The 99,922-nt window shown below is 62.1% G+C and carries 90 protein-coding genes, 1 tRNA gene and 1 pseudogene; 67 read left to right on the top strand and 25 right to left on the bottom strand.

What is annotated here, in order from left to right; translation table 11 throughout:
- Positions 1–581: 581 nt before the first annotated feature.
- From D618_RS0106940 to D618_RS0106865, 18 genes are all read left to right on the top strand, one after another.
- Entirely contained in the window at positions 582–1,778 is a 1,197-nt protein-coding gene (locus D618_RS0106940; RefSeq protein WP_017670779.1) for a hypothetical protein, read from the top strand.
- A gap of 135 nt (positions 1,779–1,913) precedes the next feature.
- Positions 1,914–3,953, top strand: a complete 2,040-nt coding sequence (locus tag D618_RS0106935) for a ParB/RepB/Spo0J family partition protein (RefSeq protein ID WP_017670778.1) — start codon at positions 1,914–1,916, stop codon at positions 3,951–3,953.
- 69 nt (positions 3,954–4,022) lie between these two features.
- The gene (locus D618_RS0106930) at positions 4,023–4,238 is read left to right on the top strand and encodes a DUF6117 family protein (RefSeq protein ID WP_017670777.1); all 216 of its coding nucleotides are present in this window, start codon (positions 4,023–4,025) and stop codon (positions 4,236–4,238) included.
- A 427-nt stretch (positions 4,239–4,665) separates the two neighbouring features.
- Positions 4,666–5,715, top strand: a complete 1,050-nt coding sequence (locus tag D618_RS0106925; protein ID WP_040370353.1) for a toprim domain-containing protein — start codon at positions 4,666–4,668, stop codon at positions 5,713–5,715.
- Positions 5,716–6,075: 360 nt separating this feature from the next.
- A complete protein-coding gene (locus tag D618_RS0106920) occupies positions 6,076–6,993 on the top strand; it encodes an SLOG family protein (protein WP_026091387.1) in 918 nt (305 codons plus the stop codon).
- A gap of 228 nt (positions 6,994–7,221) precedes the next feature.
- The gene (locus tag D618_RS0106915; protein ID WP_017670774.1) at positions 7,222–8,664 is read left to right on the top strand and encodes a UbiA family prenyltransferase; all 1,443 of its coding nucleotides are present in this window, start codon (positions 7,222–7,224) and stop codon (positions 8,662–8,664) included.
- Positions 8,661–9,068: a GtrA family protein gene (locus D618_RS0106910; protein WP_026091386.1), complete on the top strand. Its 408-nt coding sequence runs from the start codon at positions 8,661–8,663 to the stop codon at positions 9,066–9,068. Before D618_RS0106915 ends, D618_RS0106910 begins: the two co-directional genes overlap by 4 nt.
- A 49-nt stretch (positions 9,069–9,117) precedes the next feature.
- Entirely contained in the window at positions 9,118–10,452 is a 1,335-nt protein-coding gene (locus tag D618_RS0106905; RefSeq protein WP_017670772.1) for an FAD-binding oxidoreductase, read from the top strand.
- A 2-nt stretch (positions 10,453–10,454) separates the two neighbouring features.
- Positions 10,455–11,183 (top strand): SDR family oxidoreductase, encoded by a 729-nt coding sequence (locus D618_RS0106900; protein ID WP_017670771.1) that lies wholly within the window; start codon positions 10,455–10,457, stop codon positions 11,181–11,183.
- A 295-nt stretch (positions 11,184–11,478) separates the two neighbouring features.
- The gene (locus D618_RS17965) at positions 11,479–12,210 is read left to right on the top strand and encodes a TetR/AcrR family transcriptional regulator (RefSeq protein WP_193746691.1); all 732 of its coding nucleotides are present in this window, start codon (positions 11,479–11,481) and stop codon (positions 12,208–12,210) included.
- Positions 12,211–12,857: 647 nt separating this feature from the next.
- A complete protein-coding gene (locus D618_RS0106890; protein ID WP_017670769.1) occupies positions 12,858–13,178 on the top strand; it encodes a DUF736 domain-containing protein in 321 nt (106 codons plus the stop codon).
- Between the two features lie 164 nt (positions 13,179–13,342).
- Positions 13,343–13,672, top strand: coding sequence for a DUF6499 domain-containing protein (locus D618_RS20020; protein WP_238550607.1), 330 nt, complete (start codon positions 13,343–13,345; stop codon positions 13,670–13,672).
- Entirely contained in the window at positions 13,662–14,105 is a 444-nt protein-coding gene (locus tag D618_RS19850) for a DUF2285 domain-containing protein (protein WP_193746690.1), read from the top strand. Before D618_RS20020 ends, D618_RS19850 begins: the two co-directional genes overlap by 11 nt.
- 132 nt (positions 14,106–14,237) lie before the next feature.
- Positions 14,238–14,510 carry a helix-turn-helix domain-containing protein gene (locus D618_RS19325; protein WP_081590452.1) on the top strand — a complete coding sequence of 91 codons (273 nt, stop codon included), beginning with the start codon at positions 14,238–14,240 and terminating at the stop codon, positions 14,508–14,510.
- Between the two features lie 168 nt (positions 14,511–14,678).
- On the top strand, positions 14,679–15,197 hold the full coding sequence (locus tag D618_RS0106875) for a DUF2840 domain-containing protein (protein ID WP_017670766.1): 519 nt from the start codon (positions 14,679–14,681) through the stop codon (positions 15,195–15,197).
- Entirely contained in the window at positions 15,194–15,766 is a 573-nt protein-coding gene (locus D618_RS19320; RefSeq protein ID WP_081590451.1) for a S26 family signal peptidase, read from the top strand. Before D618_RS0106875 ends, D618_RS19320 begins: the two co-directional genes overlap by 4 nt.
- A gap of 3 nt (positions 15,767–15,769) precedes the next feature.
- Positions 15,770–16,462, top strand: a complete 693-nt coding sequence (locus D618_RS19315) for a lytic transglycosylase domain-containing protein (protein ID WP_081590450.1) — start codon at positions 15,770–15,772, stop codon at positions 16,460–16,462.
- Between the two features lie 235 nt (positions 16,463–16,697).
- Positions 16,698–18,437 carry a DUF3363 domain-containing protein gene (locus D618_RS0106865; RefSeq protein ID WP_026091384.1) on the top strand — a complete coding sequence of 580 codons (1,740 nt, stop codon included), beginning with the start codon at positions 16,698–16,700 and terminating at the stop codon, positions 18,435–18,437.
- A gap of 431 nt (positions 18,438–18,868) precedes the next feature.
- Here D618_RS0106865 and D618_RS0106860 read toward each other — a convergent pair whose 3' ends face one another.
- Positions 18,869–19,213, bottom strand: a complete 345-nt coding sequence (locus D618_RS0106860; RefSeq protein ID WP_152414580.1) for a hypothetical protein — start codon at positions 19,211–19,213, stop codon at positions 18,869–18,871.
- Positions 19,214–19,542: 329 nt separating this feature from the next.
- Positions 19,543–19,947 carry a hypothetical protein gene (locus tag D618_RS19845; protein WP_193746692.1) on the bottom strand — a complete coding sequence of 135 codons (405 nt, stop codon included), beginning with the start codon at positions 19,945–19,947 and terminating at the stop codon, positions 19,543–19,545.
- On the opposite strand from D618_RS19845, the gene D618_RS19310 reads away from it, so the two are divergent.
- The 12 genes from D618_RS19310 to D618_RS0106800 all read left to right on the top strand — a co-directional run bounded on the left by D618_RS19310 (position 19,898) and on the right by D618_RS0106800 (position 31,828).
- A complete protein-coding gene (locus D618_RS19310) occupies positions 19,898–21,919 on the top strand; it encodes a conjugal transfer protein TraG (RefSeq protein WP_026091383.1) in 2,022 nt (673 codons plus the stop codon). The two genes, D618_RS19845 and D618_RS19310, sit on opposite strands and share 50 nt — an antisense overlap.
- Positions 21,916–22,299: a hypothetical protein gene (locus tag D618_RS0106850; RefSeq protein ID WP_017670758.1), complete on the top strand. Its 384-nt coding sequence runs from the start codon at positions 21,916–21,918 to the stop codon at positions 22,297–22,299. The genes D618_RS19310 and D618_RS0106850 overlap by 4 nt, the downstream gene beginning before the upstream one ends.
- A gap of 286 nt (positions 22,300–22,585) precedes the next feature.
- Positions 22,586–23,563, top strand: a complete 978-nt coding sequence (gene trbB, locus D618_RS0106845) for a P-type conjugative transfer ATPase TrbB (protein WP_026091382.1) — start codon at positions 22,586–22,588, stop codon at positions 23,561–23,563.
- A 2-nt stretch (positions 23,564–23,565) separates the two neighbouring features.
- A complete protein-coding gene (locus tag D618_RS0106840) occupies positions 23,566–23,898 on the top strand; it encodes a TrbC/VirB2 family protein (RefSeq protein WP_040370351.1) in 333 nt (110 codons plus the stop codon).
- Positions 23,898–24,173 (top strand): VirB3 family type IV secretion system protein, encoded by a 276-nt coding sequence (locus D618_RS0106835; protein ID WP_017670755.1) that lies wholly within the window; start codon positions 23,898–23,900, stop codon positions 24,171–24,173. Before D618_RS0106840 ends, D618_RS0106835 begins: the two co-directional genes overlap by 1 nt.
- A 5-nt stretch (positions 24,174–24,178) precedes the next feature.
- Positions 24,179–26,602: a conjugal transfer protein TrbE gene (trbE, locus tag D618_RS0106830; protein ID WP_017670754.1), complete on the top strand. Its 2,424-nt coding sequence runs from the start codon at positions 24,179–24,181 to the stop codon at positions 26,600–26,602.
- 44 nt (positions 26,603–26,646) lie between these two features.
- Positions 26,647–27,423 (top strand): P-type conjugative transfer protein TrbJ, encoded by a 777-nt coding sequence (gene trbJ, locus D618_RS0106825; protein ID WP_051041281.1) that lies wholly within the window; start codon positions 26,647–26,649, stop codon positions 27,421–27,423.
- 5 nt (positions 27,424–27,428) lie between these two features.
- Positions 27,429–28,745 (top strand): P-type conjugative transfer protein TrbL, encoded by a 1,317-nt coding sequence (trbL, locus tag D618_RS0106820; protein ID WP_017670752.1) that lies wholly within the window; start codon positions 27,429–27,431, stop codon positions 28,743–28,745.
- 2 nt (positions 28,746–28,747) lie between these two features.
- Positions 28,748–29,431, top strand: coding sequence for a conjugal transfer protein TrbF (gene trbF / locus D618_RS0106815; RefSeq protein WP_017670751.1), 684 nt, complete (start codon positions 28,748–28,750; stop codon positions 29,429–29,431).
- On the top strand, positions 29,428–30,402 hold the full coding sequence (gene trbG / locus D618_RS19305) for a P-type conjugative transfer protein TrbG (protein WP_081590449.1): 975 nt from the start codon (positions 29,428–29,430) through the stop codon (positions 30,400–30,402). The genes trbF and trbG overlap by 4 nt, the downstream gene beginning before the upstream one ends.
- Entirely contained in the window at positions 30,399–31,586 is a 1,188-nt protein-coding gene (locus D618_RS0106805) for a TrbI/VirB10 family protein (protein ID WP_017670749.1), read from the top strand. The genes trbG and D618_RS0106805 overlap by 4 nt, the downstream gene beginning before the upstream one ends.
- Positions 31,583–31,828, top strand: a complete 246-nt coding sequence (locus D618_RS0106800) for a DUF2274 domain-containing protein (RefSeq protein WP_017670748.1) — start codon at positions 31,583–31,585, stop codon at positions 31,826–31,828. Before D618_RS0106805 ends, D618_RS0106800 begins: the two co-directional genes overlap by 4 nt.
- 314 nt (positions 31,829–32,142) lie before the next feature.
- Here D618_RS0106800 and D618_RS0106795 read toward each other — a convergent pair whose 3' ends face one another.
- Complete coding sequence (locus D618_RS0106795) at positions 32,143–33,045, bottom strand: LysR family transcriptional regulator (protein WP_017670747.1); 903 nt, start codon at positions 33,043–33,045, stop codon at positions 32,143–32,145.
- 861 nt (positions 33,046–33,906) lie between these two features.
- Here D618_RS0106795 and D618_RS0106785 point away from each other — a divergent pair.
- The 6 genes from D618_RS0106785 to D618_RS0106760 all read left to right on the top strand — a co-directional run bounded on the left by D618_RS0106785 (position 33,907) and on the right by D618_RS0106760 (position 42,707).
- Positions 33,907–34,530: an RNA polymerase sigma factor gene (locus tag D618_RS0106785; protein WP_193746689.1), complete on the top strand. Its 624-nt coding sequence runs from the start codon at positions 33,907–33,909 to the stop codon at positions 34,528–34,530.
- Positions 34,527–35,510, top strand: coding sequence for a FecR domain-containing protein (locus D618_RS0106780; RefSeq protein ID WP_017670744.1), 984 nt, complete (start codon positions 34,527–34,529; stop codon positions 35,508–35,510). The genes D618_RS0106785 and D618_RS0106780 overlap by 4 nt, the downstream gene beginning before the upstream one ends.
- A 134-nt stretch (positions 35,511–35,644) precedes the next feature.
- Entirely contained in the window at positions 35,645–38,722 is a 3,078-nt protein-coding gene (locus tag D618_RS17940) for a TonB-dependent receptor (RefSeq protein WP_017670743.1), read from the top strand.
- A gap of 50 nt (positions 38,723–38,772) precedes the next feature.
- Positions 38,773–41,190, top strand: a complete 2,418-nt coding sequence (locus tag D618_RS0106770) for an alpha/beta fold hydrolase (RefSeq protein WP_017670742.1) — start codon at positions 38,773–38,775, stop codon at positions 41,188–41,190.
- A gap of 378 nt (positions 41,191–41,568) precedes the next feature.
- On the top strand, positions 41,569–41,982 hold the full coding sequence (locus D618_RS0106765; RefSeq protein ID WP_017670741.1) for an MbcA/ParS/Xre antitoxin family protein: 414 nt from the start codon (positions 41,569–41,571) through the stop codon (positions 41,980–41,982).
- Positions 41,979–42,707 (top strand): RES family NAD+ phosphorylase, encoded by a 729-nt coding sequence (locus D618_RS0106760; RefSeq protein WP_026091379.1) that lies wholly within the window; start codon positions 41,979–41,981, stop codon positions 42,705–42,707. The genes D618_RS0106765 and D618_RS0106760 overlap by 4 nt, the downstream gene beginning before the upstream one ends.
- 256 nt (positions 42,708–42,963) lie before the next feature.
- Here D618_RS0106760 and D618_RS17935 read toward each other — a convergent pair whose 3' ends face one another.
- Positions 42,964–43,530: a helix-turn-helix domain-containing protein gene (locus D618_RS17935; RefSeq protein WP_202949938.1), complete on the bottom strand. Its 567-nt coding sequence runs from the start codon at positions 43,528–43,530 to the stop codon at positions 42,964–42,966.
- A 246-nt stretch (positions 43,531–43,776) separates the two neighbouring features.
- On the opposite strand from D618_RS17935, the gene D618_RS18990 reads away from it, so the two are divergent.
- From D618_RS18990 to D618_RS0106730, 3 genes are all read left to right on the top strand, one after another.
- Positions 43,777–44,406, top strand: coding sequence for a GntR family transcriptional regulator (locus tag D618_RS18990; protein ID WP_017670737.1), 630 nt, complete (start codon positions 43,777–43,779; stop codon positions 44,404–44,406).
- Positions 44,407–44,708: 302 nt separating this feature from the next.
- Positions 44,709–45,287: a lasso peptide biosynthesis B2 protein gene (locus D618_RS18985; RefSeq protein ID WP_193746688.1), complete on the top strand. Its 579-nt coding sequence runs from the start codon at positions 44,709–44,711 to the stop codon at positions 45,285–45,287.
- 58 nt (positions 45,288–45,345) lie between these two features.
- Entirely contained in the window at positions 45,346–47,040 is a 1,695-nt protein-coding gene (locus tag D618_RS0106730; protein WP_017670734.1) for an asparagine synthase C-terminal domain-containing protein, read from the top strand.
- A gap of 290 nt (positions 47,041–47,330) precedes the next feature.
- Here D618_RS0106730 and D618_RS0106725 read toward each other — a convergent pair whose 3' ends face one another.
- Both D618_RS0106725 and D618_RS0106720 read right to left on the bottom strand, forming a co-directional pair.
- Positions 47,331–48,530 (bottom strand): site-specific integrase, encoded by a 1,200-nt coding sequence (locus D618_RS0106725; protein WP_017670733.1) that lies wholly within the window; start codon positions 48,528–48,530, stop codon positions 47,331–47,333.
- 140 nt (positions 48,531–48,670) lie between these two features.
- Positions 48,671–49,366, bottom strand: a complete 696-nt coding sequence (locus tag D618_RS0106720; protein ID WP_017670732.1) for a tRNA (guanine(46)-N(7))-methyltransferase TrmB — start codon at positions 49,364–49,366, stop codon at positions 48,671–48,673.
- Between the two features lie 289 nt (positions 49,367–49,655).
- On the opposite strand from D618_RS0106720, the gene D618_RS0106710 reads away from it, so the two are divergent.
- The 5 genes from D618_RS0106710 (at position 49,656) to D618_RS17920 (ending at position 56,854) form a co-directional block, all read left to right on the top strand.
- Complete coding sequence (locus D618_RS0106710) at positions 49,656–51,245, top strand: long-chain fatty acid--CoA ligase (RefSeq protein ID WP_238550609.1); 1,590 nt, start codon at positions 49,656–49,658, stop codon at positions 51,243–51,245.
- 107 nt (positions 51,246–51,352) lie between these two features.
- Positions 51,353–51,751: a hypothetical protein gene (locus D618_RS0106705; protein ID WP_017670729.1), complete on the top strand. Its 399-nt coding sequence runs from the start codon at positions 51,353–51,355 to the stop codon at positions 51,749–51,751.
- 50 nt (positions 51,752–51,801) lie between these two features.
- The gene (locus D618_RS0106700) at positions 51,802–53,148 is read left to right on the top strand and encodes a metallopeptidase TldD-related protein (protein WP_017670728.1); all 1,347 of its coding nucleotides are present in this window, start codon (positions 51,802–51,804) and stop codon (positions 53,146–53,148) included.
- Positions 53,149–53,177: 29 nt separating this feature from the next.
- Positions 53,178–54,626 carry a DUF4403 family protein gene (locus tag D618_RS0106695; protein ID WP_152414578.1) on the top strand — a complete coding sequence of 483 codons (1,449 nt, stop codon included), beginning with the start codon at positions 53,178–53,180 and terminating at the stop codon, positions 54,624–54,626.
- 203 nt (positions 54,627–54,829) lie between these two features.
- Complete coding sequence (locus D618_RS17920) at positions 54,830–56,854, top strand: ATP-binding protein (protein WP_017670725.1); 2,025 nt, start codon at positions 54,830–54,832, stop codon at positions 56,852–56,854.
- 13 nt (positions 56,855–56,867) lie between these two features.
- Here the strand turns inward: D618_RS17920 and D618_RS0106680 are convergent, their stop codons facing one another.
- Complete coding sequence (locus D618_RS0106680) at positions 56,868–59,132, bottom strand: NADP-dependent malic enzyme (protein ID WP_017670724.1); 2,265 nt, start codon at positions 59,130–59,132, stop codon at positions 56,868–56,870.
- Positions 59,133–59,443: 311 nt separating this feature from the next.
- On the opposite strand from D618_RS0106680, the gene D618_RS0106675 reads away from it, so the two are divergent.
- Positions 59,444–60,223: an enoyl-CoA hydratase gene (locus tag D618_RS0106675; RefSeq protein WP_017670723.1), complete on the top strand. Its 780-nt coding sequence runs from the start codon at positions 59,444–59,446 to the stop codon at positions 60,221–60,223.
- A gap of 123 nt (positions 60,224–60,346) precedes the next feature.
- On the opposite strand, the gene D618_RS0106670 is transcribed toward D618_RS0106675, so the two are convergent.
- Complete coding sequence (locus tag D618_RS0106670) at positions 60,347–61,531, bottom strand: hypothetical protein (RefSeq protein WP_017670722.1); 1,185 nt, start codon at positions 61,529–61,531, stop codon at positions 60,347–60,349.
- Positions 61,532–61,804: 273 nt separating this feature from the next.
- Between D618_RS0106670 and D618_RS0106665 the strand changes: the two genes are divergently transcribed.
- Complete coding sequence (locus D618_RS0106665; RefSeq protein WP_017670721.1) at positions 61,805–62,959, top strand: acyl-CoA dehydrogenase family protein; 1,155 nt, start codon at positions 61,805–61,807, stop codon at positions 62,957–62,959.
- 19 nt (positions 62,960–62,978) lie between these two features.
- On the top strand, positions 62,979–63,419 hold the full coding sequence (locus D618_RS0106660) for an acyl-CoA thioesterase (protein ID WP_017670720.1): 441 nt from the start codon (positions 62,979–62,981) through the stop codon (positions 63,417–63,419).
- 5 nt (positions 63,420–63,424) lie between these two features.
- Here D618_RS0106660 and D618_RS0106655 read toward each other — a convergent pair whose 3' ends face one another.
- Both D618_RS0106655 and D618_RS17915 read right to left on the bottom strand, forming a co-directional pair.
- Positions 63,425–64,006, bottom strand: coding sequence for a YqaA family protein (locus D618_RS0106655; protein ID WP_017670719.1), 582 nt, complete (start codon positions 64,004–64,006; stop codon positions 63,425–63,427).
- A 182-nt stretch (positions 64,007–64,188) separates the two neighbouring features.
- Entirely contained in the window at positions 64,189–64,557 is a 369-nt protein-coding gene (locus D618_RS17915) for a PRC-barrel domain-containing protein (RefSeq protein WP_040370367.1), read from the bottom strand.
- 257 nt (positions 64,558–64,814) lie between these two features.
- On the opposite strand from D618_RS17915, the gene D618_RS0106645 reads away from it, so the two are divergent.
- Positions 64,815–66,641, top strand: coding sequence for a cyclic nucleotide-binding and patatin-like phospholipase domain-containing protein (locus D618_RS0106645; RefSeq protein WP_017670717.1), 1,827 nt, complete (start codon positions 64,815–64,817; stop codon positions 66,639–66,641).
- Here the strand turns inward: D618_RS0106645 and D618_RS0106640 are convergent.
- From D618_RS0106640 to D618_RS0106610, 7 genes are all read right to left on the bottom strand, one after another.
- Positions 66,629–67,015 carry a DUF202 domain-containing protein gene (locus D618_RS0106640; protein ID WP_017670716.1) on the bottom strand — a complete coding sequence of 129 codons (387 nt, stop codon included), beginning with the start codon at positions 67,013–67,015 and terminating at the stop codon, positions 66,629–66,631. The two genes, D618_RS0106645 and D618_RS0106640, sit on opposite strands and share 13 nt — an antisense overlap.
- An 86-nt stretch (positions 67,016–67,101) precedes the next feature.
- A complete protein-coding gene (locus tag D618_RS0106635) occupies positions 67,102–67,404 on the bottom strand; it encodes a PQ-loop repeat-containing protein (RefSeq protein ID WP_017670715.1) in 303 nt (100 codons plus the stop codon).
- Positions 67,401–68,456: a mechanosensitive ion channel domain-containing protein gene (locus D618_RS0106630; RefSeq protein ID WP_017670714.1), complete on the bottom strand. Its 1,056-nt coding sequence runs from the start codon at positions 68,454–68,456 to the stop codon at positions 67,401–67,403. Before D618_RS0106630 ends, D618_RS0106635 begins: the two co-directional genes overlap by 4 nt.
- 30 nt (positions 68,457–68,486) lie before the next feature.
- On the bottom strand, positions 68,487–69,119 hold the full coding sequence (locus tag D618_RS17910; RefSeq protein ID WP_017670713.1) for a Crp/Fnr family transcriptional regulator: 633 nt from the start codon (positions 69,117–69,119) through the stop codon (positions 68,487–68,489).
- A gap of 170 nt (positions 69,120–69,289) precedes the next feature.
- On the bottom strand, positions 69,290–70,087 hold the full coding sequence (locus D618_RS18980; protein WP_017670712.1) for a hypothetical protein: 798 nt from the start codon (positions 70,085–70,087) through the stop codon (positions 69,290–69,292).
- A gap of 161 nt (positions 70,088–70,248) precedes the next feature.
- Positions 70,249–71,100, bottom strand: coding sequence for a glucose 1-dehydrogenase (locus D618_RS0106615; protein WP_017670711.1), 852 nt, complete (start codon positions 71,098–71,100; stop codon positions 70,249–70,251).
- 148 nt (positions 71,101–71,248) lie between these two features.
- Positions 71,249–71,464, bottom strand: a complete 216-nt coding sequence (locus tag D618_RS0106610) for a hypothetical protein (RefSeq protein WP_152414577.1) — start codon at positions 71,462–71,464, stop codon at positions 71,249–71,251.
- A gap of 233 nt (positions 71,465–71,697) precedes the next feature.
- On the opposite strand from D618_RS0106610, the gene glf reads away from it, so the two are divergent.
- Positions 71,698–74,037 (top strand): UDP-galactopyranose mutase, encoded by a 2,340-nt coding sequence (gene glf, locus D618_RS0106605; protein ID WP_238550606.1) that lies wholly within the window; start codon positions 71,698–71,700, stop codon positions 74,035–74,037.
- Positions 74,034–75,470 carry a hypothetical protein gene (locus D618_RS17900; RefSeq protein WP_152414576.1) on the top strand — a complete coding sequence of 479 codons (1,437 nt, stop codon included), beginning with the start codon at positions 74,034–74,036 and terminating at the stop codon, positions 75,468–75,470. Before glf ends, D618_RS17900 begins: the two co-directional genes overlap by 4 nt.
- Before the next feature lie 31 nt (positions 75,471–75,501).
- Here D618_RS17900 and D618_RS0106595 read toward each other — a convergent pair whose 3' ends face one another.
- Positions 75,502–76,089: a hemerythrin domain-containing protein gene (locus tag D618_RS0106595; RefSeq protein ID WP_017670707.1), complete on the bottom strand. Its 588-nt coding sequence runs from the start codon at positions 76,087–76,089 to the stop codon at positions 75,502–75,504.
- 150 nt (positions 76,090–76,239) lie between these two features.
- Between D618_RS0106595 and D618_RS0106590 the strand changes: the two genes are divergently transcribed.
- The 5 genes from D618_RS0106590 (at position 76,240) to D618_RS0106570 (ending at position 81,589) form a co-directional block, all read left to right on the top strand.
- Entirely contained in the window at positions 76,240–76,506 is a 267-nt protein-coding gene (locus D618_RS0106590; protein WP_152414575.1) for a hypothetical protein, read from the top strand.
- Positions 76,507–76,533: 27 nt separating this feature from the next.
- Positions 76,534–77,538 (top strand): DNA topoisomerase IB, encoded by a 1,005-nt coding sequence (locus D618_RS0106585; protein WP_017670705.1) that lies wholly within the window; start codon positions 76,534–76,536, stop codon positions 77,536–77,538.
- A 78-nt stretch (positions 77,539–77,616) separates the two neighbouring features.
- The gene (otsB, locus tag D618_RS17895; protein ID WP_017670704.1) at positions 77,617–78,396 is read left to right on the top strand and encodes a trehalose-phosphatase; all 780 of its coding nucleotides are present in this window, start codon (positions 77,617–77,619) and stop codon (positions 78,394–78,396) included.
- Positions 78,393–80,174, top strand: coding sequence for a glycoside hydrolase family 15 protein (locus D618_RS0106575; RefSeq protein ID WP_017670703.1), 1,782 nt, complete (start codon positions 78,393–78,395; stop codon positions 80,172–80,174). Before otsB ends, D618_RS0106575 begins: the two co-directional genes overlap by 4 nt.
- Positions 80,171–81,589: a trehalose-6-phosphate synthase gene (locus tag D618_RS0106570; protein WP_017670702.1), complete on the top strand. Its 1,419-nt coding sequence runs from the start codon at positions 80,171–80,173 to the stop codon at positions 81,587–81,589. The genes D618_RS0106575 and D618_RS0106570 overlap by 4 nt, the downstream gene beginning before the upstream one ends.
- Positions 81,590–81,675: 86 nt before the next feature.
- Here D618_RS0106570 and D618_RS18975 read toward each other — a convergent pair whose 3' ends face one another.
- Positions 81,676–82,389: a DUF4142 domain-containing protein gene (locus tag D618_RS18975; RefSeq protein WP_081590441.1), complete on the bottom strand. Its 714-nt coding sequence runs from the start codon at positions 82,387–82,389 to the stop codon at positions 81,676–81,678.
- A gap of 87 nt (positions 82,390–82,476) precedes the next feature.
- Positions 82,477–82,833 carry a response regulator gene (locus D618_RS17885; RefSeq protein WP_202949937.1) on the bottom strand — a complete coding sequence of 119 codons (357 nt, stop codon included), beginning with the start codon at positions 82,831–82,833 and terminating at the stop codon, positions 82,477–82,479.
- A 261-nt stretch (positions 82,834–83,094) separates the two neighbouring features.
- Here D618_RS17885 and D618_RS17880 point away from each other — a divergent pair, with 261 nt between their 5' ends.
- From D618_RS17880 to D618_RS19300, 5 genes are all read left to right on the top strand, one after another.
- Complete coding sequence (locus D618_RS17880; protein ID WP_152414574.1) at positions 83,095–83,760, top strand: Crp/Fnr family transcriptional regulator; 666 nt, start codon at positions 83,095–83,097, stop codon at positions 83,758–83,760.
- Positions 83,750–84,763, top strand: a complete 1,014-nt coding sequence (locus D618_RS17875; protein ID WP_193746687.1) for an HWE histidine kinase domain-containing protein — start codon at positions 83,750–83,752, stop codon at positions 84,761–84,763. The genes D618_RS17880 and D618_RS17875 overlap by 11 nt, the downstream gene beginning before the upstream one ends.
- A gap of 174 nt (positions 84,764–84,937) precedes the next feature.
- Positions 84,938–85,552: a hypothetical protein gene (locus D618_RS0106545; RefSeq protein ID WP_152414573.1), complete on the top strand. Its 615-nt coding sequence runs from the start codon at positions 84,938–84,940 to the stop codon at positions 85,550–85,552.
- Positions 85,553–85,596: 44 nt separating this feature from the next.
- Positions 85,597–86,766, top strand: coding sequence for a zinc-dependent alcohol dehydrogenase (locus tag D618_RS0106540; protein WP_017670696.1), 1,170 nt, complete (start codon positions 85,597–85,599; stop codon positions 86,764–86,766).
- Positions 86,767–86,793: 27 nt separating this feature from the next.
- A complete protein-coding gene (locus D618_RS19300) occupies positions 86,794–86,970 on the top strand; it encodes a PLD nuclease N-terminal domain-containing protein (protein ID WP_017670695.1) in 177 nt (58 codons plus the stop codon).
- 16 nt (positions 86,971–86,986) lie between these two features.
- On the opposite strand, the gene D618_RS0106530 is transcribed toward D618_RS19300, so the two are convergent.
- The gene (locus tag D618_RS0106530) at positions 86,987–87,523 is read right to left on the bottom strand and encodes a DNA-deoxyinosine glycosylase (RefSeq protein ID WP_017670694.1); all 537 of its coding nucleotides are present in this window, start codon (positions 87,521–87,523) and stop codon (positions 86,987–86,989) included.
- Between the two features lie 107 nt (positions 87,524–87,630).
- Positions 87,631–87,704 (bottom strand) — tRNA-Gln (locus D618_RS0106525).
- Between the two features lie 373 nt (positions 87,705–88,077).
- Between D618_RS0106525 and D618_RS17870 the strand changes: the two genes are divergently transcribed.
- A complete protein-coding gene (locus D618_RS17870; protein ID WP_017670693.1) occupies positions 88,078–89,142 on the top strand; it encodes a Ppx/GppA phosphatase family protein in 1,065 nt (354 codons plus the stop codon).
- Positions 89,139–89,918, top strand: a complete 780-nt coding sequence (locus D618_RS17865; protein ID WP_017670692.1) for an RlmE family RNA methyltransferase — start codon at positions 89,139–89,141, stop codon at positions 89,916–89,918. Before D618_RS17870 ends, D618_RS17865 begins: the two co-directional genes overlap by 4 nt.
- 79 nt (positions 89,919–89,997) lie before the next feature.
- Here D618_RS17865 and D618_RS0106510 read toward each other — a convergent pair whose 3' ends face one another.
- A complete protein-coding gene (locus D618_RS0106510) occupies positions 89,998–92,742 on the bottom strand; it encodes a TonB-dependent receptor (RefSeq protein WP_017670691.1) in 2,745 nt (914 codons plus the stop codon).
- Between the two features lie 155 nt (positions 92,743–92,897).
- On the bottom strand, positions 92,898–93,578 hold the full coding sequence (pdeM, locus tag D618_RS0106505; protein WP_026091375.1) for a ligase-associated DNA damage response endonuclease PdeM: 681 nt from the start codon (positions 93,576–93,578) through the stop codon (positions 92,898–92,900).
- 92 nt (positions 93,579–93,670) lie between these two features.
- On the opposite strand from pdeM, the gene D618_RS17860 reads away from it, so the two are divergent.
- Entirely contained in the window at positions 93,671–94,510 is an 840-nt protein-coding gene (locus D618_RS17860) for a rhodanese-related sulfurtransferase (protein WP_017670689.1), read from the top strand.
- On the opposite strand, the gene D618_RS0106495 is transcribed toward D618_RS17860, so the two are convergent.
- The gene (locus D618_RS0106495; RefSeq protein WP_238550608.1) at positions 94,466–95,473 is read right to left on the bottom strand and encodes a fatty acid desaturase; all 1,008 of its coding nucleotides are present in this window, start codon (positions 95,471–95,473) and stop codon (positions 94,466–94,468) included. The two genes, D618_RS17860 and D618_RS0106495, sit on opposite strands and share 45 nt — an antisense overlap.
- A gap of 265 nt (positions 95,474–95,738) precedes the next feature.
- On the opposite strand from D618_RS0106495, the gene D618_RS0106490 reads away from it, so the two are divergent.
- The 4 genes and pseudogenes from D618_RS0106490 to D618_RS17855 form a co-directional block, all read left to right on the top strand.
- A complete protein-coding gene (locus D618_RS0106490) occupies positions 95,739–96,872 on the top strand; it encodes a hypothetical protein (RefSeq protein WP_017670687.1) in 1,134 nt (377 codons plus the stop codon).
- A gap of 141 nt (positions 96,873–97,013) precedes the next feature.
- Positions 97,014–98,315, top strand: coding sequence for a UDP-glucose/GDP-mannose dehydrogenase family protein (locus D618_RS0106485; protein ID WP_026091373.1), 1,302 nt, complete (start codon positions 97,014–97,016; stop codon positions 98,313–98,315).
- 23 nt (positions 98,316–98,338) lie between these two features.
- A complete protein-coding gene (wecB, locus tag D618_RS0106480; RefSeq protein WP_051041283.1) occupies positions 98,339–99,505 on the top strand; it encodes a UDP-N-acetylglucosamine 2-epimerase (non-hydrolyzing) in 1,167 nt (388 codons plus the stop codon).
- A gap of 97 nt (positions 99,506–99,602) precedes the next feature.
- Positions 99,603–99,922, top strand: a pseudogene (locus D618_RS17855) (phosphomannomutase); the annotation flags it as partial.

Here is a 99,922-nt window from a genome sequence, read left to right as displayed (position 1 = left end):
CAGAAAACGGGTGCCGAGCCCGGCAACCGGAAAAACAGCTTTGCGGATGGGCTTCATCACTCAGACTCTTTCAACAGACCTTATGGGAACAGACAGGTTTTTGGCGGACTGCCCGCCTGGCCGGGGAGATACATTCCAGTTGTGGGCTTGGATAGCGAAATGTAGCCGGATCGATAGCGCTCTCCCCCACTGGGCATTGCGAGTAGACGACTACATGGTGAGCTCTAGGCTGGCAGGAGCAATGATGCGCGGGGCTTATGGCGCGCGCTTTTCCGCAGGCCTTTAGCCTGCTCCTGAGGGCGCGGCGTTATGTCGCAAGGGGCCCCGCATGCACACTGAACAGGTGTCCACTTGCTGCAATCTGCAGACGTTGGAAGCCGACAAGCCCCGGCTTTCCGCCTGCTTGTGCCCCGTTTGGCGTTGACGCCTGATGTTCAGGGTGCAGTTTGAGTTGACTGGCAAAACTTCGCTGGTCGCTCAGATAACAGGGGCAGATTGGAGAGAGTGAAAGTTGGGCGGCTGTGCCGTGGCGGTTTGAAGGTCGAGAGAGGTTCTTGCCCTGCCGTCATGGAGGTTTTCCCATGAACTTGCAGATTACAGCTTCGCAGTCCCGAACCGATGGCAGGTACAAGGTCGATGTCTCGCGCGGTGACAGGATCGGACGCGTCTCGTCAGAATGGTTCTCGCGGCCCGATGACCAGAGGTTCCTGTCCCTGGACGATCTGGCAAGGTCAGTCCAGCAACGCGCTGAGCGCAGCCGGACGCGGGTGGTTGATACATCCGCCATCCACGTCGAGGCCAGCCGCGATGATTCCGAGCACCTCGCCCTCATCCTCCCGGGCGCAGATGCGCCGGTCACCCCAACGCACTGGAGCTTTGGTCAGCTGGCAGCACAGGTCGCCGCCCCTGCTGCCTATCTGCGCCAGCTGCCGGCACCGCTTGCCGCGATCAATCTTCAATATGGCCTCAGTTCCAGCCGGGCCGAGCACATCAAGACATTCGAGACCGCAGATGGCCAGCGCACAGACCTGCGCGCCGTAACCGGACCCGACTATGGACGCATCTTCGACCGTGAGCTCGTCGAAGCCGTCCAGCGCATCGCTGGGAACGGTACCGGTGACACCCGCTGGAAAGTACCCGGCGCGCTCGACTGGTCTACCGGCATCTACAATCCTCATGTCGATGTCCGCCGTGATACCACGACGCTCTATGCATCCGACCGCGACGTGTTCCTGTTTCTGGTCGATGATCTCAACCCGATCGAAGCCGGCCGCCTGCCCGATGGATCCCCCGACCTGTTCTTCCGGGGCTTTTATTGCTGGAACTCGGAAGTCGGAGCCCGGACCCTGGGTATCGCGAGCTTCTATCTGCGTGCGGTATGCCAGAACCGCAATCTATGGGGTGTCGAGGATTTTCAGGAAATCAGCATTCGCCACAGCAAATATGCCGCAAACAGGTTTGCACACGAGGCAGCCCCTGCCCTCGTCAAGTTCGCGAACTCCTCGCCCCAGCCCTTCATCAACGGCGTTCGTGCCGCGCGCGAGCGGATCGTTGCTCGAACCGACGAGGATCGCAGCCAGTTTCTGCGCACGCGCGGCTTTTCGCGAGGGGAAACCGGTCAGATCATCGAAACCGTGCTGGCCGAAGAAGGCAGGCCGCCTGAATCCGTGTTCGACTTCGTGCAGGGCATAACCGCTGTTGCCCGCAGCAAGGCTCATCAGGATGCACGGCTCGATATGGAAGCACGGGCAAAGAGGCTCTTCGAAACTGTCCATTGAACGGTCTAATACATCCCCTTCAAACTGAGCCTTGGCGTCGTCCTCTCCTGAAAGTGAGAGGGCGGCGCTTTGCTTCGTGACGGAAAAAGGATCGGAGAGAGAGGCTCCCCGAACAATCCGTCATGGAGACCTGTCATGACCAAGTCGCTTCCCAAGCTCGTGCTCAGCGCATCGCGAGACATTCCCTTCTCGCAGCTTGTCCTCAGCCAGAAGAATGTCCGCCGCGTAAAATCCGGCCTGTCGATCGAAGAACTGGCCGAGGACATCTATAGGCGCACCTTGCTGCAAAGCCTCAACGTGCGCTCGATGCTCGATGAGCAAGGCAATCCGACAGGCACGTTCGAAGTGCCTGCCGGCGGTCGCCGCTACCGCGCGCTTGAACTGCTGGTGAAGACCAAGCGGATGCACTGCGATCAGCCCGTGCCATGCGTGGTGCGCGAGACCGGTATTGCCGAGGAAGACTCGCTCGCAGAAAACGTCATGCGGGTCGGCCTGCATCCACTCGACCAGTTCAGGGCGTTTCGCGCCCTGATCGACGCCGGCCTTTCCGAAGACGACATCGCGGCGCGCTTCTTTGTCTCGGTCTCGACCGTGCGACAGCGGCTGCGTCTTGCATCGGTATCACCAGCCTTGCTCGACATCTACGGCGAGGACCGAATGACGCTCGACCAGCTGATGGCCTTCAGCGTCACCGACAATCACGTGCGCCAGCAGCAAGTATGGGACCAGATCAACCAGGCAAGCCATGCGCCTGCCTATCACATTCGTCGGCTGCTGACCGAAGACGCGATCAGTTCCTCGGATCGGCGGGTTCGCTTCATTGGCCTTGAGACCTATATTGCAGCCGGCGGCAATGTGATGCGCGATCTGTTTTCGAGTAACGAGGAAGGCTGGCTGCAGGATCCTGCTCTGGTCGACCAGCTGGTGACCGAAAAGCTCGAGCAGCAAGCCAACGCCCTTCGCGCCGAAGGATGGAAATGGGTCGAAGCTGCAGTCGACCTGCCTTATGGCTGCGAGAACGGCAAGCGCCGGATCTCGGGCCAGACCGTTGATCTGACAGCTGACGAGCAAGCCACGCTACAGACTCTTGGCGTCCGCCATGACGCGCTCAGCGAAGAATATGGCGATGTCATCGAACTGCCTGAGGAGGTCGAGGCGACACTCGCCAGCATCGAGGCCCAAATAGCTGCTCTCACTTGCCGGCCCGTCGTTTACCAGCCTGGCGACATAGCCAGGGCAGGCGTCTTTGTCTCCCTGGCCCACAACGGAAAGCTGCGCATCGACAGGGGCTATGTCCGGCCCGAGGATGAAGATCGCGGATCCGAACATGATGTGCGATCAAGCGACGCCGCTGCTGCTCCGGGTTCGTGCGAACCAAACGGTCATGGTTCTGACGCGGACAAGGGCACCGCCCGCGCTCTTCCCGAACGTCTGGTCAGCGAACTCACGGCGGCGCGCACCGTGGCAATCAGAGATGCGCTTGCCCAGGCGCCCCATACGGCCTTTCTGGCACTCTTGCACGCATTGTGCCTGTCCGTGTTCCGCTTCAACAGCCAGGCAGGATGTGTCCAAATCGCTGTGACGCAGGTCTGCCTCGGAACCTTGGCCCCAAACCTGCGCGAGACAGTCTGGAGCATCGGCATCCAGCAGCGGCACGATCGCTGGACAGAGCGTCTTCCCGACGACACCTCCTGCCTCTGGAATTGGCTCGCGGCATTGGGCCATGACGAACAAATGGAACTTCTGGCGCATTGCGTATCGCTCGGCGTCAATGCCCTGTTCGAACCGGTCATGGGTTATGACGGCCGTGTGAGTGTGCACGGGGTGGCGCAGCGCCTTGCCGCCGCCGATGCGCTGGCGGCCTGTCTCGATCTCGACATGGCCAGTGCTGGCTGGGGCCCGACAGTCGACAACTATCTGGGCCGGGTGCCCAAACCGAAGATCATCGAGGCGGTTCGCGAAGCCAAGGGTGAAGAGGCAGCGGTGCTCATAGCGCACCTCAAGAAGGGGGACATGGCCCGTGAAGCCGAAAGGCTGCTCGAAGGAGCGGGCTGGTTGCCCGAGCCTCTTCGGATCGCGCCTCAAGCGCGTCCTGCAGAAGGCCGCGATGCGACCACAAGCATGGAAGTAGAGCAGAACGACGTTCGCTCAGAACTCTCCATCGCGGCGGAATGACGCCAAACGCGGGGCGGCCTGCGGCTGCCCCGCCATATCTCAACCTCATTGTCCTGAAGGAGCCGGCTCATGGCCATTCCACAACATATCCGCACCAATTTCGCCACTCTCGTCAGGGCCGCCCGGGAGGGCGACCTTGCCTTGATGGAATGCACTGCGACGGGAACTGGCGAGCCGCGCTACGTCCTTTGCGCCGTTGGACGCACCGATACCGCATACATGATGACCCCGTTCGGCCACCTCGCACCTGGCAATCCCTTTGAGGATTATCTGCCTCCCGATTGACCACAGGCCAAGGGCCCAATCGGTCTCCCGCCCCTCCCATGCAGGGAATTCCACATGCACAATCCTCTTCTCGTGGGCGCAGCCTGGCGTCCGCATGTCACCGCTTGCCTTCAGGTCAGCCCAACTGGATTCACAACAAGGACGCGCTATTCTACAGGTCACCCAGGCACGGCCTTCGCCAAGCGCGCAAGCCACATTCGCCATTCACGCCTGCTGCCTTTGGCTGGAGAGGAGCCAAGCAGAGCGTGCGACTGGAAAGGATCTTCGAAGGCCCGAGCGATAGCCTCGCCCTTGGCCCTTCGATACAATCTTCGCGCACTTGCGCGCGACTGATCATCCATGCCGACGAGCAACTTTTAGCCAAGCATGTCGCTCGGCCTGCGCCCAGCGAGGCCCGGCGCCCCGCAAACACGAAAGGCGGTGTCTCATGAGACGCACAACCAGCCTTGCTGCCATGGTGTCGCAGCAACTTTCCCAAAATGCTCTGGCCGTATGCCGTCACTATCTGCCTGCGGGCAGACGTGAAGGCCATTACTGGATGGTCGGCAATGTTGCCGGCGATCCGGGACGCTCGCTCTACGTGCGCCTGCTCGACAGCGACCGTGGCAAAGCCGGCAATTGGGTCGATGCAGCGACCGGCGAGCATGGCGATCTGCTCGACCTTATCCATCTCAGCCAGCATTGTGCCGGTATCAGCGATGCCATCCACGAAGCCGAACGTTTCCTCGGAACGCCAAGGCCCTTCCTCAAAGCGCAGGGCTTCCAGCGACCGGGCCTGGCGCTGCAGCCATCCTCATCGGCTGCGGCACAACGATTGTTTGCAGCATCACGACCCATCACCGGCACCCTGGCGGCCCGCTACCTGAGATCTCGCGGAATCACGCAGCTGGACAATCTGGAGGCGCTGCGCTTTCATCCCCACTGTTATTATCGTGCCTCAGCCAAGGACAATGGCAATGTTGCCCGCGCTTATCCCGCTGTCATATGTGCGGTGACCGATGATCGCGGCTACCAGACAGGTGCCCATCGCACATGGCTTGATCGGAGCGGAACCGCCAAGGCGAGGGTCGCGTCACCTCGCAGGGCTCTGGGCCATATCGCAGGCCAGGCCATCCGGATTGGCACCGCAAATGGCATCCTGATGGCAGGCGAAGGCCTCGAGACGATGCTTTCGATCAGAGAAGCGCTCCCAGGCTTGCCGGTTCAGGCCGCAACCTCCGCAAACCACCTCTCCGTGATGTCTCTCCCGGCAGGAACCGTTCGCCTCTATGTCGCACGCGACCGAGATTCTGCCGGTGACGCAGCATTTGCAACACTGACCAGCCGAACACAGTCCGCAGGGATCGAGATCATGCAGCTTATGCCGCGACTTGGCGACTTCAACGACGATCTTATCGATGCAGGGCCTGCAGAACTTGCCAGATGGGTGCTCGGCCAGCTTCATTGCGACGATGTGGAGCGCTTTGGGCCCCGGTAGGGCTTGCAGCACCGGATTTTTACATGGGTGAAGCGCATGGATTGGCATCCTTGCCAGAAGCGCAGGGCAGCCCGGCCTTCATCGGGGGCGATCCGGTTGACCGGCTGGGGTTCGGGCGCAATGGCCATTCGCCGCCTATTTTCCGGCGGCTTGCAAGAATGTGCGTTAAACGGCCCATTCATCCCCGCCTTTCCATCGCGAGACAAAATAGCCGCCGCCTGGCCATCCTCCGCTGCGCTTCGGTCCTTCGTGTTGCACAGCTGGACAGCTGCCACAGGATGCGCCCACCCCCCTTACCGGTCCGGGGGATCGCCGGAAGGCCGGGCAGGGCGCCCGGCGCACATGGCAAAGGACCAGACCATGATCGATCCACACCATTCAGAACCCGGTAGCGAGCTATCTCCCACCGGACATCTGCTCGACGAGCTAGCCCTGTTCGGTTACAGGCCCTTTTCCGACGAGGCTGATCCCAGGCCCCTGCCCGATGACCGGTTGGCCAACGCCGCAATCGCAGACATGTTCGATGCGCTGATCGCGACCCTGATCGACACCAGGCTCGAGCCCGACCTTGAAGATCTGTGCTGGCAGCTCACCAACCTGTTCCACCGGGCACAAGGCCGAGTCCAGCGCGAACTCGACGACAACGAAGATGCCCAGAAGCGTGGACAGCGTGAACAGGACGGCTCGGAGGTAAGATCGGTCGAACTTGAACGATTGGTCTGCGAAGGCATTTCCCTGATCGAGCGGCGGAACACTCTCGAATTTCTGCGCGAGGCGGCATCCGACCAGTTCGAAACCCATTTCCGTAAAGCCTGGACGCCCAGAACCGGATCACTTGTCAACCACCGGACCTTGACCGCCACCATGATCGAAAGCCGGGACTTCCTTGCTGCGAAGCGCAGGTCAGAAACCGAACCGCTCCTTCCGACAGGCACCCGCATCGCCTTTACCGCAGGACCGGCCTATGATGATCACCGCAAGATCTGGGCAGCTCTCGACAAGGTTCTGGCAAAATATCCCGATATGGTCCTGTTCCACGGAGGAAACCCCACAGGCGGCGAACATATCGCGACGCTTTGGGCGCGCAATCGCAAGATCGTCCACATTCCGTTCCGGCCTGACTGGGACCGCTTCCAGAAAGCAGCCCCATTTCGCAGAAACGATACGATGCTCGAGGCACTTCCCAAAGCCGTCGTGGCGTGTCCCGGCAACGGCATCAATGCCAATCTGGTCGACAAGGCACGCAAGATGGGCATCGTTGTCTGGTCACTCGAATGACCTGGCGCACGCCGTCAGCAAAAGTATCGAACGGATGGCAGCCCAGGATGCCGGCTGCTGGCGGATACCTTGTTGGCTCGGTGCCCAACATGCCGTATCCATTCTTAAAGATCCGGGCGCTCAAACCGCGCTGCGCAGGAAGTTATTAACCTTATTGAAGCATCCGCACATGTAGTCCTTCGCAGGGAGGCCGGTCAGGCCAAAGCTTGCACAAGCAAGAGAGTAAAGATGAGCATTGCCAACTGGAATCCAGCCAGACTGACGCTCGTCGTGGACCTCGACGATACCCTGATCCGCACCGATACGCTGCTGGAGAACTTCTGGCTGGCCTGGTCGGTCAGATGGCAGACGCCGATCGAGGCCGTAAAGACCCTGGCTCAGGGCAGGCTGGCGCTCAAGCAGAAGCTCGGCGAGATCAGCGCCATCGATCCAGCCAGGCTTCCCTACAACCCGCAAGTTCTAGAGGTGATCGCGCAATGGCGGACACGCGGTGGCCGTGTCGCGCTAGTCACCGGCGCAACGCAACAGATGGCCGATGCCGTTGCCCGCCACCTTGGGATCTTTGATGCAGCGCATGGCTCGTCCGGTGGCACCAACCTTACCGGCACCGAGAAGGCCCGGTTTCTGGACGAAACCTTCGGCCATGGAGGCTATAGCTATATCGGCGATGCGCCTGCGGACCTTCTTATCTGGGAAGGAGCCGCCGGCGCCATCACCATCAATTCCAGCAAGGCCTTCCAGGCCAAGGTGGAGGCACTGGTCGCCGACGCCGTCCATCTGCCTGCCCGCAAGGCGCGACTGGGCGATTACCTGGAGGCCATGCGCCCGCACCAGTGGCTCAAGAATGTGCTGGTCTTCCTGCCGATGCTGGCCGCGCATCAGCTCAATCTCGTCACTGCACTGCAGGCGATCCTCGCCTTTGTCGCCTTCAGCCTTTTGGCGTCGGCTACTTACATCCTCAACGATCTTCTCGATCTTTCTGCGGATCGCGCTCACCCGCGCAAATGCCAGCGACCCTTCGCTTCGGGGCGTATCCGGCTGGTTCACGGCACTTGGATGATCCCAGCGCTCGGGATATCGGGAGCGCTTGTGGCGCTGGTGGGCGGGCTGGAGCTGTTTGCGGTCCAGCTGGTCTACACGGTGCTGACAGTCCTGTATTCGCTGAAGCTCAAGCGGATTGCCATAATCGATATCTGCGCGCTCGCCTCGCTCTATACACTGCGCATCCTGGCAGGCAGCGCCGCAACCGGTGTGGCTTCGTCGCTCTGGCTGCTGGCGTTTGCGATATTCTTCTTTTTCTCGCTGGCGGCAGTGAAACGCTATGCCGAACTCGTCGATGGGGCAGCTGCCGGGCGTATGATGGCTGCAGGCAGAGGCTACCATATCGATGACCGCAGCATTGTCGCCAACATCATGGTGTCATCTGGCCTGATTTCGATCCTGGTCCTGGCCCTCTATGCAAATTCGGATCCGGTCCAGCAGCTCTACCATCATCCCGAAGTTCTGTGGGGCGTATGCCTCGTCCTGCTGTTCTGGACCAACCGGATCGCGCTCCTGACCCATCGTGGCCAGATGCACGATGACCCCGTGGTGTTTGCCATGCGCGACCGGACGAGCCTGTGCTGCGTGATGCTCGTAGGGCTTTTGGCGATGGCAGGGACGTTACCGTGACGGGCTTAACGCTGGTGCTTGCCTATGGGGGATTTGCGGCCATCGCGATCCTGGCCAACCTGGCGACCCAGCGAGCGCTGCTGACGATGCTTCCTGATGCCTATCTGTTCGCCCTGGCGAGCGGCACGATCATCGGCCTCGTGGTCAAATACGCACTCGACAGGACCTGGATTTTCACAGGAGCCAGGCACGCCCGCGCAGGGGAGGCAGGGACCTTCGGGCTTTACGCAGCCACCGGCATCGTGACCACACTGATCTTCTGGGGCGCCGAAACCCTAGCCTGGCTGACCTGGCAGACGCATATGGCGCGCGAGGCCGGCGCCGTTACCGGGCTGATAATCGGCTATGTCGTCAAATATCGACTTGATCGGCGCTATGTGTTCACGCAGCAAAAGCCAGCCTGATGGCGCAGTCGTGCCTTTCCAATGCCGGCAGCAACGCTAGCTGCGACTGATGCCTTATCACGCATTACTGTCCGGCTGGGGCCGTTATCCGGTGCGCGAGTGCAAGGTGTGGCAGCCGACGACACCGCAAGGACTGCACGACACGGTCCTGCCGCTCAGCACCAGCATCGCGCGCGGCAATGGCCGCTCCTATGGCGATGCCAGCATGAACCCCAGTGCCACTATCGACATGCGCCGGCTCGACCGGTTGATCGCATTTGATGAGGCGACCGGGACGCTGGAGTGCGAGGCCGGCGTGCTGCTCTCCGACCTGGTCGCAGCGTTCGTGCCGCGCGGCTGGTTTGCGCCTGTGACGCCAGGCACGCGCATGGTCACCATCGGCGGTATGATTGCCAGCGACGTGCACGGCAAGAACCACCATGTCGCAGGCTCGTTCTGCGAGCATGTCGACTGGTTCGATCTCGACCTGGGCGATGGCCGCGTGCTGCGCTGCTCGCCCACGGCAAACACCGATCTGTTTGCCGCGACCTGCGGCGGCATGGGGCTGACCGGCATCATCGTGCGCGCATCTTTCCGCATGCGGAAGATCGAGAGCGCCTATATGCGACAGCGCACCATCCGCGTGCCCGACCTCGAACAGGCGCTCGCCGTGTTCGAGCAATCGCACGGGTCGACCTATTCGGTCGCGTGGATCGACTGCATGGCCACCGGCAAGAGCCTGGGCCGGTCGGCAATCCTGCTGGGCGAGCATGCCAAGGTTACAGAGCTGGACGACCAACGCCGCGCTGCCCCGCTGGCGCGTCCGGTGCGCAAGCCCAAATCGGTGCCGATCGACTTTCCCGGCTTCGCGCTCAGCGGCTTCAACGTGAAGATGTTCAACCATCTCTATTACGCGATGCAGCGGCCCGGCGACGCGGTGGTCAATCTCGACCCCTATTTCTATCCGCTCGACGCCCTGTTCGACTGGAACCGCATCTATGGCCGCCGGGGCTTTGTTCAATACCAGTCGGTGCTGCCGCTGGCCACGAGCGAAAAGGGCATGCGCCTGTTGATCGAGGCGATTTCCGCTGCCGGGGCCGGATCGTTCCTTGCGGTGTTGAAGCGCATGGGACCGGCGTCGTTCGGCATGCTCAGCTTCCCGATGGAAGGCTATACGCTGGCGCTGGATTTCCCGGCGACGCCTGCCAACCTGGCGCTGCTCGAGCGGCTCGACGCGATCACCGCCGATCATGGCGGGCGCATCTACCTCACCAAGGATGCGCGGGTGTCGCCGCAGATGTTTGCCAGCGGCTATCCGCGGCTGCAGGAATTTCGCAATCTGCGTGCGCAATACGGCCTCGACTCCCGCTTTTCCTCACTGCTCTCGCAACGATTGGGTCTTTGAACATGCTCGCATCTCCCGTCCTGATCATGGGCGCCCGTTCCGATATCGGTCGCGCACTCGCCAAGGCCTATGCCGCCCAGGGCTGCGAGGTCATTCTGGCCGCACGCGGTGACGTCAGCGCCGATGCGACCGATCTGGGCTTACGCTCGGGCGCAAAGGTACGCGCGGTCAGCGTCGATATCATCGACGGTCAGCCAGACGCCTTTTTCGATTCGCTGGGCGTGGTGCCGGGCACGGTGGTGATGGTCGCCGGATTGCTCGGCGACCAGGTCGAATCGGCTGCCGATGACGCCGCCGCGCAAAAGGTGATGGACAGCAACTATAACGGTCCCTCGCGGTACCTGCTCGCCGCCGCGCGCCGCATGGGGAAGGTGCCCGATGCCTGCATCATCGGCATCAGCTCGGTCGCGGGTGACCGGGGGCGCGCATCGAACTTCGTCTACGGATCGGCCAAGGCGGGCTTCACCGCGTTCCTTTCGGGCCTGCGCAATGCGCACGCCAAGACCGGCCTGCACGTGATGACGGTCAAGCCCGGCTTCGTTCGCACCCAGATGACCGCAGGCATGAAGCTCTCGCCGGTGATGACCGCCGAACCCGAGCAGGTCGCCAGCGCGATCATCAAGGCGCAGGGCAAGAAATCCGACGTCATCTACACGCTAGGCCGCTGGCGGTTGGTGATGGCGGTCGTTCGCGCCATTCCCGAGCCGATCTTCAAGAAGCTCTCGCTCTGAGCGAGCCTGCACGCCCCTAAACGCTTGTCGGTTTCATGGCCAGCCCGCGGCAATTTAGGAGTATTCCAATGCCAGGACAGCATCGTCGCTTCAGGCCTTGAGTAAATTTTCCTCATCCTATGCGCTACACACCCTATTGTAATGAATAGCGTTCACATGTTGGATCAGATCTTGGGTGGCATGGCTATGCAATAGTCCAGACTAGTATTTTTTGCGGTTGAGCAATGGGATGCTTCTGGCCTATCTCGACATTTCCCCATATCAGGGTGAAAATTTTGCACGTGCACGCAGATGCATGACCAGATCGCAGGGAGATGTTGCAGTGTCGGTGAGCAAACGCGAGGTCGTACTCGACCCCAAAGCTAAACCATCACAGGACCGCGCGCGCGCGACCTACGAGCTTATCATCGAAACGACGGGCGAGCTATTGGCTGAGATCGGCTTCGAAAGACTGTCCACCAACATGATCGCCGAGCGGGCAGGCCTCACGCCGCCCGCGTTATACCGCTATTTCCCCAACAAATATGCGGTATTACGTGAAATGGGACGACGTCTTTTGAGTGCCGAGGCTGCCGTCATTCAAAAATCGATGCTGAGTGACCATTACCCCATTGGAGGAGATCTGAAGGACGAGATCCAGCACAGGGCCAAGGTGATGCACGAGGTCCGAAAGGTTGTCGAAGCCAGGCCCGGTGGCGCGTGGATCTACCGCGCCATGCGCGCCGTTCCGGTTTTGCGCGACGTGCACTGCGAAGCGGTTCGCATCGCTGCTGATGCCGCGTTGCAACGCATGGTCAAGGATTACCCCAAGGTAGACCCTCGCCGTGTACGCGCCGCCAGCCTGATGTCCGCCGTGGTCATCGGCGCGGTCAACGAGCTGATCCATGACGAACCGGAACTGGCAGAGCTGCTGACCCTGGAGGCATCGACCATGGTCACGCTCTATGCACGCGATGTAGCATTATCGCGCGCGCCCACGGCGCATGCGGCCAATGATCCGGAAGTACACGCCACACAGAACCTCTGACAGACCAACGCTTTTTTGAGTAGCGATCGCTACCCTGAATGGGGTGCCAATAGCTATCAATTCGAAGGCAACTGAAGCGCAGTTTCTCCCGATCTGATAGCGTGTGCTGGCGCCCGCAGAAGTCGGTGGGCGCGTGCGCCAGGCATCCGGAAGGGTTATCAGCTTTCTCCAGACGCCTCACTCTGCGCCCGGTGTCGTTGCCCTTGGGTACAGATCAAGACAGAACCGCCGCATTTCTTGCAGCAGTGCTCATGCAATTGCGTGATGCCGATCGATGGGTGCCGTCCTAAGCCTGATAGCTGTGCATGCGCATTTCCCATTGATGTTCGGCATGAGCTTTCTGGGCAGTGACCGCATGTCCAATGCTCCATAGCCCTTCATCTTACCGCAAAGCCCCCAAGCTGCCTCGTGCAAGGCTTTGGTTGGCAGAGGTCGGCGTTGCCTCTTGGCCTTTGCTGCAACGCTGCCTGCGCCGCCTTTCTTCCTCTGGGCGTACCGCCCATTCCTCGCGAAACAAGAAAGGCGTCTGGCCTTGCGTCCTTCACTGACGTTTCGGCCCTTAGGGTGCAACAGGTCCAAGCCCCTGCCCTCCTTTCGCCATCGAGGCTGCGATGGGCGCGGCCTGGAGCAAACTGAAGGAATGAATCATGGCGGTAATCGGAACTTTCACCAGCAACGGCAACGAATTCAAAGGCGAAATCGCGACGTTGGCTCTTCACCTGAAAAACGTCCGAATCATCCCGGAAGACAGCTCGAACCAGAATGGTCCCACGCACCGGGTCTTCTGCGGCCAGACGGAGATCGGTGCGGCATGGACAAAGCAGTCGAACGAAGGCCGGGCCTATCTGTCGGTTAAGCTCGATGACCCCAGTTTCCTGGCACCTGTTTTTGCAAACCTTTTCGAAGGCGATGACGCAAAATCTCACTCGCTGATCTGGTCCCGCGTTCGCCGTTCCAGTCAGGGCTGACGACATCGATCGGTTCCCACCCGGCGAACACCGGTTGGGAGCCGGTCAATGGCGGCGAAAGGCAACAGGGCCACGTTTGCCTCAGACTTATACCCAATAGGGTACGACACTCGTGCCAGGAACTGCACTTCTGGTCATCGCCACCCTGACCCCATCATACGTAGATGGAAAACGACAGCACAAGATTGGCTATTGAGGCGTCGGCTTACGCCGCGCATGACTTTGCCGATTTTGCTCAGGAGTTTTTGCGACGCAACACAGACTACCGCGCTGAGTTTGATCGAACAGCCAAAACCAAAGCCCCGACCGAGACTGCAACGAGGGAGGGCCTGGCCGGGCGATGGGGGCTTTCCTGGCCCTTTCGACCCTCGTGCATCGCCGCGACACGCGCCCGCATTATGGCTACCCAGCTGGTCGCCGCAAGTGATCAGGCTCCAGACGGCGCAAACAGACATTGTAAATTTAGCACCCTCAGGATTTTGCGTGGCGACTGACCATGTGTCCGGCCGATTTCACCATCTGGTCCTGACCCGCAAAGAGCAGCGGCTGCGACTGAGCGTCTGTTTCACGCAAGACAGCGCTTCCGAAATCATTATTCTTGCCAACGATCGCCTGCTGGGGATCCGTACCCGTGCCGCTGCGGCTTATGCCAACGCATGCCAACACCTCGACGCGCGCCACGCTGCACTGTTTGCCCCTGGTGAATACCAGCGTGCCTACCTCATTCGCCTGCTCCTGATCGAGGACGCTCTGGCTGCCGGGGCAACGAGCAGAGACATCGCTTATCGAATCGTGTTTCCGCGCCATCACCCCCTATCTGGGGCCACTTGGAAGGGTTCGTCCGAGCACAGACACTGCTGGCGCCTGATCAGCAAGGCCAGGGCGCTGAAAAATGGCGGCTATCGCCACCTCCTTTGCCGCTGTTGAATCCAACGCACACGGGGTGACCATCTGCCCTGCCTGCTGGATGTCACTCCCTTCGCACTTTGACCATGCGCCATGGATGGAAATCACCTGCGGTCGTTCGCCGTTGGTTTCTGTCATGACCGGAGCATAGCCATGAATGCCGTTCCAACACCTGTCATTGCCCGCTTTCTCAGAACGCCCGACGCCGCCGTTCATCTCGGCTTGTCCGCGCGCACCCTCGAAAAACATCGCTGCTATGGCACAGGCCCGGTTTATCGCAAACTTGGCGGACGAATTGTCTATGCCATCAGCGACCTTGATGCGTGGGCCGAAAAGGGTCTTCGCCATTCGACAAGCGATCCCGGCAAGGGCACGGTAAACCCAGCCAAACGAGTAGATGGCTATACACCGCCGGTTCGGCGTTGACCGCAATCTCCACCTGTCTCCAGGCGATGCAGCCAACACCTGATCCGGCAGGCTCTGCCAGGGTGCCAGCTCCACTGTGAACATGGTCATATCCGCCTGAAATCGCCGCTCTGTGCCGGCACGCCTTCTGCGCGCCCACGAGCCTGCAGCCATGAGGGATACACCGTCATGCAACATGAACCATCGCCGGACGGCTGTGCGCAGGGGGTGCAGGGAGCATCGCATTTGCAACCGGATGACGTGACGGTCGATGCGGGCACCTCCACCTTTTTGGGGATCCAACTTCATAGCGGTCGCAATTCACGAGAACTGTGGATCCGCTTTGGCAGGCCGGCCTTCAGGATCCGCAATCGCACCGAGCCCCTCACCGAATGCTATGCTCCTGGGCAAATCCTGGGCTTTGCGCAGTCGATGACAAAAGCACTGGGAAGCGCACCTCCCAACTTCAATGTCGTGCAGGCGTGCCACGCCGGTGCAACAGGTTCTGCGCTTGCCGACCTGCAGTCAGCGGCCGTTATTCTGCTGTCGGTCTCAGGCTGGAGAAGGGTCCGCCATGTCTTGGGTCTGATCGATGCGCTCGAAGCACTTGGCATCGATCCATGCGATCTTTCGTCTGACTTCTGGGGCGAAATCGACAGATTGATCCCCAAGGCAGGTCCACATAACTCGAAAGATCCGGCTGCATGACACGCATCGCGTCCATTGCAGCTGTAACCGCCTGCGTTCTGGTAATGGCTTCCCTTGCACTGCCGGAGCGCAAACTTTTGATCTGGAATGTGACTGCGTCTGTTCCCACCGGGCTGTACAGGCTGCATCATGGCAAACGCATAGTGGTCGGCGACTACATCGCCATCGCTCCGCCACCCGCGATGCGCAGATGGCTGTCACAGCGTGGCTATCTGCCCAACGGTTTGCCGCTGCTCAAGCGCGTGGCCGCAGTTCAAGGCCAGCAGATCTGTCGTTTCCGTCATGGCATCACGCTCGATAACAAACTGGTAGCGCTTGCTCGCTCGCGTGACCGGCTGGGTCGTTCGCTTCCAGTTTGGAGTGGTTGCCGGACGCTTCGCAAGAACGAGTTCTTTGCCCTCAATCCAGACCGGGCCGACAGTCTCGACGGTCGGTACTTCGGTGCGCTCCCAGGCGAAGCCATTCTCGGTCGCGCGGTCCCGATATGGACGCAGAAACACGCTCCAATAGCAGCTGCCCCTGCCGATCAAATGGGCAGAAACGGCTGGATGATCCCGACGGAGGATTGAAAGATGACCCTGGCAAAGTGGCTTGGCAGCATGACTCTGGCACTACTAGCAACAGCACCGGTTGCCCTGTCAGCAGAATCTGCTCTGCCTTCCGGCCAGGCGATCGTTGTCGATATTGATGCTCATGTGCGGGAGGCCTCGCTGGCTTTCGGTCTACCTGAGCAATGGTTGCACGCAGTCATTAGACGAGAAAGCGCAGGAAAAGTAACAGCCGTTTCGTCTGCCGGTGCGATGGGCCTGATGCAGGTCATGCCTGCAACGTGGGAGAGGCAGCGCAGGCGATTTGCGCTGGGCAACGACCCCTTCAATCCACGCGACAACATACTGGCGGGGGCGTCTTACCTGCGAGAAATGTTTGATCTCTTCGGACCCGATGGCTTTCTTGCAGCGTATAATGCCGGTCCGGGGCGGTACCGCCAATGGCGCGACAAAGGTCGACCATTGCCTGCAGAAACACGCGCCTATGTCGCTGTAATAACCGCTGAACTGGAGCGCTCTGGAAGCATCCCCTTCAAGCCGATCGGGCCTCAGTTGGCTCAGAACTGGACCAGTTCCATGCTTTTTCCAACGCGTCCGTTCGCAGGGGCCAAAACCGACGAAAGACCTCCGGCTATGCAGAACAGCCGTCAAATACCAGCCCCGCTGCAACCGACCGACAGGCTATTTGCAATCACTCGCACCGAAATTGCACGTTGATGCGGCGACCGGTGCACTATCGTACAACAGCGGCCCGTAGCAAGGCGTGGAGCTGGATGGAGCTAAGTTCGGAAAAACAGCGGAAGGTATGGCGAGATAAAAGAGGAGACGTCACTCAGCCGGTAAGTCATCGTCTTGACTTGAAAATATGCGACGTCGCAATCGCGCCTGGGCTGTCGCCTTTGCCTGTAACCGTCGGTAAACGGCTCTCCTGGACGCCGTCGAGCCTAATAGAATGACAAGCAGGGAAAACGAGTTCGACATCGAAATGCAGCCAGGTCGTGACCGGCACAAACTGCCGTCATCGATCGCCGGCTCGCTCGTGGTGCAGGTTCTCAAAGCCTCGAAGCGCGCGGGCGCATCGCCTGTTGCGTCCAAGCAGAGCCGGGCATCAGGAACTGGACGCCATGGTCGTGGCCGCGACATGGCTCTAAGAGCCCAAAGGTCCCCAGAAAGCAGAAGGGTGGTCATAAAGGCTCGTGTAGTAAGGCATTCAGGCGGCAGGCTCGCAACTGCGCCGATCGCGCGCCATATCGCTTACCTGCAACGAGACGGCGTGACCCGAGACAAGCAGCGCGGTGAGCTCTTTGACGCGGAACATGATCATTCAGATGGCGACAGCTTTGCAGCGCGTTGTGACCGTGACCGCCATCATTTCCGATTCATTGTCTCGCCAGAGGACTCATATGACCTGTCAGATCTAAAGACGTTCACGCGAGAGTTGATGGACGATATGGCCAAGGACATGGCAAGCCGCCTAGATTGGGTCGCCGCAGAGCATTGGAACACCGACAATCCGCACATCCATATACTCGTTCGCGGGAAGACATTTTCCGGTGAGGATCTCGTCATTGATCGAGATTACATTCGACACGGGCTACGTCATCGGGCTGAGGAACGGGTGACGGTTGAACTTGGAATACGAAACGAGAGGGAACTTCACGCTGCAACCCAGCGCGAAGTCTCGGCTGAACGCTGGACTGGCCTCGACAGTGAGCTTGCGCAAATCCAGGAACACATCGGGATTATTGACCTTCGCCACGACCCGAAGTCCGATCTACGGCATCAGGCCATGCTGGTGGGCAGAGCCAACACACTGGCACGTTTGGGCCTAGCAAACGAGCTCGATCCTGGCCGATGGGTCATAAGCGACAACGCCGAGCAAACCTTGCGGGCCATTGAAATGCGCGGTGACATCATCAAAACCATGCACAGGGCTATGACACATCCGCAGCTTGGGGAGTTTTCGACCCTGCACGCTCACCATGAGCCTCCCAAACAGTTGGTTATTGGCCGACTGTTGCGCCACCGGTCCCTCCCGGATGCCACTGGCGGATCATCTGTTCTCATCGAGGGGTTGGATGGCAACAACCACCACCTGACCTTACAAACCAGCGATCCGGTCGGCGGCTGGAGGGTGGGCGCCATAGTCCAGGTCGAGTCATCAAAGGATGGGATCGCACAGCCTAGGCTTACAACGCTGTCTGAAATGCCGCTTGCACAGCAGGTGACTGCCAACGGGCTGACATGGCTTGACCAGCAGCTCGTCTCTACGGAACCAAAAATCCTGGGCGGCGCCTTTGGGCAAGACGTGCAGAATGCGCTGACAGACCGGGCTGCGCACCTCATAGGACAAGGCTTGGCGTCCAGGTGCAATGGCCAGATTGTGGTGATCACTGGGCTCTTGGATGAACTCAGGCAAAGGGACATTGGACAGGCCACGGAAACCATCAAGAAATTCACGGGTCTTGAGGCGCTCCCGAGCCGCTTAGGCGACCATATAGCCGGCATTTATCGTGAACAGGTTCAGCTAAATTCCGGTCGTTTTGCCATGGTCGAGAATGGCTTGGGCTTTCAGCTAGTGCCCTGGGAACCGGCACTCGAACGACGATTGGGTCAGTCCGTCTCCGGGATCGTGAATGACAAGGGGTTTGTCGATTGGGATTTCGACCGTTCACGGTCGCTGGGACTTTAATCAATGTCAGTGGTCCCGGCAAATTACCCTGATCTCCAGTCGGACTGGCTTTTCGACATGGCGCGGTGATCTCATGTGTCCATCTGCACAGGCATTATGTGTCTGCTGCACGACCTGAAGCCAGCGTTTAAATGGCTGCTCCCTTTGCCAAGAAGGCCCGCTGCTAGCAGGAAACGGGCCCCCTTGGCTGGGTGTCTTGCCGCCTAAACAGAGACAAGAATCGCCCTGAACGAGCAGGGTAGACGGTGCAATCGGACAATTTTCCGGTCAAGACCTATACAGGCAAACCGTGCCTGCAACCGCTCAGATGCGCACCGCGGCCCCCTCTAGTGTATACGTCAGTGGCCAATGCCAATTGGCAACACAGGAACGATCCAATCGTAAAAAATCCTTCAGGATCTCAGAAACTCTTTCCAGATTTCAGAAAAATCTCAGCGCCTGCATAAAATTCCGTTCCGAAATTTTTTTTGCGAATAGTCCAGCGCCCAAGTCGGAACGCAGGAAAATTCTGTTATTTCCAGTTCGGCGATTTTTTCAATCTCAAATGTTCTGGCACCTATAAACAAACTGCTTTGGTGAAATTCCCTATACTCTTCACCCACCATGCACACACGAGATTTATCTGAGACGTACAGAGCCAGAGGTGCGATGATGCGCCAGTGCTCGCCATCAAGCCGGGCTGCATCCTGGTATTTGATCCTCACTGCAACGGCCGCGGCGATCGCCTCGCAGATGCGCGCTTCTAAATCGTCAAACCGGCCCACAGATTTTTCCATGCCTGCAACCTTAGACGCGTCGTGGGACCAGGTCCTGCTTTTGCTCAGCATGCCCTCACTGCCTGGCGTGCTTGATCCCAACATAGACTTTCCCATTTCAATTCCGTGCCCTCTTGCCTGCGCCCGATACCCTGTGTGAATCAGCACTGCCGACAGGCCTCGACCCTAAACGCGTTTTTCGTCAAGGCATATCCAGCAAAATCCACAGAGGCTTCGCCTTGCCGTCAATTTTTGCTGTCACAGATCGCTGCCGCCGTTCAAACTTCACTGCGGCATGGCATCACTGTCGGCCTTGAGGGCGGCTAGAAGCCAAAAATCGATAGGCGTCATCAAGGTTGTTCCGGCTGACGCTGCCGCAACAGTACCGGAATGGCTAAAGACTGCCATCCGCTTGGCGGCAGACACTGCTGAAGATCAAAGGCATCGGTACGCAAATTGGCTGGGGGACCAAAATCGGCAATTCCCGTTCTGCCCGCACTCATTCCAGCACCATCAACGGCCATGCTGAGCTCGAAAGTGCTGCTCCCTTTTCCAATCGCAGCTCCAAAAACAGCATGCACATGCATGGCTATCGGGAAATTTCGCACATGATGGCTTTTTGTTCGCTGGCCTACGCCTCGGCGCTGAGCCTGCTTGAACTTGCGCTCGCGATCTTTTGCATTTGCAAAAGAGGAGCGCCGAAAAATGTCTGGAAGCCGAATTTTATGGGGGCAGATCCTTGCTGTCTTCTGCACTGTGCTGGCAGGAGTCTGGGGGGCGACGCAGTGGACGGCCTCAGCGCTAGGATATCAGCCCGAACTGGGGAAGCCGGTCGGAGAAATCCTAGGATGGCCTGTTTATCCACCGCTTGCCATATTTTGGTGGTGGTTCAGTTTCGAGGCATATGCCCCTTCCATCTTCGATACCGCAGGCGCAATCGCTGCCAGCAGCGCGGGCGCAGCAGTTGTCGTTGCAGTTGCCATGTCGCTATGGCGTGCGCGTGATCTCAAGCGCGCAGAAACTTACGGATCTGCGCGCTGGGCGACCAAACGAGAGATTACAGCAGCTCATTTGCTTGATGACCGCGGAACGATCCTGGGCCGGTTTGGAAGGGACTATCTGCGCCACGACGGACCTGAGCATGTCCTGTGCTTTGCTCCTACACGCAGTGGCAAGGGTGTCGGTCTGGTCGTGCCGACTTTGCTGACTTGGCCTGCTTCAGCCATCGTGCATGACATCAAGGGCGAAAACTGGAACCTCACGGCAGGCTACCGTTCAAAATTTGGCAGGGTGCTCCTGTTTGATCCGACAAACGCTGCATCGTCCGCCTTCAACCCGTTGCTTGAAGTGCGCCGGGGTATCGCCGAAGTTCGCGACGTCCAGAACATCGCAGATGTGCTCGTTGACCCGGAAGGCTCTCTCGAACGACGCAATCACTGGGAAAAAACAAGCCATTCGTTGCTTGTAGGTACCATCCTCCACGTCCTTTATGTTGAAAAGGACAAGACATTGGCTGGCGTTGCGGCGTTCCTGTCCGATCCGGAGCGCTCCTTCCGTGCAACGCTCAATGTCATGATGGCAACGCGTCACTTAGGCGATGCAGGCGTTCACCCCGTCATTGCCAGCGCGGCTCGGGAATTGCTCAACAAATCCGACAACGAATGCTCAGGTGTACTCTCAACCGCAATGTCGTTTTTGGGACTTTACCGGGACCCGATCATCGCAAAAGTGACGCAACAATGCGACTGGCGGATAGCCGACCTCGTGTCTGCGGAACGCCCAACAACGCTATATCTCGTCGTTCCACCTTCGGACATCAGCCGCACCAAGCCGCTGATCCGTCTCATTCTTAATCAGGTCGGGAGACGACTGACAGAGGAACTCGATCCCAAAGGCACAAAACAGCGACTGCTGCTGATGCTGGATGAATTTCCGGCACTCGGCCGCCTCGATTTTTTCGAAAGTGCCCTCGCCTTCATGGCAGGCTACGGCCTGAAGGCATTCTTGATCGCACAATCGCTCAACCAGATTGAAAAGGCCTATGGCCAAAATAATGCCATTCTCGACAACTGCCATGTGCGCGTTTGCTTTGCGACCAATGACGAACGGACCGCTAAACGTGTGTCGGACTCGCTGGGAACCGCGACCGAACTTCGAACCATGAAGAATTACGCTGGGCACCGGCTTGCACCCTGGCTCGGTCACCTGATGGTATCACGCACCGACACGGCCCGAGCCCTGCTCACCCCTGGCGAAATCATGCAGCTACCCGAGGACGACGAAATCATCATGGTTGCAGGCCTGCAACCTGTCCGCGCCAGAAAAGCCCGCTACTACCGTGATGAAAAGCTCCATTCCCGAGTTGTTGCGCCTCCGCAAGAAGCGAAGGCCGAACATCATACGGGGGCCGGTCACGACTGGCTGACAGCAAGAAGCGATTGTCAAACCGCTCCAACCGAACCTGCCAGCCAGGGTTCCTTGTGCGAAGCAAAGCCTGATACCAACCCAGAGCGAAAGCTGGATCGCAACGACGAAGGCGGGCATCAGCACGAACTGCCTTTGGCCGAGCCAGCCCAACGACAACCAACGCCCGAGCAGCAGGAATTCGAGCATGCCAACGCCGCAGCATTGCCAATAGACCCAAGGATGACGTCGCGGCAGTTTGTGCAGCAGACCCTTCCCTTCCGACAGGCGGCCATGAACCCAGGTGATGGGATCGACCTGTGAAGCGCACCCGCCATACGATCCGCCTTCGCCCGGAGCTTGCTCGCGAGCTTGCCGAATTTGCCGCCCGAAAGCGTGTGTCGCAAGCCGCTATTGTAGAGGCTGCTCTATCCGCGTTCCTGTCGCCCGAGGGCCCTGAACGGCTCGAGGCCGCATTCAGCCGCAGGCTAGACAGGATATCAAAACAGATCGACAAACTTGGCTATCATGTCGAGGTCGGTAATGAGTCGCTGGCAGTGTTCGTGCTGACCTGGCTCACATCCAACCCGCCGCTTCCTCCTGAGCAGCGACCGGCAGCCCAAGCACAAGCGAAGAAGCGGTTTGAAGCATTCATCGATGCCGTCGCAAGGCGGATGGAAAGCGACCAGCGTCCAACACAATGATAAAGGCGCCCCTCGGTTAGCTTTGTGAATTTCTCGCCAACGCTTGGCGCGCATCAAAGCGACGGTTCGTGCGACTCGGACTCTCGGCTGCATTTTTGCAATCCGGAATTGTGTTGAGACAAGCCACGCTCTTGGCGTGTTCCGCACACGCTCCTGCGCCCATTTTGTCCGTCTTTTCGCTAGGCTGCACCGCTGACATTTTACTGTTGCCCGACCGTCAGAACCGGCCCTCCTAATGTGCCTCGACGATCTGCCAGCCCGGCAGACCACCATTTTCGAGGCTCTGATGAGCGTGATTTCGATCCTTTCAGTTTCCGGTGAGCGAGGGGCCCGCATGCTCCGGACTGCGCTCGGACAGCAAATCGGCGCTTGGCTCGATGACCCCGGGATAACCGAGATTATGCTCAACCCCGATGGTCGCCTGTGGATCGATCGCTTTGACGGCGGGCTTTCAGACACCGGTGTTTCCATGAGTGCCGAAACAGGCGAGCGGATCATCCGGCTCGTAGCGCATCACTCTGGTGACGAAGTTCACGCATCCTCGCCACGCGTGTCAGCAGAACTGCCAGTGACAGGCGAACGGTTTGAAGGGTTGCTACCGCCGGTTGTTGCTGCGGCGAGCTTTGCCATCCGGAAGCCTGCTGCGCGCGTCTTCGGCCTCCAAGACTATGCCGAAGCCGGCATCATGTCACATGAAACTGCCGCCAAACTTGCCGAGTGCGTGGCGCTGCGCGAGAACATTCTGGTCGCTGGCGGCACATCATCCGGCAAGACCACGCTCGCAAACGCGCTGCTCGCCGAGATCGCCAAGACACAGCACAGGGTCATACTCATCGAGGACACCCGCGAACTGCAATGTGCCGCGCCCAATATGGTCGCAATGCGCTCCCGCCCTGAAGTTGCATCGCTACGCGACCTTATACGTTCAGCGCTCAGGCTGAGACCCGACAGAATCCCGATTGGCGAAGTTCGCGGGGCTGAAGCTCTCGATCTGCTGAAAGCCTGGGGCACAGGACACCCAGGCGGCATCGGGACCATCCATGCAGGGTCTGCAGCAGGGGCATTGTACCGGTTGGAACAACTGGTTCAGGAAAGTGTCGTGACCGTCCCTAGGCGACTGGTTGCCGAAACCATCAACATCATTGCCGTTCTGACCCGGGAAAGCTCCGGGCGCAGGCTGACAGAACTCGTGGCAGTCCAAGGACTGGACCAAGCCGGAGATTACCGCCTGATTTCGCTTTTGCCTTCAACCCACGGAGAATGACCATGACATCTGCTGATCTACCCGCCCGCCGCAGGACCACCGTCTACCTGTCGGCAACTGCCTGTGCGTTGCTGGTGATCTTGCCCGCACGAGCAGCAGGGTCATCCATGCCATGGGAAGCTCCACTCCAGGCCATTCTTGAATCGATCCAAGGACCTGTCGCCAAGATCATCGCGGTCATGATCATCATTGCAACGGGTCTTGCGTTGGCGTTCGGGGACACGTCGGGTGGTGCCCGCAGAATGATCCAGATCGTGTTCGGGCTTTCGATTGCCTTTGCCGCATCTTCCTTCTTCCTCTCCTTCTTTTCCTTCGGCGGCGGAGCGTTGGTGTGATGACGGAGCTGTCGCCCGGAATGCCGGCTCTGTTTGCGGCGCCTGTACATCGCGCTCTGAGCGAGACGATGCTGCTGGGTGGAGCGCCCAGGGGGCTTGCCATCGCCAATGCGACCGTGGCTGGCGCGATCGGTCTGGGTCTGCGCCTTTGGATAGCAGGCCTGATCTTTCTGGCGCTTGGCCACCTGGCGTCTGTCTGGGCAGCGCGGCACGACCCTCAGTTTGTCGATGTCGCCAGACGCCATGTTCGTTTCCCTGCTTATTTTGGAGTCTGACCACGATGATGTCGCTGCGCGAATATCGCCACAAGGCTTCTCGGCTCGCAGATTTTCTCCCATGGGCTGCCCTGATTGCACCAGGTGTGGTGCTCAACAAGGACGGAAGCCTTCAGCGATCCGCTCGCTTCAGGGGCCCCGATCTCGACAGCGCAACCCCTGCGGAGCTGATTGCTGCGTCAGGCCGTATGAACAGCGCACTCAGGCGGCTTGGATCAGGCTGGACGCTGTTTGTCGAGGCAGTGCGAAGTCCAGCTCTCGACTATCCGCAAGGAACATTTCCGGATCCCGCATCCGCACTGATCGATCAGGAACGCGCTGCACAGTTTGCCGAACAGGGATCCCACTTCGAAAGTCGCTACTATCTCACCTTTGTCTGGATGCCGCCAGCGGAGGACGCAGCGCGTGCCGAAGGCTGGCTGTACGAGAACAAAAGCCGTAGTGGCTATGACCCACGCCAAATGCTGGCGCTCTTCATTGACCGTACCTGCCGGCTCCTCAATCTCATCGAAGGCACGATGGCTGAAGCCGCCTGGCTCGATGACGGTGAGACGCTGACATATCTCCACAACTGTGTGTCCACACGACGACACAATGTCCGCGTTCCCGAAACACCAATGTATCTGGACGGGCTCCTGGCAGACTTACCGCTGATCGGGGGCCTCGAGCCGAAGCTGGGACAGGACTATCTGAGGACAGCTACGGTCAACGGATTTCCCAGCGCCACCTTCCCGGGAATTCTCGAGGAACTCAACGCCCTGTCCTTCGAATATCGCTGGTCAACGCGGGCCATCATGCTCGACAAGACCGATGCGGGCAGGGTGATTGGCAAGATCCGGCGCCAATGGTTCGCCAAACGCAAGTCGCTCGCTGCCATGCTCAAGGAGATCATGACAAACGAGCCTGCGGTCCTGCTGGACAGCGATGCGTCCAACAAGGCTGACGACGCCGATCTGGCGCTGCAGGAACTGGGCGCCGACATAAACGGCATGGCCTATGTTACGGCCAGCATCACGGTCTGGGACGAGGATCCCTTGCTTGCGGCCGAAAAGCTCCGGCAGGTCGAGAAGGTCATTCAAAGCCGCGACTTCACGCTGGTGATGGAAACCACAAACGCGGTCGAGGCCTGGCTTGGATCGGTCCCCGGACATCTCTACGCCAATGTCCGCCAGCCTCTGATCAGCACACTGAACCTTGCCCACATCATCCCCGCAGCTGCAGTGTGGGCAGGGCCCGAGCAAGACAAACATCTGGATGCGCCAGCGCTGTTGCACGCCCGAACCCAGGGATCGACACCGTTTCGCCTTTCGCTGCATGTTGGTGATGTAGGTCACACCTTGGTGGTCGGTCCGACAGGTGCCGGAAAGTCAGTTTTGCTCGCATTAATGGCACTCCAGTTTCGCCGTTATGCCGGAGCACAAATCTTCGCCTTCGATTTTGGCGGCTCCATCAGGGCTGCGACTTTGGCCTGCGGCGGAGACTGGAACATTCTCGACTCCGGTGATGCGACCGTCCCTCCCGACGTTCAGCTGCAGCCGCTGGCACGCGTCGATGATCTCGGCGAACGGTCATGGGCGGCAGAATGGCTGCACGCCGTGTTGTTGGGCCAGGATTTCAACCTTGATCCTTCGACGAAGGATTATCTCTGGTCAGCGCTGACGTCTCTGGGATCAGCACCCGTTGCCGAGCGCACGCTCACCGGGCTCAATGTGTTGCTGCAGTCCAACAAGCTCAAACAGGCCCTTTCCCCATTCTGCATCGGCGGTCCTTTTGGTCATCTGCTCGACAGCGAGGGCGAAAGGCTGGGAGATAGCCGCTTCCAGACCTACGAGATCGAGGGCCTCGCCCATTCACCCGCCGCACCTGCGGTTCTGATGTACCTGTTCCACCGGATCGAGAGTCGGCTTGACGGATCCCCCACCTTGATTGTGATCGATGAAGGCTGGCTTGTACTCGACAGCCCGGAATTTTCGGCCAGGCTGCGCGAATGGCTCAAGACGCTGCGCAAGAAGAACGCCAGCGTGGTTTTTGCCACCCAAAGCCTTGCCGATGTCGAGGTGTCGCCGATTGCGTCAGCGATCATCGAAAGCTGTCCCACCCGCATTTTCCTTCCCAACGAGAGGGCGTGCGAGCTCCAGATCCTCGCGATCTACCGCCGTTTCGGCCTCAATGACCGCCAGATAGAGTTGATCGCGCAAGCGATGCCCAAGCGCGATTATTATTGCCAGTCAGCACCCGGCAACAGGCTGTTCGAACTCGGGCTCAACGAGGTCGCACTCGCCTTCTGTGCCGCATCTTCCAAAACCGACCAGCAGGCTATCACCCGGATCTGCGCTGCCCATGGCAAACGGAATTTTGCGCGCCGCTGGCTCCTCCACCGGGGGCTGGGATGGGCGGCAGACCTCCTTCCGGAAGATAGGGTCACCTGATGCCCGCCAGAACCCGGCAGAACCTAAAGCCAAGGAGCAGTGACATGCAGATGCCAGTATCGACCCCGAAAAAGCGCCGACCGAATTGGTTGAGCCTTGTTCTTACAATCTCCGCAACGAGCCTTTGCACCGCGCTGCCGGCTCAAGCCCAGTTCGGCTTGGGCGGGATTGTCTATGACCCCACCAATTATGCGCAAAACGTCCTGACAGCTGCACGGACACTGGAGCAAATCAACAACCAGATACGCATGCTGCAAAACCAGGCAACGCAACTGCTGAACGAGGCCCGCAATCTTGAAGGGCTCCCGCTCAGCGTCCTTGAACCCCTGCAGCAGCAGATGCGCCAGACACAACAGCTGCTTGCCCGCGCCAAGGGAATAGCACTTGATGTACAGTCCATCGAACAGGGTTTCGGCAAGACCTATCGGGACATCGATCTGACCGAAAACCAACGCCAGATGGTGGGCCGTGCCCAGCAGCGCTGGCAGGACAGTGTGTCGGCATTCGAGGACGCACTGAAGGTTCAGGCGGGCGCGGTTGGCAACATCGAAGGCTCACGAGAAGCGATCAATTCGCTGCTGTCTGCCAGCCAGTCGTCCACCGGAGCACTGCAGGCAGCGCAGGCTGGCAATCAGCTTCTCGCCGTGCAGGCCCAGCAGCTTTCGGATCTGATCGCGACTTTTTCCGCGATGGGCAGGGCCCAATCGTTGGAGGCGGCAAACAACGCTGCAGCCAAGGCACAAGCGCGTGAACAGCTTCGCCGCTTCCTGACCCCTGGCAGAGGATATGTGCCACTGCGCCAGGCACAAGCAAAGGACTGAGCATCATGGGCGGCACAGGAGTAGTCGACCGGTTCCTCGACGTCTTTTCACGTTATATCGATTCCGGGTTCGGACTCGTCGCTGGCGAAGTTTCATTTATCGCAACGACACTGATCGTGATCGATGTGACCCTTGCCGCGCTGTTCTGGGCTTGGGGAGAGGCAGACGATGTGCTGGCCCGCTTGGTGAAGAAAACCCTCTTTGTCGGCATTTTTGCATATATCGTCGGCAACTGGGCCATGCTCGCAAGGATCGTCTTTGACAGCTTTGCCGGGCTTGGACTGAAAGCCAGTGGCACGGGCTTCAGCGCCGCAGAACTGCTGCAGCCTGGCAGGGTTGCTCAGGTCGGACTCGATGCTGCACGGCCCATGATCGATGCGATCGCGGACCTGCTGGGATTTGTCAGCTTTTTCGAGAACTTCCTGCAAATCGTGATTTTGCTGGCAGCGTGGGCCCTGGTCGTCACAGCCTTCTTCATCCTTTCGATCCAGCTGTTTGTCACCCTGATCGAATTCAAACTGACCACGCTGGCAGGCTTTGTGCTGATTCCGTTTGGCTTGTTCGGCAAGACCGCCTTCATGGCCGAGCGTGTCCTTGGCAATGTCGTCTCCAGCGGCATCAAGGTTCTCGTGCTCGCGGTGATCGTCGGCATTGGCTCGACGCTTTTCGCCCAGTTCATCAGTGCGATTCCACAAGAACCCACGATTGAAGACGCGCTGTCGATCGTATTGGCAAGCCTGACGCTGATGGCGCTCGGCATATTCGGACCCAGCATTGCCAATGGCATAGTTGCAGGCGGGCCGCAGCTAGGCGCCGGAGCTGCTGCGGGAACAGCATTGCTTGCAGGCGGTGCAGCAACGGCAGGGGCCAGCGGCGCTAGGCTTGTTGCAGGCGCAGCAGTGTCGACGGCCAGCATGGCTGCGCTGACCGCGTCAAGGGCATCTGGTGGTGCCGTAACCGCCTATGCGATGGGTTCGGCAGGCCAAACGGGGCCTCGAGCCGTGGGTGCTGGCGTCAAGGCCGTCGGGCAAGCGGCTGGCGGGACTGCTATGTCGCCTCTGCGCAACGCTGGCAAATCGCTCAAGCATGCGTTCCGCGAGGGCGGACGCGCTGCCATCGTCAATGCCGGCGGAACCATCAAGCCCGGAGCCCCAGACATGGCAGCAGCCACAATGCACGGTGACAGCCGAGCTCCGGCATGGGCCACATCCATGCGGCAACGCCAGACCATCACACATGGCGCAACGATCGCGGCGCACACGCTCAAGTCAGGCGATAGCGGCGGACTAGGAGCTTCCATCGACCTCTCACAGAAGGATTGACCATGTTTAGACGCGCATCCATCCGCTATGCCAAGACACCCGCAGCAGAAACCCCCTATCAGCGCGCCCAACAGCTTTGGGACGATCGGATCGGATCGGCACGGGTGCAAGCGCGCAACTGGCGATACGCCTGCTTCAGCGCGCTTGGTCTTTCCTGTGTCCTGGCAGGCGGCATCATCTGGCAAGGTGCGCGCGGCACCATCGTTCCATGGGTGGTTCAAGTCGACAAGCTTGGAGAGGCGCAAGCCGTGGCCCGGGCCGACATCGGCTATATCCCCTCGGACCCGCAGATCGCGTTCCATCTGGCGCGCTTCGTCGAACACGTGCGGAGCCTGCCTACCGATCCCGTGATTGTCCGACAGAACTGGCTCAGGGCGTACGACTTCGTCACCGACCAGGGCGCGCTCACGCTCAATGATCACGCCAGAACCCAGGATCCCTTTACCAGGATAGGGCGCGAACAAGTCGCGGTCGACGTGACAAGCGTCATTCGTGCTTCGCCTTCCAGCTTCCGCATTGCCTGGGCCGAACGCAAGTACCGCGACGGCAACCTTGCGGAAACCAGCAACTGGAGCGCCATCGTGACGGTGGTGATCCAGACTCCGACCAGGCCAGACACGCTGCGCAAGAACCCGCTGGGAATTTTCATCCATGCCATCAACTGGTCAAAGGAGCTTGCATCATGAACCGCGCACATATCCGCAAACTCTTGTTTGCTCCCTTCCTCCTGCATGCGTCGGGGTTCAATGCCGGTCCTGCTTTGGCCGATATCGGCCCTGGCGGATCAGGCGCGCTTCCCACTCGATGGAACCCTGCCGATTCGGCTGCAAGCCGGATCCATTCGCAGCGCGTGCCTCCCGCAGCTGCGAGCCGCTCCCGCCCGTCCCAGAGTCACCCCGCTCCGGTCGACAGGGTGGGGGCGGCTAATGACGCTGCCCGGATAGAGCCGGATCGCGCAGGCTTTGCAAACGCCATCCAGCGCTTTCCGTTCTCAGAAGGATCGCTCTACCAGGTTTACGCAAAACCGGGTCAGGTCACTGACATCGCCTTGCAACCCGGAGAGAGTCTGGTGGGCCCGGGTCCTGTGGCTGCAGGCGACACAGTGCGCTGGCTGATCGGTGATACCGTCAGCGGCACTGGCGCTGCCCAGCAAGTGCATATCCTGGTTAAGCCGACGCGCAGCGACATTACCACAAATCTGGTCATCAACACGGACCGTCGCACCTATCATGTCGAGCTACGGGCCAATGCCACCGTCTACATGGCATCGGTTTCGTGGAGTTATCCGCAAGACGATCTCATCGCGCTGCGCCAAGCGCAGGTTGCCGCTGTGAATGCCGCGCCAATTGCAGCAGGGCTCGACATTGCCAGTCTCGATTTCGATTATGTCATTACCGGCGACAAGCCCGGTTGGAGACCGGTCCGCGCCTTTGACGACGGAATCCGTGTCTATGTCGAGTTTCCGAACAACGCCCGCACCGAACTGCCTCCGCTGTTTGCGCTCGGCCCCTCGGGCGACGCCGAGCTCGTGAATTACCGGGTTGCTGGCCGTTACATGATTGTCGATCGCTTGTTCGCGGCAGCCGAGCTCAGGCTGGGAGGGCGCAAGCGTCAGGACAAAGTCCGTATTGTTGCCCGCCGAAGGAAAGCATCATGAACGAAGCGCAATCGGCCAATACGGACGCGGCCGACGAAAAGCCGGAAAAGGTGAGCAAGCCTGGCACCATAGAGCCGGACAGTGTCATCAGGTTGCGCGACGACCCACCGCGCGTCATGCGCCTGTCGCGCAAGGCCATCGCATCTGCCGCTGCCGTCAGCGGCTGCATCCTGGCGGGCGCACTGATCTATGCCCTGCTGCCCGAAGCCGAAAAACCGGCCACAGAGTTGTTCAACATCGGAGGTGTTGCAGTTCCTGAGGCCTTCACAAGTGGCCGTGGCGACTACACGCATGTTCCCAAACTTGGTCCGCCGCTTCCCGGCGACCTGGGCAAGCCCATCCTTGATGCGAGCACTCGCCCACAGATCGCAAGCCTGCCGCCGCCTGCAAACCCGATACCGCCAGTCCTGGCGCAGCCTGCCAGTTTGCCGGAACGACGCGACAACATCGGCGAGGAACGCGACGCTGCCCGAGCAAGCCGCCTGTTCTTTGAAGGTCGCGGGGATGCACCCGAGAGGCAGCCGGAGCTGCAGGATCTGGCCAGTCCCGCCTTGCCGACCTCGCAGGCAGAAGACCAGACGCAAAGACTTCACACCAGACAGCCGCAGAACCTGCAGGCCCCCCAAGCAGCACGTGTACTGCATGCAGGCTCTGTCATTGCAGCCGCCCTGATCACTGGAATCAAGTCGGATATCCCTGGCCTGGTGACAGCACAGGTCACCGAGAACGTTTACGACAGCATCAGCGGCAAGACACTTCTGATACCGCAGGGAACACGGCTGATCGGCGAGTACAGCTCCAGTGTCAGCTTTGGCCAGAATCGGATCCAGCTTGCCTGGACCCGTCTGATCATGCCTGATGGACGTTCGGTCACGCTCGACCTGCAACCGGCAGCGGATGTATCAGGGTATTCTGGGCTGGCAGACAAGACTGACTATCATTGGGCAGGTGTCTTCAGGGCAGCTTTGGTCTCGACCTTGCTGGGTGCCGGCGCAGAATTTGGCGTCGGCAGCGACGACAATCTGGTTCGAGCATTTCGGCGCGGATCGCAGGACAGCCTCAACAGAGCAGGCGAACAGATCGTCGCGCGCGAACTCAACGTGCGGCCGACCCTGACCATTCGGCCAGGGTCTCCGGTCCGGGTCATGGTGACCCGCGACCTTGTTATAGGAGACGCGCAATGACGAGGCTTTCGCTTGCCGACATCGCTGATGAAAAGCCTGTCCGGCTGAACATCGAAATCCCTGCCAGGCTCCACCGCGAACTGCTGGATTATTGCGCAGCGCTTGGCGCGGGCCAGACCGCAGGGTTGCCGCCGCCAGAACGCGTTGTCCCTGTAATGATCGAGAGGTTCATCGCGACAGACCGATCCTATTCCCGGCAAAAAAAGCAGCGCAGATCCGTGGCGATCGACAAAAGTTGTTGAGTACGGAAGAGAATACAGGTCGGATTTTATCAACAGCTGCAGCGTCGGCCGATGCCCGAGCCATCATCGGCCTGGGAGCCCAGAGCGGCAAATGCCTCCCAAATATGGGCAAGAAGACAGGATGCTTCTCCATTACGTCCAGCAAGGCGCGGTCCGCCTGCCAAGCCCACGCACGCCGGCGGCGCCACGCTCAAAGGTCCCCGAAGCCGCAGTGGGAAATGGATCTACCATCTGCCCAGGGTGCCTTATGATGACGTCACACGCCCCGAGGAAATCTCCTGCAGCGAAGTTGCAGCACAGGCAGCAGGCGATCATCAAGTGGTGAAAGAAGGCAGCGCGTGGGCCATCATCCCGCAAAACCGGCGGAAAACCGGATTGCTGTTATCCCGATGCCAGTGGAGGACATAACAGAGACTCGCCTCAGCACCATCTTCCTCGATCGCCCGCAGCGACAGCCCCGGCACAGGCTTACCAAATGCGCTGACGCCTTCAATGAACACGGCGCTGCCCAATGCGATGAGCCGGCAAATCGTCTCGTTGCTCGCATCCTGCACGGTGATCCGTGGAGGATCTTGAGACCCTGCAAACTGTTTCCGGATCAGATCAACCAAGACCGGACCTGCGCACGTGCCAGCCACCAAAAGGTGCTCGTTTGCCAGATCAGACCAGCGCAGGACCGACAGGTCAGCCAAGCGATGACCGTCAGCGAAACACGCCCGCAAGGGCTCCGTCCATACAGGCAGGCAGGCCAGGCTGTTACCGCCCCGGCCTGCAGGAACGATGACGGCATCAACCTTCCGGCAGGCCAGGGCGTCAAGCAAGCCATCGGGGTCCTGCTCCACCCCATCGAACCGGACACCAGGATAATCTCGCAGAAACGCATACAGGTGGGCGCCCATGTGGCTGCGAAAGAGCTGCCCACTGTAGCCAAGCGCCAGACGCGGACCATTCGCATTGCGCAGGGCGCGCGCGCGCAGTTCGAGCTGGGCTGCCTGATCGACGAGTTGACGGGCTTCCTCGAGGAAGGCACGCGCGTTGGCCGTGGGTCTTGCGCCTCGTGTGGTCCTGTCAAATAACCGGAAGCCAAGCTGGTCCTCGAGCCGCATCACCTTTCGGCTGAGCGTGGACTGTTTCATCTGGAACTGGCTGGCTGCGCGGGCAAAGCTGCGTTGATCGACAGCGGCAAGAACATAGAGAAGCTGACGCAGCTCAAGCATGCCGGCCAGACAGCGCCAGGCGAGCCCGCAGCGTGCATGACCCGAAGCAAGGCATCGGGCGAGAAAAGCCACTAGGGCACATTTTTGCGGAAGACCAAGCCATCGGGACAATGATTCCACGCAACCGCGATCATGGCAAAACCCAGGAGGGAAACAGCCATGTCGATATCCATACGGATCAGGCCGCCAACGCCTGCACGCAAGGGCCGCAGAGCCCGCTACCACGGGCAATCGGCGGCCGCCTGGCATAGACCCCGCACGCACGCAGCCCGACACGATCGCTGGCAAAGGTGCGACATTCTGCCGATGGCACGCCGACCCTTTGCCTGGGCCACGCATAGGACGCCGTTTTCACGCCGGGTTTTGGCGAATCATACAGGATTGTCACGGTCTGCCATGAGCCAATGCCAATACAACGAAGTTGGCATGGTAGTGGCGGAGGATGCTCAGGTTCCTGCGCAGTGTGCGCCAAATTTTGGCGGATACCGTTCATCTGTCTTCGGGACCCGATCCTGCCCACAGCATTTTTTTGGTGTACCGACGAGATGCTTCGCAGGGCGCACACGGTTCGGTATGGAGATTGGGCCGGGTGCCGTGAAACAGGTTTCGATGCTGGAAGCCGGGGGAGATGTGCGGTTCTGCCGCACATGTCGGCAGCGCATCCTAAGCAACTAGCGGGCCTCAGTGTACACGAGGTTCCAACACCCGGCCCCTCTTCCCTCGCGCGGTTCCGGTTGCGCGCGATCACGGTTCAGGCGATTCTCCTGCGTGTTGTCGGTTGGTCCGGCAGCGGGGCGTGGAAACCCTTGTACAGCCGTTGGAAAGCAAGGACTGCAAGCCAGGCCTTGCATGCTCCGACACGTGGACAGAGCCGTGACGCAGAGACGGCCTGTCAGACCACAGGCTTGCTGGCAGCCGTCAAGGCGACGCACGCGCCCCTCGTCTGGAGGGATTGCTGCTGCCATGGCTGACCAACCGATGCACCCGCAAAGCCAGAATGCGCAAGAGATTGCCGGTTCAGGGCCAGGACTTGAAAGCCTGTACCGCAACCATTTTGCCTGGCTCCGCCGGGCCTTGCGTTACAGGCTGGGCAGTGCGGCGATCGAGATCGACGATGTGATCCAGGACACCTATCTGCGGGTTGCCCGGTACAGTGACGAAGACGCAGGCCTTCGGCCCAAAGCCCTCCTCCTACGCATCGCCCTCAACCTTGCGAAGGACCAGTTCAGGCGCAACGCTCGCATGCCGGCCAACGATTTTGACCGGGTGGACGAAATCGCGATCGAGGGCGATCAGGAGTATTTGCTGGCGCTGAAGCAGACGATCCTCAACCTTCCGCCTGATCTGCGCAGCATCTTTCTTCTGTCGAGATATACCGCCATGACCAATGCGCAGATCGCCAAGCAGCTTGGCGTTTCGATCAAAACAGTCGAATATCGCATGCGCAAGGCGATTTTGCTCTGCTCGGAACAGCTGGAAAGATGAGCGACACTTCCACCGAGGGTCAAGACCCGCACGCCGAACACATTGACCGCGACGCCGCCGCCTGGCTGACGCGCTTGAATTCACGTACGGTCGGCACTGCCGACCTTGAATCCTTTTTTGCATGGCGACGAATGCCCGGCCATGCCGAAGCCTACGACCGGCTCGAAGCGCACTGGCGCAAGAGCCTGGACCTTGCCAACGACCCCGACATCGCTGCAGCCGTGACAGAGGCACTCGAGACAGAGCCCAAACCGGCCCGGACTATGCCAACTGCAAGGGCAGCCATAGCTGCTGTCCTGATCGTCATGCTGGCTTGCGCCACCTTCCTGTTCATGACCAGGGACACGGTCTACGAAACAGCCACCGGCGAACAACGGCTGGTTCGCCTCGAAGATGGAAGCCGCGTCCATCTCGATACCGATACCCGCCTCCGCGTAGGGCCGGGCAAGGACCGGACCGTGTTTCTGGAAAAGGGGCGCGCGCTATTTGATGTGGCGCATGACCCGCTCAATCCCTTCAGCGTGACCGCCCGCCACACCAGGGTGATGGCACTGGGAACCAGCTTCGAGGTCGAACAGTCGGGCGACGAGGTGGCGGTAGCGCTGGTGGAAGGGAAGGTCGCCGTGCAGATGGCCCGGTCTGTCAGGTCAGCATCAGAAATAGCCTTGTCTCCTGGGCAGGCTGTCCGGATTACACCCGGCGGGCCGGGCGAGGTCACTGCTGCGGACACAGCCATGATTTCGGCATGGACGAAAGGGCGCCTCGAGTTTCGCGATACACCGCTCATCAACGCGGTTGCCGAGGTCAACCGCTACACCGGCACCAAGCTTGTCTTGAAAAGCCGCCAATGCGCCGGGCAGCATGTCAATGGTGGCTTTGCCGTTGGCGATGTCGAGGCGTTCATCGATGCGGTCACCGCGCTGTATCCGCTGCAGGCCGTCACGTTGAAAGACGGTTCGATCGAGCTGGAGGACCGGTGACGGTATAGCCTCACGCAAGTTTTTTGATGAGGGCATGAGGGTGACCCCCCGCTCGCATCGTTGAAAGCAGACAGGAGAAAAGCCCGGGGAAACGGGCGTCTCGCTGAAAGCAACAACGAGGGAGGCCAAGGGACATGACCAATCGCAAAAGGCTGCAGCTGCAGTTTCCAACAATCGCCGGAGCTGTGCTGGCGACATCCGGCGTATTGGCGCTGACCGCTGCACAGCCCGCTTATGCACAAACCGGAACCCAGACCCACCAGTTCGATATCGCGGCAGGCTCGCTCGATCAGTCGCTGCGCCAGTATATCGCCCTGACCGGTCGCCAGCTTCTCTATCCTTCAACGCTTGTCGCCAGCCGGAGGGCGCCTGCGCTTAGAGGTCGGATGGATGCAGACGACGCCTTACGGGTCCTGCTGTCCGGCCAGCGCATTGCAATCCGCAAGCGGGGGCGCAACGTCATCGTGCTGGTGGCGCAGTCCGAGCCCAAAACAGCGGTGCCGCAGGAACGCGTCCGGCGGCGGCCCACGCCGGCGACAGTCCCGAACACGCCTGCTGCGCGGCCCCAGGACCCTGTGCCTCTGAACGAGGCCCAGATCATTGTCACCGGCAGCAATATCCGCGCATCGGGCGTGGCCGTCTCTCCGCTCATCGAACTGACGGCAGAGGACATCGAGAGAACCGGCACCGGGACAGTCGCCGAAGCGCTGGCACTGCTGCCCCAGAACTTCGGCGGCACTGCCAACGAGGACACCAGCCTGACGGGCAGCGACCGGACAATCAACAATCTCGGGCTAGGATCCAGCGTGAATCTGCGCGGCTTGGGCTCGGATGCGACGCTCACGCTGGTCAACGGGCGCAGGGTAGCAGGATCGGGCGGGCGCGGTGATTTTACCGATCTGTCTACTATCCCGCTGGCTGCGGTTGAGCGCATAGAGGTGATGCCCGATGGCGCATCGGCGCTCTATGGCTCCGATGCGGTTGGCGGCGTCGTCAACCTGTTGCTCCGCCGAGACTACGAAGGCGCCGAGACGCGCTACAGGCTGGGCAGCGTGACACGGGGCGCAAGCCAGGATGTCCAGCTCGGCCAGCTGATCGGAACCCGATGGAAAACCGGCCATGCTCTGGCTGCCTACGAGTTTCAGCGTCGCGAAGCGCTGAGTTCGTCATCGCGAGACTATACGCGTTCGGCCGACCTGCGGCCGCTGGGTGGCAACGACTACCGCCTGTTTTTCTCGTCTCCCGGGACTGTCGTTGTCCTCGATCCGGCGCTCCGGACCTTTGTTCCGGCCTTCGCCATTCCGTCGGGTCAGGACGGAACAGCCCTGCGTCCTCAGGATTTCGTACCTGGGCAAAATCTTTCCAGCCCTCGCGAACAGGTGGACCTGCTGCCAAGACAGACACGGCACAGCCTTTACGCGACGGGCGAGCAACAGCTGGGGGATGGCATCATTGCCTATGCCGAGGGCAGATATGCACACCGGCGTTTTGAGCATCTTGCCCAGCCCTCGGTCACTGTCATGTCCGTCACCCGCGCCAATCCGTTCTTCGTGTCGCCGAACGGCAGCGCGGTGACAAATATCGCCTATCTGTTCGACCGGGACCTGGGCCCCTTGCAGACGCGTGGCAAGGTTGAGGCCTGGTCGGTGACGACCGGCCTTCGCGCAGAATTGGGCGGTGACTGGCAGGTCGACGGCTTTGTCTCGGCCGCGCGCCAGACAGACCAGCGCCGCAACGACAATATCCTCAATGCAACAGCCCTCAATGAAGCACTCGGAACAACGCCCGACGACCCACTGACACCCTTCAGCACCGCGCGAGACGGGTTCTTCAACCCGTTCGGCGAGGGCCGGAGCAACAACCGTGCCGTGCTCGACTTTATCGGGACCGGCTTCATCCAGGAACGCTTCAGCAGCGGTCTCCTCAATGGCAGCCTGATTGCAGACGGGACAGTGTTTGATGGGCCAGGTGGGGCCATCAAGCTCGCGGTCGGACTGCAGGCGCGCCGCGAACACTTTTCGCGCGCCACAGTCAGCTTCCTGTCGGGACGCACACCAACCGCGGGCATACCCATCGATGCAGACCGAACAGTCCTTTCGGCCTTTGCGGAAGTTGCTGCCCCATTGGTCGGCGCAGACAATGCGGTGCCGGGTGTGGAGCGTCTTGATCTGTCAGCAGCGGTCAGGGCCGAGCGCTATTCCGACTTCGGGACCACGATCAATCCCAAGATCGGCCTGGCCTGGCAACCGCTGACCGGTCTCACGGTTCGCGCCAGCGCCGGCAGTTCATTCCGTGCGCCCGCGCTTTTCGAAGTGCGCGATGCGTTTCGCGTCTCGAACACGCAACTGCCAGCGATCGGTGGCGGCAACCGTCAGGTCATCTCGCTGGGCGGCGGCAATCCGGAGCTTGACCCTGAAACCGCAAGGTCGCTCACGATCGGGGTCACTGTTGCCCCAGCAAACTGGCCAGGCTTCTCGCTCGAGACGACCTATTTCCAGACCCGCTTCAGCAACCGCATCGGGCAACCCGCCAACGAGAACATTCTCCAGGCCCTGACAAACCCGATCTTCGCCCCGTTCGTCACCTTCATCGATCCTGTGAACAACGCCGATAACCGCGCCCGCGTGGCAGCGTTGATCGCAGATCCCAATTCGACGATCCAGCCAACGCTCAACCCTGCCGTGTTCAGTGCCATCGTGGATGCGCGGCTCGTCAACTCGGCGCGGGTGGATGTGCGGGGCATGGATCTGGCGGCGAGATACCGCCTGTCGGTCGGTGAACACCGGCTTTCCTTCAGCGCGAATGCGTCGGTCCTGATCGACTTCAAGGATCAGATCACACCTGTTTCTCCGCTGATCGAGCGAGTCGGGACGCTCGGTAATCCTGTCGACTTCAGGCTGCGGGCAACGGCTGACTGGTCCTGGCGCGATTTCGGCGTCAATTTTGCCGCAAACCATGTCGGCGACTACACCGACAATATCAGCGTGCCTTTCAGGTCGATCGGTGCATGGACCAGTTTCGACGTCCAGTTTCGTCTCGCGACGACCAATGCCACCGGCTGGCGGCGCGGGCTCAGCGCCGCGCTGACGATCCAGAACCTGTTCGATCGCGATCCCCCATTTGTCGATCGGTCGCTCGGCTTTGCCTACGATCCGGCCAACGCCGATATCCTGGGCCGCTTCGTCGCGGTCCAGGTAAAGAAGCAGTGGTAACAAGACCTCACCGCTGATTTTCCCTCCCCATTTGTGAAAAAGGACCTCCCATGCGCGTTTCATGGATTGCAGCGCTGTGCCTATGCACGGCGAGCGCAGGGCTCGCCGAACGGTACGCGATCGATGATATGCTTTCGGTCGAGAGCTACGGCAAAGCCATCATGTCCCCCGACGGGGAATGGGCGATCATCGAACGGTACCGGCGCTACGACCAGGCTGCCGCCTATCATTTCGATGCGTTCAACAAGCGGATGCTGGGCGAGATCATGATGGTAGATCTCGTCAAGGGCGGCGCGCCGCGCCCGCTTTTCGCGCAGACAGCCAGCGCAGGCTATTGGGCCGGCAGCCTGTCTCCAGATGGCAGGCACCTTACGGTCTTCCGACTCCAGCGAGACAATATCGCGCTGGGGATCGTGAGTATTGCCGATGGATCAGTACGCTGGCTGGATGCCACACCGGTCACGGCCTTGCTCAATCCCCTGCCCTTATGGCGGGACGATGATCATCTGCTCGTCTTGACTTCAGACACCTCCAAGCTCCCCTACCCATTGGATTCAGGGAGCAGACTTCAGCGCGAGCTACCCGTAAGGTGGGAACGGACAGCATCCGGCATGCATGCGGGCATATCGGTGACAACAAGCCGGCAGATCACGGATGCTGACAAGTTTGTGCGGCACGTGCTTGTCGAGATCGACATCAAGTCGCTCGTCAGCCGGCGCGTGACGGATGGGGCCATTGCCGACATGAACTTGTCCCATGATGGCAAATGGCTCGCCATGCTTGAGGAAGGCAACGATGCCCGCCCCGAGGTGAAGAGCCCCGTTTCGCCCAATGCACGCCCCCGGCGTCACCGGATCAGGATTGTCTCGGTACAAGACGGACAATCGACATCGCCATGTGGGGACTGCGACATCCAGCCGGGCCTGTTGGCCTGGCGCGAAAAGAGAAGCTCACTTCTGTACTTCGCCCGTCGCGTCGACGAACCTTGGAGCAACGGAAGGCTGATGGCATTCGACACGCAAACAGGCGCAAACAGCGTGATGAGCGACATGACCCAGGAGCCCTGGCTGCCGGAAAATGACAGCGGGGCACAGCTCGTTCGTGCCGGTTGGCACGGCAATTCTCCACAGATGCTCTCGAAGGAGCAGCGCGGCACATCGCGCTGGCGCGCTCAGGATGGAAAGCCGTCCATTCTCGAAGGCGCCCCCTGCCAGGCCTTCCAGTTTGCAACCGACGGCGATGATCTTCTGGCGCCATGCCCTGACGGGCTCTGGCGCATGTCACCAAACCGGGCACCGGTGAAGGTCTTTGAAGGCGAGGTCCGCCTCGACCAGCCGTTTGAGGAGACGTTCGATGTCGGCATTACCGAGAGATATCGACCGTTTGTCGCCGCGAGGAGCCGGTCTTTTCACATCAAGGATGCAGCAGGCGCGCTTTCGGCAGCATCACTGGGGAAGGATCGCGGCTTATCTGCATCCCTTCCTCCCGGCACCAAACGACTGCTCGGGTTTTCCGCCATCAGCGGCCGCGGGCTGGCCATTTCGAGAACCGCCAAGGGAATGAGCCAGCTATGGCTTGTGCGCGATGGCGGGGAAGCTGAACCGCTCGATAGCATCAACGCCCATCTCGAACAGCGGGCCACGCCCACGGCGATTGCGGTTCCGTCCCGGCATGCCGGATTGATCAACTGGCTTTTGCTGCCGCAAGGCAGACCGATCGACGCCAAGTTGCCGCTGGTGATCATGCCTTATCCTGGCGCCGTCTTTGCAAAAGGCACACCGCCTCCGCTGGCACCAGACATGGTGTCGGGCGCGGTCAACCCGCTCTTGATGCTGAGCCTTGGCTATGCCGTGCTTTTGCCCAGCCTTCGTCATGACAGGACATTGAACGAACCAGCTCAAAATCTTGTCGAGCAGATCGAGGCAGCGGCAGACCAAGCCATCGGCACAAACCGCATCGATGGCGGACGCATGGCGATCTACGGACACAGCTTTGGCGGCTATTGCGCCCTTCTGGTAGCAAGCCGGAGCAACCGGTTTCGAGCCATCATCGCCAGCGCATCGATCCCGGACCTGACCCTTCAGCACGGCCCCTGGCTCCCCTATGACAGCATCGATCTCGAGCAGGGCTTTCCCGTCGGGCCCGCTTATGGATGGGCCGAGCTTGGGCAGGCCAGCCTGCAATCGCCTCCTTGGCGGGATATTCAACGATACGCCCGCAACAGCCCGTATTACGCACTGGATCGCATCCGGTCCCCTGTTCTGCTGATACATGGCGACCTCGACCCCGTGCCGATATTCGGCGCCGAAAGGATGTTTTCAGGCTTGTACCGGGCAGGTGCGGACGTCTCGATGGTCCGGTTCTGGGGCGAAGGCCATGCAGTGCGCAGCCCTGCCAACATTCGCGCGATGTGGGATCAAATCAAAGAGTGGCTTTCGCAAACATTGACCACGCAACCCGCACGTTAACCAGGCAAGCGGGCATCCATTGCTGGTCCGGGCTGTCCTGAACGCTTGGGACTGGAACGCACGAAAAATGTTGCCTGCCGTCTCCATCGTCTAGACCGTACTGGCCACACCAAACCATGGAATCTGCTGGCGGCGAGCAAACCATGGTCAAACGCAGCCTAGTCAATGGTTCGAAGCGAGTTGAACCTTCCGGATGGAATGCAGATCGCTTTGACTGGCACAAGGCCAAACCCCGCTACACCTTGGCTGTCCACTACCCGACAAGGCTGTGCGTGCCGAACAATGGATCAGCGAGCGTGATTGCCCGATTGACAACATCCACCTCACCCTTGCCAAATGGCATTAATCATTGTATATGATGCCATATGGAGAAATGCCATGCTGGCTCTGCAACCTGTCGATACGGCCGCCGCCGCTTTCTACCCGGACCCTGTCACCCAGGACGAGGCAGCTGCCATGTTCCGCGCAGTCATCAATCTGTTTGGGAAATGGGATCTGACCGACGAGCAGGCAGCAATGCTGCTCGACATGCCGGTGCGCTCCTACCGGCGCTGGAAGGCGCAAGGCCCCGGGCGCATTTCACGCGATGGACGTGCGCGCCTTTCCAATCTGATGGGCGTCCACAAAGCGCTCCGGACCATCTTCACTGAAAGCTCGCGCGGCTATGCCTGGATCAGGGCAGCCAACACCGCCTTCGGAAGCGCCAGTGCGCTCGACGTGATGCTCCGAGGCGAGCTAACCGACCTCATGCGGGTACGCCGCTACCTCGATGCCGAGCGTGGTGGTTGGTGACCACGGTCCTGGACGTCCCAGTTTCCAGAGTTGAATGGAAGGGGGCTGTCAGGATCATCCGTAGCGCCTTTCCGCCGATCGATCTGTTCGAGGACATCGCTGATCCTGCCGACTGGCCACTGCTCATCTCGGCCGAGCAGAAGACCAACCCCCGGATCATGGCCACGATTGGCAATCTCGACCTGGTGCCAGTCGATCGGCGAGTAGCAGGCAATGGCGCTTCCTACCTGATGGCACCGTTCACGCACGCCAGTATCGACCGGCCGAGCCGCTTTACCAACAGCAGCTTCGGGGTACTCTACACAGGAGACCGGTTCGAAACCGCATTGTTCGAGACAATCCATCATCATGCCCGCTTTATGGCACGAACTTTGGAGGCTCCTGGCTGGACCTCGCAGTTCCGGGAGATCATCATGTCAGTGGATGCTGACCTTTGTGATCTCAGAGCGAACGATGCAGAGCCCTCGGCAGCGCTGGACCCTGAAAGTTACGCTGTATCTCAAACTCTGGCTGCGTCCCTCAAGAGCGAAGGATCAGACGGGATTGTCTATTCTAGCGTTCGCAATCCAGACGGTGAATGCGTTGCGCTTTTCTATCCCGATTGCGCGTCGGAACCTGTGCAGGGACGGCACCTCGACTATCACTGGGATGGTGCGCGCGTCGACTTGGTGCGTGATGCTGGTTCGGGGGCAGTTTTCCGCGTCGTCGAATTGCCCGCAGATTGACGATGAGCTGCATTATCAGTGGCGTCACCTGACGCAGGCCAGCTATTACGACTTTGAGGGTGCAACAATCTGTTCTGTTTCAACGAGACCACTCGACAGATCCTTGCAAGTGGGATCCATCCCCATAGCAAAATCGAGCGCTACTGACGCGCCTCAAGATTGCCAGAGGCAATCTGACACAAGTTCCGCCGCTGAGATTCACATTGACGGTCATGCCTCCAGACCGCTCGCGTAAAGGCCGCGTGACCAAAACTGCTCAGCGGGATGTGCGCGGCTTCAATGGCGGGATATTCGCAGCAGATTGCCGGTTGAGCCGGGGCGCTTTGGTTTCCAGCCAGTTTTCAGCAAAAGTATCACGCTTGCGGACATGTTCGGCGAGATCACGACATAGCCGCGTAATACCGCCGATGATCGGACCCGATTCGAGATAGACAATATCTTCTCCCAGATCCTCATTGAGCTCACTCAGTGCGATCATGAAGATTTGCATCAGTTTGTTGTCGGCACAGCGCTCGGCAAACTCAGGCGATCCCATCGGCATGACCGCAAGCAGGGCGACCGGATCACAGTTTGTCGCCTCGGCAAAGCGCACAAGGCGTTCATAGGTTATCTTGCCCTGACCCGCTTCGAAATGCTCATAGGAACGCAAGGGCATGTCCATGGCACGCGCGACCTCGGAGCTTCTCATTCGGCGCGACTTTCGGATCCGTCGCAGCGCCGTTGCAATGAGAGCGTTTTCGGAAGAATCCTCTGCTGCTTTTTCTGCCATCTGCGCACCCGCCTCGCCTGACGAGCCGGTCGACCGGCCGCTGAAGTCAAGCAACAATGCTATCTTTTATGACCGATTTTGCAAAGTCACAAATAATTCGCAAAAATCTGGAGCCAGAACGGCAGCTTATCCCGAAAAGGCGCATATTTGAGGTGATAATCACGCAAATATGGCGCCATCCTGTTCACATGACAGCTGTTACATCGCACACCTGTACAGTTATGAGCATAGATAGAGGAATTTCATTTTCGTCCATACACATTGATGCAGTCTGTCCTCCCCACTGAACGGAGGTGCATTTTGCTCGAAAAGAACCATGCCTTCGAAAAGGCCTATGCCGCCCTCTACCACAACCTGCGAGTTGGCAGCTTTCCGCCTGGAAGCAGGATTCAGGCTGCAGATCTGGTGTCACAGCTGAAGATCAGCGCCACGCCTGTGCGCGAAGCGCTCTCCAGGCTTGCTGGTCAGGGACTATTGATCGATCGGCCTGCCATCGGGTATTTTGTTCCCGCGATCGACCCGGTGGATCTGCAGCATTGCTATTCGCTTGCCTCCATGCTGGCGCAATCTGCCTGCCGGAACTTTGACCTCACCTGGCCAGACAAGTCAGCCGATCGAGAAGGGCAGGCCCTGAATTACAAAGGTGCTGGGCAACTGCTGCGCACGATCGCGTTCCTAACGCCGAACACCGCGCTGCAGCATGTTGCATCCTATGTCGATGATCGGTTGGCGAGGATTGTTCCTGCTGAAGTGACACTTTTCGAGCAGGCCGATGCATCCCAAGGTTCCTTGCGCGATTGGCTCCAAGCCGGAAACCGCCGCTTCTGCACTGACAACGTCAGGCGCTTCTACGCACGGAGGATCAACTCGGTGCTGGAGATTGCATCTGCAGCAGGACGGCCGCCTCAAGTTCAGAATAATATATTTTGAATATGCTTTGAGTAGTGCGCCGGTCTGCAGTCTCATGAAACTGCCGCACAAGCGGTGATCCACCAAAGGAGGCTGCAATGAAGAAGGAAACTCGTTCGAAGCTGATCCGTCTGGGCAGTATTCGTCGTGACACCAAGGCCATCGTGATCGCTGGCCAGCAGGAAGAATTCCTGCCGATTCTCTCGTACGCGTGATTCCCGGCGGGGCGGCTTTCGGGTCGCCCCGCTTGTTTTGTCATGCCATGTGCGCCCCCATCTCATGTGAAGCTTGCCAGTGTCGAGGGCGACCTCGTCCTATTCGACATGCTTCAGGACGAATATCTCGCCATCCCGCGCGACAGCGCCGCAAATGTCCTGTCCGCCCTTGCCGATGAGCCCCATGACCAATTAGATCCCACCTTGACCGAACTGCTGGAAAGCAGGTTCCTCGTGGACGGGAACGAACGCTGGCATCCGCATACCGGATCGCCCCCTGCTTCCCTGCCCGACCCGGTCCCCCTTGTACGGCCATACGCACTTCGGCTTCTGGTGATCTTCCTGCTGGCTGTGGCACAGACCTATCTTTCCTACAGGCGGGGCGAAGCCATCGCGTCGTTGTCGCAAAGGAGCAACGTCGCTCCAACGTCTCTATCGCCAAATACCATGGCCGCGATCATGGCCCATTTTACCTGCCTTCGATGCCTTGTCCCAGGAAGCGGACGGTGCCTGATCCAGTCAATGCTCCTGACCCGGTTTCTGGGGCACCTGGGCATCTCGCCGGAATTGGTTTTCGGCGTACGGACCCACCCCTTCGAGGCGCATTGCTGGGTTGAGTGGGACGCCCACGTGCTCAACGACAGCCCTGATCATGTCTGCTGGTTTACGGTCATTGCCCGTTTCTGATTCCCCTAGCCTATGCGCAATTCTGGCGCAGCGACCCGACGAGGCTGTGCTTTCGGCGATGAAAACTTTGGCAGGCAACCTCGAGCGATCGATGCCGGACCTTTGCCAGGTGGTGACAGGGAAACAGGCCATCGTGCTGGCGCAGCGCCAGGCGCCGATCATTCTTTCGAATGACAAAAGCGTGGTGCTGGTCGGTGATATCTTTCCAAGGCGGGATGGTGAAATTTCCAGCATCGTTCGACCGCTGTCGGCAGAAGACGCAATACGCGCTGCCAAAGCGGTGACCCAGAACCTGTGGGGGCGTTACGCCATGATCTGCGCTAGCAGCAGTACGGGTCTGGCAGCTTGGATGCGCGATCCTTCGGGGGCTCAAAGATTGTATGCCTGGCATTGCGATCCTCTGACTGTCGTTACCGACGCCTTTCCCATGGCACTGATGAAATGCTTGGATGGACCGCCAGCAATTCACTGGCACCGTTTGTCACAACTGCTGGTGCAAACTGAGCTGTCGGCAAGTTTCAGCGCATTGCACCAAGTGGACATAGCGGTACCAGGAACGCTTGAGGTCATACAGGCACAAGGTCTGGAACGAATGGCCATCTGGTCGCCATCGCACTATGCGCGACCAACGAAACAGGCCCAACCGCAGGATCTGCCGGCAATTGCAGCGCAGTGCATCAATCTCTGGCTATGCGATCATGACAAAGTCACACTGGAATTGTCGGGCGGCCTCGACTCATCGATTGTTGCCGGACTTCTTGCCGGATCCCAACAACAACCCTTCATCCAGGCGCTCAATATTGCGCCCGATTCCCCAGGCGGAGACGAACGGAGATATGCAAAGGCGGTCGCCGAAAAATGGAGCTTCGGCCTGATCGAAACCCGCGTCGCGCCAGCAGAGCTTGATTATTCCGGATTACTGCAGATGCCTCGCACACCTGAGCCCGCAGTCTACGGCCTCGATCTTGTGGCCGATGGTCTGTCGGCACAGATGGCCGACGCCTTCCAAGCCACGCGCATTTTCAGTGGACAGGGCGGAGATGCCGTATTCTTCCAGCCGCATTCCCCGCTGATCGCGGCCGATTATCTCCGAAGGCATGGCCCCAATTCTACGTTTTTCGGATTGGTGAATTCCAGTGCTGCTGCAAACAATACATCCATCTGGCAGGTACTGGACACCATATGGAAGGCGACACCGTCCTTGGATCGCAGATCAATTCCCATCGACCTTGCCGGGCCCATCAGCCGCCTGGCATGGCAGGACGATCCTTTGGTTCACCCTTGGATCAGCGATGGGCTCCATCTGCCTGCTGGAAAACGCATGCAGATCGCGATGCTTACCAACTGCCTGCTCTTCCACAGGGCCACCCGCACCAGTGAAGGGCGACGGCTAATACACCCCCTTTTGTCACAGCCGCTTGTCGAGGCATGCTTGGCCATTCCATTGTGGCAATTGGTGCCTGATCGGCGCGAGCGTGGGCTAGCGAGGGATGTGTTTGGTCATTTGCTGCCTCAAGACGTACGCGACAGACGCGGAAAAGGGGAAGCGTCAGGCTTCTACAACCGGGTTATAGTCACCCACCTGACCAGTTTGCGGCCCCTGCTTCTTGATGGCGTCCTGGCCAGCAAGGGGCTGATATCGCCTGACGCTGTTGCAACGATGCTCACCGCAGAACACCTGCTATGGAAAGACGATCACCCTATTATTGGGTCACTGATTGCGCTCGAACTATGGGCTCGGTCCTGGTCGTAACCGCAAAAACAATCTCGAGGGAAATGAGCGCCCGTCAAACTCCAACTCAGCAGTCCAGGCAAGACTACGCCTCAAGCCAGCGTTCCATAGCTTCTTCTCCTGCCGACCTCCCATCATTCCCCAATCAGTCGCGCGGGGCCACAGACACGGCACATGATCGATAGCGGCATGCCGTCATTTTGGCCCACCATCCTCCGACGGACCCAACTCGGCGCGTAATCCGCGGCTTGCACAGGCCGATCGCCCACCGCTGCCTTCGCTGCGGAGAAAACCTCAGGACTGAATGAATGTCATGGAAGCAACGTGCTTGCCACATGGTCATTCCACATGTTCATTGCCTCGCGTTTCTCCTTCTTCCAGTCATGGCGCTGGTACACACCTGCGACGCCAGCTCGTGAGCCCCCAACATGATTGAGGACCGCTTCGGTCACTTCAAAGCGGACACCTAGTCGCTGGAAACCAGTCGCGAGAGTGCGGCGCAGATCGTGCAACCTCCAAGGTAGCATGGGTTCACCCCCATCCTCGGCTACCAGCCGATCAAGTTTCAATTTCCCTTTATGATACGCAGTAAAGCCTGCGCCGGATGACGTGGCAAAAACCTTCCCACGACGTGGCCATGTCTTTGAACCTGCAACCGCATTGAGCACTTCAACAGCAAGATTATTGAGTGGAACCACATTCGGCTCGCCGTTCTTCGAGCGACTGCCTGGCAACGTCCAAATCAGCTCTAGCTGATCAAGCTCCTCCCAAGCCAGCGAAGCAACTTCCTCTCGACGCTGCCCGGTGACAATCAGCAGCCGGACGATGGGACCAAAGCAAGGATGGGTATGATAGGTTTGCCGCCAAACTCGGCCGATCTCCTCGTCCGACAGCCATCTATCTCTCGGCCTGACCGCTGGCGGCGTCTCCATGCCCTCCATCGGGCTGCGGTCAATGTCACCTCTGCTAACAGCCCAACGGAACAATCTTCGCAGTACGGCAAAGACGTTACGTCTGTTGGCAAGTTGCGACTGGGGCATGCGATCAAAGACAGCAACGACATCGGAGCGTTTGATTTTGGGCAGCGGACGCTTGCCGAGCACCGGGGTGACATGCAGCCTCAACGACCGGGACACCTGGTCTTTCCAACCGAGTTTAACGAGCGACTGCTCAAACCGAAGCGCATAGTTGTCAAATGCGAGGTCAACGGCTTCGCGTCGACGTTGCCGGTCGGCCTCTGCAGGATCAGTCCCTTGTGCAATCAGGATGAGTAAACGCTGCGCTTCATCTCGTGCGGTGGTCGGTGTCCAAGGCGATCCGTGGCTACCGATTGTATAGCGGCGCGTGCTGGACTCTCGCCCCCCCATTCTAAACTGCAGAACATAAACCACAGCCCCGGTTTTGGAGAACTTGGCCCCAAAACCTTTGATGCCGTCGTCCCAAACGAAGCCTTCGAACTTTTGCGCGATCCACGCATCCACAGACCGTTTTGTGATTTTTCCGCTCGCCATTTCGGGTCCTCCAAGCTCTCGCTCAGCAATCACCCAGCAATCACCGAGCAATCACCGAGGCGGAAAACGACGCCAATGAGCGAAAACCATAGAGGAGCTAAAACACTGGAAAAACACACTTTTCGTACTCTAGGCTACGCTCAAATGCGCCTGTACCTAAAGTACCACACCTCATGCCCCTGCGCGCGGGCCTTGGCCTCATAGCGGGTTTCGGGCCAGCCGCCGGGGCGGACGAGGAAATCCTTGGGACGCTCGCACAGCCAGTCGAACGCGGGGTGATCGTTCATCACCATCATCGCGTGCGCGACATAGATCGGGTGATCGGTGCCGAAGCGGAACTCGCCGCCCGGTTTCAGCTTGGCCGCGATCAGGTCGACCGGACCTTTGTTCATCATCCGCCTTTTGGCGTGGCGCGCCTTGGGCCAGGGATCGGGGTGGAGCAGATAGACGAAGCTCAGCGACCCGTCGGGAATCCGCTCGAGCACGTCGATGGCGTTGCCCATGTGCAGCCGGATGTTGGCGAGCGCGTTTTCGCGCACATGCTGCAGCGCGCCGACGACACCGTTGAGGAAGGGCTCGGCACCGATAAAGCCATGGTCGGGCAGCATGTCGGCGCGATACGCCATATGCTCGCCCGAACCAAAGCCGATCTCGAAATGCATCGGCCGACGATCGCCGAACAATCGCTCGGACGTGATCTCGCCGTCTTCAGGCACGCTGATCTGCGGCAGCAGCTTTTCGACCAGCTCCGCCTGGCCCAGGCGCAGCTTGTGGTTCTGCTGACGACCATAAAGCCGCCGCACGGATACAGGATCACCAGGTTTGTACGCAGTCATGGCGCAAGCGCATAGCGAACGCGGGCGGCGATGCAAGCGGCTGGAGCGGTCCGAAATGACCATTGATGCATTCTATCAGGCCGCTGCGATGGTCTGAATGGCAAGCGACTTGTGCGGAATGCCGCTGTTATTTACAGCAGTGTCAATGACTGACGCCATCCCCTCCGCTCCGCCCGCCACCGGCCCCGCCAACACCCATGCGTCCGATGCGGCTGCGCCGATCTGGACAACGCATTACAACCATCCGTGTGCATGGGATCAGCAGTTCGCGGCGCTGTCGCTGCCCGAGATGCTGTTCGGCTCGGCGCAGCGCAAGGGATCCGCACCGCTGCTCGATTTCATGGGCCGCAAGTACAGCTATGCCGAAACCGCGCAGGGCGCGCGACGGGTCGCCAAGGGGCTGCAGGCGCTGGGCGTGGGCAAGGGCGACCGAATCGGGCTGTTCCTGCCCAATGTGCCGCATTATGTCGCCGCCTATTATGGCGCGATGGCCGCCGGCGCGACGGTGGTCAACTTCTCGCCTCTGTACACCGTGGACGAGCTGGCGCATCAGGTCGCCGATAGCGGCACCACGATCCTGTTCACGCTGTCCGCGACCGCTCTGCTGCCCACCGCGCTCAAGGTGCTGAACCAGTCGGGGCTCGAGCGGCTGATCGTCGGATCGGTCGCAGGCGCGCTGCCAGCGGGCAAGGCTTTGTTCTACCGGCTGTTCAAGGGCAAGGAGACCGCCGAGCGGCCCGACGATCCGCGCATCACCAGCTTTTCGGCGCTGATCGCCAATGATGGCGCGTACAGGCCGGTGCCGATCGATGCGGAGCGCGATATCGCGCTGTTCCAGTATACCGGCGGCACCACTGGCACGCCCAAGGGCGCGATGCTCAGCCACCAGAACCTGTCTGCCAACGCCCGCCAGGTCAACGCCATCGATCCGCGCAAGGATGCCGCCGACGACCGCATCCTGGGCGTGCTGCCGTTCTTTCACGTGTTCGCCAACACCTGCGTGCTCAACCGCACCGTGCTCAACGGAGGCGAGATCGTCATGCTGCCGCGCTTCGAAGCGGTGGCGGCGCTGAAGGCGATCACCCGCACCAAGGTGACCGCCCTGCCCGGTGTGCCGACGATGTACCAGGCGCTGCTCGACAACCCGCAGATCGCGAAGACCGATTTTGCCTCGTTGCGCGCCTGCATCTCGGGCGGTGCGCCGCTGGCGGCCGAGGTCAAGGCGCGGTTCGAGGAGATGACGGGGGCCAATGTCGTCGAGGGCTATGGCCTCACCGAAAGCAGCGGCGTCGTCTCGACCAACCCCTATGAGGGGCTGAACAAGCCCGGCACCATCGGCCAGCCTTTGCCCGGAACGCTGGTGCGGCTCATCGACAAGGAGGACCCGACAAAGGACGTCGCGCCGGGCGAACCGGGCGAGATCATCTTTGCAGGGCCGCAGGTGATGCGCGGCTACTGGAACCGGCCCGATGCCGACGCCGAAGTGTTCATCGGCGATTTCCTGCGCACTGGCGATGTCGGCCAGATCGACGAGCAGGGCTATATCCGCATCGTCGACCGCATCAAGGACATGATCTCGGTGGGCGGCTTCAAGGTCTTCCCCAGCCAGATCGAGGAGGTGCTGTACCGGCACCCGGCGGTGAAAGAGGCTTTGGTGATCGGCATACCCGATCCCTATCGCGGCGAAAGCCCCAAGGCGTTCGTCGCGCTGCAGGAGGATGCAGACGTGGACGGACCGACGCTGATGGCCTGGCTCAACCCGCAACTGGGCAAGCACGAGCGCGTGGCAGCGGTGGATATCCGCGAAGCGCTGCCCAAGACGCTGATCGGCAAGCTCGACCGCAAGGAACTGCGCAAGGCCGAGGGAATCGCCGCTTAGGGCCGCTGGTGGCGCATCGGTTAACGCCTCTTGCCAAGCTGTCATCGCAGTGACACACTCCCCCAAATGCAGGGGTGGGGCCTGCAGGGTCAAGCAGGGGTACGCCGATGTCCAATGCTATTGAAAAGCGGTTCAAGGCCGCTCGCTACAATTCCGGAATCGCAACGCCCGCAGCGCCGGAAAGCGTGTGGGAAAGGCGCGTCAGCAACCATGTTGCCTATGCGCTGCTGGCCTATACCGGCCTGCAGATCTTCGTGGTGATGGGTGCGATCCGGGGCGAGGGCATGTCGATCCTGCCCTATCTCGGTCTGATCGTGCTGGTCGCATTCGTCATTCCGCTGTGCCGCCGCGTCGAAAAGCGATGGCAGCGCCTGGCACGCAGCAATGCGTCCGAAGCCGCGCTGACCGCGACCTATCGCAGCGACCGTCTCGGAATCTGGCTGTTCGCCATCGGCTTCCCCTTCGCGTTCGTGCTGCTGGTCAAGGGTCTGGCCGCGCTGTTCTGACCGGCTGCGGTTCGATTGACCCTATCTGCATAGCAGCTTAAACGCTGCTGATGCAGACACCCGACCAAGCCAGAGACCTGGCGCAAGACCTTGTCGCCCGCGCCATCGCTGCGGGGGCAACCGCCGCCGACGCGGTCTTCGCCTGCGATGCCTCCACCGATGTGCAGATTCGCCTCGGCGCGCTGGAGGATGTCCAGCGTTCCGAAAGCGCGGCGATCGGCCTGCGCGTGTTCCATGGCAAGCGCTCGGCCAGCGTCTCGGGCGCGGACGTCACCGCATCGGGGCTCGCAACGCTCGCCGAACGCGCGGTGGCGATGGCGCGGCTGGCGCCGGAAGATGCCTATGCGGGCCTTGCCCCCGAAGAATTGCTGGCGCGCGGCCCCCTGCCCGAGCTCGAACTCGATGATTGCGGCGATCCCGACCCTGCGCTGCTGCGCACGCTGGCCGAGGCGTGCGAAGATGCCGCCCGCGCCGTCCCCGGTGTCACCAACAGCGAGGGCGGATCGGCCGGCGCGGTGCGTTCGGTCATGGCACTGGCCACCAGCCACGGCTTTACCGGCAGCTATGGCGGCAGCCGCTATGGCATTGGCGCAAGCGTGCTGGCGGGCGGCGACGGCAAGATGGAGCGCGATTCCGCGTCGCACAGCGTCCGCTTTCTGGCTGACCTCGAATCGCCGGATGATATCGGCAGACGCGCAGGCGAACGTGCAGTGGCGCGACTGGGCAGCGGCAGGCTGGACAGCGGTCCGATGCCGGTGATCTATGACCGCCGCGCCGGTGGATCGCTGATCGGGTCATTGCTGGGCGCGATCTCGGGCGGTGCGATCGCGCGCAAGACCAGCTTCCTGCTCGACAAGCGCGGGACGCAGATCTTCGACTCGATGGTCTCGATCATCGACGATCCGCACCGCGTACGCGGGATGCGATCGCGCAGCTTTGATGGCGAGGGGCTTGCCACCGCACCCTTCCGCGTCATCGATCAGGGCATGCTTACCGGCTGGATGATGGACAGTGCCTCAGGCCGCCAGCTGGGCGAAGCGCCGACGGGCCATGCTGCGCGCGGCATCAGCGGCGCGCCTTCGACCGGATCGAGCAACGTCCATATGGAGGCCGGACGCGACAGCCCTGCGGCGCTGATGGCCGGCATCACAACCGGACTTTATGTCACCGAACTGATCGGCATGGGCGTCAACGGCGTGACCGGCGATTACAGCCGGGGGGCCAGCGGCTTCATCATCCGCGATGGCCAGCTGGCCGAGCCGGTCAGCGAGATCACCATCGCGGGCAACCTGATCGACATGTTTGCAGCCCTGATCCCGGCGGACGATCTGGAGTTCCGTTACGCGGTCAACGTGCCGACGTTGCGCATCGACGGCATGGTCGTCGCGAGCAGCTGACGCTCATGCTGCGCCGCCCGTTTCCCCTCATGCTCACTCTGCTGGCGGCAGCGCTGCTGACGGGGTGCGGCGGATTTCGCGACCAGGGCCGCCCGCCGCGCACCGACGATGCCATCACCATCAAGCCGCAGGCCTCTCTGGTCTCGGTGCCGGTCGAGGCAGAGCTGGGCGACCTGGCGCGCGCGCTCGAACGCCGCGTGCCGCGCCAGCTGTGGCGGATCAACGAGCCGCAGCAGACCTGCGTCGCGAGCAAGGCCGTCGATCTGGGCATCGCCAGGCTCAAGACACCGACGATCAAGTGCGACATCGTCGGCGAAGTGACGCGCGGGCCGATCCGCGTGGCGGGTTCAGGCAAGGAGCTGCGTTTCTCGTTCCCGATCACCGCGGTGATCCGTGCCGAGGATATCGGCGGCGTGCTCAAGCGCGAGACCGCCACCGCCAAGGCCATGGCGCACGCCATCGTCCGGATCAGGCTGGAGCAGGACTGGACCCCGCGCGGGACCGTCAAGCTGAGCTATGACTGGCTGGCCGAACCCAGTGTCGAATTTCTGGGACAGACCATCGTGCTCACCGAGCCTGCCGAGCGCGAGCTTGCCCCGGTCATTGCCCGGCTGGAGCGCGACCTGCCCGGCGAACTGGGCCGCATCGGCATCCAGAGCCAGGTCGAACAGGCCTGGGCCAGCGCCTTCACCTCGGTCGTGCTCAACGAGCGCAACCCCGAGGTGTGGATGCGCATCACCCCGCGCCAGCTGCAGTACGGCGGCTATGAGGTCGTGAACGGGCGGTTGCGGCTGCGGCTGGGCATGCGCGCGCTGACCGAAACCTTTGTCGGCCACCGCCCCAGGCCCCGTGCACCGGTAGCGCTGCCGCCGATGCAGCCGCTCGATGCGCAGCCCGGCGAGCTGTCGTTCTTCCTGCCGGTGTTCGCCGATTATCGCGCGCTCGAGCCGGTGCTGATCCGGGCGCTGCGCAAGCGGTCGCGCCGCCCCTTTGTGGTGCCGGGGCTGGAGCCGGTCGATGCAAAATTCAAGGCGGCGACCCTCTACGGCACCACGGATGGCCGGATCGCCGTGGGGCTGACATTCTCCGCGCAGGAACGCGGCAGCAGGACACCGACCTCGGGCACGGTGTGGATGACCGGCAAACCGGTCAATGCCGCAGATTCGCGCCGGGTGGGCTTTTCCGACTTTGGTGTGACCGGCACCACCGACATGACCGGCGGCGACCTGATCCTCGACATGATGAACGCGCCCGGCGTCGCGGCGATGATCGCCGAGATGCTCGTCCAGAATTTCGAGCGCGATTATGCCGAGCTGCTCGGCAAGATCGACCAGGCCATCGAAACCAAGCGCGCAGGCGACGTCATCATCCACGCCCAGCTCAAGCGCGCCAGAACCGGCCAGCTTCAGGCCGCCGGCGCAGGCCTTTACCTCCCGGTCTGGGCGAGCGGCACCGCGAGCGTCACCATCGTCCCTTAACGGCTGGCGTGCTTGAGCTGTTCGGCCAGGGTCAGCCCGATGGTCCGCGCGCCATGGCCATATTCCGGCATCTGGCGGAAATACGCTGCAATTTCGATCCTGATACCCACAAAAACCGCCAGACTTCTGGTGCTTGCGCATCATTGGCCTATATGGGCGGCTAGGCAAGGCGCGCGAAAGCCGCCAGACAAGCGAACGGGTCCATGCTGCTCAATCTCGGTCACACCAATTTCAGGAGCGATGACGAGCCCGCACGGCTTGCCGCCCTGCGCGCCTATCAGCTCTGTCCCGACGAGACTGACAACGGCCTGTATGCCGATCTGGTTGCGCTGGCTCGGGCGATTGGCGATTGCGAGACCGCGTTCATCTCGATCGTCGAGGAAGAACGCCAGTGGTTCAAGGCGTCCGAAGGGCTGGACCTGAACCATAGCCCTCGCTCGATCGCCTTTTGCGACCATGCCGTTCGCACAAGCGAAGTCATGGTGGTGCTGGATGCCGCACAAGATCCGCGCTTTGCTGACAATCCATTGGTGACCGGGCCGCCGCACATCCGTTTTTACGCCGGCGCGCCGATCATCAATGGCGAAGGCTATGCGCTGGGCACCATCTGCCTGTCCGACAGCCAGCCGCGAACGCACTTTGACGGCGCATCGATGCTGGCAGCACTGGCGCGGCAGGTTGCAGCCCTGCTGGAATTGCGCAAGCAGCTGATTCACCAGCAGCTCGCCGCAAACCTGGCTGCAGACCAGCGCGACCGGCTGTGGGATTCATCGCTCGACATGATGCTGATAACCACGACCGATGGCGTGCTGGTAGCGGGCAACCCGGCCTGGGAAAAGGCATTCGGGCCGGTTCCTGCGGACAGCACCACGCATATCAGTGCGTTCTTTGCCGATCCGCAGGATGGCGCGCAGGTGCAGCTGGCGAGCGGGCAGAGCGACGTTCAGGTCGAGCGCGAGATGCGCGGGCGAGATGGGCAGCCGATCTTCGCCAGCTGGAGCCTGGCACGCGAGGGCGATCTGATCTTCGGCATCGCGCGCGACATCACCCGCGCCCGAGCGGCGGAAGCGCAGCTGGCGCAGGTCCAGCGGATGGAAACGATCGGCCAGCTGACCGGCGGCATCGCGCATGATTTCAACAACCTGCTGACCATCATCTCGGGCAATCTCGATATCGCGCAAAAGCGCATTGCATCGGGCCAGATCGACAGGGCGGATGCGGCCATTGCCAACGCGCGCGATGGTGCCGGCCGCGCGGCCAATCTGACGCAGCGGCTGCTCGCTTATGCCCGCCGCCAGTCGCTCACCCCGACGCGGATCAAGCCCGCAGACCTCATCCGCGATCTGGAGCCGCTCGCGGCGCAGGCGCTCGATGAGCGGCACACGCTCAACGTCGAATGCCCCGACAGCCTGTGGCCGATCACCGTAGATGCCAGCCAGCTGGAAAACGCGCTGCTGAACCTGGTCGTCAACGCCCGCGATGCGATGGATCAGCCGGGCACGATCACCATCCAGGCCACCAATGCGCACCGTGATGCAGAGGATCTGGCGGACGGTTACGATGCCCCGCCGGGCCGCTATGTCCGCTTTTGCGTCGACGACACCGGATCGGGCATCGCGCCGCATGTGGCAGAACACATCTTCGAGCCGTTTTTCACCACCAAGGACATCGGCAAGGGGACCGGATTGGGGCTCAGCCAGGTGCAGGGCTTTGTCGTGCAGTCAGGCGGTTTCGTCACGCTCAAGACCGCGCCGGGCGAAGGCACCACGCTCAGCCTGTGGCTGCCGGTGACCGAGGATGCGGCGGATGCATCGGCGCAGGGCGTGTTGCGCGGCGATGGCGAGGACACCTGCCGCGCTGGTTGCACGATCATGCTGGCCGAAGACAATGCCGCGCTGCGCGCGCATGTCTGCGATGTGCTGCAGGAGGCGGGGTTCAAGGTGGTCGAGGCCGAGGATGGCCAGCAGGCGCTGGACATGATGCGCGCAGCAGAACCACGGCCCGACCTGCTGCTGAGCGACATCACCATGCCGCGCATGGACGGCAGAGCGCTCGCAGCCGAGGTGCACCGCGCCTGGCCCGAAATCCCGATCGTGCTGATGACGGGCTATGCCGGCGGTGCGCTGGAAAGCGGCTGCCCGCACGACCTGCTGATCACCAAGCCGTTTGCGCCCGATGACCTGGTGGCGCTGGTCCGGCGGATGCTGTCCGCCGTCCCAGCTGCCTGATCCTTTCAGCCGATCAGCCGACCACGCCTGCCGAGGCGAGCAGCGCCAGCGTCAGCAGATCGCCTGCCGTCGATGACATCGCCGCGATCTGCACGGGCTTTTCCATGCCGATCAGCATCGGCCCGATCATCGCATCGCCGCCCAGCTCACGCAGCAGCTTGGCCGAGAGGTTCGCCGATTGCAGCCCCGGCATGATCAGCACATTGGCCGGTGCCGACAGACGGCAGAACGGATAATTGGCCATCAGCTTGGGGTTGAGCGCGACATCGGGCGACATCTCGCCTTCATATTCGAACGTTGCCCCGCGCTGGTCGAGGATGCTCACCGCGTCGCGGATATTGTCCAGCCAGCGCCCCGAGGGATTGCCGAAATTCGAGTACGACAGGAAGGCAACGCGCGGTTCGTGCCCCAGCCTGCGCGCGACATGCGCGGTGTTTTCCGCAATGCAGGCCAGTTCCTCGGCATTGGGCCGTTCGTTGACCGTGGTGTCGGCGAGGAACACGGTGTGGCTCTTGCCGACCATGACATGGATACCGAACGGCGTCTCGCCCGGCTTGGGGTCGAGCACGCGACGGATCTCGCGCATCGACTGGCCAAAGGTGCGGGTGATGCCGGTGAGCATTGCGTCCGCTTCGCCCAGATGCAGCAGCGCCGAGCCGAAGATGTTGCGGTCCTGGTTGACCATGCGCTTGACGTCGCGCTTGAGGTAGCCGCGCCGCTGCAACCGTTCGTACAGCACATCGACCATGCGCGGCACCAGAGGCGAGTTGACCGAATTGTGCACCTCGAAGGCCATCGGATCGTCGACCGCGAGTTCCTTGAGCTTGTCGCGCACCCGCTGTTCGCGGCCGACCAGCACGGGCGTGCCATAGCCGCCATCGCGGAACTGGATCGCGGCGCGCAGCACCACTTCCTCTTCGGCCTCGGCAAACACCACGCGCTTGGGATTGGCGCGGGCATCGCTGTACACCTGGGTCAGCACCGCCGTGGTCGGGTTGAGGCGGCTCTTGAGCGAATGGCGATAGGCCGCCATGTCCTCGATCGGCTTTTGCGCGATGCCGGTATCCATCGCCGCCTGCGCCACCGCCGCCGAGACCCGCTCCATCAAACGCGGATCGAAGGGCGCGGGGATGATGTAATCGACGCCGAACTTCTGCGTCGCGCCGCCATAGGCCGCAGCGACCTCTTCGGGCACCTGTTCGCGCGCCAGCTCGGCGATCGCCTTGGCGGCCGCGATCTTCATCTCCTCGTTGATCGCCGTCGCACGCACATCGAGCGCGCCGCGGAAGATGAACGGGAAGCCCAGCACGTTGTTGACCTGGTTGGGATAATCCGACCGGCCGGTGGCGATGATCGCATCGGGGCGAGCGGCCTTGGCATCGGGCGGGGTAATTTCCGGATCGGGATTGGCCATCGCGAAGATGATCGGCTGCGGCGCCATCTTCATCACCATTTCGGGCTTCAACGCCCCGGCGGCCGAAAGCCCCAGGAAGATATCCGCGCCATCGAGCGCCTCTTCGAGCGTGCGGCGGTCGGTCTTGGCGGCATGCGCCGACTTCCACTGGTCGAGATCGTCGCGGCCCTGATAGATCACGCCCGAACGGTCGCACATCAGCACGTTGTCGTGGCGCACACCCATCGCCTTGATCAGCTCGGTGCAAGCGATGGCAGCCGCGCCCGCGCCGTTGACCACCATCTTCACATCGGCAAAATCACGGCCCGTCAGATAACAGGCGTTGAGCAGACCGGCGGCGGAAATGATCGCGGTGCCATGCTGGTCATCGTGCATGACCGGGATGTTCATCCGCTCTTTCAGCGCCTGTTCGATGATGAAGCAGGCGGGCGCGCCGATGTCTTCCAGATTGATCCCGCCGAAGGTCGGCTCGAGCAGCTCGACGCATTCGATGAAGCGCTGGACGTCTTCGGTGTTCACCTCGATATCGATCGAATCGACGTCGGCAAAGCGCTTGAACAGTACCGCCTTGCCTTCCATCACCGGCTTGGAGGCGAGCGCGCCGAGATTGCCGAGGCCCAGGATCGCGGTACCGTTGGAGATGACCGCGACCAGATTGCCCTTGGCGGTGTAATCATAGGCCTTGGACGGGTCTTCGGCGATGGCGCGCACGGGCACGGCAACGCCCGGCGAATAGGCAAGGCTCAGGTCGCGCTGCGTCGCCATCGGCTTGGAGGCGATGATCTCGATTTTTCCGGGACGTCCCGAAGAGTGGAAGTACAGCGCCTCGCGCTCGGTGAACTGGACGTTGGTCTTCTCGGTCATCGACAGGCCCTTGTCTGGCGGATGCGTTGCTGCGGCCGCTGGTGGTTTTTCGCTATCTTCGCGCCGGTTTCCGGCCTGATTGGTTGAAGACGCCCCTGAAGCAACGCATAGCCTTGCCGGACGGGCTTGGGCAAGCTTTTGCGCCCCTTTTATGTTGCGCAGCATGCTCTGCGGGTTTCCTGTCCTGCACCTGGGGTGCCGCTACGGTGCCGGGCGCCTGCGGCTTGCGCGCATGGCAACGCGCCCGAAGCCCTTGCCGATAACGACCGCGCCCGATAGCCTTGGCCATCTGCCGGGCACAGGGAGCCTTCATGCCGCTGATTTTGATCGAGATCGCCGACGGTGTCGCCGTCGTGACACTCAACCGCCCCGAAGCGATGAACGCGCTGTCGGCTGCGCTGCGGGTGGAGCTGGCCGAGGCGATGCTGGCGGTCGCCAGCGACGATACGGTCCGCGCGGTGGTTCTCACCGGCGCAGGCACCCGCGCCTTCACCGCCGGGCTGGACCTCAAGGAGCTGGGCGCGAGCACGGCCGGGCTGGGCGCGGCCAACGCCACCGATCCGCGCGACAACCCGGTCAGGGCGGTGGAGCAATGTGCCAAGCCCGTGATCGGCGCGATCAATGGCGTGGCGATCACCGGCGGCTTCGAACTGGCCTTGGCCTGCGACGTTCTGATCGCATCGACCAACGCCCGCTTTGCCGATACCCATGCCCGCGTCGGCATCATGCCCGGCTGGGGACTGTCGCAGAAGCTGTCGCGGATGATCGGCCTGTCGCGTGCCAAGGAACTGTCGCTAACCGGGAATTTCCTCGATGCTGCCACCGCGGAGCGCTGGGGGCTGGTCAACCGGGTGGTGGAGGCTGATGCGCTGTTGCCAACCGCCATGGCGCTGGCGCGCGACATGGCGAGCATCGATCCGGCCATGGCAGCGGCCTACAAGGCGCTGATCGACGATGGCTTTGCGCTGCCCTTTGGCGAGGGCATGACGCTCGAAGCCGAACGGTCGATTGCCGCCAATACGCAGGTTGCGCCAGAGGCTGTCGAGCAGGCCAGGCAGGCGGTGATGGCGCGCGGCCGCTCGCAGGGCTGAGCGCTCTGATTGCAAGCAGCCCGTCTGATGGCGGTGGATGCTCGCGCAAACGCTTCGCCAGACCAGAACACGTGCCGCGCAGCATAGGCTTGCGCGCCATGCCAGCCGCGCGCCTGGCAGGCGCTAGCTGGGTGCGACGGGCGGTACGGCCTGGCGCGGCGGCGCGACGGTCAGATCCAGCTGCTCGAACCTGACGTTCATGGCGCGGCGACGGATCAACGAACCTGTCGGGACGGTGAATTCGCCGGTCAGTGTATATCGCTCGACACGGTAGCGACCCACCAGATCGTCAGGCTCGGCCGACGGCGTATAGCGCCGCTGCCCGATCATGGTGAGCAGGGGCTTGCTCCAGCTTGGGTTGGGCGATCCTCGCAGCACCTCGACATCCTCGACCCTGCCATCGGCACCGATCGCAAAGCCAATGTCGACCCAGCGCAGTCCAATAACATCCGATGAGCGCACTTGGAGGCCTCTCTCCGACATGACAAGGGCGCTGCCGGTTCCTGTGGGAACAGGAATTTCAGGGGACCAAACCAGAATCGGACCCTGCCGCTTATGACCGGAGTCCAGCGCGGCAATCAGCGCCTCGATGACCTCCGGCTCGCCGCGCCGCGCCTTCAGCCGGGCGGCGAGGATCTTCGCTGCGAGCCCGGCGGCTTCGCTGCCGGATGGCGGGCTGGTCTGCACCGCTGCGAGCAGCACCTGCGCCTCTTCGTGGCGACCGCTCTGGTCGAGCAGCGCTGCCCGCCCCAGATCTGCACGCGTCGCGATCACCGGCTGGTTGGCAGCGCGCGCATCGTCTGCAAGCTGCTTCAGCCGGTTGGTGCTGTAACCGATGCTGAACATCGCTGCCTGCGCGCTGATCATCCGCATCCGTGCCATCAGCGCGTTGGACGATTGCGGAGCATGGCGGTCGAGCAGACGCGTGGTTGCTTCCGTGGCGAGCAGAGCCTCGCGCTGGTCACCATAATGCCACGCCACGGTAGCGCGCGCGGTATGCAGTTCTGCCACGGCCAGTGGATCGCTGTCGGCATCCCTTTTCGTGCGCGCCACAGCTCTTCCCAGCACATTGCGGGCGTCCAGATAGTCGCCATTGCGAAACTGCGCCTCGGCATAGCGGACCGAGGCGATCACGTCCTCGCGCACCGAGCAGCCGCCGGACTGGCAGCGAGCGACGTCTGCCTCAAGATCGGCGAGGCTGGCACCGACCACGACGATTTCGGTTCGCTCCAGCGGGCGAGGTTGCTGCGCGTCGGCGGCGGATGCAAGAAGCAGCAGGGATAATCCTGCAAGATGAAATGGGACCATTGTCTGCACCTATGCAAATGGCCGGACGTGAATCCGGACTATGTCCTGAACACCACGCTTCGAAGATAACAGCCGATAGATTGCGTCACAACATCCGATATCGCCAGTCTTCCGGGAAGGGGCGTGAAGATGGGCCGCGCGCAGGCAACATAATTTCCCAATTTTAACCAAGCGATTAAATAGCGGTTGACGTTCGCGTAAACGCGCCGCTAGACCTTCCCCGTCGCCGCGCGGCATGAATCGCACGGCCGAGACATCCACCGGAGAGAACCCATGTCGCTCGATGCCCTAGCCCGCACCGCCTACAATGCCGATCACGAGGCGTTTCGCCAGACCGTTCGCCGCTTCATGCAGGAAGAGGTCGCGCCCAATGCGGTGAAATGGGACGAGGAAAAGATTGTTCCACGTGAAATCTGGCCCAAGGCCGGTGAACTCGGCATGCTGTGCCCCACCGTTCCTGAAGAATATGGCGGCCTGGGCCTGGACTTCGGCTACAACGCCATCGTCAACGAGGAAGCCGCGTATTTCGGCGGATCGCCGCTCGGCTTCTCGCTGCAGTCGGACATCGTGGTCAACTATCTGGTCCAGTACGGTTCGGAAGAGCAGAAGCAGAAGTGGCTGCCGCGCCTGGTTTCGGGCGAGACGATCACCGCGATCGCGATGACCGAGCCGGGCACCGGATCTGACCTTCAGGGCATCCGCACCACCGCGAAGAAGGATGGCAATCACTACGTCATCAACGGATCGAAGACCTATATCACCAACGGCCAGAACGCTGACCTGATCCTGGTGTGCGCCAAGACCGATACCGAAGTGCAGCCCGCCTGGAAGGGCGTGTCGATCATCCTCGTCGAAGCCGATCGCGAGGGCTTTGCCCGCGGCCGCAACCTCGACAAGATCGGCCAGGACGCCGCCGACACCTCGGAGCTGTTCTTCAACGACGTGCGCGTGCCGATGACCAACTGCCTGGGCGAAGAAGGCAAGGGCTTCATCTACCTGATGAGCGAACTGCCGCAGGAGCGCCTGTCGATCGCGGTCAGCGCGATGGCATCGTCGCAAAAGGCCTATGACGATACCGTCGCCTTCGTGAAGGACCGCAAGGCCTTCGGCAAGACGGTGTTCGATTTCCAGAACACCCGTTTCGTGCTCGCCGATCTCAAGACCAAGCTGCAGGTCGGCTGGGCGCATCTCGACTGGGCCCTGAACCGCCACGCGACCAAGGAACTGACCGCAGTCGAAGGCGCTGCCGCCAAGCTGTGGCACACCGAACTGCAGTGGGAAGTCATGGACAAGTGCCTGCAGCTGCACGGCGGCGCCGGTTACATGAACGAATATCCCATCGCCCGTGCCTGGCGCGGTGCACGCGTGACGCGCATCTTCGGCGGTACCAGCGAAATCATGAAGGAGCTCATCGGTCGCTCGCTCTGAGGCGCGACCGGAACCCCTTATGCCCAGATCAGAATCCTGGCAGCGCGATCCGGAAAGCTATCCGTTCAGCACCGTTACCGAAACGCGCTTCCAGGATCTGGACCCGCTCGGCCATATCAACAATGTCGCGATGGCGGCGCTATTCGAGAATGGCCGGGTGCGGTTCAACCGCAATCTGGGGCTGGAACGCCGCCAGCCCGGCGAGCGCTGGCTGATCGCATCGGTAGCGATCGATTATGTCGCAGAGGCGCATTTCCCCGATCCGGTCGAGGTGATGAGCGGCATCGGTCGCATCGGTTCATCGAGCTGGGACATTTATTCCGCCGCCTTCCAGCAGGGCGTGTGCGTGGCGACCTGCGTCTCCACTCTTGTGCTGACCGACAAGACTGGCGCCAAGCCGATCCCCGAGCCACTGCGCCGCCGTTATGAGGAATTGCTGGTCCGGCGTCCGGGATCCTGACCGGTCTAGAGGACGAACTTCAACGCCACGAAGCCACCGACGAACAGCACGCCGACAACGCTGGTGGCGAGCGCAAAATGCTTGTCGATCCAGTCCTGCATCGGCTGGCCGAACTTCCACAACAGGGCACCGACCAGAAAGAACCGCGCCGATCGCGCGATGACCGAGGCCATCACCAGGATATAGAGCGGCATCGCGGTGGCGCCGGCAGCGATGGTGATCACCTTGAACGGCAGCGGGGTGAAACCCGCCAGCAGCACGATCAACCAGCCCTGTTCATTGAAGCTGACCTTGAACGCTTCGAATTTCTCGCCCAGCCCGTAGAAGTCCAGAATGGCGATTCCCACCGTCTCGAACAGGAAATAGCCGATGGCATAGCCGAACAGCGCGCCGATGACCGAGGCGATCGTGCAGATCAGCGCGTACCGGAACGCCTTTTCGGGCTTGGCCAGGCACATCGGTGCCAGCATCACATCGGGCGGGATCGGGAAGAAGCTTGATTCGATGAAGCTGACTGCAGCGAGCCAGTAGGGCGCCTTTTCATGCGCCGCCTTGGCAAGCGTCCAGTGATAAAGCCGTTTCAGCATCCGGATCCAGAACCTTCAGTGAGCATCGCTGCTCCTGACCGGATGCAACGGGCGCGCGCCGCGTCCCTTAAGACCAGCGCTGCCCGCAACGCAAGGCATTATCCCACGCCCACGCCGACGCGAAACGGGCCGGTGAGCCTTACGACTCACCGGCCCGTCATGGCATTGGTGGGACCAATGCCTTACCAATAGGGCTTGACTGCCCAATAATCGTAAACGCTGGTCTGATATTCACGATCATAGGCGCGGTCGCGCTCGCCTTCCGAGAAGCTCGGCGCGTTCTTGAGCTGGTCTGCGGTCACCGAGACCAGATATCCGCCCAGATCGGTGTCATAGGTCAGCTTTGACCAGGGAAGGCTGTGAAGTTCGCTGCCGATGCCGAGAAAGCCGCCGACCGACACGATGACATCGGTCACCTTGCCTTCGCGCTTGCTGATCAGCATGTTGGTGACTGATCCGATCTTTTCGCGATCGCCGCCATAGACGGCGGTTCCATCAACGCGGTCGCTGGAGATCGTATCCTGGCCGCGTTCGAGCGTGCTGTCATGCATGTCTGTGTCCTCTTGCCTGTCCGCCTGTGCCCAGCCCCTGATGGGGTTCGAGGCTGCTGACCGGACCAAGAGGCGGTTGGGGGGCGGCCCGGCCAGCATGGTATCAAGGGATGAGCGGGCAAAGCGTTGCTCGACTGGTCGCAAAGCCCGGGTGCCCCGCCGACGGGCTTCTGTTTTGCGCATTGCTGGGCTAGACTCGCCGCGCGGCACCCGCATCCTCAAGAATGGGTCGGTGGGGCCAAGCCGGGAGGGACTGGGTGACGGCCAAGCCGACAGAGCACAGCGCGGATGGCAGCTTGCGCGACTGGATGCAGTCTGGGCTGTTCGCCGGGGTCGACCAGGCCGCGATCGCTGCGCTGAGCGACCGCGCGCAACGGCTGGATCTGCCTGCGGGCAACGTACTGGTGCGCCAGGGCGACAGTGCCGATTCGCTGTATTTCCTCGAAACCGGGCGGCTGCGCGTGCTCATCGAAACGCCCGCCGGTCGCAAGGCCGTCGCGCAGATCGAGGCGGGCGAGCCGGTGGGCGAGCTGGCCTTTTTCGGCGGTGGCACGCGCACGGCCACGTTGCAGGCCAGCCGCGACAGCGTGGTCATGGTGCTCGACCGGCAAAGCTATGACGCGGTCGTGAGCGAATTTCCGCAGCTCGTCCCCGCCATCCTGACGGCTGTCACGCAAAGGCTGGCAGCCGTGACCGCGAAAACTCCGCCGATGGAGGCACGCCTGCCGCGCGTCATTGCGGTGGTGCCGTGCGGCAGCAGCCGGATTGATCCGGGGGTGCTCGATCGTCTGGCCGATGCTGTCCGCCGCACCGTACCCGACGACCGCCAGGTGATGCTGGTGCGCGAATCCGATGTGCCCCAGGGCCCGGCCAGCGCCTATCAGGCCTGGCTGCGCGAACACGAGGCGCGGCGGGGCTATCTGCTGATCGATGCCGGCGGTGATCCCGAATGGGGCTCGCTGGTCTGCCGCAATGCCGATGGGCTGCTGATGGTCGCCGAGGCCGGGGCCAGCCCGACGCTGAACCCGCTCGAGCAGGTCGGCTGCGCGGCGATCGAACCGGCCAACCGCACGCTGCTGGTGCTGCGCGATGCCGCAGGACGGCCGATCGGCGGCACTGCAGCCTGGCTTGCGGGACGCGATCCGCATCTGCACCACCATGTCGCCACAGACAGCGAGGCGGATTTCCGCCGCGTGGCGCGGTTCCTCACCGGACGCGCCGTTGGCCTTGTGCTGGCCGGCGGAGGCGCCCTGGGCTGCGCGCATCTGGGCATCGTGCGCGGACTGCAGCAGGCAGGCATCCCCATCGACCTGATCGGCGGCACCAGCGCGGGCGCCGCGATGGGCGCGGCGATCGCCCAGGGGCTCTCGGTCCCGCAGACGCTCGACCAGATGGAGGCGATGTTCATCGATGCCAAGGCGATGCGACGCTTCACCGTGCCCATCCATTCGCTGCTCGATCCCGCCGTGTTCGATACCGAGCTCGAAGCACGCTATGGCGCAGCGGACATCGCCGACCAGCCGATCAATTTCTTCGCCATCTCGACCAATCTTTCGACCAACGATCTGCATGTCCATCGTCGCGGGCCGCTATGGCATGCGGTGCGCGCATCGGGATCGCTGCCCACCATCCTGCCGCCGTTCATCGACAGCGACGGCAATATCCTGGTCGATGGCGGGGTGCTGGACAATGTGCCGGTGGTCACCATGCGCGCGCTCAAGTCCGGCCCCAACATCGTCGTGACGCTGGGCGAGGCTGGGCAGGTGTGGCGGATCAAGGCGGCGTACCAGTCGCTGCGGCGGCGCGGGCAGTTGATCCGCGATGTGCTGCTGCGGCGCAAGTCGGACAGCGATTTCCCCTCGATCGTCGAGATCATGCAACGATCGATGGTGGTGGCCAGCCGCATCGCGTCGCGATCGATGCTGCGCGAGGACGATATCCCGCTCAGCCCGCCGATCGTGCAGGGCATGCAAATCCTCGACTGGCACTTGGGGCGCAAACAGGCGGAACAGGCGGCGCACTATGTCGCGCAGGAGGTCGCCAGCAACCCTGTCCTTGCCAGCCTGGCCGCTCAGCCAGACTGACCGCCGATCAGCAGCCAGATTGCGCCGACCAGTGCCAGAGTCGACACCGTGAGCATCCACGACAACAGCTGGATGCGAACCGGCTTGAGCGCCGAAACGCTGTGCGCATCGAGCTGGTCCAGAATGCGGCGCGCGCGCCGTTCAGCCGAAAGGAAGATATAGACCGCCACCAGCAGGAATGCCGTCGCGATCGCCTTGGGCACCCATTCAGGCTGCAGCGAACGGAACAGGGCGTTGAAGCCCAGACCGATGCCCACTGCGGCCATGCCGGTGCGCATCCAGCCGGCAAAGCTGCGTTCGTGCGCCAGAATCGTGCGATCCTCGGCAAAATCGGTGCGGTCGCGGGCCATTTCCCGGCGGCGGTCGGCACTCATGGTTGCACTCCTTTACCCGGAACAACCGCACAATGCCGCCCGCCACGCGCCAACATAGGCTGCTGTGCACCCAATGGCGCCCTGGGTCAGGCCGCCGGGTCCAGCTTTTCGGCGACTTCTTTTGTTTTGCGATCCGGCAACGCGATCATCGCCAGGATGAACAACGCAAAGCACAGGCAGATGGCGTTGGGGATGATCAGCGTCCATTCGGACTTGAGCAGGCCAAAGCTGGTCCAGGCGGCAAAGGCCAGGCTGGTCAGCGCGAACATCCGCAGCGACAGCCCTTCGGTCGACCGGCTGCGGATGATCTTCCACGCCTGCGGGGTGAAGCTGGCGACTGAGGCGCACGCACCGATCGTCCCTGCAATGGTGATCCAGTCGATGCTCATGCGGCCTCCAGGGGTTCCAGCGCCAGACGGCTGCGGTTGAAAGATTCGGGCATTTCTGCCGCGATGAAGCGCACCACCGTCTCGCGGACATCGCAGCGCATGTCGAACAGCTCCGATCCATTGCGCCCGCTCATCAGGATGCGCGCCTCCAGCACGTCGGCGGTCATGTCGGTGACCTGCAGGACGGCAACGCGCCCGTCCCACAGCCGGTGGCCCCGCACCGCCTCCAGCGCGCAGACGCGCAGCCGCTCGATATCGGCGGCATGATCGAGATGGATCATCACCGTGCCCAGCAGATGGCTGGTCTCGCGCGTCCAGTTCTCGATCGGCTCCTCGAGCAGCTTGGCCACCGGGATGACCAGCCTGCGGTCGTCCCAGATCTTCAGCACGACATAGGTCAGCGAGATTTTCTCCACCCGGCCCCATTCGCCCCGATAAACCACGACATCATCGATCCGCACCGGCTCGGTAAACGCGAGCTGCATGCCGGCCACCAGATTCTTGAGCAAAGGCTGCGCGGCGACGCCGAAGGCCAGGCCGGCGATACCTGCAGAGGCGACCAATGCGACGCCGATCTCACGCACCTCGGGAATCTTGAGCAGCAGCAGGCCAAAGCTGACCAGCACGACGATCACCGTGGCGATGCGCGCCAGAATTTCCGCGCGCGTGCGCCTGCGCCGGGCAGCCAGATTGTCCTCTGCCGCGACATCCGAGCGCGCATCGATATAGCCATGAGCGAAGCGGATGATCGCGATGACCAGCCAGCCCCAGAGGATCGGCATAACGATACGGACCAGCCCGACGACCGCATCCGCCAAGGCATCGCCGCGATCGGCCAGATCGTCGATCCACAGCAGCAACAGCGCTACCAGGATCCAGCGCAGCGGATGAAACACGCACGCCAGCAGTGCCTCGTCCTGATCGGTGGTGGTGCGCCGGGCAATGCGGGTGGCGATGAACATCGCGATGCGATGGGCAACCAGCGCGCCCGACACCAGCAGCAACGCCACTGCCGGTGTCCACAGCGCGTCCCATAATTCCGTCTGATCCATCAGACGATAACGAGGCACCTGCCAAGCGGTTCAGAACAATCGCTGATAATTCACCATTTCGGCCAATTGCCCACGATCGGCCAGCTCCAGACGGCCGTTGACCAGTCGAATCACGCCGTCGGCGCGCATCTGCTGCAAGGTGCGATTGACGTGGACAGAGGATATGCCCACCAGATCGGCGAGCAGCTCCTGGGTCAGCGGCATGTGGTAGCAGTCTTCGCTGCCGTGGCCGCGCATTTCCAGCCGCTCGCCCAGTTCCAGGAACAGGTGCGCCATGCGCTCATAGGCATTGAGGCAACCGAGGCGGAAGATGCTGTTTTCCAGCTGCCGTTCGATGAGCGCGCATTCGGTTTCCACCACCTCGCTCTCGGGAAGCGTGTTGAACTCGACCAGCGACAGGCGGCTCACCGACATGACCGCATGATAGAAACTGGGCTGGCTGGTGCGCCATACACCGATGATTTCCCCCGGCAGATACAGGTTGGTCAGCTGACGCCGACCATCAAAGGTGATTCGATACCCGGCAGCCCAGCCTTCCAGCACCAGGCGCGGACGCAGGATGGTATCGCCCTGCTGAATGAAATCGCATCGCGGTTCGATAAAGCTGGAAGGCGGACGGGATTGCGACGGAAACGCGATCGGCAAGCTCGCATGCATGGTCATAAGGTGAGACTTTCAGTTTGTACCCTCGTGTTACAAACTTTCATTTCGTTCAGGCTGCAGCGCTATACTGGTATAAGCAGGTGGGGCTTTCGCGACGAACCGACGACAAACGGGGGGCAAAATGCCCCCCGTCTGGTGGTTTCAGGCACCGCACTTAACATGCGTTAAATTCAGCTCTTGTCGGCTTTGCTAGGTTCGGTCGCAGATGTGTCGGACCCGGATGTCGCCTGCTGATTGTCTTCGCGATTCTTCGAGCGCCATTCATTGAAGTCCTGGTCGAACTGGCTCTGTCGCTGCTGGTTGTAACGTTCATAATCCCGGTCGAGCTGCTCGATCTGTTTCTGGCGCCAGCTTGTATAATGCGGGTCGTGCCGATGCCGATCATCGTTGCCGCCGCCTTGCTGCTGTCCATAGCTGCCCTGGCTCTGCCCTCCCTGGCGCTGGTCGTACTGGCCCTGGCTATTCTGGCCCTGGCTGTTTTGCCCCTGGTTATCTTGGTCGAGGCCATAGCCGCGCGACCGATCGTCGCCCTGACCAGCCCCGCCCCAGCCACCGCCCTGGGCGAAGCCGCCGACCTGGGCATAATCCTGGCCGTTCTGGCCAAAGCCGCCACCGCCGCCATATCCGCTCGATCCCGAACCGCCGCCACCGCCATAAACCGCAGGATCGGCAAATCGCCCACCGGGCTGGTAGGATGATCCGCCCCGATCCTGATCGGGCTGGCTGCGGTCCCGATGACCACGATCCTGATATCCGCCCTGACCATGGCTGCTCTGCTGATAGTCGCCCTGTCCGCGCTGCCCATATCCGCCCTGTTGTTGCGGGGCGGACGACTGGTGCGCGGGGGAGGACAGCCCTCCTGCGCCTCCGCCCTGATGGTTGGCAGAGCGCGCCGTATCGTTTTCCGACCGGCGATTGCCCTGAAGGTTCGATTCGTGATCGGTCCAGTTCTGATTGTTATCAGCCACTTTGGCTTCCTTTCCTGTTGCTGTGGCCGCGCATCCTGGGGACCGGGATGCTCGCAGGGCCACCACGGCCATTGTCCGAAAACAACGCCGCAATGGCCCTTGCACAGGTTAGGATCAGGTCGGTTCGTCTCAGGCACAGCCGCACAGGACGCGCAGGCAGGTCAGCTGCCGACGACGATCCCGCCATTGGGGTGCAGCACCTGACCGCTCATGTAGCTGGAATCGTCGCACGCCAGAAACAGGAAGCAGGGCGCGACCTCGTTGGGCTGGCCGGGACGGCCCATCGGAGTGGATTCGCCGAAATGCGCGAGCTTTTCTTCGCTCGCCCCGCCAAACGGGTTCAGCGGCGTCCAGATGGGTCCCGGCGCAACACCGTTCACGCGGATGCCCTGTTCGGCCAGGTTCTGCGACAGGCTGCGCGTGAATGCGGTGATCGCGCCCTTGGTGGCGGAATAATCGAGCAGTTCGTCGGCGCCCTTGTACATCGTCACCGACGTGCAGTTCACGATCGCCGCACCTTCTTTCAGGTGCGGCATTGCGGCCTGGACCATGTGGAACATGCCATAGACATTGGTCTGGAAGGTGCGCTGAAGCTGCTTGTCCGAAATGTCGGTGATATCCTTGTCAGGATGCTGTTCGCCGGCATTGTTGATCAGGATATCGAGCCGGCCGAACGTGCTGATCGCCAGATCGACGATGGCATCGCAGTGCGCGCGCTCGCCGATATCGCCTGCTATGATCTGCGCCTTTGCGCCTTCGGCTTCCACCATCCGGGCAGTGTCCTTGGCGTCTTCATGCTCTTCGAGATACGACAGCACGACATTGGCCCCTTCTCGCGCAAACAGCACGGCAACGGCACGGCCGATCCCCGAATCGCCGCCGGTGATGATCGCCACCTTGTTCTTCAACCGGGCCGACCCGGCATAGCGCGGCTGCCATTCGGGCTTGGGGTCCAGATCGGCCTCCAACCCGGGAAGCTCGCCTTCGTGCATTTTCGAAATGGTGTCGGTCATCACGGGAAATCCTCTGTTTGGTGGTGAAATGTGATCCTCTGGGCGGATCGCATCGACAGACGTCACGGTGACCCAACCCACCATCAGCGCAGACGTTGCAGGCGCGCTGACGCCCAAGCACGGCAAGGCGGCGCATCCGAACGGTGAATCAGCCGCGCGAATAGGGCGCTGCCGTACCATCGACATGGGGGGTGCCCACCTGTGTCCTTGCGATATGCGTCGTGCCGACATGCGCGTCACGGCGACGGTTGCGCGGCATGGTGTTGTGGCGCGGGGCCGGCATCGCCAGGCTGATCAGCGCGCCGATGACCGGCACACCCATGATCCACAGCGGCAGCAGTGCCATTCCGAAAATACTGGTCATGTCCTTCACTCCATCTGGCACCGGGACACGATGTTCCGGCGTGATGGTGCAAGGCTGAGCCTTGGCGCAGCGCGGCCCCATAACATGGGTCAGGCTGCGCCAGATTTCCGGAAAACTCCGGGTTTCACCTATGTAAGACCGCGTCGGGATGCGCTGGCCTAGGTGCCGGATTGTCCATTTGCGACTCGTCCGCCCGAACCGGGCCGGACGATACCCCGATCCGGAGACTCCCGATGCACCGCCCTTTCCAGCACAGCCAAACCCCTGCCCCCTCGGCGCGTCCGGTCATCGTCTGCTTCTCGCACCTGCGCTGGGATCTGGTATTCCAGCGACCGCAGCACATCATGAGCCGGCTGAGCCAGAGCTTTGACGTGATCTACTGGGAAGAGCCCCGGTTCGACCCGCAATCCGATCAGCCCCGGCTGGAGCGGCTGGCGATGGACAAGGGCCTGGTCCGCGCCATCCCGGTGTTGCCGGCGGGCCTCGACGCTGCGGCGACCGAACAGGCGCTGCGCACGCTGTTGCAGGCCGAGGTCGCGGGCCATGCCGGCCCCCTGGTCTACTGGTACTATACCCCGATGATGCTGGCGTTCAGCGCTCCGGTGCGCGCGGACCTGATCGTCTATGACTGCATGGACGAGCTGGCCAATTTTGCCTTTGCACCCGGCGACATTGCCGAGCGCGAGACCGAGCTGATCGCAAGGGCGGACCTGGTGCTGTGCGGCGGGCGCAGCCTGTACGAGGCGCGGCGCGGGCGCCACGCCAACATCCAGTGCTTCCCCTCGGGCGTCGACATTGCGCATTTCGCGCGCGATGCAGGTCAGACTGCCGAACCTGAAGACCAGACCGCCCTGCCCCGCCCGCGCCTGGGCTTCTACGGGGTGATCGACGAGCGCATGGACCTCGAGCTGCTGGGCGAGATGGCACGGCTGCGCCCCGACTGGGCATTCGTGATGATCGGCCCGGTGGTCAAGATCAGCCCCGATGACCTGCCCCGGCCGGCCAATATCCACTGGCTGGGCGGCAGGGATTATGGCCAGCTGCCCGATTATGCCGTGCACTGGGACATTGCGCTGATGCCCTTTGCGCGCAATGCCTCGACCCGGTTCATCAGCCCCACCAAGACGCCCGAATATATGGCGAGCGGCCTGCCGGTCGTCTCCACCCCGATCAAGGATGTGGTCGATACCTATGGTGCGCTGGCCAGCATCCGCATCGCCGAGGATGCCGCAGGCTTCGTTGCTGCATGCGAGGATCTGCTGGCGGCAAGCGACAGGGATCGGAGGGCATGGCGCGCAGAGGCGAGCGAATGCCTGGCCGACAAGAGCTGGAACGGCATGACGGCCCGAATCGCGCAACAGCTGCACGATGGACTGGCCGCCCGGCAACTCAGCCGCATCACCACGCCGCGCCTTGCTCCGCGTCGCCGTCACTATGACGTGCTGGTCGTCGGCGCAGGCTTTGCCGGTTCCGTGATGGCAGAACGGATTGCGGCAGGATCGGGCAAGTCGGTGCTGGTGATCGACAAGCGCGACCATATCGGCGGCAATGCCTTTGACCATCGCGATGATGCAGGCATCCTGGTGCACAAATACGGGCCGCACATCTTCCACACCAACAGCCGCGATATCGTGGATTACCTCTCCCGTTTCACCGGCTGGCGGCCCTATGAGCACCGCGTGCTCGCTGCAGTGGATGACAAGCTGGTGCCGATGCCGATCAACCGCACCACGCTCAACAGGCTGTACGGGCTGAATCTGGCGGATGATGCAGCGGCAGAGGCGTACCTGAAGTCCGTCGCGGTCGATGTCGGCGAGATCCGCAACTCGCGCGATACTGTCGTCGCGCAGGTGGGCGAGGATCTCTATGCCAGGTTCTTCCAGGGCTATACCCGCAAGCAATGGGGCGTCGACCCCACCGAGCTGGACAAGAGCGTCGCCGCGCGGGTGCCAGCGCGCACCAATACCGATGACCGCTATTTCACCGACAGTTACCAGTGCATGCCCGATCAAGGCTATACCGCGATGTTCCAGGCGATGCTCGACCATCCGCAGATCGACATCGTGACCGGGATCAGCCATGCCGACCTGCCCGACGACATCACCTGGGATCATATGGTATGGACCGGGCCGATCGACGAATATTTCGGCCATGACCTCGGCAAGCTGCCCTATCGTTCGCTGCGATTCCAGCATGAGACGCTGGAAACCGAACAGGCGCAGCCGGCGGCGGTGGTCAACTACCCCGATATCAAAACGCCCTATACGCGCATTACCGAATACAAGCATCTGACCGGGCAGGAGGCCCCCGTGACCAGCATCACCCGCGAATATCCGGCGGACGAGGGCGATCCCTATTATCCGGTGCCCAATCCGGCGGCGCAGGAGATGTACCGGCGCTACGCAACGCTCGCGCGCGATTGCCACGATGTCACGTTCGTCGGGCGGCTGGCGACCTATCGCTATTACAACATGGACCAGATCGTCGGCCAGGCGCTGGCGACCTGGCGCAGGCTGGATGCGCGCTGGCGGCTCGATGCGCTCGCAGGGCTGGGCGTGGTGGCCGCCGAATGAGGCACGCAGCGGCTTTGGAACCGGCGGCGATCCGCAAGGTCGCGGCGCCTGCTGTCGTTGCGGACTGGATACGCTGTGCCGAAGGTGCGCCCTATTTCCAGACCGAATCGGGTTCGGATTGGGCTCCGGTCGGGCATAACGAGGCGATCACCTGGCCCAATATCGCCGCGCTATATGGCCGGCGCGACCCGGCGGCGGTCGACCGGCATTTCGCCGACCTCAAGGCGCACGGCGTCACCTGCCTGCGGCTGATGCTCGACTACAGCCAGGTACGCCATCGCCATCTGGAAAGCCGCTGCGGCCAGTTCAGCCCGCGGATGGTGCAGCTGTGGGACGACCTGATCGCGCTGGGCGAGCGCCACGACATCCGCTTCCTGCTGACCCCGTTCGATACCTTCTTCATGGCACGCCGGTGGAAGACGCATCCCTATTCGAGGGCGATGGGCGGGCCGTGCCAGTCCCCGCGCTACATGTTCACCTGCGGCGATACGCGCGCGGCGATCATCGAACGGATGCGCTTTGCCACCCGCCGCTGGGGGCACAGCCAGGCGGTGTTCGGCTGGGACCTGTGGAACGAGATCGACAGCTTCTATGCCGGCGGCGACATGCATGCGGCGCACGATTTCGTCACCGAGGTGTCGAACGCCCTGCGCGCCGAAGAGATTGCGCTGCACGGTCGTGCGCATCTGCAGACGGTCTCGGTCTATTATCCGGTGCTCCTCGAGCGCCCGGCGGTGGGCGACATCGTCTTTCGCCACCCCGGTCTCGATTTTGCCAGCGTGCATTTGTATGAAAAGGGCACGATCGATCAACCGCGCAACAGCCTGACACCTGCCGAGGCGACGATGCGGCTGATGGGCGCGGCGCTGGCGCAATGCGCTGGCGACCGCCCGCTGCTTGATACAGAGCATGGCCCGATCCACGCCTTCAAGGACCGGCACATCACGCTGCCCGACGATTTCGACACCGATTGCTTCCGACGGACGCAATGGGCGCATCTGGCGAGCGGCGGAGCGGGCGGCGGCATGCGCTGGCCCTATCGCCATCCGCATGTGCTGATCCCCGCGATGCACGAGGCGCAGGCGGTGCTGGCGCGTTTCCTGCCGCTGATCGACTGGCAAAGCTTTCGCCGCCAGCCTTTGGGCGACCGGCTAGCCGCCCCCAATTTCGACGGGCTGGTCATGGGATGTGGCGATTCCGGCCAGGCGATCGTCTGCCTGATGGGCAGCCGCGCGCAATGCGGCCATGCCAGCACGGTGGAGATCACTGGACTTGCGCCCGGGGTCTATCACGTGACCCAGATGAACATCGTCACTGGCGAGCACGAAAGCAGCCACCTGCAGACGATGGCGGATGGCACGCTGGTGGTATTGGCGAGCGGCAGCGCACAGGATGTCGCCATCGCCGTGGTCCGCAACGGCGATGGCGATTGAAGAGACTTACCGGTCTCACGCAACGGTCAAGTCAGGCGAGCATCAGGCCGGCCATGTTCATCTCGCGCGTCAGCTTGCGGTTTTCGTCGTCGCTCAAGCGGGTCCGCAGCGCGGGGAACAGGATGTCCTCTTCCTCGCGCATATGCTCTTCCAGCGCGCTGCGCAGCTCGCCCAGCGTTTCACCGAACGCCGGATCGCCCTTGTCCATATGGGCGAGCTCATAGAGCATCGCCTTCACCTGGCCGTGGTCACGATTGAGCGAATCTGCCGCCTCTGCGGCTGCGTTGTCCTCACCCCTGCGCAGCACGGGGTAGATGACATTTTCTTCCTGCAGGGCGTGCTTGGAGATCATGTGCGTGAGGTTGGTCAGAAGAATTGCACGCTGCCGAGGATGATCGCCGGTCACGTCTTGCAGCTTGTCGATCACGGCGAGCGTTGCCTTGTGCTCCCCGGCCAGGCCTTCGCACCAGTCCTCAGCCATCGCGGTCGGCGCCTGCACCGCCAGCTTGCGGCCCAGATTGGCGATGGCTGCCACTCCGGCGGTGATCAGCAACCCCTTGACCGAACTGCCCAGAATCGATCCTTCGGTGCGGGTATCTTGATGACGCGTTCGTTCCATGTGTGGCTCCCATGTCTGATGTCGCCGAATCAGCGGCAACCCATGACCCTGTGTCCCCCAGCCACCGCGAGGCCACACACGCCTATGTTAAGGGCCGCGCGAAAAGCCGGGCCTAGCGTTGGCCATCATCCATTTCCGAAGGGAGCCAACATGACAGACGCGCGTAACCCGGCAGACGATGGAGCATCGTCGCAAGACATGGAGCAGCTGACCGGCAAGGGCGGCGCGGGCGAATCGGGGGGCGGTGCCTATCCCAACCCGCACACCGGCAAGGAAAAGCGCGGCGAGAAACGGGGATTCATCGAAGGTGGCCAGAGCGAGAACCGGTATTACGGCCCCAAGGACGCGCAAGGCAATTCGGCCAAAGGGGCCGGACGCGACGATCTGGCGGACGACAAGGACCATGAGGGCATGTAGCGCCCCCGATGCTTGCCCAGTGGTGCTGTGACCAGCGCCAGGACGGCCCCGGCAGGGGATGGCAGTCTGGTCTTCACGCAGGACGACGCCCCCGGCATCTGCCGCATCCGGCGCGGGCGCGGGTTCAGCTATCATGACAACACCGGCAAGCTGATCCGCGACAAGGCCACGCGCAGCCGGATTGCATCGCTCGCCATTCCTCCCGCCTATACCGATGTGTGGATCTGCGCCGATGCCAACGGACATCTGCAGGCGACCGGTCGCGATGCACGCGGCCGCAAGCAATATCGCTATCACCCCGCCTATCGTGCCCGGCAGGACGAGGCCAAGTTCGCCCGGCTGGGCAAGTTCGGCGCCTGCCTTCCGGCGATCCGCGCGCAGGTGGAAAAGGATATCAGCGCGCGCGGCACCTCGCGCCGCTGCGTGATCGCCACGATCATCCACCTGCTTGATTGCACCGCGATCCGTATCGGCAACGAGACATATGCCAGGCAGAACCGCTCCTACGGCCTGACCACGCTGACCTGCCGCCATGTCCAGCTTGACGCGTCGGCCATCCGCTTCCGCTTCAACGGCAAGGGCGGGCGCAAATGGGATGTATCCTTGCGCCATCGCCGGGTTGCCAAGGTGCTGCGCGGGCTGCAGGACCTGCCCGGCCAGCAATTGTTCCGCTATCGCGACGGCGAGGATCTGCGCAGCGTCACCTCCGATGACATCAACGCCTATCTGCGCGAGATCGGCGGCGAGACTTTCTCCGCCAAGGACTTTCGCACCTGGTGCGGCACGGTCACCGCGATGGCGGCGCTGTGCGAGCTTCGCCAGCAGGACGAGCCCCCGGCCACCGAGGCGGCGATCCGCCAGGCTGTTGCAATCGCCGCCGATGCCCTGGGCAACACGCCCACCATCTGCCGCCAGTCCTATATCCATCCGCAGGTGCTGGGCGCCTATCGCAAGGACGCCCCGGTCTTCCGCAAGACCGATGCCGATGCGGCCGAAACGGCCGTTCTGAAACTGCTGAAAAGACGCAGATGAGGGAACCATTGCGCAGGCCATGCGTGACTGTGTGAATCATCCCCATCGACAGCCACCAGACATTGGAGCCGCAACAGCGTGCGAGAAAGCCCTGCGCAAATCATCGACCCGGTCCACGCCGACCCTGCTGCAACCGCTAATGCCCAGGCTCAGACCCGCCCTTGCTGCCTGCTGCTCGACTTCGATGGAACACTGGCCGAAATCCGCAGCACGCCCGATGAGGTCGCGGTGGACACGGCGATGGTGCAGGCGCTTGCCGGCGTCGCGCGCCGGCTGAACGGGCGGATGGCAATCGTCAGCGGACGCTCGCTCGCGCAGCTTGATGCCCTGCTGCCGCCGATGGTGACATCCTGCGTCATCGCCGCCAGCCATGGACAGGAGCTGCGCGTCGACGGTGTGGTGCAGGCGCCCGAGCAGACCGGGCTGTTTGCCGACATGGCTTTCGAGGCCACGCTGCATTTCCAGCACACGCCCGGGATCGTCATCGAGGAAAAGACCTATGGCCTGGGCGTGCACTACCGGCTCGCCCCCGAGATGCACGGGCTGGTCGATGAATGGACGATGGCGCAGGCCGCGCGCCACGATCTGGCCATCCAGCACGGCGACATGGTCGTCGAACTGCGCTTGCGCGGACCCGACAAGGGCGACGCGGTGCGCGCCATCATGGCGCTTCCCCATTTCAGCGGCAGCAGCCCCATTTTCATCGGTGACGACCTGACCGACATTCCCGCATTTCACGCCGTGCAGGCGCTGGGCGGCCATGCGATCAGCGTCGGGCCGCGCACTGCGGGCCATGCCGACGAGCAGCTCGACGATGTCGCTGCCGTGCGCGCCCGGATCGAAGAGGTCGCCGCATGAGCGACAAGATGAACCTGTGGCCGATCGGCAATTGCGAAATCGCTGCGCTGGTCGATGCCAACGCGTCGATCTGCTGGGGCTGCCTGCCGCGGTTCGATGGCGATCCGGTCTTCTGTTCGCTGCTCGAGCCGAAAGAGGACCACGGCTTCTGGGATATCGTGCTGGAAAACTGCACCAGCACGCAGCAGCATTATGTCCGCAACACCCCGGTGCTGGTGACGCGGATGAGCTGCGATGCCGGCAATGTCATCGAGGTCGTCGATTTCATGCCGCGCTTTCCCCGCCATGGCCGGATGTTCCGGCCGATGGCGATCGCCCGAATCGTGCGCGTGATCAGCGGCAGCCCGCGAATCTCGGTGCGGCTGCGTCCGGCTTACGGCTGGGGCGAGGGCAAACCGGTCAGTACCGCCGGGTCCAATCACATACGCTATATCCTGGGAGAGCATACCCAGCGATTGACCTGCAATGCCCCGTTGGGCTGGATCAGGGACGAACGCATGTTCAGGGCCGAGCGCGACCTCTATTTCTATTTCGGGCCCGACGAGGGCTTCGACGCCAATCTGGAAGCCACGGTCGAGGCGATGCTCGAGCAGACCGTCTCGACCTGGCAGCACTGGGTTCGCGGGCTCAACCTGCCGCTCGAATGGCAGGAGGCGGTGATTCGCGCGGCGATCACGCTCAAGCTGTGCCAGTATGAACAGACCGGTGCTATCGTTGCGGCGTTGACGACATCCTTGCCCGAGCATGCCGATTCGGGGCGCAACTGGGATTATCGGTTCTGCTGGATCCGCGATGCGTATTTCACGGTGCAGGCGCTCAACCGTCTGGGCGCGCTCGACGTGCTCGAATCGTACCTGCACTATCTGCGCAATATCGTCGACGATGCACGCGGCGGGCATATCCAGCCCCTGTACGGCATCGGCGGCGAGGCAACGCTCACCGAATATATCATGCCCGGGCTCAACGGCTATCAGGGCATGGGGCCGGTGCGCCAGGGCAACCAGGCCTATGAGCAGATCCAGCACGATGCCTATGGCCAGATCGTGCTGTCGAGCGTGCAGGCGTTCTTCGACCAGAGGCTGCTGCGCAGCGCGACGATCCAGGATTTCGAGGCTCTGGAGGCCGTCGGCCACCGCGCCTTCGACATGTTCAACCAGCCCGACGCCGGGTTGTGGGAGCTGCGCACCCGCGCGCATGTCCACACCTATTCGGTCGCGATGTGCTGGGCCGCGTGCGACCGGCTGGCCAACGCCGCCAACGCCATCGGCCGCCCCAAGGTCTCGCGCTTCTGGGCTGACCGCGCCGAGCAAATCCGCGCGCATATCGACAGCAACGCGTGGAGCCACGACGGCAACCATTATTCGGCGGTGCTGGGCGAACGCACGCTCGATGCCAGCCTGTTGCAGCTGCTCGACCTCAAGTTCATCCGCGCCGACGACCCGCGCTTCATCTCGACGCTCGATGCCATAGAGACGGGCCTGCGGCGGGGCAGCCACATGCTGCGCTATGCCGACGAGGACGATTTCGGCATGCCCGAGACCGCGTTCAACGTCTGCACCTTCTGGCTGATCGAGGCGCTGCACGCGACCGGTCGCATCGGCGATGCCCGCGCGCTGTTCGAGGAAATGCTGGCGCGTCGCACGCCTGCCGGGCTGCTGTCCGAAGACATCGACCCCAGCACCGGCGCGCTGTGGGGCAATTATCCGCAAACCTACTCACTGGTTGGGCTGATCCAGTGCGCAGGACTTCTCTCACGGCCTTGGAATGATGCAAGATGAACCGCCTGATCGCCATATCGAACCGTGTTCAGGCCGCCCATGGTGGCGAGAACAGCAACAGGGGCGGTCTGGCAGTCGCGCTGTCTGCTGCCTTGCGGGAGAGCAACGGCATCTGGTTCGGCTGGTCGGGCGAGCAGACCGACGAGTTCACCGGCCAGATCAGCTTTCGCCGCGAAGCCGGCGTCGCCACCGCGACGATCGACCTGGAAGCGCAGGACGTCGAGGAATATTATAACGGCTTTGCCAACCGCACCTTGTGGCCGCTGTTCCACTACCGGCTCGACCTGACCGAGATCGCGCGCGATTTCGCCGGGGGCTATGCGCGGGTCAACGATCGCTTTGCCGAAACGGTCGCGCCGCTGATCGAGCCCGACGACCTGATCTGGGTACACGACTATCATCTGATGCCGCTGGGCCAGCGCCTGCGCGAGCGCGGGTTCGAAAACCGCCTGGGCTTCTTCCTGCATACCCCCTGGCCGCCCTCCAGCCTGATGGTTTCGCTCCCCGGACACCGCGAACTGGTGCAAAGCCTGCTGAGCTATGACGTCATCGGCTTTCACACCGACGAATGGCGCGCCTCGTTCATCGATTACATCACGACGCATCTGGGTGCGGACATGCGCGGCGAATATGCGCATTTTGCCGGGCGGATGACGCGCCTGCTGGTCTGCCCGATCGGCCTCGACAGTACAGAGTTCATGGCCGCCCAAGGTACCCCGGCCGCGCGCGCAGCCGAAGAGCGGCTGATCACCAGCGCCGTGGGTCGGCAGGTCATCGTCGGCGTCGACCGGCTCGATTATTCCAAGGGGCTGCAGGAGCGCTTCCTCGCCTATGAGCAGCTGCTCACCACCCGGCCCGATCTGCGCGAAAAGCTTTTCCTGCTGCAGATCGCCCCGCCCTCGCGCGGCGACGTGGCGAGCTATCAGCAGATCCGGGCCGACCTCAACAGCCTGTCGGGCGGTATCAACGGCGAATTCGCCTCGATCGACTGGGTGCCGGTGCGCTATGTCAACAAGGGCTATGCCCGCGAAGAGCTGTTCGGCATCTACCGCGCCTCACGTGTCGGCCTGGTGACGCCACTGCGCGACGGGATGAACCTGGTTGCCAAGGAATATGTCGCAGCCCAGGACCCCGAGGATCCCGGCGTGCTGGTGCTCTCGCGCTTTGCCGGAGCGTCGGTGCAGCTGGACGCCGCGCTGATCATCAATCCGCACAGCAGCGAGGACATGGCCGATGCGATCGCACGCGCGCTGTCCATGCCGCTGGAAGAGCGCAAGGAACGCCACGCCGCGATGCTCAAATCGGTGGTCGAGGAAGATGTCCGCTGGTGGAGCGCGCGCTTCATCGCCGCGCTGACCGAGGGTGAGCCGAACGAGGACAGGCCGCCGCTGGCGCTCGCTTCCAGCCAGCCTTGATCCATACAGCCAAAAAAATGGCGGCCCCGCAGGACCGCCAGTATGTGGAGACATTGGCCTTTCAGCCCTGAGCACGCAACCTTGGGTTATTGATCGGAAACCGTTCCGGTCGCGCGCGGCTGACGATTGACACCGGCATTGCCGCTTGCGGTTCCGTCAGAATTGTCCATCGTACCGCCCGTCTGTCCTGCGCCGGTGCCTGAACCGGTGGCACCCATGCCGGTTCCACTGCGGCCGAGCATGTCTCTGTGCTTCTGGATCACCGGCGTGACCTTGGCGGCAAACGCCTTGAGCGAGGCATCCTCGCCGTTTTGCGCATAGTTCTGGTGCAGTGCCAGCGCCTTGCTGTGCGCGGTCATCTGCTGGGACATGTATTCGCGATCGAACGCGTCGCCACGCGCAGCCTTCAGCCGATCGAGCATCGCCTGATGCTCCGTATCCAGCCGGGTCGGCATCGGTGCAGCGAAGTCGCCCTGGTCGACCAGCGCCGTCATCTCCTGCGAGGAACGGGTGTGGTCGTCCACCATCATCTGGCCAAAATCCTTGACCTGCTGCGACTGGCCGTTCCTGGCGGCAAGCTCGCCTGCCTGGATTTCGTACAGATCCGAATTGGCTGCCTGGGCGATATAGGTTCCGGTCGAGACCGGAGCTGCCATCCCCATGTCGCCCTGACCGTCTGCCATCATGCCATCCTGCTGGGTGGTGACGTCGTCACCGTCCATCGCGGCGGTCTGCTGATTGTCGGGCGTATCGCATGCCACTGCCAGCAAGGCGGCACTGAGTATTACCATGTTTCGCATCGTCACATCCTTTCGATGATCTATCGATGCGGGCGGCAATACCCGTCGCGAACTCTGGCGGAACTTACATAGGCAAGTCCTGGCGGATCACTGCGTGGAACGGCGACCAGCATACAGCCGGGCAATTTCGGCGATCATGTCGACGAACCCCTTCTTGGACAGCGGTTTTTCGAAACGCGGCACGTGGCGGAAGCATTCGGCGATCGGATCATCGCCATAGCCGGTGCAGAACACGAAGGGGATGTTGTCGCGCTGCAACTGCCCGGCGAAAGGGAACACGGGCGTTCCGCGCAGGTTGATGTCGAGCACGGCGACATGCGGCGGCGGCTCCTTCCGATACAGGGTGTCCGCGCCGTCCAGCGTGGCAGCCGGGCCCAGCACTTCGGCGCCCGATTGCGCGAGCCGCCGGGTGAAATCATCCGCGATCAGGAAATCGTCTTCCACGACAAACACGCGGCAACCGCGCAAAAGATTATCGTGGACCTCGCTTCCCATAGAGCACCCCGAAACCGGACATGACGAGCAGGCGTTTTGCCTTCATGCAACATACCCGCAAGGCATGCGTAGGGTTCCCACGGACGACACAGCGAGAACCCAGCGGAGACCTGCGCCTTGACGCCCCATGTCACCCACAAATTGCGCGAATTCGGCGACTTGGAATGTGACTCCGAAGCGTGGCTGCTCCGGCTCACCCAGAGCAATGTCATGACCGTTCCGCCCCGCGTCGATCTGCTCCGGCAGGGCGATTGCACCGGCCCGATGTACATCCTGATCGATGGCTGGGCGATCCGCTACAAGATCCTCGTCGATGGCCGCCGCCAGATCCTGTCTGTCCTGCTGCCTGGCGACATTTTCGACATCAACGGGTTCATGGCCAAATCGATGGACCACAGCATCGCCTCGCTCACTGCAGTCAAGCTGGCCGAGCTGGACAGGGACACGATGGACACGGCGCGCAATCAGTTTCCCGATGTGGAAAAGCTGCTGTGGTGCGACATGCACGTATCTGCCGCCATCCAGCGCGAATGGTCGACATCGCTTGGCCAGCGCACCGCACGCGAGCGCATGGCGCAGCTGTTGTGCGAGCTCTTCACCCGCCAGGCCTCGGCCAATCTGTGCCAGGGCAAGACCTGCGCATTTCACCTGACCCAGATCGAGCTGGCCGAAACGCTTGGCATGACGCCGGTCTATGTGAACCGCACGTTGCAGGACCTGCGCCGCGAGGGCCTGATCCAGCTGGAAAACCGGACATTGACGATAAATGACCTGCCCCGTCTCGAACAGCTTGCCCTGTTTGACCCAGGCTATCTGCGCATTTGCGAAAGCGATGGCGGGACAGGTGCGAACAAGGAGACTGCGCATGTCCTCTAGGCCCGATACTGTTGGGTGGTCAGGCCCTGTGCAGACGCTCAACCAGTTCATCGCGACGCTGCCGCTGCTGGTGTGGCGCGCCGAGCGCAGCGGCGGCTGGATATGGGCCAGCCCGCAATGGCAGGCGTTCACGGGACAGGGCGAGGCAGACTATCTGGGCGATGGCTGGCTCGATGTGGTCCATCCGGACGATCGCGAAGCCGCGCAGACCGCCTGGCGTGCTGCCCCCGACCGACGCAGCTTCGAGGTCGAGTTCCGCGTGCACAATGTCGCGCAGGACCGCTATGTCTGGCACAAGACCAGGGCCGGACCAGTGTTCGGTGATGATGGCCGCATTCTCGAATGGCTGGGCACCTCGACCGACATCGACGACCTCAAGCGACTGCGCGACCAGGAGCGGTCGCTGCTGGGGGAGTTGCAGCATCGCGTGCGCAACATGCTGGGCGTGGTGCGCGCGCTGTCGCGGCGGACGGCGGACCATTCTGCCACCATCGACGAATTCGTGCGGAAGTTCGACGGACGGCTCAACAGCTTTTCTCGTACCCAGTCGCTGTCGACCAGCTCTGCCACCGGCCAGGTCAATCTGGCCGATCTGGTGTTTGACGAGCTGCTTTTGCACCAGTTGCAGGACGAGCGGCAGGTGCAGGCCGATGGGCCTGATATCCTGCTGGGGGTGAAGGCCGCGAACCTCGTGGGGCTGGCCATTCATGAGCTGGCGAGCCATGCGGTGAGCTTTGCCGATGATCCAGAAGTGCCGCCCCGCCTGACCGTGCGCTGGGGTATCGATGACAGTGGGGCGAGTCCGGTGCTGACCTTCCTGTGGAAAGAGGAAGGGCGCGCGCTTGTCGATCCGGACGCCGCCCTGAATGCGCTCGCCCGCGATTTTGTCGAACGGGCGCTGCAATATGAGGTGGACGCCGAAACGCGAATCGATTCGCTGCCCAGCGGATTGGTGTTCGATCTGCGCCTGCCGTTGGCTCGCGCGCAGGAAACCGACAGCTGATCTGCGGCAAAGCCTTCGAATAAGCGCCACATTCATACGGCCATACCAACCCATGTGATAATGGGAGCCAGCCTGCCCCCCTAGACCTTGTCCTGACACGGTGCCTGACCCACCCCCCGACAAGCCTTGATGGCACCGTGTCACCATTGCCAACAGACAGGGACTTTGCAGGCCATGAACCTAGCCAACTGGGCCCGTTACGGGTTGGCCGCCACGCTGGCCACCGCCGCTGGCGGCGTTCTGTTCTACAAGCGCCAACCGCACGCCAACCGCGATGCCGCACCGGCGCGCTCGGCGCGCCATGTCCGCCGCTTCGGCGACTATCGCGTGACAGGTGCGACCGTCTCCATTCGTGCAACCGCCGATCAGATCATTGATTGCTGGCAGAACGATGCCACCTTGTGGCCGCAGCTGGAGTATCTGCCTTTCCCCGAAGGCAACCAGGACGATCTGCTGCTGCCACCGGCCGAACTGCGCGCTATGGCCTCTGTGCCCATGCGCATCCGCATCGTCACCCGCCGCGAAGGCGAGCTGATCGCCTGGCGATCCGAAGGCGAGGGTCAGGCCGACATGCACGGCCGCCTGCGGTTGTCCGATAACGGCAGCAAGGGCATCGCGGTCGAGGTCATCATGGCGGTGCGCCCGCCGCATTTCGCGTCTGCGCTCAAGACCGAGGCGATGATGGCCGAGGCGCTGGAGCTGGGCCTCCTGCGCGATCTGCGCCGGATGAAGATGCTGATCGAGGCCGGCGAGATCGCCACGGCGAAGATGCGCCCCGACGCGGCCTGATTTCAGGCCGAACCGAACCCCCAAGAACGTCTGAGGAAAACGCCATGCGAGCCGCCACCTTCCAGGGCAAGGGCACCATCGATGTGCGCCACATGCCCGACCCGAAGATCGTCAATCCGCGCGATGCCATCATTGAAGTGACCTCGACCGCCATCTGCGGATCCGACCTGCACCTGTATGACGGCGTCATCCCCGGCGTCGAGAAGGACGACATCCTGGGCCACGAATTCATGGGCCGGGTGCTCGATGTCGGCCGCGACAGCACGCTGACGATCGGCCAACGCGTCGTCGTGCCGTTCACCATCTTCTGCGGCCATTGCTTCCAGTGTTCCGAACAGCGCTACAGCGCCTGTGACAACAGCTGTCCGGTCGAAGAGCAGGAAGTGGCGGAAAAGGCGTTCGGCTATCCGCTCGCGGGCATGTTCGGCTATTCGCACCTGACCGGCGGCTATGCCGGCGGCCAGGCGGAATATGTCCGCATTCCCTATTCCGACGTCCTGCCGCTGGTCGTGCCCGATGACATTCCCGACGACCGGCTGCTGTTCCTGTCCGACATCCTGCCGACCGGCTGGATGGCGGCGCTGAATGCCGAGATCGAGCCGGGTGACACCATCGCGGTGTGGGGCTGCGGCCCGGTGGGACTGTTCACCATCCTCAGCGCCTTTCAGCAAAAGGCCGGGCGGGTCATCGCGATCGATGGCGTTCCGGGCCGTCTAGCCATGGCCGAAAGCCTGGGCGCGGAACCGGTCAATTTCCACGAAACCGACATACTCGATGCGCTCAAGCAGATGACCGGCGGTGTCGGGCCCGATGCCGTGATCGATGCGGTCGGCATGGAAGCGCATGGCTTTTCGATCGACAACATCGCCGACAAGATCAAGCAGACGGTCGGCATGGGCCAGGACCGCGCGCACGTGCTGCGCCAGGCGATCATGGCCTGCCGCAAGGGCGGGCGCGTCTCGGTCCCCGGCGTGTATGGCGGCAAGGCGGACCTGTTCCCGCTGGGCGCGATGATGCAGAAGGGGCTGCAGCTGCGCACCGGGCAGACGCATGTCCGGCGCTATACCGACGAACTGCTCGACATGATCGAGCGCGACGTCATCGACCCCAGCTTCCTGATCAGCCACCGCCTGCCGCTTGATGATGCGGCCAAGGGCTATCGCAATTTCCGCGACCATCAGGACGAATGGATCAAGGTTGTCATGCAGCCCTGATCAACCCAGCACTCTTGGAGACATATAATGGACTATATTTTCGGCGTCATCATCCTCATCCTCGATATCATCGCAGTGCTCAGCGTGTGGTCGAGTGGCGCCAGCACCGTATCGAAGTTGCTGTGGACGCTGCTGATCATCGTCCTGCCGATCATCGGCCTGATCGCCTGGTATTTTCTGGGCCCCAAGCGCGGCAGCGCGTAACCTGCGCGCACCTGGCTTAGCCCGCTGGCGGAGCGTCGACGAATGCTGCCAGCGGGCGCCAGACGGCGGCCTTGTCCGCCAGCGATAGCGTATAGGCCGGGCTGCTCGACGGCAGCGCAATCACCGGCAATGCCCCGTCCCCCAGCATGCGGCGCGCGCTCGCAGCAGCGAGCGCCCCGTTGCACGCGACCGCGCGAAGGTCGGGCAGGGTCGCGACCAGATCAGCCAGCGGGTTGTGCACCGCCGCGCGGATATCGCCATCCAGGCTCGAAGCGCGCCGGGCCGAAGCGATGACATCCCAAAGCCCTATGCCATGGGCGCCCAGCCGCTCCAGCCGCGCCGGATAGTCCAGCTGCGCCAGCGGCTGCGCGCACACCTCTTCCAGCAATCGCCAGAACTGGTTGCGCGGATGCGCGTAATAGCGCCCCGCAGCCAGCGACGCGCGCCCCGGCAGGCTGCCCAGCACCAGCAGGGTGCACCGCGGCGGCAACACCGGCGGCAGACCGCTGACGGCAGCGCCAGCATCACAAGAGGCATCATGGGGATTCGTCACCTGCCCGGTCTAGCGCAATCGAAGGTGCGGCCATAGGCGCGAACGCCCGCAAGCAGCGTGCCGCCGCGTCAACGGGCGGTGATCTGCGAATCGGTGCGGATGGAAGTTGGATGCCCCCCAAGGATTCGAACCTTGATTAACGGAGTCAGAGTCCGTGGTCTTACCATTAGACGAAGGGGCAATGGAGGCGACGCAATTAGGCCTGTCCGCACAGCCGGTCAAGACCCAAAACGCCGCAATATGGCGCCATGCTTGCGCGTTCGCCGCAAATTGGCTAACCTCGGCCCCAAGTACCGGCGATGTGTGGGCATTTTGGCTGCGCGGGAGCACCGGATGAGAAAAAAGAGCAACTTGGCATGGTGGAGCGACCCACACCGTTGCCGCAGTCTGGTGCGCAGGCCACCCCATCCCCCGAAGGCGGATCGGTTGCCAAGGACCAGACAAAACCCTCCGTCAATGGCCGGAGTGCGGCAAAACAGCGAGGCAGGAGGCAGGCCGCAGGCACCTCTTCCCATCCCGGCCGCCCATCCGGCGGCATCCCTCAGTCCGACAGAATGCCGCAACCTGCCCAGGGCCAGCGTGCGCGCGGTACTGCTGACAAGAACAGCTGGAACGGCAGGCGCGCCTATGCCGCGATCGATCTGGGCACCAACAATTGCCGCCTGCTGATCGCCAAGCCCGCAGCCGACGGCTTTGTCGTCGTCGATGCCTTTTCGCGCGTGGTGCGGCTGGGCGAGGGCCTGGGCCAGAGCGGACGGTTGAGCGACGCAGCCATGGACCGCGCGGTGGCTGCGCTGTCGATCTGCGCTGACAAGGTGCGCCGCCGCCATGTCGCACTCGCGCGGTCGGTTGCGACCGAGGCGTGCCGCAAGGCGAGCAACGGCAACGACTTCATCGAGCGAGTGCGGCGCGAAACCGGCATCGTGCTCGACATCATCACCGCCGAGGAAGAGGCGCGGCTGGCGGTGCTGGGCTGCCACATCCTGCTCGAGCCCGGCGACGGCCCGGCGCTGATCTTCGACATCGGCGGCGGATCGACCGAACTGGTGCTGGTCGACAGCTCGGGACCGGTTCCCGACATTCTCGACTGGATGAGCGTGCCCTGGGGCGTCGTCACCCTGACCGAGAGCGAGGACTTCGATCCTGACGATCCATCTGATCGGGCTGCAGCTTATGCCCGCATGCGCAGCCGGGTCATGGATGGCTTTGCCGATTTTGCCGCGCGCCTGCCTGTATTGCCCGATGCCGAACGGCGTCTGCTGGGCACCAGCGGCACGGTGACGACACTGGCCAGCCTGCATCTCGACCTGCCGTGCTACAACCGCGATGCGATCGACGGGCTGATCGTGCCCTCCGAGTCGATGCGCGCCATCAGCACGCGGCTGGCCGAGATGAGCCTGCAGCAGCGCCGCGACCTGCCGTGCATCGGCAAGGAGCGCGCCGATCTGGTGGTGGCGGGCTGCGCGATCCTTGAATCGATTCTCGACATATGGCCCGCCGTACGGCTGGGCGTGGCCGATCGCGGCATCCGCGAGGGCATCTTGCGCGCGCTGATGGGCCGCGATGCCCCGCACCCCGCGCCCGCCATGGCCAAATCAAAACAGGAGCATCGCACATGAGCGGCGAGAAGAGTGGCGGCGGTAGCGGCAAGGATGGCGGGGGCAACATCCCCGGTGACAGCCGCCGCAAGGCGAGCGGGCGCTATGGTGATGGCCTCAAGCAGCGGGTGAAGACCGCGCGCGGGCGGACGGCATCGTCGAACCGGTGGCTCGAGCGCCAGCTCAACGATCCCTATGTGCGCCGCGCCAAGGCCGAAGGCTATCGCAGCCGCGCGGTCTACAAGCTGGTCGAGCTGGACGAGAAGTTCGCGCTGGTTCGCAAGGCGCGCCACATCATCGATCTGGGGATAGCACCGGGCGGCTGGTCGCAGCTGATTCGCAGGGTCAACCCCAAGGCCGCGGTGGTGGGCATCGACCTGCTGCCGGTCGATCCGATCGAGGGCGTCACCATCTTCGAGATGGACTTCATGGCCGATGCCGCGCCCGGCAAGCTGATCGAAGCTTTGGGCGCACGGCCAGACCTCGTCCTGTCCGACATGGCCGCCAACACCGTGGGGCACAAGCAGACCGACCATCTGCGCACCATGGGTCTGGTCGAGGCCGCCGCGCATTTCGCGGTCGAGCATCTCGCCGATGGCGGCGCGTTCGTCGCCAAGGTGCTCGCCGGCGGGACCGACAACGATCTGCTGGCGCTGCTCAAGCAGCACTTCAAGACGATCAAGCACGCCAAGCCACCGGCCAGCCGCAAGGGCAGCTCCGAATGGTATGTCATCGCGCAGGGCCGCAAGCCGCGCGTGGCGGCTGCAGCGGATGGCGCAGACGACCAGGACGATTGAGCCTGCCCTTCTCCCAATAGCAAAAGGCCCCGCTTGCGTCCTGCAAACGGGGCCTTTTTGTTGCTGGCTCGCTATCGGATCAGAAGCGCGTGCGCAGTGTCAGACCGTACGTGCGCGGTTCGCCGAGGAATGCCGAGAAGATCTGGCGACCACCGGGGAACTGAGGATCAACAAACGGGGCACCGCCGCCACCTGCCTGGAACGGGCTGTTGAACGCGACCTGGGTGAAGTCTTCGTTGAACAGGTTCTGCGCCCACAGTTCCAGTGCCCACTTCTGATCGGGTCCACGCAGGCCGACGCGGGCATTGACCACCACGAAGCTGGGCTGTTCCTTCTGCGGGAACAGGTCAGAGCCGGTGTTGAAGCCTTCGGTCACGCGCGTATCGACATAGAACAGACCCGACAGGCCGCTGTCGCCGATATCGGGAGTCCATGCCATCGAACCAGTCAGCGTCAGTTCGGGTGCGTTCGACAGGTTGTCGCCGGGAAGCAGACGCAGCGCGGGGTCAAGCGGGCTGCCATTGAGGTTGCCCACCAGATTGTTGCGATACTTGGTCTGGGCATAGGTGACGCCACCATTGACGGTGAAGTTGCGCGCCGGGTTGATCGATGCTTCAAGCTCGACACCCTGAGCGACGACGCCATAGCTGACATCGTCCGGAGCGCAGCCACCGGTGGTGGCGCTGAGATCACGATCACCGCCACCCAGGTCAGTGGAGCAGCCATTGACCGTCTGCACCAGGAACACCGTGCCATTGAAGGTATTCAGCTGGAAGTTTTCGAACTGCTGGCGGAACAGGGCAAGGTTGACCGTCAGCGGACCGCTCGAATATTTCATGCCCAGTTCGAAGGCATCAACGATTTCCTGATCGAACTGCAGGTTGCGCACCAGCGCCTGCGCGCCGCCGACCGATGCGAAGGTCGTGGTGGGAGCCTGGCCCAACGGTGCAACGATCGGCCCCTTGAGCGCGGAACGATCAAGGTTGAAACCGCCTGCCTTGTAGCCACGCGAGGCGCTGCCGTAGAGCAGCAGATCGTCCGTAACCTTCCACGACAGCACAGCGGTGCCGGTGAACTCGTTCTCGCTGCGACGATCGTTGATCGACACGCCATTGAGTTCTGCGGTCGAGTTGCCCTGGCACGACAGGCCGATGATGCCGCCAGCCACGGCTGCCAGCCCGGGGTTCGTCAGGAAGGGCGTCAGTGCTGCCTGGTTCTGGACGCAGGCGGTGTTGTCGTTGCTGAAGGTCGCGTTGAAACGCTTGCGCTCGTTGGTGTAGCGCAGGCCCAGGGTCAGATCGAGCCGGTCGGTGATGTGCACGATGTTATGCGTGAAGAACGCATAGTTGCGGCTGTTCTGGAAGTAACGGTCGCTGATCGAACCGCGATCGTTGATGCTGTCGAGCCGGTCAAGCGCGCCGAAGATGATCGGCGAGGCTGCGCCGAACAGCGCGGGGCGTGCGGCAACGCAGCCTGGCGATGTGGGCGAATACAGACCGGCCAGACCGCCACCGGAAATCAGGCGGCAGCTTGCGAAGCGGCCATACTGGTTGCCGAAGCGCAAATTGTCGCGAACGGTCAGGTCTTCGTCGGCATAATAGGCACCGACCAGCCAGTCGAGCTTGCCATCGAAGGCCTCGCCCTGCAGCCGCAGTTCCTGGGTGAAGGTCTTGAACTGGCGGAACTGGGCCTCTTCATTGTCGGCGCGATACAGGATGTCGACCGCGCTGTAGTCGATGTCACCGGCCTGGCTGTTCTTGTACTCGCGATAGCCAGTGATCGAGGTGAGCGATGCGCCGCCCATGTCCCAGTTCACTTCCAGCGAGACACCGCCATCCTTGGTGCTGCCGTTATAGTTGCGACCAGGGGTCACAAAGGCATTGCGGCTGAACGGATCGTTGAATGAAACCAGCGGCTGGCCCAGATCGCGCAGCACGTTGATGATGTTGTTGCCGTTCTGCTGCAGCGGCGTGAGCGGCGTTGACGGGTTGTTGAGGTTGCCGATCAACGGATTGAAAGCATTGCCAAGATTGACGGCGCCGCAGCAGCGTTCGTCGCGGTTGGTATAGTCGGCGATGAAGCGGAACGACACGTCGTCGGTCGGCTCCCACAGCAGCTGGCCCTTGACGAAATAGCGGTTGCGGTTGTTCAGATCGATGTTGTTGTTAACATCGCGCAGAAAGCCGTCGCGCTTTTCAAAAACACCATCGATGCGCGCCGCCAGGTTCTGCGTGATGGGACCGGTCAAACCCGCCTGCAGTCGGATATTGTCGTAATTGCCGTAGGTGGCCTCACCAAAACCGCCGAATTCGAATTCGGGGCGTTTGGAATAGATCGAGATGATACCCGCCGAAGCGTTGCGGCCGAACAGCGTGCCCTGGGGCCCACGAAGGACCTCGACACGTTCGATTTCGCCCAGCTCGTTGAGGCCGATGCCCGAGCGCGAGCGGTAGACGCCATCAATGAACACCGCGACCGAGCTTTCGAGGCCCGGGTTGTCGCCGACGGTGCCGATACCGCGGATACGCGCCGATCCATTGGCTTCGTTGCCGGTCGACGAGACGAGCAGCGAAGGCACGACCTGGTTCAGCTGGCGGATGTCGTTGGCGCCTGTGTTTTCGAGAGTTTCGGCATTCACCGCCGAAACGGCGACGGGAACATCGGAGAGCAGCTGTTCGCGGCCCTGCGCCACGACGACGATGGTGTTGCTGTCGTTGATGCCTTCATTGCTGGCTTCCTGCGCGACGGCCGGGCTGGCCATGGCGACAAGGCCTGCGGAAAGCATGAACGACACACGGCTGGTCCTGCCGAAACGCTTGGGCATATCTCTCTCCTGGTTATAATTCCGCGTGGCGGTCATTTTTGCCGCCTTGGCGATGAGCGTAGACCAAAACCTGCAGGATTCCAGCGTTTGCGAGGGGTCAGCGCAAAAATGCATGCGATTGTCGCAAAAACGCAACACCAGTCATGCAATCGGTATCAGGCCCGCAAATCTGCCGTTTTTTGCAGGTGAAAGCATACGGTCTTGCTTTCCGTAGCGACAATCGCCTGCGGGCCCTGCCCCATCACCTCCAGAATCGCCGGATCATCGGCATCCATCCCGCCGGTCAGCGATCCGAAGGCAGGCAGGATCAATCGGTCCTGGCAGCGCACGAAACAGGGTCGCGAGACGCTGCGACCACGCAGTCGCACCCTCAGGCGGGGGTGGAAATGGCCAGAAAGCTCCGGAACGCTCGCCTGTGATTCGGCGAGGTGACGCAGCGCCAGCCCGCCGAGCGCGCATTCCTCCACCACGCGCCCGCCAAAGCCCTGCTCCAGCGCACTGTCGTGATTGCCGGTGATCCAGTGCACCGCAACGCGCGCGCACAGCGATTCCAGCCGCGCAACCAGCGCCGGGTCCAGCCGCGACGCGCCATCGCTGTCATGGAAATTGTCGCCCAGGCACCACAGGCTGGTCGCCCCGCAAGCGGCAACCGCCCGCTCCAGCCGGTCGAGCGTGGCCGCGCTGTCGTATGGCGGCAGCATCTGCCCGCTGCGCGCGTACCAGCTGGCCTTTTCGAAATGCAGGTCGGCCACGAACAGCGCGCCTTCGCGCGGCCAGTACAGGCTGGCGCGGTCGACGATGACGAAATCCTGTCCTGCGAACGAAAGGGGAACCATGTCGCTGCCATGCCGCAGTCCGCCCATTGGTGCAAGAGGCGCAGACTGTACCGGCCATTGGCAGATGGCGCTGCGGAGATTATGGGCGGCGGATGACCGAGATTGCCGAATACCCGCTGACCGTGGCTGCGCTCTATCATTTTGCCGCCATTCCAGACCCGCACGCCGTGCGCGACCCCATCCGCGCGCTGTGCGAGACGCATGGCCTGTGCGGCACGCTGTTGCTGGCAGGCGAAGGAATCAACGGAACCGTGGGGGGAGCGGCGTCGGGCGTCGCGGCATTGATCGGTCACATCCGCAGCCTGCCGGGCTTTGGCGATATCGAGGTCAAGTATTCAGGCGCGCACAGCCCGCCCTTCCGCCGGATGAAGGTTCGGGTGAAGCGCGAGATCGTGACGATGGGCGTGCCCGATATCGATCCGGTGCACGGCCAGGGTGCCTATGTCGATGCGGCGGACTGGAATGCGCTGATCAGCGACCCCGAAACAATCGTCATCGATACGCGCAACAGCTTCGAGGTCGAACAGGGCAGCTTCGCCCGCGCCGTCGATCCGGGTACCGAGCGGTTCAGCGAATTTCCCGCCTGGTTTGATGCGGAAGCGGCAAGCCTGCGCGCTTCGGGCAAGAAGATCGCGATGTTCTGCACCGGCGGCATCCGCTGCGAGAAAGCCACGGCCTATGTCCGCGCCAAGGGGTTCGACGAGGTCTATCACCTCAAGGGCGGCATCCTGAAGTATCTCGAGGAGGTGCCGCAGGAGGAATCGCTGTTTTCGGGCGGTTGCTTCGTGTTCGACGAACGCGTCGCGCTGGGCCAGGGCCTGGCCGTGCTGGGCGATCCGGTGGAACCCGAGATGGTCGACCGCAAGCGCAAACCCCGCAAGCGGGGGTTAGCGGCGCAAGGTGCTGCGGACCAGACGACCGATCAGGCCTGACAGGCTGCGATAGTTGGCCAGCGCATAGGTCGAACTGCCGGTCAGTTCGCGCGACAGCCGCCGGTGCGCCTCGGGCAGTGCGTGATAGGGCACGCCGGGCAGCAGGTGGTGCAACGCGTGGTAGCGCAGGCCCACCGGCGCCCACAATTCGGGCAGCAGTCCGGGCGGCGGCACGTTGACGCTGTCGAGATACTGCGCGGTGACGCTCATCACCTGCTCTTCATTCTCCCACAGATGCGCCACCAAAGTGCGCACCTGGTTGAGCACCATCGTACCCGATGCGACCGCCAGGCCGATCAGGAAGGCGCGCAAGGGCAGCGTGCCGGTCGCAACCAGCGCGATCAGGCTCATCGCCCAGGCGCTGGCCAGCACCTCCAGCACCAGCCAGTGGCGACGCGCCGGGCCTTCGGGCATCGTGCGGCGGAAGGCAGGATTGATCACCAGCCCCGAATAGCGCTCGACAACGATGCGGCGCAGCGGCGGGATGACCAGCGACAGCGGCGACAGCACGCCATAGCGGATGATCAGGCCAACGGGACCCAGCGCGGCCACCGCGACGAACAGCGGCACCGTCCACGGTTTCATCAGCGCCAGCGGCAGATATTCGGGATCCTTGACGGTGCCATAGCGGGTGCGCTGGTGGTGCAGATTGTGCACGCCTTCGTACATGAAGCTGGGGATCAGCAGCGGAATGCCGACAAACGCGTTCCACCCGGCATTGAAGCCGGGCACCGCATCGGGCCGCAAATGGGTGAGTTCGTGGATGAAACTGCCTGCACGATAGAGCGCCAGCACGGCCACAACCGCGCACGCGATGCCTAGTGCAAGACCATCGGCCAGCACTGCGCCCACCAGCGCACCATAGCCGACGAACACCGACGCCAGCATATCGGCCCAGTAGATGCCCGGCCGCGCCGCATTGAGATCACGCGTCAGCGTCGCAGCTGCGCGGATCATCGCCATGTCGTCGGGCACCTGGCCGACGACGCGCGCATGGGTGCTGCCCTGCACGGCGGCGGCATCGGGTTCGGCGAGGGGAAAACTGCTAGCCATAAAAATCCTATAGTCGAGCCAAGCTTAAGCCAGAGCAACGTGGCAGCAAGATGGCAATATCTGGCCCGCAATTCCTTGACACAGATCATGTCACAGCGACAAAAGGCGCGCCGCACGACGGGCAGGCTGACAGGCGAAGGAAAGTGTTTTGGCGGACCAGCATCAGATAAGCGTCATGCCCGTCCACGACAAGGCGGGGCTCAAGGCGTTCATCGATATTGCCTATGAGCTGAATGCATCGGACCCCAACTGGGTCGCGCCGCTGCGCCAGGAAGTGGCCGAGATGTTCAATCCGGCCAAGAACCCGTTCTACGGGCACGCCACCGTCCAGCCGATGATCGCCAGGCGCGACGGCAAGGTGGTCGGGCGCATTTCGGCGCATATCGACCATTTGGCACTGACCCAGCCCATCGAGCAGGGCATGGGGCCGGGCACCGGCAATTTCGGCATGTTCGAAGCGGCGGACGAAAGCGTGGCGCACGCGTTGCTGGCCGCTGCCGAACAATGGCTGCGCGACCAGGGCATGACCCGCGCGCTGGGCCCGCTCAGCCTGTCGATCTGGGACGAGCCGGGGCTGCTGACCGCCGGTTTCGACACCCCGCCGATGGTCATGATGGGCCATCACAACCGCGCCTATCGCGGCTGGATCGAGGCGGCGGGCTATGGCGTCGCCAAGAAGCTGCTGACCTATGAACTGCCGATCGTCGACGGCTTTCCGCCGCTGGTCCAGCGGATCGTCGCCTCGGGTCGCCGCAACGAGCGCATCCGCCTGCGCAAGGTCGACAAGAGCCGGTTCGACGAGGACGCCGCGATCATCCTGGCCATTCTCAACGATGCCTGGGGGCAGAACTGGGGCTTCGTGCCGATCACCGATGCCGAGATTGCCTATATCGGCAAGAAGCTGCGCCCGCTGGTGCGCGAAGACCTGATCATGATCGCAGAGTATGACGGGCGGCCGGTCGCGTTCCTGATGACGCTGCCCGATATCAACGCGGTGACCGCGCCGCTCAAGGGATCGCTGTTTCCCTTCGGCTGGGCCAAGTTGCTGTGGTGGCTGCGCCATTGCCGCTCGCCCAGCGTGCGGGTGCCGCTGATGGGGGTGCTGACCGAACTGCAGAATTCGCGTCTGGCCGCGCAGCTCGCCTTCATGCTGATCGAGACGATCCGCGTGGAGGCAGTGGGCCAATATGGCGCAGTACGCGGCGAATTGGGCTGGGTACTGGAGGACAACCAGGGCATGGTGGCGATCGCCGATACCATCAACAGCAAGGTCAACCGCGAGTACCTGATCTATGAAAAGGCGCTGTGAGCGCAGCCCCTTGCACCGCGCCGTTCAGATCATTGCAACATTCCAGCCTTATCAGCACACGCCACGCCCCGCCTGCGGAAGGTTTGACGCCCCCCCGGGCGGCAACTAGACCGGGCACAGACGTTCTGGAGCACTCCTGACATGAAAATTGCGATGATTGGTTCGGGCTATGTCGGCCTGGTATCGGGCGCCTGTTTCGCCGATTTCGGCCATGACGTGGTCTGCGTCGACAAGGACCCGGCCAAGATCGAATCGCTGCTCGCCGGAGTCATGCCGATCTACGAGCCGGGCCTGGAATCTTTGGTCGCCAAGAATGCGCGCGCCGGGCACCTGACGTTTTCGACCGATCTGCCGGCCAGCGTGGCCGATGCCGATGCGATCTTCATCGCGGTGGGCACGCCCTCGCGGCGCGGCGACGGCTTTGCGGACCTGAGCTATGTGCGCGATGCCGCGCGCGAGATCGGCGAATCGATCCGCAAGCGCTGCGTCATCGTCACCAAGTCGACCGTACCCGTGGGCACCGGCGACGAGGTGGAAAAGATCATCCGCCAGACCGCGCCCGACGCCGATTTCGAGGTCGTCTCCAACCCCGAATTCCTGCGCGAAGGTGCCGCCATCGGCGATTTCAAGCGTCCCGACCGGATCGTCGTGGGGACCGAGGTCGAATGGGCGCGCGGGTACATGCGCGAGATCTACCAGCCCTTGTTCCTCAACGAATCGCCATTGCTGTTCGTGTCGCGGCGCACCTCTGAAGTGATCAAATACGCCGCCAACGCATTTCTTGCGACCAAGATCACCTTCATTAACGAGATGGCCGATCTGTGCGAAAAGGTCGGCGCCAACGTGCAGGACGTCTCACGCGGGATCGGGCTCGATGGCCGCATCGGGTCGAAGTTCCTCCACGCCGGGCCCGGCTATGGCGGCAGCTGCTTCCCCAAGGATACGCTGGCACTGATGAAGACCGCGCAGGACCATGAAGCGCCGCTGCAGATCGTCGAGGCCGTGGTGCGTGTCAACGACCTGCGCAAGCGGGCGATGGCGCGCAAGGTGATTGCGGCGATGGGCGGCGATGTCGAGGGCAAGCGCATCGCCTTGCTCGGCCTCACCTTCAAGCCCAATACCGACGACATGCGCGATGCGCCCGCGATCGTGATCGCGCAGGGGCTGATCGACGCTGGTGCCGACGTCATCGCCTATGATCCCGAGGGCATGGAGGCGGCCGCCGCGCTGATGCCCGGCGTGACCATGGCGGCGAACACCTATCAGGCACTCGATTCTGCCGACTGCGCGGTGATCGTCACCGAATGGGATGTGTTCCGCGCGCTCGATCTGCCGCGCGTGCTCAAGACGATGCGCGGCAACACGCTGGTCGACCTGCGCAACATCTACAAGCCCGAACAGGTGGCAGCAGCGGGCTTCAGCTATGTGAGTATCGGACGCTGAACAGCAGCTGCGGGGGGATGAAGATGGCACAAGAAAGGACTGCGTCGCGGCGCATCATGGTGGTCTTCGGCACCCGTCCCGAAGCGATCAAGCTGTTCCCGGTGATCGCCGCGCTGAAAGAGGCCGACGGGCTCGAGCCTGTCGTATTGGTCACCGGCCAGCACCGCGAGATGCTCGACCAGGTGCTAGAGATCGCAGGGTTGGTGCCCGATCATGACCTCGCGCTGATGCAGCCGGGGCAGAGCCTCGACGAGATCAGCGCCCGGCTGCTCACCGGCATTGGCGGCGTGCTCGATGCTGAAAAGCCCGACATGGTCATCGTGCAGGGTGATACCGCGACCGCGATGTGCGGCGCACTCGCGGCCTATTACCGCAAGATTCCGGTGGCGCATGTCGAGGCGGGACTGCGCTCGGGCAATATCTATCACCCCTGGCCCGAAGAGGCGAACCGCAAGATCATCGGCAGCTTTGCCGACCTGCACTTCGCGCCGACGGACACCGCCGCCAACGCGCTGCGCCGGGAGGCGGTGGCCGACGACAGGATCCTCGTCACCGGCAACACCGTGATCGATGCGCTGCACTGGGTGACCGCGCAGCTGGCGGACAATCCGTCGCGCGCGGGCGTGATCGCGCCGGTCGAGGCGCGTTTTGCCGGCAAGCGGATCATCGGCGTGACCACCCACCGGCGGGAGAATTTCGGCAGCGGGATGGACGATATTGCCCATGCGATCCGCGATCTGGCCGCGCGCGACGATGTCGCTATCATCTTTCCGGTGCATTTGAACCCGCAGGTGCGCGCCGCGATGCTGCCGATCCTGGGCGGGCTCGACAATGTCGCGTTGCTCGAGCCGCTCGACTATCTCAATTTCACCCGGCTGCTGCAGATCGCCGAGCTGATGCTCACCGACAGCGGCGGCGTGCAGGAAGAGGCGCCCGCTCTGGGCAAGCCGGTGCTGGTGATGCGCGACACCACCGAGCGGCCCGAAGGCGTTGCGGCGGGAACGGCCATGCTGGTCGGCACCGACCGGACGACGATCGTGACGCAGGCCAGCCGGTTGCTCGATGATGCCGCCGCTTATGCTGCGATGGCGCAGGCGCACAATCCGTTTGGCGACGGACAAAGCTCTGCTCGCATTTGTGCTGCGATCACTGAATGGTTTTCCGTGAACGGCGCTTCGCAACCCGATTGAGTTTGGTGCGCTTTGCCGATAGGGGCGATTCACGGTTCGCGCCATCTGAACATGATCAGGCCAGCATCTGCCCGATCTTCCGGAAGAGCTTTTTCCCATGACACACGAGTTTCACCCCACGACCCTGCGCGAATATGACATTCGCGGCATCATCGGCGAGACGTTGGGCGAAGACGATGCCTATGCCATCGGCCGCGGCTTTGCGACGCTGATCGCGCGCGCTGGCGGCGCCTGCGTGGTGGTGGGCTATGATGGCCGCGTCAGCTCGCCGGTGCTCGAGGCCGCGCTGATCAAGGGGCTGAACGACAGCGGCATCAACGCCGTCAGCGTCGGCATGGGCCCGACCCCGATGCTCTATTATGCCGAAGCCGTTCTAGAAGAGGCTGATGGCGGCATTCAGATAACCGGCAGCCATAA

This window comes from Blastomonas sp. AAP53 (assembly GCF_000331245.1).
Lineage (GTDB): Bacteria > Pseudomonadota > Alphaproteobacteria > Sphingomonadales > Sphingomonadaceae > Blastomonas.
Note: the sequence above shows the minus strand (reverse complement) of the source record. Positions and strands in the feature narration are given on the sequence as shown.

Coding starts and splice junctions, on each gene's coding strand:
- D618_RS0106795 (WP_017670747.1), bottom strand. CDS start 33,045: ATGCTTGAGCTGCGTCAGCTTCTCTATGTTCTTGCCGCTGTCGATCAA.
- D618_RS0106545 (WP_152414573.1), top strand. CDS start 84,938: ATGAACCTAGCCAACTGGGCCCGTTACGGGTTGGCCGCCACGCTGGCC.
- D618_RS0106930 (WP_017670777.1), top strand. CDS start 4,023: ATGGCCATTCCACAACATATCCGCACCAATTTCGCCACTCTCGTCAGG.
- D618_RS0106575 (WP_017670703.1), top strand. CDS start 78,393: ATGAGCGACAAGATGAACCTGTGGCCGATCGGCAATTGCGAAATCGCT.
- D618_RS0106590 (WP_152414575.1), top strand. CDS start 76,240: ATGACAGACGCGCGTAACCCGGCAGACGATGGAGCATCGTCGCAAGAC.
- D618_RS19300 (WP_017670695.1), top strand. CDS start 86,794: ATGGACTATATTTTCGGCGTCATCATCCTCATCCTCGATATCATCGCA.
- D618_RS17910 (WP_017670713.1), bottom strand. CDS start 69,119: ATGACCATGCATGCGAGCTTGCCGATCGCGTTTCCGTCGCAATCCCGT.
- wecB (WP_051041283.1), top strand. CDS start 98,339: ATGGCACAAGAAAGGACTGCGTCGCGGCGCATCATGGTGGTCTTCGGC.
- D618_RS0106700 (WP_017670728.1), top strand. CDS start 51,802: ATGCAGACACCCGACCAAGCCAGAGACCTGGCGCAAGACCTTGTCGCC.
- D618_RS0106935 (WP_017670778.1), top strand. CDS start 1,914: ATGACCAAGTCGCTTCCCAAGCTCGTGCTCAGCGCATCGCGAGACATT.
- D618_RS0106940 (WP_017670779.1), top strand. CDS start 582: ATGAACTTGCAGATTACAGCTTCGCAGTCCCGAACCGATGGCAGGTAC.
- trbL (WP_017670752.1), top strand. CDS start 27,429: ATGGGCGGCACAGGAGTAGTCGACCGGTTCCTCGACGTCTTTTCACGT.
- D618_RS17865 (WP_017670692.1), top strand. CDS start 89,139: ATGAGCGGCGAGAAGAGTGGCGGCGGTAGCGGCAAGGATGGCGGGGGC.
- D618_RS0106765 (WP_017670741.1), top strand. CDS start 41,569: ATGCTGGCTCTGCAACCTGTCGATACGGCCGCCGCCGCTTTCTACCCG.
- D618_RS17900 (WP_152414576.1), top strand. CDS start 74,034: ATGAGGCACGCAGCGGCTTTGGAACCGGCGGCGATCCGCAAGGTCGCG.
- trbJ (WP_051041281.1), top strand. CDS start 26,647: ATGCAGATGCCAGTATCGACCCCGAAAAAGCGCCGACCGAATTGGTTG.
- D618_RS0106640 (WP_017670716.1), bottom strand. CDS start 67,015: ATGAGTGCCGACCGCCGCCGGGAAATGGCCCGCGACCGCACCGATTTT.
- D618_RS0106780 (WP_017670744.1), top strand. CDS start 34,527: ATGAGCGACACTTCCACCGAGGGTCAAGACCCGCACGCCGAACACATT.
- D618_RS0106875 (WP_017670766.1), top strand. CDS start 14,679: ATGCAACATGAACCATCGCCGGACGGCTGTGCGCAGGGGGTGCAGGGA.
- D618_RS17875 (WP_193746687.1), top strand. CDS start 83,750: ATGTCCTCTAGGCCCGATACTGTTGGGTGGTCAGGCCCTGTGCAGACG.
- D618_RS19315 (WP_081590450.1), top strand. CDS start 15,770: ATGACCCTGGCAAAGTGGCTTGGCAGCATGACTCTGGCACTACTAGCA.
- D618_RS0106860 (WP_152414580.1), bottom strand. CDS start 19,213: ATGGAAAAATCTGTGGGCCGGTTTGACGATTTAGAAGCGCGCATCTGC.
- pdeM (WP_026091375.1), bottom strand. CDS start 93,578: ATGGTTCCCCTTTCGTTCGCAGGACAGGATTTCGTCATCGTCGACCGC.
- D618_RS0106595 (WP_017670707.1), bottom strand. CDS start 76,089: ATGGAACGAACGCGTCATCAAGATACCCGCACCGAAGGATCGATTCTG.
- D618_RS19325 (WP_081590452.1), top strand. CDS start 14,238: ATGAATGCCGTTCCAACACCTGTCATTGCCCGCTTTCTCAGAACGCCC.
- D618_RS0106705 (WP_017670729.1), top strand. CDS start 51,353: ATGTCCAATGCTATTGAAAAGCGGTTCAAGGCCGCTCGCTACAATTCC.
- D618_RS0106680 (WP_017670724.1), bottom strand. CDS start 59,132: ATGACCGAGAAGACCAACGTCCAGTTCACCGAGCGCGAGGCGCTGTAC.
- D618_RS0106890 (WP_017670769.1), top strand. CDS start 12,858: ATGGCGGTAATCGGAACTTTCACCAGCAACGGCAACGAATTCAAAGGC.
- D618_RS0106725 (WP_017670733.1), bottom strand. CDS start 48,530: ATGGCGAGCGGAAAAATCACAAAACGGTCTGTGGATGCGTGGATCGCG.
- trbG (WP_081590449.1), top strand. CDS start 29,428: ATGAACCGCGCACATATCCGCAAACTCTTGTTTGCTCCCTTCCTCCTG.
- D618_RS0106730 (WP_017670734.1), top strand. CDS start 45,346: ATGAAAACTTTGGCAGGCAACCTCGAGCGATCGATGCCGGACCTTTGC.
- D618_RS17860 (WP_017670689.1), top strand. CDS start 93,671: ATGACCGAGATTGCCGAATACCCGCTGACCGTGGCTGCGCTCTATCAT.
- trbF (WP_017670751.1), top strand. CDS start 28,748: ATGTTTAGACGCGCATCCATCCGCTATGCCAAGACACCCGCAGCAGAA.
- D618_RS0106695 (WP_152414578.1), top strand. CDS start 53,178: ATGCTCACTCTGCTGGCGGCAGCGCTGCTGACGGGGTGCGGCGGATTT.
- glf (WP_238550606.1), top strand. CDS start 71,698: ATGCACCGCCCTTTCCAGCACAGCCAAACCCCTGCCCCCTCGGCGCGT.
- D618_RS18985 (WP_193746688.1), top strand. CDS start 44,709: ATGCTTCAGGACGAATATCTCGCCATCCCGCGCGACAGCGCCGCAAAT.
- D618_RS17880 (WP_152414574.1), top strand. CDS start 83,095: ATGACCGTTCCGCCCCGCGTCGATCTGCTCCGGCAGGGCGATTGCACC.
- D618_RS0106670 (WP_017670722.1), bottom strand. CDS start 61,531: ATGGTCCCATTTCATCTTGCAGGATTATCCCTGCTGCTTCTTGCATCC.
- D618_RS17940 (WP_017670743.1), top strand. CDS start 35,645: ATGACCAATCGCAAAAGGCTGCAGCTGCAGTTTCCAACAATCGCCGGA.
- D618_RS19310 (WP_026091383.1), top strand. CDS start 19,898: ATGTCTGGAAGCCGAATTTTATGGGGGCAGATCCTTGCTGTCTTCTGC.
- D618_RS0106925 (WP_040370353.1), top strand. CDS start 4,666: ATGAGACGCACAACCAGCCTTGCTGCCATGGTGTCGCAGCAACTTTCC.
- D618_RS0106495 (WP_238550608.1), bottom strand. CDS start 95,473: ATGGCGATGATCCGCGCAGCTGCGACGCTGACGCGTGATCTCAATGCG.
- D618_RS19320 (WP_081590451.1), top strand. CDS start 15,194: ATGACACGCATCGCGTCCATTGCAGCTGTAACCGCCTGCGTTCTGGTA.
- D618_RS0106770 (WP_017670742.1), top strand. CDS start 38,773: ATGCGCGTTTCATGGATTGCAGCGCTGTGCCTATGCACGGCGAGCGCA.
- D618_RS0106485 (WP_026091373.1), top strand. CDS start 97,014: ATGAAAATTGCGATGATTGGTTCGGGCTATGTCGGCCTGGTATCGGGC.
- D618_RS0106490 (WP_017670687.1), top strand. CDS start 95,739: ATGCCCGTCCACGACAAGGCGGGGCTCAAGGCGTTCATCGATATTGCC.
- D618_RS0106570 (WP_017670702.1), top strand. CDS start 80,171: ATGAACCGCCTGATCGCCATATCGAACCGTGTTCAGGCCGCCCATGGT.
- D618_RS0106615 (WP_017670711.1), bottom strand. CDS start 71,100: ATGACCGACACCATTTCGAAAATGCACGAAGGCGAGCTTCCCGGGTTG.
- D618_RS0106840 (WP_040370351.1), top strand. CDS start 23,566: ATGACATCTGCTGATCTACCCGCCCGCCGCAGGACCACCGTCTACCTG.
- D618_RS0106660 (WP_017670720.1), top strand. CDS start 62,979: ATGCCCAGATCAGAATCCTGGCAGCGCGATCCGGAAAGCTATCCGTTC.
- D618_RS0106510 (WP_017670691.1), bottom strand. CDS start 92,742: ATGCCCAAGCGTTTCGGCAGGACCAGCCGTGTGTCGTTCATGCTTTCC.
- trbB (WP_026091382.1), top strand. CDS start 22,586: ATGAGCGTGATTTCGATCCTTTCAGTTTCCGGTGAGCGAGGGGCCCGC.
- D618_RS0106915 (WP_017670774.1), top strand. CDS start 7,222: ATGAGCATTGCCAACTGGAATCCAGCCAGACTGACGCTCGTCGTGGAC.
- D618_RS0106920 (WP_026091387.1), top strand. CDS start 6,076: ATGATCGATCCACACCATTCAGAACCCGGTAGCGAGCTATCTCCCACC.
- D618_RS17915 (WP_040370367.1), bottom strand. CDS start 64,557: ATGCATGACAGCACGCTCGAACGCGGCCAGGATACGATCTCCAGCGAC.
- D618_RS0106675 (WP_017670723.1), top strand. CDS start 59,444: ATGCCGCTGATTTTGATCGAGATCGCCGACGGTGTCGCCGTCGTGACA.
- D618_RS0106900 (WP_017670771.1), top strand. CDS start 10,455: ATGCTCGCATCTCCCGTCCTGATCATGGGCGCCCGTTCCGATATCGGT.
- D618_RS17870 (WP_017670693.1), top strand. CDS start 88,078: ATGCCGCAACCTGCCCAGGGCCAGCGTGCGCGCGGTACTGCTGACAAG.
- D618_RS0106865 (WP_026091384.1), top strand. CDS start 16,698: ATGACAAGCAGGGAAAACGAGTTCGACATCGAAATGCAGCCAGGTCGT.
- D618_RS0106655 (WP_017670719.1), bottom strand. CDS start 64,006: ATGCTGAAACGGCTTTATCACTGGACGCTTGCCAAGGCGGCGCATGAA.
- D618_RS0106610 (WP_152414577.1), bottom strand. CDS start 71,464: ATGACCAGTATTTTCGGAATGGCACTGCTGCCGCTGTGGATCATGGGT.
- D618_RS0106665 (WP_017670721.1), top strand. CDS start 61,805: ATGTCGCTCGATGCCCTAGCCCGCACCGCCTACAATGCCGATCACGAG.
- D618_RS17965 (WP_193746691.1), top strand. CDS start 11,479: ATGACCAGATCGCAGGGAGATGTTGCAGTGTCGGTGAGCAAACGCGAG.
- D618_RS0106800 (WP_017670748.1), top strand. CDS start 31,583: ATGACGAGGCTTTCGCTTGCCGACATCGCTGATGAAAAGCCTGTCCGG.
- D618_RS17920 (WP_017670725.1), top strand. CDS start 54,830: ATGCTGCTCAATCTCGGTCACACCAATTTCAGGAGCGATGACGAGCCC.
- D618_RS0106635 (WP_017670715.1), bottom strand. CDS start 67,404: ATGAGCATCGACTGGATCACCATTGCAGGGACGATCGGTGCGTGCGCC.
- D618_RS0106805 (WP_017670749.1), top strand. CDS start 30,399: ATGAACGAAGCGCAATCGGCCAATACGGACGCGGCCGACGAAAAGCCG.
- D618_RS0106905 (WP_017670772.1), top strand. CDS start 9,118: ATGCCTTATCACGCATTACTGTCCGGCTGGGGCCGTTATCCGGTGCGC.
- D618_RS0106710 (WP_238550609.1), top strand. CDS start 49,656: ATGCTGTTCGGCTCGGCGCAGCGCAAGGGATCCGCACCGCTGCTCGAT.
- D618_RS0106835 (WP_017670755.1), top strand. CDS start 23,898: ATGACGGAGCTGTCGCCCGGAATGCCGGCTCTGTTTGCGGCGCCTGTA.
- D618_RS20020 (WP_238550607.1), top strand. CDS start 13,343: ATGGAAAACGACAGCACAAGATTGGCTATTGAGGCGTCGGCTTACGCC.
- D618_RS0106720 (WP_017670732.1), bottom strand. CDS start 49,366: ATGACTGCGTACAAACCTGGTGATCCTGTATCCGTGCGGCGGCTTTAT.
- D618_RS18975 (WP_081590441.1), bottom strand. CDS start 82,389: ATGCGAAACATGGTAATACTCAGTGCCGCCTTGCTGGCAGTGGCATGC.
- D618_RS0106540 (WP_017670696.1), top strand. CDS start 85,597: ATGCGAGCCGCCACCTTCCAGGGCAAGGGCACCATCGATGTGCGCCAC.
- trbE (WP_017670754.1), top strand. CDS start 24,179: ATGATGTCGCTGCGCGAATATCGCCACAAGGCTTCTCGGCTCGCAGAT.
- D618_RS0106630 (WP_017670714.1), bottom strand. CDS start 68,456: ATGGATCAGACGGAATTATGGGACGCGCTGTGGACACCGGCAGTGGCG.